This is a genomic window from Pseudomonas sp. IT-P12, assembly GCF_949767465.1.
GTDB lineage: Bacteria > Pseudomonadota > Gammaproteobacteria > Pseudomonadales > Pseudomonadaceae > Aquipseudomonas.
In genome coordinates, this window is sequence record NZ_CATKPY010000021.1 from 841,972 (window position 1) to 955,398 (window position 113,427).

General features: G+C 61.2%; 110 protein-coding genes (1 of these 110 only partly in view). 28 read left to right on the top strand and 82 right to left on the bottom strand.

Going from position 1 to position 113,427, the window contains the following annotated elements:
- Positions 1 to 220 precede the first annotated feature (220 nt).
- Both ACM6IM_RS12860 and ACM6IM_RS12865 read left to right on the top strand, forming a co-directional pair.
- Positions 221 to 1,519, top strand: a complete 1,299-nt coding sequence (locus tag ACM6IM_RS12860) for a serine/threonine protein kinase (RefSeq protein WP_192302080.1) — start codon at positions 221 to 223, stop codon at positions 1,517 to 1,519.
- Positions 1,512 to 2,300, top strand: coding sequence for a VacJ family lipoprotein (locus tag ACM6IM_RS12865; protein WP_192302081.1), 789 nt, complete (start codon positions 1,512 to 1,514; stop codon positions 2,298 to 2,300). Before ACM6IM_RS12860 ends, ACM6IM_RS12865 begins: the two co-directional genes overlap by 8 nt.
- A gap of 63 nt (positions 2,301 to 2,363) precedes the next feature.
- Here ACM6IM_RS12865 and ACM6IM_RS12870 read toward each other — a convergent pair whose 3' ends face one another.
- Positions 2,364 to 3,278, bottom strand: a complete 915-nt coding sequence (locus tag ACM6IM_RS12870; protein WP_414865318.1) for a DUF808 domain-containing protein — start codon at positions 3,276 to 3,278, stop codon at positions 2,364 to 2,366.
- A gap of 135 nt (positions 3,279 to 3,413) precedes the next feature.
- Here ACM6IM_RS12870 and ACM6IM_RS12875 point away from each other — a divergent pair, with 135 nt between their 5' ends.
- Positions 3,414 to 4,019 (top strand): TetR/AcrR family transcriptional regulator, encoded by a 606-nt coding sequence (locus ACM6IM_RS12875; protein ID WP_201189681.1) that lies wholly within the window; start codon positions 3,414 to 3,416, stop codon positions 4,017 to 4,019.
- A 104-nt stretch (positions 4,020 to 4,123) separates the two neighbouring features.
- On the opposite strand, the gene ACM6IM_RS12880 is transcribed toward ACM6IM_RS12875, so the two are convergent.
- Complete coding sequence (locus ACM6IM_RS12880) at positions 4,124 to 4,582, bottom strand: REP-associated tyrosine transposase (RefSeq protein ID WP_414865319.1); 459 nt, start codon at positions 4,580 to 4,582, stop codon at positions 4,124 to 4,126.
- A gap of 214 nt (positions 4,583 to 4,796) precedes the next feature.
- On the bottom strand, positions 4,797 to 5,237 hold the full coding sequence (locus tag ACM6IM_RS12885; protein ID WP_414865320.1) for a GlcG/HbpS family heme-binding protein: 441 nt from the start codon (positions 5,235 to 5,237) through the stop codon (positions 4,797 to 4,799).
- A gap of 277 nt (positions 5,238 to 5,514) precedes the next feature.
- Here ACM6IM_RS12885 and gcl point away from each other — a divergent pair, with 277 nt between their 5' ends.
- From gcl to ACM6IM_RS12925, 8 genes are all read left to right on the top strand, one after another.
- Entirely contained in the window at positions 5,515 to 7,290 is a 1,776-nt protein-coding gene (gcl, locus tag ACM6IM_RS12890) for a glyoxylate carboligase (protein ID WP_192302085.1), read from the top strand.
- A gap of 137 nt (positions 7,291 to 7,427) precedes the next feature.
- Positions 7,428 to 8,210, top strand: a complete 783-nt coding sequence (gene hyi, locus ACM6IM_RS12895) for a hydroxypyruvate isomerase (RefSeq protein WP_192302086.1) — start codon at positions 7,428 to 7,430, stop codon at positions 8,208 to 8,210.
- 155 nt (positions 8,211 to 8,365) lie between these two features.
- Positions 8,366 to 9,256: a 2-hydroxy-3-oxopropionate reductase gene (locus ACM6IM_RS12900; RefSeq protein ID WP_192302087.1), complete on the top strand. Its 891-nt coding sequence runs from the start codon at positions 8,366 to 8,368 to the stop codon at positions 9,254 to 9,256.
- 91 nt (positions 9,257 to 9,347) lie between these two features.
- Entirely contained in the window at positions 9,348 to 10,631 is a 1,284-nt protein-coding gene (locus ACM6IM_RS12905) for a glycerate kinase (protein WP_192302088.1), read from the top strand.
- Complete coding sequence (gene pyk, locus ACM6IM_RS12910) at positions 10,618 to 12,033, top strand: pyruvate kinase (RefSeq protein ID WP_192302089.1); 1,416 nt, start codon at positions 10,618 to 10,620, stop codon at positions 12,031 to 12,033. Before ACM6IM_RS12905 ends, pyk begins: the two co-directional genes overlap by 14 nt.
- Before the next feature lie 108 nt (positions 12,034 to 12,141).
- Positions 12,142 to 13,050 carry an urea transporter gene (locus ACM6IM_RS12915; protein ID WP_414865321.1) on the top strand — a complete coding sequence of 303 codons (909 nt, stop codon included), beginning with the start codon at positions 12,142 to 12,144 and terminating at the stop codon, positions 13,048 to 13,050.
- A 21-nt stretch (positions 13,051 to 13,071) separates the two neighbouring features.
- Positions 13,072 to 13,896, top strand: a complete 825-nt coding sequence (locus tag ACM6IM_RS12920; protein ID WP_192302091.1) for an ion transporter — start codon at positions 13,072 to 13,074, stop codon at positions 13,894 to 13,896.
- Between the two features lie 94 nt (positions 13,897 to 13,990).
- Positions 13,991 to 14,986 (top strand): sulfate ABC transporter substrate-binding protein, encoded by a 996-nt coding sequence (locus ACM6IM_RS12925; protein ID WP_192302092.1) that lies wholly within the window; start codon positions 13,991 to 13,993, stop codon positions 14,984 to 14,986.
- Between the two features lie 90 nt (positions 14,987 to 15,076).
- On the opposite strand, the gene ACM6IM_RS12930 is transcribed toward ACM6IM_RS12925, so the two are convergent.
- On the bottom strand, positions 15,077 to 16,003 hold the full coding sequence (locus ACM6IM_RS12930) for a class I SAM-dependent methyltransferase (RefSeq protein ID WP_414865322.1): 927 nt from the start codon (positions 16,001 to 16,003) through the stop codon (positions 15,077 to 15,079).
- A gap of 169 nt (positions 16,004 to 16,172) precedes the next feature.
- Between ACM6IM_RS12930 and ACM6IM_RS12935 the strand changes: the two genes are divergently transcribed.
- Positions 16,173 to 17,378: an MFS transporter gene (locus tag ACM6IM_RS12935; protein ID WP_414865323.1), complete on the top strand. Its 1,206-nt coding sequence runs from the start codon at positions 16,173 to 16,175 to the stop codon at positions 17,376 to 17,378.
- A 158-nt stretch (positions 17,379 to 17,536) separates the two neighbouring features.
- Here ACM6IM_RS12935 and ACM6IM_RS12940 read toward each other — a convergent pair whose 3' ends face one another.
- From ACM6IM_RS12940 to ccmA, 10 genes are all read right to left on the bottom strand, one after another.
- Positions 17,537 to 17,941, bottom strand: a complete 405-nt coding sequence (locus tag ACM6IM_RS12940) for a hypothetical protein (RefSeq protein ID WP_414865324.1) — start codon at positions 17,939 to 17,941, stop codon at positions 17,537 to 17,539.
- Between the two features lie 13 nt (positions 17,942 to 17,954).
- A complete protein-coding gene (gene ccmI, locus ACM6IM_RS12945; RefSeq protein ID WP_414865325.1) occupies positions 17,955 to 19,157 on the bottom strand; it encodes a c-type cytochrome biogenesis protein CcmI in 1,203 nt (400 codons plus the stop codon).
- Positions 19,154 to 19,627, bottom strand: coding sequence for a cytochrome c-type biogenesis protein (locus ACM6IM_RS12950; protein WP_201189702.1), 474 nt, complete (start codon positions 19,625 to 19,627; stop codon positions 19,154 to 19,156). The genes ccmI and ACM6IM_RS12950 overlap by 4 nt, the downstream gene beginning before the upstream one ends.
- Positions 19,624 to 20,160, bottom strand: coding sequence for a DsbE family thiol:disulfide interchange protein (locus tag ACM6IM_RS12955; RefSeq protein ID WP_201189704.1), 537 nt, complete (start codon positions 20,158 to 20,160; stop codon positions 19,624 to 19,626). Before ACM6IM_RS12955 ends, ACM6IM_RS12950 begins: the two co-directional genes overlap by 4 nt.
- On the bottom strand, positions 20,157 to 22,145 hold the full coding sequence (locus ACM6IM_RS12960; protein WP_414865326.1) for a heme lyase CcmF/NrfE family subunit: 1,989 nt from the start codon (positions 22,143 to 22,145) through the stop codon (positions 20,157 to 20,159). The genes ACM6IM_RS12955 and ACM6IM_RS12960 overlap by 4 nt, the downstream gene beginning before the upstream one ends.
- A gap of 3 nt (positions 22,146 to 22,148) precedes the next feature.
- A complete protein-coding gene (ccmE, locus tag ACM6IM_RS12965) occupies positions 22,149 to 22,604 on the bottom strand; it encodes a cytochrome c maturation protein CcmE (protein WP_192302099.1) in 456 nt (151 codons plus the stop codon).
- A complete protein-coding gene (gene ccmD / locus ACM6IM_RS12970) occupies positions 22,601 to 22,777 on the bottom strand; it encodes a heme exporter protein CcmD (protein WP_064679077.1) in 177 nt (58 codons plus the stop codon). The genes ccmE and ccmD overlap by 4 nt, the downstream gene beginning before the upstream one ends.
- Positions 22,774 to 23,529, bottom strand: coding sequence for a heme ABC transporter permease (locus ACM6IM_RS12975; protein ID WP_192302100.1), 756 nt, complete (start codon positions 23,527 to 23,529; stop codon positions 22,774 to 22,776). The genes ccmD and ACM6IM_RS12975 overlap by 4 nt, the downstream gene beginning before the upstream one ends.
- A gap of 78 nt (positions 23,530 to 23,607) precedes the next feature.
- Positions 23,608 to 24,276, bottom strand: a complete 669-nt coding sequence (gene ccmB, locus ACM6IM_RS12980; protein ID WP_414865327.1) for a heme exporter protein CcmB — start codon at positions 24,274 to 24,276, stop codon at positions 23,608 to 23,610.
- Positions 24,273 to 24,908, bottom strand: a complete 636-nt coding sequence (gene ccmA / locus ACM6IM_RS12985) for a cytochrome c biogenesis heme-transporting ATPase CcmA (protein WP_414865328.1) — start codon at positions 24,906 to 24,908, stop codon at positions 24,273 to 24,275. The genes ccmB and ccmA overlap by 4 nt, the downstream gene beginning before the upstream one ends.
- Before the next feature lie 196 nt (positions 24,909 to 25,104).
- Here ccmA and ACM6IM_RS12990 point away from each other — a divergent pair, with 196 nt between their 5' ends.
- Positions 25,105 to 26,679: a flagellar hook-length control protein FliK gene (locus tag ACM6IM_RS12990; RefSeq protein ID WP_192302103.1), complete on the top strand. Its 1,575-nt coding sequence runs from the start codon at positions 25,105 to 25,107 to the stop codon at positions 26,677 to 26,679.
- Positions 26,676 to 27,005: an EscU/YscU/HrcU family type III secretion system export apparatus switch protein gene (locus tag ACM6IM_RS12995; RefSeq protein WP_414865329.1), complete on the top strand. Its 330-nt coding sequence runs from the start codon at positions 26,676 to 26,678 to the stop codon at positions 27,003 to 27,005. Before ACM6IM_RS12990 ends, ACM6IM_RS12995 begins: the two co-directional genes overlap by 4 nt.
- A 48-nt stretch (positions 27,006 to 27,053) precedes the next feature.
- On the opposite strand, the gene ACM6IM_RS13000 is transcribed toward ACM6IM_RS12995, so the two are convergent.
- The 14 genes from ACM6IM_RS13000 to flhA form a co-directional block, all read right to left on the bottom strand.
- A complete protein-coding gene (locus ACM6IM_RS13000; protein ID WP_192302105.1) occupies positions 27,054 to 27,446 on the bottom strand; it encodes a DUF2802 domain-containing protein in 393 nt (130 codons plus the stop codon).
- Complete coding sequence (locus tag ACM6IM_RS13005) at positions 27,447 to 27,932, bottom strand: chemotaxis protein CheW (protein ID WP_192302106.1); 486 nt, start codon at positions 27,930 to 27,932, stop codon at positions 27,447 to 27,449.
- 74 nt (positions 27,933 to 28,006) lie between these two features.
- Positions 28,007 to 28,885, bottom strand: a complete 879-nt coding sequence (locus tag ACM6IM_RS13010; protein WP_414865330.1) for a chemotaxis protein CheW — start codon at positions 28,883 to 28,885, stop codon at positions 28,007 to 28,009.
- A 1-nt stretch (position 28,886) separates the two neighbouring features.
- The gene (locus ACM6IM_RS13015; RefSeq protein ID WP_192302108.1) at positions 28,887 to 29,675 is read right to left on the bottom strand and encodes a ParA family protein; all 789 of its coding nucleotides are present in this window, start codon (positions 29,673 to 29,675) and stop codon (positions 28,887 to 28,889) included.
- Positions 29,676 to 29,718: 43 nt separating this feature from the next.
- Entirely contained in the window at positions 29,719 to 30,609 is an 891-nt protein-coding gene (motD, locus tag ACM6IM_RS13020) for a flagellar motor protein MotD (protein WP_201189714.1), read from the bottom strand.
- A gap of 15 nt (positions 30,610 to 30,624) precedes the next feature.
- Positions 30,625 to 31,365: a flagellar motor protein gene (locus tag ACM6IM_RS13025; protein ID WP_192302110.1), complete on the bottom strand. Its 741-nt coding sequence runs from the start codon at positions 31,363 to 31,365 to the stop codon at positions 30,625 to 30,627.
- On the bottom strand, positions 31,365 to 32,501 hold the full coding sequence (locus tag ACM6IM_RS13030; protein WP_414865331.1) for a protein-glutamate methylesterase/protein-glutamine glutaminase: 1,137 nt from the start codon (positions 32,499 to 32,501) through the stop codon (positions 31,365 to 31,367). Before ACM6IM_RS13030 ends, ACM6IM_RS13025 begins: the two co-directional genes overlap by 1 nt.
- Before the next feature lie 50 nt (positions 32,502 to 32,551).
- On the bottom strand, positions 32,552 to 34,810 hold the full coding sequence (locus ACM6IM_RS13035; RefSeq protein WP_414865332.1) for a chemotaxis protein CheA: 2,259 nt from the start codon (positions 34,808 to 34,810) through the stop codon (positions 32,552 to 32,554).
- Between the two features lie 53 nt (positions 34,811 to 34,863).
- A complete protein-coding gene (locus tag ACM6IM_RS13040; protein WP_414865333.1) occupies positions 34,864 to 35,652 on the bottom strand; it encodes a protein phosphatase CheZ in 789 nt (262 codons plus the stop codon).
- 22 nt (positions 35,653 to 35,674) lie between these two features.
- On the bottom strand, positions 35,675 to 36,046 hold the full coding sequence (locus ACM6IM_RS13045) for a chemotaxis response regulator CheY (RefSeq protein ID WP_003183998.1): 372 nt from the start codon (positions 36,044 to 36,046) through the stop codon (positions 35,675 to 35,677).
- A gap of 167 nt (positions 36,047 to 36,213) precedes the next feature.
- Positions 36,214 to 36,954, bottom strand: coding sequence for an RNA polymerase sigma factor FliA (gene fliA, locus ACM6IM_RS13050; protein ID WP_007894214.1), 741 nt, complete (start codon positions 36,952 to 36,954; stop codon positions 36,214 to 36,216).
- A complete protein-coding gene (fleN, locus tag ACM6IM_RS13055) occupies positions 36,951 to 37,781 on the bottom strand; it encodes a flagellar synthesis regulator FleN (RefSeq protein WP_008001746.1) in 831 nt (276 codons plus the stop codon). The genes fliA and fleN overlap by 4 nt, the downstream gene beginning before the upstream one ends.
- A gap of 113 nt (positions 37,782 to 37,894) precedes the next feature.
- Positions 37,895 to 39,223 (bottom strand): flagellar biosynthesis protein FlhF, encoded by a 1,329-nt coding sequence (gene flhF / locus ACM6IM_RS13060; protein WP_414865334.1) that lies wholly within the window; start codon positions 39,221 to 39,223, stop codon positions 37,895 to 37,897.
- An 11-nt stretch (positions 39,224 to 39,234) separates the two neighbouring features.
- Positions 39,235 to 41,364 carry a flagellar biosynthesis protein FlhA gene (gene flhA, locus ACM6IM_RS13065; RefSeq protein ID WP_192302115.1) on the bottom strand — a complete coding sequence of 710 codons (2,130 nt, stop codon included), beginning with the start codon at positions 41,362 to 41,364 and terminating at the stop codon, positions 39,235 to 39,237.
- A gap of 225 nt (positions 41,365 to 41,589) precedes the next feature.
- Between flhA and ACM6IM_RS13070 the strand changes: the two genes are divergently transcribed.
- Positions 41,590 to 42,669 (top strand): RHS repeat-associated core domain-containing protein, encoded by a 1,080-nt coding sequence (locus ACM6IM_RS13070; protein ID WP_414865335.1) that lies wholly within the window; start codon positions 41,590 to 41,592, stop codon positions 42,667 to 42,669.
- 131 nt (positions 42,670 to 42,800) lie between these two features.
- On the opposite strand, the gene flhB is transcribed toward ACM6IM_RS13070, so the two are convergent.
- The 45 genes from flhB to ACM6IM_RS13295 form a co-directional block, all read right to left on the bottom strand.
- Entirely contained in the window at positions 42,801 to 43,940 is a 1,140-nt protein-coding gene (gene flhB, locus ACM6IM_RS13075) for a flagellar biosynthesis protein FlhB (RefSeq protein ID WP_414865336.1), read from the bottom strand.
- A gap of 3 nt (positions 43,941 to 43,943) precedes the next feature.
- A complete protein-coding gene (gene fliR / locus ACM6IM_RS13080; protein WP_414865337.1) occupies positions 43,944 to 44,729 on the bottom strand; it encodes a flagellar biosynthetic protein FliR in 786 nt (261 codons plus the stop codon).
- Positions 44,730 to 44,732: 3 nt separating this feature from the next.
- Complete coding sequence (gene fliQ / locus ACM6IM_RS13085) at positions 44,733 to 45,002, bottom strand: flagellar biosynthesis protein FliQ (protein WP_414865338.1); 270 nt, start codon at positions 45,000 to 45,002, stop codon at positions 44,733 to 44,735.
- Positions 44,999 to 45,757 carry a flagellar type III secretion system pore protein FliP gene (gene fliP / locus ACM6IM_RS13090; protein ID WP_053156624.1) on the bottom strand — a complete coding sequence of 253 codons (759 nt, stop codon included), beginning with the start codon at positions 45,755 to 45,757 and terminating at the stop codon, positions 44,999 to 45,001. The genes fliQ and fliP overlap by 4 nt, the downstream gene beginning before the upstream one ends.
- Positions 45,757 to 46,200: a flagellar biosynthetic protein FliO gene (gene fliO, locus ACM6IM_RS13095; RefSeq protein ID WP_192302119.1), complete on the bottom strand. Its 444-nt coding sequence runs from the start codon at positions 46,198 to 46,200 to the stop codon at positions 45,757 to 45,759. Before fliO ends, fliP begins: the two co-directional genes overlap by 1 nt.
- Positions 46,201 to 46,659, bottom strand: coding sequence for a flagellar motor switch protein FliN (gene fliN, locus ACM6IM_RS13100; protein WP_201189725.1), 459 nt, complete (start codon positions 46,657 to 46,659; stop codon positions 46,201 to 46,203).
- A 69-nt stretch (positions 46,660 to 46,728) separates the two neighbouring features.
- Positions 46,729 to 47,697, bottom strand: a complete 969-nt coding sequence (gene fliM / locus ACM6IM_RS13105) for a flagellar motor switch protein FliM (RefSeq protein ID WP_192302121.1) — start codon at positions 47,695 to 47,697, stop codon at positions 46,729 to 46,731.
- Between the two features lie 9 nt (positions 47,698 to 47,706).
- The gene (fliL, locus tag ACM6IM_RS13110) at positions 47,707 to 48,210 is read right to left on the bottom strand and encodes a flagellar basal body-associated protein FliL (RefSeq protein WP_192302122.1); all 504 of its coding nucleotides are present in this window, start codon (positions 48,208 to 48,210) and stop codon (positions 47,707 to 47,709) included.
- 192 nt (positions 48,211 to 48,402) lie between these two features.
- Positions 48,403 to 49,779: a flagellar hook-length control protein FliK gene (locus ACM6IM_RS13115; RefSeq protein WP_414865339.1), complete on the bottom strand. Its 1,377-nt coding sequence runs from the start codon at positions 49,777 to 49,779 to the stop codon at positions 48,403 to 48,405.
- 83 nt (positions 49,780 to 49,862) lie between these two features.
- Positions 49,863 to 50,231, bottom strand: a complete 369-nt coding sequence (locus tag ACM6IM_RS13120) for an Hpt domain-containing protein (protein WP_192302124.1) — start codon at positions 50,229 to 50,231, stop codon at positions 49,863 to 49,865.
- Between the two features lie 30 nt (positions 50,232 to 50,261).
- The gene (locus ACM6IM_RS13125) at positions 50,262 to 51,968 is read right to left on the bottom strand and encodes a SpoIIE family protein phosphatase (RefSeq protein ID WP_318653490.1); all 1,707 of its coding nucleotides are present in this window, start codon (positions 51,966 to 51,968) and stop codon (positions 50,262 to 50,264) included.
- 5 nt (positions 51,969 to 51,973) lie between these two features.
- A complete protein-coding gene (locus ACM6IM_RS13130) occupies positions 51,974 to 52,279 on the bottom strand; it encodes an STAS domain-containing protein (protein WP_192302126.1) in 306 nt (101 codons plus the stop codon).
- Between the two features lie 141 nt (positions 52,280 to 52,420).
- Positions 52,421 to 52,870, bottom strand: a complete 450-nt coding sequence (gene fliJ, locus ACM6IM_RS13135) for a flagellar export protein FliJ (protein WP_192302127.1) — start codon at positions 52,868 to 52,870, stop codon at positions 52,421 to 52,423.
- Positions 52,871 to 52,876: 6 nt separating this feature from the next.
- Positions 52,877 to 54,235 carry a flagellar protein export ATPase FliI gene (gene fliI / locus ACM6IM_RS13140; RefSeq protein WP_192302128.1) on the bottom strand — a complete coding sequence of 453 codons (1,359 nt, stop codon included), beginning with the start codon at positions 54,233 to 54,235 and terminating at the stop codon, positions 52,877 to 52,879.
- Positions 54,225 to 55,025 carry a flagellar assembly protein FliH gene (gene fliH / locus ACM6IM_RS13145; RefSeq protein WP_201189731.1) on the bottom strand — a complete coding sequence of 267 codons (801 nt, stop codon included), beginning with the start codon at positions 55,023 to 55,025 and terminating at the stop codon, positions 54,225 to 54,227. The genes fliI and fliH overlap by 11 nt, the downstream gene beginning before the upstream one ends.
- Before the next feature lie 7 nt (positions 55,026 to 55,032).
- Positions 55,033 to 56,052 carry a flagellar motor switch protein FliG gene (fliG, locus tag ACM6IM_RS13150; RefSeq protein WP_192302130.1) on the bottom strand — a complete coding sequence of 340 codons (1,020 nt, stop codon included), beginning with the start codon at positions 56,050 to 56,052 and terminating at the stop codon, positions 55,033 to 55,035.
- A complete protein-coding gene (gene fliF, locus ACM6IM_RS13155; protein WP_414865340.1) occupies positions 56,045 to 57,832 on the bottom strand; it encodes a flagellar basal-body MS-ring/collar protein FliF in 1,788 nt (595 codons plus the stop codon). The genes fliG and fliF overlap by 8 nt, the downstream gene beginning before the upstream one ends.
- A 15-nt stretch (positions 57,833 to 57,847) precedes the next feature.
- Positions 57,848 to 58,177, bottom strand: coding sequence for a flagellar hook-basal body complex protein FliE (gene fliE / locus ACM6IM_RS13160; RefSeq protein ID WP_192302132.1), 330 nt, complete (start codon positions 58,175 to 58,177; stop codon positions 57,848 to 57,850).
- Positions 58,178 to 58,387: 210 nt separating this feature from the next.
- A complete protein-coding gene (locus ACM6IM_RS13165) occupies positions 58,388 to 59,773 on the bottom strand; it encodes a sigma-54-dependent transcriptional regulator (RefSeq protein ID WP_201189736.1) in 1,386 nt (461 codons plus the stop codon).
- Between the two features lie 6 nt (positions 59,774 to 59,779).
- On the bottom strand, positions 59,780 to 61,003 hold the full coding sequence (locus ACM6IM_RS13170; protein ID WP_414865341.1) for a sensor histidine kinase: 1,224 nt from the start codon (positions 61,001 to 61,003) through the stop codon (positions 59,780 to 59,782).
- A gap of 110 nt (positions 61,004 to 61,113) precedes the next feature.
- The gene (locus ACM6IM_RS13175) at positions 61,114 to 62,589 is read right to left on the bottom strand and encodes a sigma-54 dependent transcriptional regulator (protein WP_192302135.1); all 1,476 of its coding nucleotides are present in this window, start codon (positions 62,587 to 62,589) and stop codon (positions 61,114 to 61,116) included.
- 171 nt (positions 62,590 to 62,760) lie between these two features.
- A complete protein-coding gene (locus ACM6IM_RS13180; protein ID WP_201189738.1) occupies positions 62,761 to 63,057 on the bottom strand; it encodes a flagellar protein FliT in 297 nt (98 codons plus the stop codon).
- An 11-nt stretch (positions 63,058 to 63,068) separates the two neighbouring features.
- Positions 63,069 to 63,464, bottom strand: a complete 396-nt coding sequence (fliS, locus tag ACM6IM_RS13185) for a flagellar export chaperone FliS (protein ID WP_201189740.1) — start codon at positions 63,462 to 63,464, stop codon at positions 63,069 to 63,071.
- 131 nt (positions 63,465 to 63,595) lie between these two features.
- On the bottom strand, positions 63,596 to 65,026 hold the full coding sequence (gene fliD, locus ACM6IM_RS13190) for a flagellar filament capping protein FliD (protein ID WP_414865342.1): 1,431 nt from the start codon (positions 65,024 to 65,026) through the stop codon (positions 63,596 to 63,598).
- Between the two features lie 82 nt (positions 65,027 to 65,108).
- On the bottom strand, positions 65,109 to 65,474 hold the full coding sequence (locus tag ACM6IM_RS13195) for a flagellar protein FlaG (protein ID WP_414865499.1): 366 nt from the start codon (positions 65,472 to 65,474) through the stop codon (positions 65,109 to 65,111).
- A 74-nt stretch (positions 65,475 to 65,548) separates the two neighbouring features.
- Positions 65,549 to 66,397, bottom strand: a complete 849-nt coding sequence (locus ACM6IM_RS13200) for a flagellin domain-containing protein (protein ID WP_371048913.1) — start codon at positions 66,395 to 66,397, stop codon at positions 65,549 to 65,551.
- A 272-nt stretch (positions 66,398 to 66,669) separates the two neighbouring features.
- The gene (locus tag ACM6IM_RS13205) at positions 66,670 to 67,596 is read right to left on the bottom strand and encodes a ketoacyl-ACP synthase III (RefSeq protein WP_414865343.1); all 927 of its coding nucleotides are present in this window, start codon (positions 67,594 to 67,596) and stop codon (positions 66,670 to 66,672) included.
- Positions 67,597 to 67,889: 293 nt separating this feature from the next.
- Complete coding sequence (locus tag ACM6IM_RS13210) at positions 67,890 to 68,669, bottom strand: class I SAM-dependent methyltransferase (RefSeq protein ID WP_414865344.1); 780 nt, start codon at positions 68,667 to 68,669, stop codon at positions 67,890 to 67,892.
- A complete protein-coding gene (locus ACM6IM_RS13215) occupies positions 68,666 to 71,425 on the bottom strand; it encodes a glycosyltransferase family 2 protein (RefSeq protein WP_414865345.1) in 2,760 nt (919 codons plus the stop codon). The genes ACM6IM_RS13210 and ACM6IM_RS13215 overlap by 4 nt, the downstream gene beginning before the upstream one ends.
- A gap of 70 nt (positions 71,426 to 71,495) precedes the next feature.
- Entirely contained in the window at positions 71,496 to 75,074 is a 3,579-nt protein-coding gene (locus ACM6IM_RS13220) for a glycosyltransferase (protein ID WP_414865346.1), read from the bottom strand.
- Positions 75,075 to 75,183: 109 nt separating this feature from the next.
- Positions 75,184 to 76,731 carry a flagellar hook-associated protein 3 gene (locus ACM6IM_RS13225; RefSeq protein ID WP_414865347.1) on the bottom strand — a complete coding sequence of 516 codons (1,548 nt, stop codon included), beginning with the start codon at positions 76,729 to 76,731 and terminating at the stop codon, positions 75,184 to 75,186.
- Between the two features lie 13 nt (positions 76,732 to 76,744).
- Positions 76,745 to 78,823, bottom strand: a complete 2,079-nt coding sequence (flgK, locus tag ACM6IM_RS13230) for a flagellar hook-associated protein FlgK (protein ID WP_371048918.1) — start codon at positions 78,821 to 78,823, stop codon at positions 76,745 to 76,747.
- Between the two features lie 25 nt (positions 78,824 to 78,848).
- Complete coding sequence (flgJ, locus tag ACM6IM_RS13235) at positions 78,849 to 80,144, bottom strand: flagellar assembly peptidoglycan hydrolase FlgJ (RefSeq protein WP_192302162.1); 1,296 nt, start codon at positions 80,142 to 80,144, stop codon at positions 78,849 to 78,851.
- 11 nt (positions 80,145 to 80,155) lie between these two features.
- Entirely contained in the window at positions 80,156 to 81,244 is a 1,089-nt protein-coding gene (locus ACM6IM_RS13240) for a flagellar basal body P-ring protein FlgI (protein ID WP_201189872.1), read from the bottom strand.
- A gap of 27 nt (positions 81,245 to 81,271) precedes the next feature.
- Positions 81,272 to 81,967, bottom strand: a complete 696-nt coding sequence (gene flgH / locus ACM6IM_RS13245) for a flagellar basal body L-ring protein FlgH (RefSeq protein WP_192302163.1) — start codon at positions 81,965 to 81,967, stop codon at positions 81,272 to 81,274.
- A gap of 52 nt (positions 81,968 to 82,019) precedes the next feature.
- Positions 82,020 to 82,805 (bottom strand): flagellar basal-body rod protein FlgG, encoded by a 786-nt coding sequence (gene flgG, locus ACM6IM_RS13250; RefSeq protein ID WP_192302164.1) that lies wholly within the window; start codon positions 82,803 to 82,805, stop codon positions 82,020 to 82,022.
- Positions 82,806 to 82,850: 45 nt separating this feature from the next.
- On the bottom strand, positions 82,851 to 83,591 hold the full coding sequence (locus tag ACM6IM_RS13255; RefSeq protein WP_192302165.1) for a flagellar basal body rod protein FlgF: 741 nt from the start codon (positions 83,589 to 83,591) through the stop codon (positions 82,851 to 82,853).
- A gap of 192 nt (positions 83,592 to 83,783) precedes the next feature.
- Complete coding sequence (rffA, locus tag ACM6IM_RS13260; RefSeq protein ID WP_201189764.1) at positions 83,784 to 84,929, bottom strand: dTDP-4-amino-4,6-dideoxygalactose transaminase; 1,146 nt, start codon at positions 84,927 to 84,929, stop codon at positions 83,784 to 83,786.
- A gap of 51 nt (positions 84,930 to 84,980) precedes the next feature.
- Positions 84,981 to 85,658, bottom strand: a complete 678-nt coding sequence (locus ACM6IM_RS13265; RefSeq protein ID WP_414865348.1) for a metallophosphoesterase family protein — start codon at positions 85,656 to 85,658, stop codon at positions 84,981 to 84,983.
- Positions 85,639 to 86,616: an ATP-grasp domain-containing protein gene (locus ACM6IM_RS13270; protein ID WP_414865349.1), complete on the bottom strand. Its 978-nt coding sequence runs from the start codon at positions 86,614 to 86,616 to the stop codon at positions 85,639 to 85,641. The genes ACM6IM_RS13265 and ACM6IM_RS13270 overlap by 20 nt, the downstream gene beginning before the upstream one ends.
- Positions 86,616 to 87,461 carry an NAD-dependent epimerase/dehydratase family protein gene (locus ACM6IM_RS13275; RefSeq protein ID WP_414865350.1) on the bottom strand — a complete coding sequence of 282 codons (846 nt, stop codon included), beginning with the start codon at positions 87,459 to 87,461 and terminating at the stop codon, positions 86,616 to 86,618. Before ACM6IM_RS13275 ends, ACM6IM_RS13270 begins: the two co-directional genes overlap by 1 nt.
- Positions 87,458 to 88,186 carry a methyltransferase domain-containing protein gene (locus ACM6IM_RS13280; RefSeq protein ID WP_414865351.1) on the bottom strand — a complete coding sequence of 243 codons (729 nt, stop codon included), beginning with the start codon at positions 88,184 to 88,186 and terminating at the stop codon, positions 87,458 to 87,460. The genes ACM6IM_RS13275 and ACM6IM_RS13280 overlap by 4 nt, the downstream gene beginning before the upstream one ends.
- Positions 88,187 to 88,231: 45 nt before the next feature.
- Complete coding sequence (locus ACM6IM_RS13285) at positions 88,232 to 91,777, bottom strand: glycosyltransferase (protein WP_414865352.1); 3,546 nt, start codon at positions 91,775 to 91,777, stop codon at positions 88,232 to 88,234.
- Positions 91,778 to 91,828: 51 nt separating this feature from the next.
- Entirely contained in the window at positions 91,829 to 92,530 is a 702-nt protein-coding gene (locus tag ACM6IM_RS13290) for a WbqC family protein (RefSeq protein WP_414865353.1), read from the bottom strand.
- A gap of 200 nt (positions 92,531 to 92,730) precedes the next feature.
- On the bottom strand, positions 92,731 to 94,290 hold the full coding sequence (locus ACM6IM_RS13295) for a sigma-54-dependent transcriptional regulator (protein ID WP_414865354.1): 1,560 nt from the start codon (positions 94,288 to 94,290) through the stop codon (positions 92,731 to 92,733).
- 330 nt (positions 94,291 to 94,620) lie between these two features.
- On the opposite strand from ACM6IM_RS13295, the gene phhA reads away from it, so the two are divergent.
- The 6 genes from phhA (at position 94,621) to ACM6IM_RS13325 (ending at position 99,023) form a co-directional block, all read left to right on the top strand.
- Positions 94,621 to 95,406, top strand: a complete 786-nt coding sequence (gene phhA, locus ACM6IM_RS13300) for a phenylalanine 4-monooxygenase (RefSeq protein WP_201189781.1) — start codon at positions 94,621 to 94,623, stop codon at positions 95,404 to 95,406.
- 104 nt (positions 95,407 to 95,510) lie between these two features.
- Positions 95,511 to 95,867: a 4a-hydroxytetrahydrobiopterin dehydratase gene (locus tag ACM6IM_RS13305; RefSeq protein ID WP_201189784.1), complete on the top strand. Its 357-nt coding sequence runs from the start codon at positions 95,511 to 95,513 to the stop codon at positions 95,865 to 95,867.
- Complete coding sequence (locus tag ACM6IM_RS13310) at positions 95,867 to 97,060, top strand: amino acid aminotransferase (RefSeq protein WP_414865355.1); 1,194 nt, start codon at positions 95,867 to 95,869, stop codon at positions 97,058 to 97,060. The genes ACM6IM_RS13305 and ACM6IM_RS13310 overlap by 1 nt, the downstream gene beginning before the upstream one ends.
- Positions 97,061 to 97,317: 257 nt before the next feature.
- Entirely contained in the window at positions 97,318 to 97,449 is a 132-nt protein-coding gene (locus ACM6IM_RS13315) for a hypothetical protein (RefSeq protein WP_263864711.1), read from the top strand.
- A gap of 73 nt (positions 97,450 to 97,522) precedes the next feature.
- The gene (locus ACM6IM_RS13320; protein WP_192302170.1) at positions 97,523 to 97,705 is read left to right on the top strand and encodes a hypothetical protein; all 183 of its coding nucleotides are present in this window, start codon (positions 97,523 to 97,525) and stop codon (positions 97,703 to 97,705) included.
- A gap of 103 nt (positions 97,706 to 97,808) precedes the next feature.
- Positions 97,809 to 99,023: an MFS transporter gene (locus ACM6IM_RS13325; protein ID WP_414865356.1), complete on the top strand. Its 1,215-nt coding sequence runs from the start codon at positions 97,809 to 97,811 to the stop codon at positions 99,021 to 99,023.
- Here the strand turns inward: ACM6IM_RS13325 and arfB are convergent.
- The 7 genes from arfB to ACM6IM_RS13360 all read right to left on the bottom strand — a co-directional run bounded on the left by arfB (position 99,020) and on the right by ACM6IM_RS13360 (position 106,241).
- Entirely contained in the window at positions 99,020 to 99,433 is a 414-nt protein-coding gene (arfB, locus tag ACM6IM_RS13330) for an alternative ribosome rescue aminoacyl-tRNA hydrolase ArfB (protein ID WP_192302172.1), read from the bottom strand. The genes ACM6IM_RS13325 and arfB overlap by 4 nt on opposite strands.
- Positions 99,434 to 99,607: 174 nt before the next feature.
- A complete protein-coding gene (locus ACM6IM_RS13335) occupies positions 99,608 to 101,023 on the bottom strand; it encodes an amino acid permease (protein WP_414865357.1) in 1,416 nt (471 codons plus the stop codon).
- Positions 101,024 to 101,379: 356 nt separating this feature from the next.
- Positions 101,380 to 102,591: a 23S rRNA pseudouridine(2605) synthase RluB gene (gene rluB, locus ACM6IM_RS13340; protein ID WP_414865358.1), complete on the bottom strand. Its 1,212-nt coding sequence runs from the start codon at positions 102,589 to 102,591 to the stop codon at positions 101,380 to 101,382.
- A gap of 308 nt (positions 102,592 to 102,899) precedes the next feature.
- Complete coding sequence (gene scpB, locus ACM6IM_RS13345; RefSeq protein ID WP_414865359.1) at positions 102,900 to 103,901, bottom strand: SMC-Scp complex subunit ScpB; 1,002 nt, start codon at positions 103,899 to 103,901, stop codon at positions 102,900 to 102,902.
- Positions 103,902 to 103,912: 11 nt separating this feature from the next.
- Entirely contained in the window at positions 103,913 to 104,734 is an 822-nt protein-coding gene (locus ACM6IM_RS13350) for a segregation and condensation protein A (RefSeq protein WP_192302176.1), read from the bottom strand.
- The gene (locus ACM6IM_RS13355) at positions 104,735 to 105,364 is read right to left on the bottom strand and encodes an L-threonylcarbamoyladenylate synthase (protein ID WP_192302177.1); all 630 of its coding nucleotides are present in this window, start codon (positions 105,362 to 105,364) and stop codon (positions 104,735 to 104,737) included.
- A 13-nt stretch (positions 105,365 to 105,377) separates the two neighbouring features.
- Positions 105,378 to 106,241 carry a PHP domain-containing protein gene (locus ACM6IM_RS13360; RefSeq protein ID WP_192302178.1) on the bottom strand — a complete coding sequence of 288 codons (864 nt, stop codon included), beginning with the start codon at positions 106,239 to 106,241 and terminating at the stop codon, positions 105,378 to 105,380.
- An 87-nt stretch (positions 106,242 to 106,328) separates the two neighbouring features.
- Here ACM6IM_RS13360 and ACM6IM_RS13365 point away from each other — a divergent pair, with 87 nt between their 5' ends.
- The 6 genes from ACM6IM_RS13365 (at position 106,329) to ACM6IM_RS13390 (ending at position 110,583) form a co-directional block, all read left to right on the top strand.
- Positions 106,329 to 106,925, top strand: a complete 597-nt coding sequence (locus ACM6IM_RS13365) for a septation protein A (RefSeq protein WP_414865360.1) — start codon at positions 106,329 to 106,331, stop codon at positions 106,923 to 106,925.
- A gap of 1 nt (position 106,926) precedes the next feature.
- The gene (locus ACM6IM_RS13370; RefSeq protein ID WP_192302180.1) at positions 106,927 to 107,226 is read left to right on the top strand and encodes a YciI family protein; all 300 of its coding nucleotides are present in this window, start codon (positions 106,927 to 106,929) and stop codon (positions 107,224 to 107,226) included.
- 110 nt (positions 107,227 to 107,336) lie between these two features.
- A complete protein-coding gene (locus ACM6IM_RS13375; protein WP_201189794.1) occupies positions 107,337 to 107,750 on the top strand; it encodes a translation initiation factor 2 in 414 nt (137 codons plus the stop codon).
- A 7-nt stretch (positions 107,751 to 107,757) separates the two neighbouring features.
- Positions 107,758 to 108,435, top strand: a complete 678-nt coding sequence (locus ACM6IM_RS13380; protein WP_192302182.1) for a response regulator transcription factor — start codon at positions 107,758 to 107,760, stop codon at positions 108,433 to 108,435.
- Between the two features lie 189 nt (positions 108,436 to 108,624).
- Positions 108,625 to 109,074 carry a Spy/CpxP family protein refolding chaperone gene (locus ACM6IM_RS13385; RefSeq protein ID WP_192302183.1) on the top strand — a complete coding sequence of 150 codons (450 nt, stop codon included), beginning with the start codon at positions 108,625 to 108,627 and terminating at the stop codon, positions 109,072 to 109,074.
- Positions 109,075 to 109,242: 168 nt separating this feature from the next.
- The gene (locus ACM6IM_RS13390; RefSeq protein ID WP_414865361.1) at positions 109,243 to 110,583 is read left to right on the top strand and encodes an ATP-binding protein; all 1,341 of its coding nucleotides are present in this window, start codon (positions 109,243 to 109,245) and stop codon (positions 110,581 to 110,583) included.
- A gap of 108 nt (positions 110,584 to 110,691) precedes the next feature.
- Here ACM6IM_RS13390 and ACM6IM_RS13395 read toward each other — a convergent pair whose 3' ends face one another.
- On the bottom strand, positions 110,692 to 111,258 hold the full coding sequence (locus ACM6IM_RS13395) for an NAD(P)H nitroreductase (RefSeq protein ID WP_414865362.1): 567 nt from the start codon (positions 111,256 to 111,258) through the stop codon (positions 110,692 to 110,694).
- 121 nt (positions 111,259 to 111,379) lie between these two features.
- Here ACM6IM_RS13395 and ACM6IM_RS13400 point away from each other — a divergent pair, with 121 nt between their 5' ends.
- On the top strand, positions 111,380 to 112,834 hold the full coding sequence (locus tag ACM6IM_RS13400; protein ID WP_192302186.1) for a TrkH family potassium uptake protein: 1,455 nt from the start codon (positions 111,380 to 111,382) through the stop codon (positions 112,832 to 112,834).
- Here ACM6IM_RS13400 and ACM6IM_RS13405 read toward each other — a convergent pair.
- On the bottom strand, positions 112,791 to 113,427 hold the 3' portion of the coding sequence (locus tag ACM6IM_RS13405) for an AraC family transcriptional regulator (protein ID WP_414865363.1). It continues 425 nt past the right edge of the window; the window shows 637 of its 1,062 coding nt (coding positions 426-1,062); the start codon falls outside the window, past its right edge; the stop codon is at positions 112,791 to 112,793. The two genes, ACM6IM_RS13400 and ACM6IM_RS13405, sit on opposite strands and share 44 nt — an antisense overlap.

Here is a 113,427-nt window from a genome sequence, read left to right on the forward strand (position 1 = left end):
CACTCCAATCATCGAAAACGGCCGTCAGCTTAATCGCCCAACAGCGTTAAGCAAACGCTAACAACAGTTAACTGGTCATCCAATCGCTGCAAAGTGTATCGTCCAGCTACTATTACTCCGAAATCAGGCCTGTTTGGTGCCGATGCATGGCACTTTGGCGCATTTGCCGTGGTCATAGCCTGCGAACTTCATTCGGCACCTTTCCTTAAGGGATTCAGTCATGCTCCGTTCCTTGCGCTTCGCCGCCTTGTTTAGCGGCCTTATATTGAGTGCGTCCGCACTGGCGGCTGATATCGACGCCGCCAGTTATGGCTACCCTTTGACCAACCCGTTTGAAGCCACGATCGCCACGACACCGCCCGACTTGCGTCCGGAGCTGCCGCTGGATGATGACATCAATCAATCGGACCACACCCTCGCGCTACGCCCGGAGCGCGAGTTCCAGTTGCCTGACAACTTCTGGCCGGTGAAAAAACTCACCTACCGCATCGCCACCCAGGACAAGCCCGCACCGCTGATCTTCCTGATCGCCGGCACCGGCGCACGCTACGACAGCACCCTGAACGAGTACCTGAAAAAGCTTTACTACAAGGCTGGCTACCACGTGGTGCAACTGTCGTCGCCGACCAGTTTCGACTTCATCAGCGCCGCGTCGCGCTTTGCCACCCCCGGCATCAGCAAGGACGACGCCGAGGACATGTACCGCGTGATGCAGGCGGTGCGGGCGCAAAACCCGAAACTGCCGGTCACCGATTACTACCTGTCGGGCTACAGCTTGGGCGCACTGGATGCCGCGTTCGTCGCCCACCTGGACGAAACCCGCCGCAGCTTCAACTTCAAGAAAGTGCTGCTGCTCAACCCGCCGGTCAATCTCTACACCTCGATCACCAACCTCGACAAGCTGGTCCAGACCGAGGTCAAGGGCATCAACAACACCACCACCTTCTATGAGCTGGTGCTGAACAAACTGACCCGCTACTTCCAGCAGAAAGGCTACATCGACCTCAACGACGCGCTGCTCTACGACTTCCAGCAGTCCAAGCAGCACCTGACCAACGAACAGATGGCCATGTTGATCGGCACCTCGTTCCGTTTTTCGGCGGCCGACATTGCCTTCACCTCGGACCTGATCAACCGCCGCGGCCTGATCACGCCGCCCAAGACGCCGATCACCGAAGGCACCAGCCTCACGCCTTACCTCAAACGCGCACTGCAATGTGACTTCGACTGCTATATCACCGAACAGGTGATCCCGATGTGGCGCGCCCGCACCGATGGCGGCAGCCTGCTGCAATTGATCGACCAGGTGAGCATGTATGCGCTGGAGGATTACCTGCGCAAGAGCCCGAAAATCGCCGTCATGCACAATGCCGACGACGTGATCCTCGGCCCCGGCGACCTCGGTTTCCTGCGCCGCACCTTTGGCGATCGCCTGACCGTCTACCCACTGGGCGGCCACTGCGGCAACCTTAACTACCGCGTCAACAGCGACGCCATGCTGGAGTTCTTCCGTGGCTAAATACCTCCTGCTTATCGCCGCGCTGCTCTGTGCAACCACCGCCAATGCCGACAACAGCAAGGCCAACGCCCCCGTGGTCATCGACAGTGATGGCTTCAAGGAACCGTTGAGCAAGCTCAAGTTCAACCCGGGACTGGATCAACGCGAGTTCGAGCGTTCGACGCTGAGTGCGCTGAACGTCTATGACCCGCTGGAAGAATGGAACCGTCGCGTCTACCACTTCAACTACCGCTTCGACCAATGGATCTTCCTGCCGGTGGTCGACGGCTATCGTTACGTCACCCCGAGTTTCCTGCGCACGGGTGTCAGCAACTTCTTCAACAACCTGGGCGACGTGCCCAACCTGCTCAACAGCCTCTTGCAGTTCAAGGGCCAGCGCTCGATGGAAATCACCGGGCGCCTGCTGCTCAACACCACCATTGGCATCGCCGGCCTGTGGGACCCGGCCACCGCCATGGGCCTGCCGCGCCAGAGCGAAGACTTTGGCCAGACCCTGGGCTTCTACGGCGTCCCCGCCGGCGCGTACTTCGTCCTGCCGATTCTCGGACCGTCGAACCTGCGGGATACCGGTGGCCTGGTGGTGGATTTCAGCGCCGAGAATGCGATCAACTTCCTCAATGTGGCCGAAGTCAGCTCCAACCACCCGGAAGTGTGGCTTCTGCGCGCCGTCGACAAGCGCTATCAGACCAGCTTCCGCTACGGTCAGCTGAACTCGCCGTTCGAGTACGAGAAGGTGCGGTACGTGTACACCGAATCGCGCAAGTTGCAGATTGCCGAGTAACGATCACCCCGATGTACGGTGGGAGAGAGCAGGCTCGCTCCCACCTGTCTGCAGGGGTCGGCTTCAGCCTTTCAGCGCTTTCCAGGTTTTACTGACCGCCATCACTCCCGCCAGCACCACCGCCCCCGCCACGATCCCCGCCAGCCCATTGAGCAGCATCGACACGACAAACCCAGCTGCACCCGCTCCGGCACTGACACCCTCGATCCAGTGATGCACCAGCGGCACACCGTGAGTCAGAATGCCGCCGCCCACCAGGAACATCGCCGCCGTGCCAATCACCGACAGGCTTTTCATCATGTACGGTGCCGCACGCAGAATACCCGCACCGATGCGCCTGGCGATCTGCCCCGGTTTTTGCGTCAACCACAAACCCAGGTCATCGAGTTTGACGATACCGGCGACCAGACCGTAAACGCCAATGGTCATGACAATGGCGATGCCGGACAGCACCAGCACCTGCTGGGTCAGCGCGGCGCCGGCCACGGTGCCGAGGGTGATGGCGATGATTTCCGCCGAGAGAATGAAGTCGGTACGGATCGCCCCCTTGATCTTGTCTTTTTCGAAGGCCACCAGGTCCACCGCCGGATCGGCCACGGCCTCGACCAGCTCGGCATGCTCCGCCTGATCTTCGGCCTTGCTGTGGAGGAACTTGTGCGCGAGCTTTTCGAAACCTTCGAAGCACAGGTACGCGCCGCCGACCATCAACAGCGGCGTGACCAGCCACGGAATGAACGCGCTGATGGCCAATGCCGATGGCACCAGGATCAGCTTGTTGACGAACGAGCCCTTGGCCACCGCCCACACCACGGGAATTTCCCGCTCGGCACGCACGCCACTGACCTGCTGGGCATTGAGGGCCAGATCATCGCCCAGCACGCCGGCGGTTTTCTTTGCGGCCATCTTGGTCATCAACGCGACGTCGTCCAGTACGGCGGCAATGTCGTCGATCAGCAACAGCAAGCTGCTTCCTGCCATGAATCGCACTTCCTTCATTCAATGAATGCCTTGCAGCATAGCGCGGCCGCGCGCCGCATGGTGCATTCTTGAGCGCCGCCAAAGGCCGGTGCTACCATGCGCAACCGCCAGAACAGGCAAGGAACCCCCTGGTTTATGAGCACGATCCGCGAGCGCAACAAACAACTGATACTGCGTGCCGCCAGTGAGGAATTTGCCGACAAGGGCTTCGCTGCGACCAAAACCAGCGACATCGCCGCCAAGGCGGGATTGCCCAAACCCAACGTCTACTACTACTTCAAGACCAAGGAAAACCTTTACCGCGAGGTCCTGGAAAGCATCATCGAGCCGATCCTGCAGGCGTCGACGCCCTTCAATCCGGAAGGCAAACCCAGTGACGTGCTGAGCGGCTACATCCGTTCGAAAATCCGCATCTCCCGCGATCTGCCCTTCGCCTCGAAAGTGTTCGCCAGCGAAATCATGCACGGTGCCCCGCACCTGAGCACCGACCTGGTGGAACAGCTCAACAGCCAGGCCAGGCACAACATCGCCTGCATCCAGACCTGGATCGACCGCGGCCAGATCGCCCCCCTCGACCCGCATCACCTGATGTTCAGCATCTGGGCAGCGACCCAGACCTACGCCGACTTCGACTGGCAGATCACGGCGGTTACCGGCAAGGAAAAGCTCGACGAAGCGGACTATGAAGCCGCGGCACAAACGATTATCCGGTTGGTGCTCAAGGGGTGTGAGCCGGACTGAAGGACCGAGTTGCCTTCATTCGCGAGCAAGCCCGCTCCCACATTTTGAAACGCGGCCTCCTGTGGGAGCGGGCTTGCTCGCGAATGGGGCAACTCGGTATCCGATCAAACCCAGATCGCATCCCACAATGGATAGTCGCCAAGCTTTTCCACCAACCCCGCCCTCAATGGGTTAGCCACCACATACCTGGCAAGCTTCACCAGATCTTCTTCCTTGCGGAGTGCATGATCATGAAAGCCCTGCTGCCAAAGACTCCCCGATCTGCCAGTGACTGAGTTGACCGCTCGGGCGCTTAAAGATTTGGCCTGACACATCAGTTGGCCCAGCGAGCCTTTGTTCAACTGAACCAACCAATGGAAATGGTCTGGCATGACCACCCAAGCCAGCGAGTCGGCGAAGCCGTCATCCTGTGCCTGTCTGAATTGATGAACCACCAATCTGCCAAGGCAATAGTCCCTGAAAACGGGCTCTCGTCTCAGGATATTGGCAGTCAGCAGATAAATTCTATTCTGCTCGGCATAGCGACCGATGCGCAGGCGATGTGAAGCTGATAGTTCAGGCATTCCCTTGCCCCTCTCCTATTGAAGTCATCAGAAGGCTAGGTCAGTGCCTGTGCATGATGCGCACGGGCTTTTAGCTGGATGTGTCTGCAAGATTGCTTTCGCGAGCAAACCCGCTCCCATAGTGGATTTGCGGTGCTCAGACATTTTGTGTCTGACACAGAACCTCTGTGGGAGCGGGCTTGCTCGCGAAAGCGGCCGCTCAATCAGCGAAGAATCAAGCCACCACCCCCGCATCCGCCCTCAACCCCACCCTCTCGATCGCGTTGATCGCGCACTGTTCATCCACATCCGACAGATCCCCGCTGATTCCCACCGCTCCCAGCACATTCCCTTCCTGATCCCGAACAAGCACACCACCCGGTGCCGGCACCACGCTGCCCTGCCCCAGGCTGTTCAGGGCGGCGATGAAGGCCGGGCGTTGTTGTGCGTCCAGCGCCAGCAGGCGCGAGCCCTTGCCCAATGCGATGGCGCCCCAGGCCTTGCCGATGGCGACGTGGGGGCGCAGCAGGCTCGCGCCGTCTTCGCGTTGCAGGGTGACCAGGTGCCCGCCTGTATCCAGGACCGCGATGGTCAGGGGGGCGGCGCCGATAGCCCGCCCCGCGTTGATGGCTTCGTTAGCCAGGTTGACTGCCACTTTCAAGGTTAAAGCGCTCATGGTGCCGTCCTCATTTCGTGATTGGGAAAGCGGGGGCTGCGCATTTCTCTGACACTTTCGCCGCAGCCGAATACAACAAATAGAACACAATGAGATATGTTTTTGTATACAATAATTCTCTTAATTCGTTGTGAGCGACGAAAAACCACAGCAAAACGGCCTTCCGACGAATGAAACAGCTGCTTGAGAAAATGGATTGACCTGCACGGCCTGCCGTGAATAAACTCGACGCAAAGCCACTTGTATACAATTACAAAACGTAAAGAGGCACAAAACCATGAGCAAAATGAGAGCAATCGAAGCCGCCGTTCTGGTGATGCGCCGTGAAGGGGTTGAAACCGCTTTTGGCATTCCCGGCGCCGCAATCAACCCGCTGTACTCCGCCCTGCAAAAGGTCGGCGGCATCGATCACGTCCTCGCTCGCCACGTCGAAGGCGCCTCGCACATGGCCGAGGGCTACACCCGCACCAAGGCCGGCAACATCGGCGTGTGCATCGGCACCTCGGGCCCTGCCGGCACCGACATGGTCACCGGGCTCTACAGTGCCTCTGCGGACTCCATCCCGATCCTGTGCATCACCGGGCAAGCACCCCGCGCCCGCCTGCACAAGGAAGACTTCCAGGCTGTCGACATCACCAGCATCGTCAAGCCGGTGACCAAGTGGGCAACCACCGTTCTGGAGCCGGGCCAGGTGCCCTACGCGTTCCAGAAGGCGTTCTACGAAATGCGCTCCGGTCGCCCAGGCCCGGTGCTGATCGACTTGCCGTTCGACGTGCAGATGGCGGAAATCGAATTCGACATCGACGCCTATCAGCCGCTGCCACTGGCCAAGCCCAGTGCCACCCGCGTCCAGGTGGAAAAAGCCCTGGCCTTGCTGGATCAGGCCGAACGCCCATTGCTGGTGGCCGGTGGCGGCATCATTAACGCCGATGCCAGCGATCTGCTGGTAGAGTTCGCCGAATTGACCGGTATCCCGGTCATCCCGACGCTGATGGGCTGGGGCAGCATTCCGGACGATCACCCGTTGATGGTCGGCATGGTCGGCCTGCAAACCTCGCACCGTTACGGCAACGCGACGATGCTCAAGTCGGACGTGGTCCTGGGCATCGGCAACCGTTGGGCCAACCGTCACACCGGTTCGGTGGAGGTGTACACCGAAGGCCGCAAATTCATTCATGTGGACATCGAAGGCACGCAGATCGGCCGTGTGTTCACCCCGGACCTGGGCATCGTCTCCGACGCCGCCGCCGCGCTGACTGTGTTCATCGAGGTCGCTCGCGAGTGGCAAGCCGCCGGTAAGTTGAAAAACCGCAGCGCCTGGCTGCAGGACTGCCAGCAGCGCAAGGCCAGCCTGCACCGCAAGACCCACTTCGACAACGTGCCGGTCAAGCCACAACGCGTCTACGAAGAGATGAACCAGGTCTTCGGCAAGGACACGTGCTACGTCAGCACCATCGGTCTGTCGCAGATTGCCGGCGCGCAGTTTCTGCACGTCTACAAGCCGCGTCACTGGATCAACTGCGGCCAGGCGGGTCCCCTGGGCTGGACCATTCCGGCGGCACTGGGCGTGGTCAAGGCTGATCCGAGCCGCAAGGTCGTGGCGCTGTCCGGCGATTACGACTTCCAGTTCATGATCGAAGAACTGGCCGTAGGCGCACAATTCAAGCTGCCGTACATCCACGTCGTGGTCAACAACTCGTACCTGGGGCTGATCCGTCAGGCCCAGCGCGGTTTCGACATGGACTATTGCGTGCAGCTGTCCTTCGATAACCTGAACGCACCGGAACTCAACGGTTACGGTGTCGACCATATCGCGGTGGCCGAAGGCCTGGGCTGCAAGGCGCTGCGCGTGTTCGAACCGGCTGACATTGCCCCTGCCCTGCGCAAGGCCGAAGCGTTGATCGAAGAGTTCAAGGTGCCGGTGATCGTCGAGATTATCCTGGAGCGCGTGACCAACATTTCCATGGGCACCGAGATCAACGCGGTCAACGAGTTCGAGGACCTGGCACTGGTCGGCAACGACGCACCAACGGCGATTTCGATGCTTGATTGAAGATTGAACTTTTCCCTGTGGGAGCGAGCAGGCTCGCGATAGCGGTGTGTCAGATTACAGGGAGGCTGAACACACCGGTTTCATCGCGAGCAGGCTCGCTCCCGCAGGGGACCTCACAAGATTTACAGGAGACCACCATGCCGCGTTTCGCAGCCAACCTGTCCATGCTGTTCACCGAGCAGGATTTTCTCGCCCGTTTCGAAGCCGCCGCCAAGGCCGGCTTCAGTGGTGTCGAGTACCTGTTCCCCTACGACTTCAGCTCCGCCGAGATCAAGGCCCGGCTCGATGCCAATGGCCTGACCCAAGTGCTGTTCAACCTGCCGGCCGGTGACTGGGCCAAGGGCGAGCGCGGTCTGGCCTGCCTGCCGGATCGCGTTGAAGAATTCCGCGCCGGTGTCGACCTGGCGATTGCCTATGCGCAAGTGCTGGGCAACACCCAGGTCAACTGCCTGGCCGGCATTCGCCCACAGGGCGTCGATGACGCCACCGTGGAAAAGACTTTCGTCGCCAACCTCAAGTACGCGGCCGACAAGCTGCAGGCGGTGGGCATCAAGCTGGTGATGGAAGCGATCAACACCCGCGACATCCCGGGCTTCTACCTAAACAACACGGCCCAGGCCCTGTCGATTCGCGAACAGGTGGGCAGCCCCAACCTGTTCCTGCAATACGACATCTATCACATGCAAATCATGGAGGGCGACCTGGCCCGCACCATGGCCGCGCACCTGGGCGAGATCAACCACATCCAGCTGGCCGACAACCCGGGGCGCAACGAACCGGGCACGGGTGAAATCAACTACCGCTTCCTGTTCGAACACCTGGATCGCATTGGCTACCAGGGTTGGGTGGGTTGCGAATACAAGCCGCTGACCACCACCGAAGCAGGTCTGGGCTGGTTGAAAACCCACAACGCGATCTGACCCGGATCCTATGTGAGAGCGAGCCTGCTCGCGATGAGGGTGGCACTTTCAATACTTGTATTGCCTGCCAAACCGCTATCGCGAGCAGGGCTCGCCCCCACAAAAAGCAGCACCCCCCATTTGCTTGAGCAAGACAAAAACAAGAGGAATTTCTCATGGCTAAAATCGGATTCATCGGCACCGGCATCATGGGCCACCCAATGGCGGCGAACCTGCAGAAAGCCGGTCACAGCCTGTTCCTGTCGGCGCATCACGATGCGGCACCGGCCGATCTGGTCGCCGCTGGCGCCATCGCTCTGGCGAACCCGAAAGAAGTCGCCCAGGAAGCCGAGTTCATCATCGTCATGGTGCCGGATACCCCGCAAGTCGACGACGTGCTGTTCCGCGCCGACGGCGTGGCTGCCGGTGTCGGCAAAGGCAAGGTGGTGATCGATATGAGTTCGATCTCGCCGACGGCCACCAAGGCCTTCGCGGCCAGGATCAACGAGAAAGGCGCGCAGTACCTCGACGCTCCGGTGTCCGGCGGTGAAGTCGGCGCCAAGGCCGCGACCCTGAGCATCATGGTCGGCGGCGAGGCGGATGCCTTCGAACGCGCCCTGCCGCTGTTCCAGGCCATGGGCAAGAACATCACCCTGGTCGGCGGCAATGGCGACGGTCAAACCGCGAAGGTGGCGAACCAGATCATCGTCGCGCTGAACATCCAGGCGGTGGCCGAAGCCTTGCTGTTCGCGTCGAAAAACGGTGCCGATCCGGCCAAGGTGCGTGAAGCGCTGATGGGTGGCTTCGCTTCGTCGAAGATCCTTGAAGTGCATGGCGAGCGCATGATCAAGGGCACCTTCGATCCAGGTTTCCGCATCAGCCTGCACCAGAAGGACCTCAACCTGGCCCTGCAAGGCGCCAAGGAACTGAACATCAACCTGCCGAACACTGCCAACGCCCAGCAAGTGTTCAGCACCTGCGCAGCCATCGGCGGCAGCAACTGGGACCACTCGGCGCTGATCAAGGGCCTGGAACACATGGCGAACTTCTCGATTCGCGATCAGTAAACCCCGTACGCCCCCCTGTGGGAGTGGGCTTGCCCGCTCCCACAGGGTTCCGAGTGACCCCTTCCAATAACAAGAATCCCGGGAGCCCGCCATGTCGGTCGATCCGCAACAACTGCTGCGCGAGCTGTTTGCCACAGCCATCGACGCGGCCCATCCGCAGCACGTCCTCGAAGCGCACTTGCCAGCCGACCGCAGCGGTCGGGTGATTGTCATCGGTGCCGGCAAGGCCGCCGCCGCCATGGCCCAGGTGGTCGAGCGCTGCTGGCAGGGCGAAGTGTCCGGTCTGGTCGTGACGCGTTATGGTCACGGCGCCCCCTGCGAAAAAATCGAAGTGGTCGAGGCCGCACACCCGGTGCCCGATGCGGCCGGCCAGGCGGTGGCCAGGCGCGTCTTCGAACTGGTCAGCGGCCTGACGGAAGACGACCGCGTAATCTTCCTGCTGTCCGGTGGCGGTTCGGCGTTGCTCGCCCTGCCAGCGGCAGGCATCAGCCTGGCCGACAAGCAATCGATCAACAAGGCCCTGCTCACCTCCGGCGCCTCCATCGGCGAGATGAACTGCGTGCGCAAGCACCTCTCGGCGATCAAGGGCGGGCGCCTGGGCAAGGCCTGCTGGCCGGCCACCGTTTACACCTACGCGATTTCCGATGTGCCGGGGGATCTTGCCACGGTCATCGCCTCCGGCCCCACCGTCGCCGACCCCAGCACCTCGGCCGAGGCGCTGGCGATCCTCAAGCGCTACGCCATCGAGGTGCCGGCGTCCGTGCGCAACTGGCTGCAAAACCCGGCATCGGAAACTGTCAAACCCGGCGACCCGAGCCTGGCCCGCAGCCACTTTCAGTTGATCGCCCGCCCGCAACAGTCGCTGGAGGCGGCGGCGGTGAAATGCCGTCAGGCCGGGTTCAGCCCGCTGATCCTCGGCGACCTGGAGGGCGAATCCCGCGAAGTGGCCAAAGTCCATGCCGGCATCGCCCGCCAGGTGGTGTTACATGGCCAGCCGCTGGCGGCACCCTGCGTGATTCTGTCGGGCGGCGAAACCACCGTCACCGTGCGCGGCAATGGCCGTGGCGGGCGCAACGCCGAATTCTTGCTGAGCCTGACCGACAGCCTCAAAGGCCTGCCCGGCGTCTACGCGCTGGCCGGTGATACCGATGGCATCGACGGCTCCGAGGACAACGCCGGCGCGATCATGACCCCGGACAGCTACGCCCGCGCCACGGCGCTGGGCCTGAGCGCCAGTGACGAGTTGGACAACAACAATGGCTACGGCTATTTCGCCGCGCTCGATGCCCTGATCGTCACGGAACCGACCCGCACCAACGTCAACGACTTCCGCGCCATTCTGATTCTCGAGAGCCCTCACCATGAAGCCCGATAAAAAGGTCAAGATCCTCGCCACCCTGGGCCCCGCCATCGGCGGGATCGACGACATCCGCGAACTGGTGCAGGCCGGGGTCAACATCTTTCGCCTGAACTTCAGCCATGGCGATCATGCCGACCATGCCCAGCGCTACCGGTGGATTCGTGAAGTCGAGCGCCAGCTCAATTATCCGCTGGGCATCCTGATGGACCTGCAAGGCCCGAAACTGCGGGTTGGCACGTTCGCCGAGGGCAAGGTGCAACTGCATCGCGGCCAGGCCCTGCGCCTGGACTTGGACCCGACCCCGGGCGATGAGCGCCGGGTCAACCTGCCGCATCCGGAAATCATTGCCGCACTGGAGCCGGGCATGGACCTGCTGTTGGACGACGGCAAGCTGCGCTTGCGGGTGGTCAGCAAGGTCGGCGACGCCATCGACACCACCGTGCTCAATGGCGGCGAGCTGTCCGACCGCAAAGGCGTGAATGTGCCACAAGCGGTGCTGGAGCTGAGCCCGTTGACCGCCAAGGATCGCCGCGACTTGAGTTTCGGCCTGGAACTCGGCGTGGACTGGGTCGCGCTGTCGTTCGTGCAACGCCCGGAAGACATGCGCGAGGCACGTGCACTGATCGGTGACAAGGCGTTCCTGATGGCCAAGATCGAGAAACCCTCGGCAGTCACGCAACTGCGGGAAATTGCCGAATTGAGCGACGCGATCATGGTCGCTCGCGGCGATCTGGGCGTGGAAGTCCCGGCCGAAAGCGTGCCGCAGATTCAGAAGACCATCATCGGCATTTGCCGCCAGCTCGGCAAACCGGTGGTGGTGGCGACGCAGATGCTTGAATCGATGCGGTTCTCCCCGGCGCCGACCCGCGCTGAAGTCACCGATGTCGCCAATGCCGTGGCCGAGGGTGCCGATGCGGTCATGCTGTCGGCGGAAACCGCCTCCGGTGAGTACCCGCTGGAAGCCGTGCAGATGATGAGCAAGATCATCCGCCAGGTGGAGAACGGCCCGGACTATCAGACCCAGCTGGACGTCAGCCGTCCCAGGGCGGAAGCCACGGTGTCCGATGCAATCAGTTGCGCGATCCGCCGGATCAGCAACGTGCTGCCGGTGGCGGTGCTGGTGAACTACAGCGAATCGGGGACGTCGAGCCTGCGGGCCGCGAGGGAACGGCCGACGGTGCCAATCCTCAACCTGACGCCGAACCTGCAGGCGGCGCGTCGCCTGACCGTGGCGTGGGGGGTGCACTCTGTGGTCAACGATCGCCTGCGCCAGGTGGATGAGGTGTGTTCCACCGCGCTGGAAATTGCCCAGGCCCAGGGCATGGCCGAGCGTGGCGACACCCTGCTGATCACGGCGGGTGTGCCCTTCGGGCAGCCGGGGTCGACCAACTCGCTGCGTATCGAGACCCTTATCTAGCGGCTGCGTCGCCCCGTTCGCGGGCGAGCCCGCTCCTACAGTGGATGGTGTGGGAGCGAGCCTGCTCGCGATGAGGGCAACTCGATCCCACTGACTTCTTGAACTGCCATGCCTGCCAATCACTTCAACAGCCACTGCCCCGACTGGGCCGAAGCCCTGCTCAACGGTTTCAGTCAGGTCTTCCTCCAGCGCCACCCGCTCTGCGGCCTGCTGTGCCTGTGCGCCATCCTGTTTACCGCACCGGCGCTGCTGGGCGGCGCACTGCTCGGGGGCGTCGCCGGGCTGCTCACCGCTCAACGACGCCACTATGCAAAGGCCGATCGCCAGGCAGGCCTGTTCAGCTACAACGGCGTGTTGCTCGGCCTGTTGCTGAGCCTGTATTTCCCCTGGTCGCCGATGATGCCGCTGCTGATCCTGGCAGCCGGCGGCCTGAGTGCGATGATCACCCAGCAGTGGCTCAAGCGTGCCCGGGTCAATCACTGCGTGCCCGCCTACACCGCACCGTTCGTGGGCCTGAGCTGGCTGCTGCTGTGTTTCGCCACACCGTCGGTCATGCCCCCGCTGATCGACCTGAACACGGCTAACCTGTTGGCCGCAGCGTTCAGGGGAATCGGCCAGGTGATGTTCCTCGAACATCCGCTGGCCGGGGCGATGATTGCCGTCGGTTTGCTGATCGCCGACCGCCGGGTGTTCGGCTGGGCATTGACGGCCTCGATGCTCGGCCTGGGCTCCAGCCTGCTGCACCATGAGACCGCCACCGCGCTGGCGGGTCTGGGCGGTGCCAACGCGGTGCTGGCCGCCCTGGCCTTCAGCACGCAGCGCCAGCCACCCTGGCTGCCACTGGCGGGCATTGTCCTGGCCTTGCTGCTGACGCCGCTATTCGCCGCCGTTGGCCTGGCGACACTCACCGCGCCATTCATCCTCGCCTGCTGGCTGATCCGCGCCGCCCTCCAAATGTTCGGCAAAACCCCTGTCGATCCTTGCGCTCACGGCGACAATCAACCTAGGCTGCGCTGATCTTCGAGTCAGGCGTTATCCATGGACAGCAACAAAAACTGGCGTGAACAGCTCTACGTCATGATTTTTCAGACCGACACCCGGGCCGGCCGGCGTTTCGACGGCATTTTGCTGCTGATCATCCTCAGCAGCCTGGTGATCGTGATGCTCGACAGCATCGACACCGTCCACAAGAACTACGCCAATGTCCTGGCGTACATCGAGTGGGGCTTTACGGTGATCTTTCTCGGCGAGTACATCCTGCGCCTGTACTGCTCGCCCAAACCGCTGCGTTATGCGTTCAGCTTCTACGGCCTGGTGGATCTGCTGGCCATCGTGCCCGGTATCCTCGCCCTCTACTACGCCGACGCCCAATATCTGCTGATCATCCGGATCATACGGATGCTGCGGATTTTCCGGGTACTCAAGCTCAGCCCGTACCTCAAGCAAGCCAACTACCTGATGTCGGCTTTGCGGGGCAGCAAGCAGAAGATCGTGGTGTTCCTGGTCAGCGTCTGCACCCTGGTCACGGTGTTCGGCACGCTGATGTATGTGATCGAAGGCCCGGAGCATGGCTTTACCAGCATTCCCAAAGGCATTTACTGGGCTATCGTGACCCTGACCACCGTAGGCTTCGGCGATATCGTGCCGAAGACCCCGCTGGGCCAGGTGATATCGTCACTGGTGATGATCACCGGTTACTCGATCATCGCCGTACCGACCGGGATCTTCACCGCCGAATTGGCCAACGCCATGCGCGGTGAACAACTGCAACACGATTGCCCGGTCTGCAGGAAAAACAGCCATGAGCATGGCGCCGCATTCTGTTCGCGCTGTGGCAATGCGCTGTTTAAGAAACTGGAATAAGCAAAGTGCTTTTTAATCTTTAAAGGCCTATGCGGGCCCGGTTATAGTCGCTGGCAAAATGCCTCACCTTTAAATCTCGAACAAGGAATGCGCAGTGAAAAAACTCTTTGGCGCCTCACTTCTGGCCGCAGGCCTGGCCCTGACCAGCGTGGCTCAGGCTGCACCGACCCTGCTCAACGTGTCCTACGACGTGATGCGCGATTTCTACAAGGACTACAACACTGCGTTCCAGAAGCACTGGCAAGCCGAGCACAAGGAAAACATCACCATCCAGATGTCGTTCGGCGGTTCCAGCAAGCAGGCGCGTTCGGTCATCGACGGCCTGCCGGCTGACGTCATCACCATGAACATGGCCACCGACATCAACGCCCTGGCGGACAATGGCAAACTGGTCCCGGACAACTGGGTCACCCGCCTGCCGAACAACAGCGCTCCCTTCACCTCGGCCACGGTGTTCATCGTGCGCAAAGGCAACCCGAAAGCCCTGAAAGACTGGCCTGACCTGCTCAAGGACGGCGTGCAAGTGGTCGTGCCGAACCCGAAAACCTCGGGCAACGGCCGCTATACCTACCTGTCCGCCTGGGGCTATGTACTGAAGAACGGCGGCGACGAGAACAAGGCCAAGGCATTCGTCGGCAAACTGTTCAAACAGGCGCCGGTGCTCGACACCGGTGGCCGCGCCGCCACCACCACGTTCATGACCAACCAGATCGGCGACGTGCTGGTAACCTTCGAAAACGAAGCGGAAATGATTGCCCGCGAGTTCGGTCGCGACCAGTTCGAAGTCATCTACCCGAGCGTGTCCGCCGAAGCCGAGCCACCGGTGTCGGTGGTCGACAAAGTCGTCGAGAAAAAAGGCTCCCGCGCCGCTGCCGAGGAATATTTGAAGTTCCTGTGGTCGCCTGAAGGCCAGGAAATTGCCGCCGCCAACTACCTGCGTCCGCGCGACCCGGCGGTACTGGCCAAGTACACCGATCGTTTCCCGAAAGTGGACTTCCTGTCCGTGGAGAAAACCTTCGGCGACTGGCGCACCGTGCAGAAAACCCACTTCAATGACGGCGGGATTTTCGATCAGATCTACGCCCAGTAAGCATTGAATGGCCATGAAAAAGGCGACCTTCGAAGGTCGCCTTTTTTTGTGCGTTTGATTGCCTGACAGGGGTCAGGCCACCCAGAAGTCTTAATGCACGGGGTTGATATACGGTCCGCCCGTGAACTGGATGAACAATCGACGATACTCTTCATTTTCCGGATCGATGATCAAGGCCTGACGCAAAAACTCGACGCCTTCCTGAATATTGTCCAACTGGCAGTTGAGGGCAAACGCCAGATACAGGAAGTGGGCATTGAAGAAGTCGAACGACAGAGCGACCTTGACCATGTGCAGCGCCTTGCCAAGCTCTTGGGCCGTCAGGTGTGCATTGAACACTTCGTTGAACTGTTTGATGTCCTTGTAAACCAGAGCCGACAACCCGACCTGTTTTCTGAGCACCACTGTGTGGCCGTTTCCGACTTTGGTATCAGTCTCTTCTACGCATTCAATCAGCCAGTGGCCCAAGCCGACCGAGTTCATCAGGTTGATTGCGCGAAGCATGCTTTGCAAAGAGAACACCAGGTAGTGACATCTCCACGTCGCGGGGTCCACGGTGTTCATGTCGACACGCTTTTCATAGGCGTCGATCATTTGCTCCAGGGTCGTCAGCGCTCGAGGTCGATCGGTAGGCTCGGCATTCCTTTTCGGGAAGATGCAGAAGAAAACCCCTCCCTCCTTCACCACACGCGAGGATTCCACATAAGCTGCGAACATGTTGGGCACATGCTCGATCACGTGTGAGTTGATCAGGTAATCGAAGGTGGCGTCAGGAAACGGGATTGCCAGGAAATCGCCCAGCGCATCAACCTTGGCGGACTCGACGTTATAGTTCGCCTGTTCCTTCTTGTAATGGCCGTAGTCCTGAAGATCCTGCGGATACAGGTAGGATTCGCCATCACTGGGGCCCAGGTTGAGGCAATTGGGCAGGTAAAAGGCGTTATGAGCAGCGGCCCCGACCTCCAGACCCGCGCCCTGACAATACTTGCTGGCCAACGCCATGCCCTGCACTTTCATATCGACTCCAAAACCCTGGGAGAGATCTCCAGGCATCATCCGAAAAAAACCGAGAAATCCTAACCACGCACTCAGACTATCGGCAAGCGGGAAAAAACATTGAGCCAAAACCCGTTTCGCCCTACTTTCCCGGGCTGCGCGCATTTCAACTTGCCCAACGAGAAACCTGATGACCTCAACCACCCCATTGCCCCACGGCGCCGCGACAATGACCAAAGGCATGGTGCTGCTGTTTGCCTTCTGCTGCGGCGCCATCGTCGCCAACATCTACTATGCGCAACCGATCATCGACCTGATCGCGCCGGACGTCGGCCTGAGCAGCACCCTGGCCAGCCTGATCGTGTCGTTGACCCAGATCGGCTATGCGCTGGGCCTGTTCTTCCTGGTGCCGCTGGGCGATCTGCTGGAGAACCGCCGGTTGATGATCATCACCACGGTGGTGGCCATCGCCAGCCTGTTGGGCGCTGCGTTCACCGATCAACCGAACGTGTTCCTGTTGATCTCGTTGCTGGTGGGGTTCAGCTCGGTGTCGGTGCAGATCCTGATTCCGCTGGCAGCGCATCTGGCGCCGGAAGAGACACGCGGCCGGGTCGTCGGCGGCATCATGGGCGGTCTGCTGTTGGGGATTCTGCTGGCGCGACCGGTGTCCAGTGTCGTGGCCGATCATTTTGGCTGGCGCGCGATGTTTGTGATCGCGGCGCTGTTGATGGCGGCGATCAGCATCGTGCTCGCCCTGACGATACCCAAGCGCAAGCCCGATCACAGTGCCTCTTATGGCCAGTTGCTGGGTTCGCTGTGGACGCTGCTGCGGCAACAGCCGGTCCTGCGCCAGCGGGCGTTTTATCAGGGTTGCATGTTCGCGACGTTCAGCCTGTTCTGGACCGCCGTACCGCTGGAACTGGCACGCAGTCATGGTCTGTCGCAAACCCAGATCGCGATCTTCGCCCTGGTGGGCGCCATCGGTGCCATCGCCGCGCCGATTGCCGGTCGCCTGGCCGACGCCGGGCACACCCGCATCGCTTCGTTGCTCGCCTTGCTGTTCGCCAGCCTGAGCTTCCTGCCCGCCTTCATCCATCCGGTCTACAGCGTCATCGGCCTGGCGGTCACCGGCGTGGTTCTGGATTTCTGCGTGCAGATGAACATGGTCCTGGGCCAGCGCGCGGTCTACGCCCTCGACGCCCAAAGCCGCAGTCGCCTGAACGCTTTGTACATGACCAGCATTTTCATCGGTGGCGCGTTCGGCTCCTCGGTGGCCAGTGCGGTGTACGAGCACGGTGGCTGGTTGTGGATCGTGATCGTGGGCAGCACCTTTCCACTGCTGGCATTGTTGCGTTTTTTGAGTGTTTCACAGAAGGCTTCGTTGGCGGCGGCATAGCGCAGCAAAAGCTCACGAGCAGGTCTGCTGATATCTCTGTTGACTCTGTCGACCTCTTCGCGGGCAAGCCCGCCAGCGCCATCAGCGGCAAACCGGTCTCGCTCCCACTTTCCGGTATTCAACAGGCACAAAAAAGGCGACCCGGAGGTCGCCTTTTCCTATTGCCCGAATTGCCGTCCCAGGCCACCCGGGACGCCGTGGATATCGGTATCTTCCCACGGCCCGTTGGGGCTGATCGAGCGGCTCCAGCCGTTGTTCCAGCGGTAATAGGTGCGCTGGCGATAGAAAGTGTTGGGCTGATCGTCGAGCACATACACGCCCATTTTCTGATCCCAATGGCTATTGCCCCCCGGCGGTGGCGCGAAGCTGGCGGACGTGCGGGGCAGCGGCTTGGCAGGTTTGGCCGGGACAGCGGGCTTGCCGGGCGCCGGGCTGGTCGAAGGCGTCGGACTGGGTTGCGCGGGCGGGATCGGTGGCAGCGGCGTAGGCTCGGGCCGCTGGACCGCACACGCGCTTAACCCCAACACCAGACTGAGGAGGGTGATACGTGCGAGAACGGTCATGGCGGCTTTCCTGTTATTGGTCCGGGCTGTCGATGGTCAGTTTCTGCGCCGCGGTGGTGCTGCTGGCCATAGGCTGGCTGCGACCGACCCACTCACCGGCAGTCGGTTGACCGGCGCGGGAGATGCGTGCAACCAGTTGGACTTCAGGAAAGTTGGACAGTTTCAACTGCGGCATCATCGCATCGGCATCGCCCAGTTCCACGGTCGCCGGCAAGTCGGCCACCGTCAGGCGCTTGGCCGCCAGCGGTGCCGGCGGGCCGGATACGGCGCGGGCGAAAATGAACACACTGTCGCTCGGCTGAACCTTGGCTTTGAGCTCCGGCGCCAGATCGACGCTGACCTTGAGCAGCGCCGCCTTGGCGGCAATGGGCGCCTTGGCCACTTTGCCGCCGCTGGCCTCGAGTTTTTCCGTCGCCCGGTCGATACCGCCCTGCAGCGCAGCGCGGGAATTGTCTTCCGGTGGCAGTTGCGTCAACAGGCGCGTCCAGTAGTCGATGGCGTCCTGATAACGCGCACTCTCGAACGCGGCGATGCCCAGCAAGCCGAGGCTGGTGACCTCTTTCGGATCGGCCTTCAACGCTTCATCGGTCAGGGCCTGGACCTTGTCCGACCACTGCTTGCCATCGGCAAAATACTGGGCCTGGGCCCATTGCCCCAACAGCTCGGGCTGACGTCCGGCCAAGTTGACCGTGCGCTCGAAGATCTTCGCCGCGTCGGCGGGACGATCCTGCGCCATGTAGGTCCGGCCGAGGAAGTACAGGCCTTCGGCCGAATCCGGTTGCGCGGCGACGGCGCGTTCCAGGCGCCGGGTCATTTCTTCCATCGATTGCGGCGCCTGGGCGAACTCGCGGGTCAGTTCGACCTTGTCGCTGGCACCGAAATGCAGATACAGCCCCAGACCCAGCAGCGGGACCAGGACGGCGGCCAACAGGGGCAACGTTTTGCCCAGGCGTGACATCCGCGGCGTATCGGCACCTTCGGTGTCGGCCAGCAGTTCACGGGCCGCTTCGGCACGGCCGCTGTCCATTTGCGCGTTGTCGAGAACACCCTCTTGCTGCTGGGTCTGCAACTCGGCCACGCGCTCCTGATACAGCGCGACGTTCAGGGCAGTACGATCCTCTTCAAGCTGGGCCCGACGGCCGCGCAGAACGGGGATCAGCAGAAAACTCAGGGCAACCAGTAGCAGCAGACCTGCAGCGAGCCAGAAATCAATCATTCTTGGTTTTTATCCAACAGTTGGTCGAGGCGCTCACGCTCTTCAGAGGAAAGCTCGGTCCGGTTCTCGGCACGTTGTTGCACGCGCCGGCGGCGGACGATCACGGCGATGACCACCACGCCGCCCAGCAACAGGCCGGCCGGGCCAAACCAGAGCAACGCGGTCTTGGCCGTCAGGGCCGGTTTGTAACGGACGAAATCACCGTAGCGATCGACCATGAAGTCGATGATCTGCTGGTTGTCCTTGCCCTCGCCCAACATGCGGAAAATCTCCTTGCGCAGGTCGGCGGCGATCGGTGCGTTGGAATCGGCGATGTCCTGATTCTGGCACTTGGGGCAACGCAGCTCTTTGGTCAGCTCGCGAAAGCGTTCGCGATCGGCTTCCCTGGCGAACTCGTAGGTATCGATGGCGGCGTGGGCCACCCCCGCGATGCTCAATCCCAGGATGGCCGCGGCAATCCAGCGCTTCATGGCTTGGCCTCGTCCACCAGGGCCTGGTACTTGGCCGCCAGTTTCTCGCGCCAGACCTGCTCGTCGATCACCCCGACGAACTTGTCGCGGATGATGCCCCTGGCGTCGATGAAAAAGGTTTCCGGAGCGCCGTACACGCCCAGGTTCAAGCCGAGCGTGCCCTCGTCATCGCGGATGTCCAGCTGATACGGGTTGTGGAACTCCGCCAGCCACTTCAAGGCGTCGGCGTTGACGTCCTTGTAGTTGATGCCGTAGATCACCACCCCCTTCTCGGCCAGTTTGTTCAGCACCGGATGCTCGACCCGGCAGGAAATGCACCAGGTGCCCCACACGTTGACCAATGCCGGTTTACCGACGATGTCGGCCCGGGTCAGGGTCCTGTCGCCCTGCACCGCTGGCAGGGAAAACTCGGGGAACGGCTTGCCGATCATCGCCGAAGGCAACTCGGCCGGGTCCAGGTAGAGCCCGCGATACAGGAAAACAGCAACCACCAGAAAAATCGCCAGTGGCAACAGCATCAACCAACGTTTCATGCAGTGGCTCCACTCATGCCCAGTGCTTCCCGCACGCGGCTTTTTACCTTGACCCTGTAGCGCCGGTCCAACGCGGCCAGCACCCCGCCCAGGCCTGTGAGCAAACCGCCGAACCAGATCCAGCGCACGAACGGCTTGACGTGTACACGCACCGCCCAGGCACCGTCGCCCAGGGGTTCACCGAGGGCAACATACAGGTCACGGGTGAATCCGGCGTCGATCCCGGCTTCGGTCATCACCGAGTTCTGCACGGTATACAGGCGTTTTTCCGGGTGCAGCACGCTGACTTCCTTGCCGTCACGGATCACCCGCACGATGCCCTTGTCGGAGGTGAAATTCGGGCCCTCGAAGTGCTTGGCACCTTCGAAGAGGAACTGATAACCGCCCAGCTCCATCGATTCGCCCGGTGCCAGGCGCAGGTCGCGCTCGGCACTGTTCTGGCTCGACAGGACGACACCCAGCGCGCACACGGCGATCCCCAGGTGCGCCACCTGCATGCCCCAATAGCTGCGGGTCAGGGTCGGCAAGCCCTTGATCAGGCCCTTGTGGCGAGTCTTGTCGAAGATGTCGCGCACACCGGCCAGCAACACCCACGCGGCGAGCATGAACGTCGCGATCACCGCCCAGTTGAAATCGCCGTAAGCGACGCCCGCCACCACGGCCAGTGCAGCGCTGCCGAGCAACACCGGGGTCAGCATGCCGACCAGCCATTTGACCGGGGTGTCTTTCCAGCGCACCAGCACGCCGACCGCCATCACCACCATCAACACGGCCATCAGGGGAATGAACAGCGCGTTGAAGTAAGGCGGGCCAACGGACAGCTTGGCACCGGTCATCGCATCGAGGATCAACGGGTACAGGGTGCCCAGCAGAATCATCGACGCGGCGACCACCAGCACCAGGTTGTTGCCCAGCAACAGGGTTTCCCGGGACCAGAGGTTGAAGCCGACCTGGCTCTTGACCACAGGCGCGCGCAGGGCGAACAACGTCAGCGAGCCACCGACCACGCACAGCAGGAACATCAGGATAAACACGCCGCGCTCAGGGTCGGAGGCAAACGCATGGACCGAGGTCAGCACGCCGGAGCGCACGAGGAACGTACCCAGCAGGCTCAGCGAGAATGCAGCGATGGCCAGCAAAACCGTCCAGCTCTTGAACACGCCGCGCTTTTCGGTGACCGCCAACGAGTGAATCAGCGCGGTGCCCACCAGCCATGGCATGAACGAGGCGTTTTCCACCGGGTCCCAGAACCACCAGCCGCCCCAGCCGAGTTCGTAGTAGGCCCACCACGACCCGAGGGTGATGCCGATACCGAGAAAGGCCCAGGCGACGATGGTCCATGGACGCGACCAGCGCGCCCAGGCGGCATCGAGGCGACCGCCGAGCAAGGCGGCGATGGCAAAGGCGAACGCCACGGAGAATCCGACATAGCCCATGTACAGCATTGGCGGATGCACGATCAGGCCGATGTCCTGCAGCAACGGATTGAGGTCACGGCCGTCGGCGGGGATCTGCGGCAGGATGCGCGAGAACGGGTTGGAGGTGAGGATCAGGAACAGCAGGAAACCGCTGCTGATCATGCCCATCACCGCCAGCACCCGCGCCAGCATCACCTGCGGCAACTGCCGGGAGAAGACCGATACCGCAAAGGTCCAGCCGCCCAGGATAAATGCCCAGAGCAACAGCGAACCTTCATGCGCGCCCCACACGGCGCTGAACTTGTAGTACCACGGCAACGCACTGTTGGAGTTGCTGGCGACATAGGCGACCGAGAAGTCGTCGGTCATGAAGGCGTAGGTCAGGCAGCCGAAGGCAAACGCCAGAAAGGCGAACTGGCCCCAGGCGGCCGGCTGCGCCAGGCTCATCCACAGGCGGTCACCGCGCCAGGCGCCGAGCAACGGCACCACGGCCTGAAACAAGGCAAAACACAGTGCCAGGATCATCGCCAGATGGCCCAGCTCCGGGATAAAAAGACCGGAAGTCATCGATCAACCCTCCTTCGCGGGCGTTGGAGCAGATTGACCGCTTTCTTTCAAAGCCTTGGTCACTTCGGGCGGCATGTATTTTTCATCGTGCTTGGCCAACACTTCGTCGGCCACCACCACACCCTCGGCGTTGAGCTTGCCCAAGGCAACGATGCCCTGCCCTTCGCGGAACAGGTCCGGCAGGATGCCGCGGTAGCTGACGGTCACGGACTTCTGGAAGTCGGTGACGACGAACTTCACGTCCAGCGAGTCGCCGGAACGTTGCAGCGACCCCTTCTCGACCATGCCGCCGGCACGGATGCGCGTGTCCAGCGGCGCTTCGCCATTGGCAATCTGGGTCGGCGTGTAAAACAGGTTGATGTTCTGTTGCAGGGCGCTCAGGGCCAGGCCGACGGCTGCGCCGACACCGACCAGAATCGCGAGAATGATGATAAGACGCTTTTTACGCAGCGGATTCACTTGCCGTTCTCCCGGCGCAAACGACGCGCCTCTTGTTGCAGATACCGCTTGCGGGCCAGGACTGGCGCCGCCACGTTCAGGACCAGCACCGCCAGGCAGATGCCATAGGCTGACCAGACATACAGGCCATGATGGCCCATGGCGAGAAAATCGCCGAATGAAGCAAAACTCATCGAGCGGCCTCCAGGCTGTTCTGCACTTCTGCCTTGACCCAACTGGCGCGGGCCTCGCGTTTGAGCACTTCAAGGCGCATGCGCAACAACAGCACCGCACCGAAGAAGCAGTAGAAGCCCAATACCATCAGCAGCAGTGGCAGCCACATTTCCGCCGGCATCGCCGGTTTTTCCGTGAGGGTGAAGGTCGCGCCCTGGTGCAGGGTGTTCCACCACTCCACCGAGTACTTGATGATCGGGATATTGATCACGCCGACAATCGCCAGCACCGCACAGGCCTTGGCCGCACTGTCACGATTACTGATGGCGTTGCCCAGTGCAATGAGACCGAAGTACAGAAACAGCAGGATCAGCATCGACGTAAGTCGTGCATCCCAGACCCACCACGAGCCCCAGGTCGGCTTGCCCCAGATCGCGCCGGTGACCAGCGCCACGGCGGTCATCCAGGCACCGATGGGCGCCGCGCACTGCAGCGCGACATCGGCCAGCTTCATTTTCCACACCAGCCCGACAATGCCGCACACCGCGAGCATCACGTAGCAGGACTGGGCGAGCAACGCGGTGGGCACGTGGATATAGATGATGCGAAAGCTGTTGCCTTGCTGGTAGTCCGGCGGCGCGAAGGCCAGGCCCCAGACGGCGCCGACGCCGATCAGCAACAGTGCGGCGATGCTCAGCCAGGGCAACAGTCTGCCGCTGATGCCATAGAACCACTTGGGTGAGCCGAGCTTATGAAACCAGGTCCAGTTCATTGCTGTTTCCATCACGGTTGCCACTCGTCATCACGAGCAGCGCTGGGTCTTTGCTGATCAATATTTGATCAGACCTCATTATTCGCCGACGCTGATCTTCAGGCCAGCAGCGATTGCAAAAGGTGTCAGGGTTATCGCCAGGGCGGTCAGGCTGCCAAGCCACAGGAGATAACCGGTTGCCGGCATGCCCATCAAGGCGGCCTGCAAAGCGCCGCTGCCGAGAATCAACACCGGGATGTACAGCGGCAGAATCAGCAGCGCCAGCAACAGGCCGCCGCGCTTCAACCCCACCGTCAGGGCCGCACCCACGGCACCGAGCAGGCTCAGCACCGGTGTACCCAGCAACAGGGAAAGCAGCAACACCGGGAGACAGGCGGTGGGCAAACCGAGCATCAGTGCCAGCAGTGGAGCGAGTAAAACCAGAGCCAGGCCAGAGAAGGCCCAGTGTGCCAGTACCTTGGCCAAAACCAGAAGAGGCAGGGGGTGCGACGAAAGGACCCACTGTTCGAGGGAACCGTCCTCGAAATCACTGCGGAAAAGCCCGTCCAGCGAGAGCAGGACCGATAAAAGGGCCGCGACCCAGACCAGTCCCGGAGACAAGGTTTGCAACAATTGAGACTCGGGACCGACGGCCAGCGGGAACAGGGCGACCACGATCGCAAAGAACACCAGTGGATTGGCCAACTCCGCAGGGCGGCGGAACAACAAACGCGCCTCACGGGCGACCAGCAGACCGAACACACTCATGCGGCCCAATTCCCCAGGTCAATGTCACGATACCCGGCCGGCATGCGGGTCAGCGTGTGGTGAGTGGTCAACACCACCATGCCACCGCGTTCGCAGTGGCCGGCCAGATGAGATTCGAGTTGCGCCACGCCTTGCTTGTCCAGCGCGGTGAACGGCTCGTCGAGGATCCACAACGGCGGACTGTCGAGGTACAACCGCGCCAGCGCCACGCGACGTTGCTGGCCGGCAGACAGGGTGTGACAGGGAACATCCTCGAAGCCGCGCAGTCCGACGGCTGCCAGCGCGCTCCAGATGGCTTCATGGCTGGCCGGATGATGCAGGGCGCAGAGCCAGCTGAGGTTTTCCTCCGGCGTCAGCAGGTCCTTGATGCCGGCGGCATGCCCAATCCATAACAGGTTGCGCGCCAGTTCGTTGCGCTGTTCGTTGAGTGGTTGGCCGTTGAGCAGGATTTGCCCGGCCGTCGGCTGCATAAGACCGGACAGCAGGCGCAACAGGCTGGTCTTGCCACTGCCGTTGGGGCCGCTGATTTGCACCATTTCGCCACTGGCCAGTCTCAAATCGAGATTTTCGAACAGCAGTCGAAGGTCTCGCTCACAGGCGAGTGCGACGGTTTGCAGGACTGGACTGGTCAAGAGATCACGGGCCTTTACGGTTCAAGTCGGCAGCGGAGCGGCCGCTAAAGGGGTGCAGCATAGTCGCAATGGCGGCCTGTTCTAGAGAGCTGCGTCAAACAATTGCAATGTTTTTGCCACTCTCCGAAAGACGGGCGGCATTATACATGCCATGCCCTACTCTAATGAGGGCAATTTCTTCAGGTTGTGACCGCGTATGACAGGCGAAATGAACATCCTCCCGCTCCCGCAGCCCACACCCGCGACCTCACGGCCGCTGGTGGTCAGCGGTGACCTGCTCAAGTTGCTGACGCCGATGGAAGGCCTGATCACGCCCGGCCAGTCGGCCAAGGCTGAAGTGCTGTCGCTGAAGCAGGCGGACCAGACCTTTCAACTGCTGCTCAAGGTCACCCTCGAGAACGGCCGGCAGACCACGGTCCAGGCCACCAGCAGCCAACCGCTGCCCCAGGGTACGAACCTGGCGATCACCCAGCCCTCGGCGAGCAATCTGGCCGTGACGGTGCAACAGGCGATTGCCTCCAGTGTCGCCACCCTCACCCGCATCGACACCGCGCAACTGCCGGTGGGCACATTGTTGCAAGGCAAGGTGCTGACGGCCCAGGTGCTGCCGCAAGTGCCGGGCCAGCCAACGGTATTTCGCTCGCTGGTGAGCCTGCTCAACACCGCATTGAGCGGCCGGACGCTGACCCTCGACAGCCCGACGCCCCTGCGCATCGGCACCTTGCTCAGCGCCCAGGTGCAAGACAGCCAGACCCTGAAATTCGTCCCGCTGAGCAGTCGTCAGGAACAACTGGCGGTTACTCAGCAACTGGCCAGCCAACAGAGTCGCCAGGGCTCGCTGGACGGCCTGCTGAAATTGCTGCAAAACCTGCCGGCCACCGACCAGACGTCCAGCGACCTGAGGGCGGCGGCGAACAGGCTGCTCGCCGGCCTGCCGGACGCTCAGCAACTGAGCACCCCCAAAGGCCTGGCGCTGGCACTGGCCAGTAGCGGCGCCTTCCTCGAATCGAAGCTGTTGGGCGGACAAAACCCGACGCTGGCGCCGGACTTGAAAGGCGACCTGCTCAGGTTGATTGCACAAGTGACCCAGGGACTGCCGACCAACACCAATCTCAACGCGATCATTGCGGCCAACACCCTCGCCCAGGCCATGCCGAGCTTCGTGCGCAATGCCCTGGGCATGCTCGGGCAGGTCAGCGCCAAGCCGTCACCGACCGGATTCCCGCTGCCCGAGCGCCTGTTGCAGAGCGCGGAAGGCGAAGACGATCTCGAACACCTGCTGCGCCTGGCTGCCGCAGCGGTTTCTCGCCTGCAAAGCCACCAGTTGTCGAGCCTGGAGCAGACCGGCGTGACCAGCGACGGTCGCCTGATGAGCACCTGGCAGCTGGAAATCCCGATGCGCAACCTGCAAGACATCGTGCCCCTGCAAGTCAAGTTTCAGCGCGAGGAAGCACCGGAAAAGGAACAGCCCCAGGAGCGCCGCGACGAACGCGAACCCAAACAGCAATTGTGGCGCGTCGATCTGGCGTTCGACATGGAACCGCTGGGCCCGCTGCAGATCCAGGCGCAACTGATTCAGGGCAGCCTGTCGAGCCAGTTGTGGGCCGAACGGCCCTACACGGCGAGCCTGATCGAAAGCAACCTGGCCGCGCTGCGCCAACGCCTGTTGGACTCGGGCCTGAACGTGGGCGACCTCGATTGCCACCAAGGCAAACCGCCCCAAGGTCCACAAACCCGTCTCGAACAACGCTGGGTCGACGAAACCGCATGAACAACACCCACGCCCCACGCCAGGCCATCGCGCTGAAATACGACGGCAGCCACGCACCGACCCTGACCGCCAAGGGCGATGAGGAAATGGCCGAAGAAATCCTGCGGATCGCCCGCGACTATGAAGTGCCGATCTACGAAAACGCCGAGCTGGTGAGACTGCTGGCGCGCATGGAGCTGGGAGACAGTATTCCGGAGGAGCTGTACCGCACGATCGCCGAGATCATTGCGTTTGCCTGGAACCTGAAAGGCAAGTTTCCTGCCGGGCAGGACCCGGATGCGCCGATGGTCGAGAAAGACGTGACCGACCGTGGGGATGATTACTGAGGTGTTGGGGACGCCATCGCCGGCGAGCCGGCGATTGGGTACTGACCATCAACTCTTGTGCAACTTGCTCATCAACTCGGCCTCAGCCTGGGTCAAACCGCAGGACTGGGTCAGTTCATCGACGCTCGCTCCCATCCCGACCAATCGCGCCGCCTGGGCAAACGACAGGCTCGACGGGTCGCGCTGTTCCAGTTGAGCCAGCTTGTCCGGCAACGGAGCAACCACCGCGCGCAGCTCATGCAGGTCTTCCCCCATGCGCACGGTGCCGCTCTGGTAGTTCTCAACCAGTCTGGCCAGTTCCTTGATGCGCTGATCGCGCAGCGCATCGCCCTGGGCCTGTTGCGCGGCGATCTGCCGCTGCCCGCGAATGTACGCCAGGAACATTGCCAGCGTGCCTGCCCAGAACAGGAACAGGACAATGACCGCAACCTCGAGAATCAATCAGATATTCTCCAGTTCCGACCATTCCTCTTCGCTCATCATCTTGTCCAGTTCGACCAGGATCAGCAGCTCGTTGTTCTTGTTGCACACGCCCTGGATGAACTTGGCGGACTCTTCATTGCCCACGTTCGGCGCGGTTTCGATTTCCGACTGACGCAGGTAAACCACTTCGGCCACGCTGTCGACCATGATGCCGACCACTTGCTTGTCGGCCTCGATGATGACGATCCGGGTGTTGTCGCTGATCTCGGCATTCATCAGGCCGAAGCGCTGGCGGGTGTCGATCACGGTGACCACGTTGCCGCGCAGGTTGATGATGCCCAGCACGTAGCTTGGGGCACCCGGAACCGGAGCGATCTCGGTGTAACGCAGGACTTCCTGAACGCGCATCACGTTGATGCCGTAGGTTTCATTGTCCAGCTTGAAGGTTACCCATTGCAGGATCGGATCTTCGGAACCCTTTGCAGACGACGCCTTATCATTCATACCCTGACCCCTCGAAAAACCGCCCTGGCGGTGTGTGTTCGGTGCGATGGCAACTCATTTGCCCCGCGTGTTTTTTATGTTGGCTTGTGGACCGGCTTGCTGCCGCCCAGGTGTTTTGCGCCGCCACTGGCAATCAGCTCGGCCAGCGCGGCCACGTCGAGCAACGCACACATGTGTTCAATGACCGTGCCTGCCAGCCACGGCCGTTGGCCACGATGGGTGCGCCATTTGATTTCGTTCGGGTCCAGGCGCAATGAGCGGCTGACCTGATGCACCGCCAGCCCCCACTCGTAGCCCTGGACCGAAATGACGTACTGCAGGCCCTGGCGGAAGTCGTCCCGGTATCGGTCGGGCATGACCCAACGCGCGGTGTCGAGCACCTTCAGATTGCCGGCCTGGCTCGGCAGGATCCCGAGGAACCATTCCGGCTGACCGAACAGCGGCGTCAGCTCCTGGCCGGCCAGTGAATAAATCGAGCCCAGGCACACCAGCGGCACCGCGAGGGTCAGCCCGGCGACATCGAACAACAGGCATTCGAACGCGTCGGCGGCCCAGGCGGGACGACCGTCGGTTTCCACCGGCGGCGGCGTGTTGCTGGGTGGCAAATGGACTTCGACGATCGGCGGCACCAGCGCCTGCAGCAACGGCGCGATGGTCGACACCGGCGCCATGACCGGGGTCGGTGCATCGATCAGCGCCACTGGCGCTTGCACGACAGGCGCGGCCACCGGTGCCGTAACCGGCGCAGGTTCTTGCGGCGCCTTCTGCGCGTCGCGGGCCTGCTCTTCAAGCACCGCTGCCTGGAACTCGTCGAGTGCCGCCTCGACCTCGATCACCTCGGCAATCGTCTCGATTTCCGCTGGCGCCTCTTCGGTCGCGTCCATCAGCAAGTTGTCCAGATAGGACTGAAGTGCAAGCTGCGGACGGGACGTGACTTTTACCGGGCGATTCATCTCACGCCACCTGCGCAACGGATTGCTGCGCGAGCAAATGCTTGAGCAGGGCACGATAGGCCAGCACCCCACGGCTCTTGCCGTCGAATTGCGAAGGGGTGACACCGGCACGGCTGGCGTCACGCAAGCGCGTGTCGACCGGAATATAGCCCTGCCAGATTTCGTCGGGGTACTTGTCGCGCAATACCCGCAAGGTCCCGAGGGACGCTTGCGTGCGGCGGTCGAACAGCGTCGGCACGATGCTGAAGGCCAGCGGCTGCTTGCGCGAGCGATTGACCATCGCCAGGGTATTGACCATGCGCTCCAGACCCTTGACCGCCAGGTGCTCGGTCTGCACGGGAATGACCAGTTGCTGACTGGCCGCCAGGGCATTGACCATCAGCACGCCGAGCAACGGCGGACTGTCGATCACGGCGTAATCGAAGTCCTGCCACAGTTGCGCGAGGCTCTTGGCGATCACCAGGCCCAGGCCGCTTTGCCCCGGCGACTGGCGTTCCAGCGTCGCCAGTGCGGTGCTCGACGGCAGCAGGGAAATACTGGCATGGCTGGTGGGCAACAGCAGTTGGCCGGGCAGGCCTTGCGGCACGCTGCCCTTGTGCAGGAACAGGTCGTAGCTGCTGTGCTCCAGGGTGTCTGGATCGTAACCGAAGTAGCTGGTCATCGAGCCGTGAGGGTCGAGATCGACCACGACCACGCGCTTGCCCGCCTCAGCCAGCAACCCGGCTAAAGCGATGGAGGAAGTGGTTTTACCAACACCACCCTTTTGATTGGCAACTGCCCAGACTCTCATTCGGATTGTTCCTCCCGGTCGAACCGGTCGACCGAGAAATAGCTCAACGTGTTAATACGGGTGACGGAGAATTGACGGCGCTCTCTCGTACCGGTGGTTTGACCGGTGCAGGTGCAGTTTGTGTGCCAGCACGCTTCAACGCGGCGTCAGGTTGCGCATTGGCAGTTCCGGTGCCGGTCAGGCTGCGCCGCACGTCGAGGTTGCGCGACACCACCAACACCACACGACGGTTGCGCGCCCTGCCCTCTGCCGTGGCGTTGTTGGCCACCGGCTGAAATTCGCCATACCCCACCGAGGCCATCCGGCCCGGGTTCACACCCTGCATCGCGAGCATGCGCACGATGCTCGCCGAACGCGCCGAGGACAGTTCCCAGTTGGTCGGGTACTGCGCCGTGCGGATCGGCTGGTCGTCGGTAAAACCTTCGACGTGAATCGGGTTGTCGAACGGCTTCAGAATCGCTGCCACCTTGTCGATGATGTTGAACGCGACGTCGCTGGGCATGGCATCGCCACTGCCGAACAGCAGGCTGGAATTGAGTTCGATCTCGACCCACAGTTCGTTGCCGCGCACGGTCATCTGATTGGAGCTGATCAAGTCGCCGAACGCCGCGCTGATGTCATCGGCGATGCTTTTCAGCGGATCGCTGGCCCCGGCGATACCGGCGTCGACCTGATCGCTGTCCTTGACCAGCGGCTTGGCCGGGGTCACGGTCTTCGGCCGCTCATCGCCGATGGGGATCGGCTGCACCGAGCGATCCGCATCGGTGAACACGCCGACGAGCGCCTGGGAAATGATCTTGTACTTGCCTTCGTTGATCGAGGAAATCGAGTACATCACCACGAAAAAGGCGAACAGCAGGGTAATGAAGTCGGCGTAGGAAACCAGCCAGCGTTCATGGTTCACATGCTCTTCATGTTGTCGGCGACGCGCCATGGTCCATTACCCCCATCAATCCATGAAGCCCTGAAGCTTCAACTCAATAGAGCGAGGGTTTTCGCCTTCGGCAATCGACAGAATGCCTTCCAGCAACATTTCGCGATAACGCGACTGGCGCAGTGCAACGGACTTGAGCTTGGCCGCGATCGGCAGCAGCACCAGGTTGGCACTGGCCACGCCGTAGATGGTGGCGACGAACGCCACGGCGATGCCACTGCCCAGGTTCGCCGGATCGGCCAGGTTGCCCATGACGTGGATCAGGCCCATGACCGCACCGATGATGCCGATGGTCGGCGCGTAGCCGCCCATGCTTTCGAAGACCTTGGCCGCTTCGATGTCGCGGCTTTCCTGGGTGTAGAAGTCCACTTCCAGAATGCTGCGGATGGCTTCCGGCTCGGCACCGTCGACCAGCAACTGCAGGCCCTTGCGCGAGTAGCTGTCAGGTTCGGCGTCCGCCACCCCTTCCAGACCCAGCAAACCTTCCTTGCGTGCGGTCAGACTCCAGTTCACCACGCGGTCGATGCCGCCAGCCAAATCCACGCGGGGCGGGAACAGAATCCAGCCGAGAATCTGCATGGCGCGCTTGAAGGCGCTCATGGGCGACTGCAGCAGCGCCGCGCCGATGGTCCCGCCGAGCACGATCAGCGCCGCAGGGCCGTTCGCCAGGGCACCGAGGTGACCGCCCTCGAGGAAGTTGCCGCCGATGATGGCGACGAACGCCATGATGATCCCGATAAGGCTGAGTACGTCCATCAGATGCACGCCTCGACCAGGTGCTTGCCTATGTCATCGAGGCCGTACACCGCGTCGGCGAGCTCGGCCTTCACGATAGCCATCGGCATGCCATAGATCACGCAGCTGGCTTCATCCTGGGCCCAGATCGAGCTGCCGCCCTGCTTGAGCAGGCGCGCACCTTCGCGGCCGTCGGCGCCCATGCCGGTCAACACCACCGCCAGAACTTTGTCGCCGTAGGATTTGGCCGCGGAACCGAAGGTGATGTCCACGCATGGCTTGTAGTTCAGACGCTCGTCGCCCGGCAGGATTTTCACCGCGCCGCGGCCATCGATCATCATCTGCTTGCCGCCCGGCGCCAGCAGTGCCAGGCCCGGACGCAGGATGTCGCCATCCTCGGCTTCCTTGACGCTGATTCGGCACAGCTTGTCCAGACGCTCGGCGAACGCCTTGGTGAAGGCCGCCGGCATGTGCTGGATCAACACGATCGGTGCCGGGAAATTGGCCGGCAACTGGGTCAACACCCGCTGCAGGGCCACCGGGCCGCCCGTGGACGTGCCAATGGCCACCAGTTTGTAGGCTTTGCGTTTGGGCGCCGGCGAAGACACTGCATGTGCCGGTGCGTGGGCAGGCGCAGGGGTCCGGGACGGCGTGATGGCCGCACGGACGGGCGCAGCGCTGCCATAACTGCTGGCGCTGGTGGGCGCGGAAGTCGGCGCGGGCGACGGTGCCGGTGCGCTGTAGGCGCTGACACGACGGTTGCTGCGCGAGATGCTGAGAATCTTCTCGCACAGCAGTTGCTTGACCTTCTCGGGGTTACGCGAGATGTCTTCGAAATTTTTCGGCAGGAAATCCACCGCACCGGCGTCCAGCGCGTCCAGGGTGACCCGGGCGCCTTCGTGCGTCAGTGAGGAGAACATCAACACCGGAGTCGGGCAGCGCTGCATGATGTGCCGCACCGCCGTGATGCCATCCATCATCGGCATCTCGTAGTCCATGGTGATCACGTCCGGCTTGAGGGCCAGCGCCTGATCGATCGCCTCTTTGCCATTGGTCGCCGTACCGACGACCTGGATATTGGAGTCCGCTGAAAGAATTTCCGAGACGCGGCGGCGGAAAAAACCCGAATCGTCCACCACCAGGACCTTGACTACCATAAACACTCCGTTAGGCGGGAGCGAGGCTAGGTCGCCCCGCTCCCCCTGAATCAAATACGCCGTGCGGCGTAACGCTTGAGCATGCTCGGAACATCGAGAATCAGCGCGATGCGGCCATCACCGGTGATGGTGGCGCCCGACATGCCCGGGGTTCCCTGCAGCATTTTGCCCAATGGCTTGATGACCACTTCTTCCTGGCCCACCAGTTGATCGACGACGAAGCCGATCCGCTGGGTGCCCACCGAAAGAATCACCACATGGCCCTCGCGCTGCTCTTCGTGAGCGGCGGAGCTGACCAGCCAGCGCTTGAGGTAGAACAATGGCAGTGCCTTGTCCCGCACGATCACCACTTCCTGGCCATCCACCACGTTGGTGGTCGACAGGTCGAGGTGGAAAATCTCGTTGACGTTCACCAGCGGGAACGCAAACGCCTGGTTGCCCAACATGACCATCAGCGTCGGCATGATCGCCAGGGTCAACGGCACCTTGATGACGATCTTCGAGCCCTGGCCCTTGGTCGAGTAGATGTTGATCGAACCGTTGAGCTGGGAAATCTTGGTCTTCACCACGTCCATGCCCACGCCACGACCCGACACGTCGGAGATCTCGGTCTTGGTCGAGAAACCCGGGGCGAAAATCAGGTTGTAGCACTCGGTGTCGCTCAGGCGATCGGCCGCATCCTTGTCCATCACCCCGCGTTTTACCGCGATGGCGCGCAGGACGTTCGGGTCCATGCCCTTGCCGTCATCGGAGATCGACAGCAGGATGTGGTCGCCTTCCTGCTCGGCGGCGAGGATGACCTTGCCACCACGGGCCTTGCCCGAGGCTTCGCGTTCTTCCGGCGACTCGATGCCGTGGTCGACCGCGTTGCGCACCAAGTGGACCAGCGGGTCGGCCAGGGCCTCGACGAGGTTCTTGTCGAGGTCGGTTTCTTCGCCGACCAGCTCCAGGTTGATCTCTTTCTTGAGCTGGCGTGCCAGGTCGCGGACCAGACGCGGGAAACGCCCGAACACCTTCTTGATCGGCTGCATCCGGGTCTTCATGACCGCGGTCTGCAGGTCGGCCGTGACCACATCGAGGTTGGACACCGCCTTGGACATGGCTTCATCGGCGCTGTTGGCACCCAGGCGCACCAGGCGGTTGCGCACCAGCACCAGCTCACCGACCATGTTCATGATTTCGTCGAGACGCGCGGTGTCGACCCGCACAGTGGTCTCGGCCTCGCTGGCCGGTTTTTCCGCAGGGGCTGCGGCGGCGGCCCGGGCAGGTGCCGGTGCAGCGGCAGGCTTCGGCGCGGGCGCAGGCTTGGGCGTTTCGGCCTTGGGCTCGGCAGCCTTGGCAGCCGGTGCCTTGGCAGCGGGGGTGGCGACCGAAGAAGCGGCGGCACCGCTGGCGACATCGGTGAACTTGCCCTTGCCGTGCAAATCGTCGAGCAGCGATTCGAACTCGTGATCGGTGATCAGGTCGCTGCCCGCCGCGGCGGCACTTGGCGCAGCCGAGGCCGGGACCGACGCGATGGCCGACTCCAGTGCGTCGACCGCAAAGTTGCCCTTGCCGTGCAACTGATCGAGCAATGCCTCGAATTCGTCGTCGGTAATGTCGGAGCTGTCGCCCGGCTCTTTCGGCGCGGCGGCGGCCGGAGCGGCTGGCGCTGCGCCCACCGCGTCGGCGGCGAACTGGCCCTTGCCGTGGAGCTGGTCGAGCAGCGACTCGAACTCGGCATCGGTGATTTCATCACTGGCCGCGTCGGACGCTGCGACCGGAGCAGCTGCCGGTGCCTCGGCCTCGGCCTTGACGGCGTTCAGCGAGTCCAGCAGTTGTTCGAATTCGTTATCGGTAATATCGCCCGACTCGGCTTCGGCGGCCGCTGCCTGTGGCGCTTCCACCACGTCGGCCACCGGCGCGGCCTGATCGGCCGATTGCGGCTCGGCCAGACGCGCCAGGGCGGCGAGCAATTCAGGTGTGGCAGCCGTGATCGGGCTGCGATCGCGGACTTCGCCGAACATGCTGTTCACCGAGTCCAGCGCTTCGAGAACCACGTCCATCAATTCCGAGTCGACGCGGCGCTCACCCTTGCGCAGGATGTCGAACACGTTCTCGGCGATGTGACAGCACTCCACCAGCTCATTGAGCTGAAGGAAGCCGGCGCCCCCTTTTACAGTGTGAAAACCGCGAAAAATTGCATTGAGCAAGTCCGCATCATCAGGTCGGCTTTCCAGCTCGACCAGCTGTTCGGACAGTTGCTCTAGAATCTCGCCGGCCTCAACCAGGAAATCCTGAAGGATCTCTTCATCGGCGCCGAAGCTCATTAAGGGTGTGCTCCTACAGGTCTAAAAACCCAAAAACCTAAAATGCCTGAATGTTAAAAGCCCAGGCTGGATAGCAAATCGTCCACGTCGTCCTGACCGGACACAACGTCTTCTCTTTTATCGGCATGAATCTGTGGACCTTCACCCTGAGAGAGATGTTTTTGTGGATCTTTTTCTGCAAGCATTGCTTCACGGTCATGTTCGATGCCCGCAAAGCGGTCCACCTGACTGGCCATGAGCACGAGCTTGAGCAGGTTGGCTTCAACTTCAGTGACCAATTGCGTGACACGCTTGATCACCTGGCCGGTGAGGTCCTGGTAATCCTGCGCGAGCAGGATGTCGTTGAGGTTGCTCGACACCGCCCGATTGTCCGTGCTGCTGCGTGCCAGAAAACCGTCGACACGCCGTGCCAGCTCGCGGAACTCCTCGGCCCCGACCTCGCGACGCATGAAGCGCCCCCAGTCGGTGCTCAGCGCCTGGGCTTCATCGCCCAGGCTGTTGACCAGGGGCGTTGAGCTCTCGACCAGGTCCATGGTGCGATTGGCAGCGGCCTCTGTCAGCTTGACAACATACCCCAGGCGTTCGGTGGCATCCGTGATCTGGGACACTTCCTCGGCTTGCGGCATGTTCGGATCGATCTGGAAATTGACGATCGCGCTATGCAACTCGCGGGTGAGCTTGCCCACTTCCTGATACAGGCCGCGGTCACGGGTCTGATTGAGCTCATGGATCAGTTGCACCGCGTCGCCGAACTTGCCTTTTTCAAGGCTTTCGACCAGTTCGACCGCATGTTTTTTCAGGGTCGACTCAAAGTCGCCCTGTGAAGATTCTTTGTGGTCCATAGCTCCCCCGTGGCGCCGTGACTCAACCGATGCGTTCGAAAATCTTCTCGATTTTTTCTTTCAACGCCTGGGCCGTGAAGGGTTTGACCACATAACCGTTTACACCGGCCTGGGCCGCTTCGATGATCTGCTCGCGCTTGGCTTCAGCCGTCACCATCAGTACCGGCAGGTGCTTGAGCTTTTCGTCGGCGCGCACGTGGCGCAGCAGATCGATACCGGTCATGCCGGGCATGTTCCAGTCGGTGACCAGAAAGTCGATGCTTCCGCTGTTGAGAACCGGAATGGCGGTGGTGCCATCGTCAGCCTCGACCGTGTTGGTGAACCCAAGGTCACGCAACAGGTTCTTGATGATCCGCCGCATCGTTGAGAAGTCATCAACGATGAGGATTTTCATGTTCTTGTCCAATTCGACCTCCAAGCAGTCTTAAACGCGCCCAGCACCTGGACGCGCCATTTCAATCAATTCGGCAGAGCACTCAATGACTGTCTGGAGCACAACAGATCGAGACCGGCGTGGTTCAACACCACACCAGCCACGTTCGCAGTGTCCCCACACTGCCTTCAGCGCGCTCGCCACTCCCCCAAACGCCCCCGCAAACGGGCCGCGCACTGGCTGTGTAACTGGCTGACCCGAGATTCACTGACCCCCAGGACTTCACCGATTTCCTTGAGATTCAACTCTTCGTCGTAGTACAGCGCCAACACCAGTCGCTCGCGCTCCGGCAAATTGGCAATCGCGTCCGCCAACGCCGCCTGGAAGCGTTCATCTTCCAGGTCGCGTGACGGCTCGAGATGAGCACTCGCGCCATCCTCGTGCAGCCCTTCGTGTTCGCCGTCCTGCAACAGATCGTCGAAACTGAATAACCGGCTGCCCAGGGTGTCGTTCAAAATCCCGTAATAATCGTCGAGACTCAATTGGAGTTCGGCCGCAACCTCGTGATCTTTAGCGTCACGGCCGGTTTTAGCTTCAATCGAGCGAATCGCGTCGCTGACCATGCGGGTATTGCGGTGGACCGAACGTGGCGCCCAGTCCCCCTTGCGCACTTCATCAAGCATGGCGCCGCGGATTCGAATGCCCGCGTACGTCTCGAAACTGGCGCCTTTGCTGGCGTCGTATTTGGTCGATACTTCCAGCAGGCCGATCATGCCGGCCTGGATCAGGTCTTCGACCTGGACACTGGCCGGCAGACGCGCCAGCAAGTGGTAGGCAATGCGTTTGACCAGTGGCGCGTAACGCTCGATCAGCTCGTACTGCGCGTCACGCGCCGACTTCTTGTAGAGGTTGTAACCGCTGGCTGTCATAGCACGGGTCCTGCCGTTTGTTGCACGAGGCGCTCGACGAAAAACTCCAGGTGCCCACGCGGATTGGCGGGCAGCGGCCAGGTATCGACCTTTTGTGCGATGGCCTTGAAGGCCAGGGAGCACTTGGAACGCGGGAAGGCTTCGTAGACGGCGCGCTGCTTCTGGACGGCCTTGCGCACGCTTTCGTCGTAGGGCACCGCGCCGACGTATTGTAAGGCGACGTCCAGGAAGCGATCCGTGACCTTCGTCAACTTGGCGAACAGGTTGCGCCCTTCCTGCGGGCTCTGGGCCATGTTGGCCAGGACGCGGAAGCGGTTCATGCCGTAGTCGCGGTTCAACAGTTTGATCAGCGCGTAGGCATCGGTGATGGAGGTCGGCTCGTCACAGACCACCAGCAGCACTTCCTGCGCGGCGCGAACGAAGCTGACTACCGAGTCACCAATACCCGCAGCGGTGTCGATCACCAGCACGTCGAGGTTGTCACCGATATCGCTGAACGCCTGGATCAGGCCGGCATGCTGGGCCGGGCTCAGGTGCACCATGCTCTGGGTGCCGGACGCTGCCGGGACGATGCGGATGCCACCGGGCCCCTGCAACAATACGTCACGCAGCTCACAGCGGCCTTCGATCACGTCGGCCAGCGTGCGTTTGGGTGTCAGGCCCAGCAGAACGTCGACGTTTGCCAGCCCCAGGTCGGCGTCCAGCAGCATGACGCGCCGGCCAAGCTCAGCCAGGGCCAGGGACAAGTTCACTGACACGTTAGTCTTCCCGACGCCACCTTTGCCGCCGGTCACCGCGATCACCTGTACGGGATGCATGCTGCCCATGTTATTTCTTTACCTTGTCTTGCATAGACGGAGGCCACATTACTGGCTGCGCGTTCGTAAACGGAACAATGCCTGGCAGACCATCGATGTAGGTACAAAAAATGTTCATTACCTCAGCCGACCTGCTTGGTCGGGCTGTGGTAGATATCAGCGAACATGTCAGCCATGGCTTCTTCGCTGGGTTCTTCCTGCATTTGCACGCTGACGGCGCGACTGACCAGTTGATGACGACGCGGCAGATGCAGGTCATCCGGAATCCGCGGGCCATCGGTCAGGTAAGCCACCGGCAACTCATGACTGATTGCCAGGCTCAACACCTCGCCCAGACTTGCCGTTTCATCCAGTTTAGTCAGGATGCAGCCAGCGAGCCCGCAGCGCTTGTAACTGTGATAAGCAGCCGTTAGAACCTGTTTCTGGCTGGTGGTTGCCAACACCAGGTAATTTTTTGCCCGGATGCCACGACCGGCCAGGCTTTCAAGCTGCATGCGCAGGGCCGGATCGCTGGCCTGCAGGCCTGCGGTATCGATCAGCACCACGCGCTTGCGCAGCAGGGGATCCAGCGCCTGCACCAGGGACTGGCCCGGATCGACGTGGGTCACCGACACATTGAGAATCCGCCCAAGGGTCTTGAGTTGCTCCTGAGCGCCGATGCGGTAGCTGTCCATGCTGACCAGCGCAATGCTCTGCGCGCCGTACTTGAGCACGTAACGGGCAGCCAGCTTGGCCAGCGTGGTGGTCTTGCCCATGCCGGCCGGACCGACCATGGCAATCACACCCCCTTCTTCCAGCGGCTCGACTTCCGGCGTGCTGATCATCCGAGCCAGGTGTGCCAGCAACATGCGCCAGGCCTGGCGAGGCTCCTCGACGTCGGAAATCAACGCCAGCAGGTCGCGGGACAACGGACCGGACAAACCGATGCGCTGCAGGCGACGCCAGAGGTTGGCCTGTGCCGGGGCATTGCCCTGCATCTGGCTCCAGGCCAGCGAGCCGAGCTGGACTTCCATCAGCTCGCGCAGGCTGTTGAGCTCGAAACGCATCGATTCCAATGCCCGCGGATCCACGCCGGCAGGCGCCGGTGCCGGGGCAGGTGCCGCACGGCGCGGCTCGGTGTAGGTCGGCTCGATCAGTGGCTCGGCAGCGGTGAGCGGCAGGCCGGCGAACAGTTGGCGATTGGTCGACTTGTCGCTCTCGCCCTCGTTGCGCAGGCTCAACTCGGCCTGGGCGTTGACGATCCGCGACTGGGTCTTGCGCAGCTCATCCTCGAGTTCCATGTTCGGAACGCGCGGGGCCAGCGCCGACAGCTTGTAATCCAGGGCTGCCGTGAGCTCGACACCACCGGCGATCCGGCGGTTGCCGATGATGGCGGCATCAGCGCCCAGCTCATCACGAACCAGTTTCATGGCCTGGCGCATATCGGCGGCGAAAAAACGCTTAACTTGCATAAACCACTACCTCAGCCATTGGGCCCTACTGTCGCAACGATGGTCACTTGCTTGTTGTCAGGGATTTCCTGGTAAGCCAACACGTGCAAACCGGGAACTGCCAGGCGGCCGAATCGCGACAGCATCGCGCGGACCGGACCCGCCACCAGCAGGATGACCGGTTGACCTTGCATTTCCTGACGCTGCGCCGCTTCGATCAACGACCGCTGCAGCTTCTCAGCCATGCTTGGCTCCAGCAAAACGCCCTCTTCCGAGCCTTGTCCTGCCTTCTGCAGACTATTGAGCAAAATTTGTTCCAACCTGGGCTCCAGAGTGATAACTGGCAGCTCGGACTCAGTCCCTACAATGCTTTGGACGATTGCGCGGGATACGCCAACGCGCACGGCGGCCACCAGCGCGGCAGTATCTTGACTCTTGGCGGCATTGTTCGCGATGGCTTCGGCAATGCTGCGGATGTCGCGCACCGGCACCTGCTCGGCCAACAGCGCCTGCAGAACCTTGAGCAACTGCGACAGCGACACCACGCCCGGCACCAGCTCCTCGGCCAGTTTCGGCGAGCTCTTGGCCAGCAATTGCATGAGTTGCTGCACTTCTTCGTGGCCGATCAGCTCACTGGAGTGCTTGTACAGAATCTGGTTCAAGTGGGTCGCAACTACGGTACTGGCATCGACCACGGTGTAGCCGAGCGATTGCGCCTGCGCACGCTGGCTGATTTCGATCCAGACCGCCTCCAGGCCGAAAGCCGGATCCTTGGCGTTGATCCCGTTGAGCGTGCCATAGACCTGCCCCGGATTGATCGCCAGTTCGCGATCCGGGTAAATCTCCGCTTCCGCCAGGATGACCCCCATCAGGGTCAGGCGGTAGGCGCTTGGCGCCAGGTCGAGGTTGTCACGGATGTGCACGGTCGGCATCAGGAAGCCCAGGTCCTGGGAGAGCTTCTTGCGCACCCCCTTGATCCGCGCAAGCAACTGGCCACCCTGGTTACGGTCCACCAGCGGAATCAGGCGGTAGCCGACTTCCAGGCCGATCATGTCGATGGGCGTGACGTCGTCCCAGCCAAGCTCCTTGGTTTCCATGGCGCGGGCAGGCGATGGCAGCAGTTCCTGCTGACGCTTGACCTCTTGCAGGGCCTGGACCTTGACGGCGTTCTGCTTTTTCCAGAACAGGTAGGCACCGCCTGCGGCCAGGGCCGCCATGCTCAGGAAGGAGACGTGCGGCATACCAGGCACCAGGCCCATCACCGCCATCAGACCGGCTGCCACAGCCAGGGCTTTCGGCGAGGCGAACATCTGGCGATTGATCTGCTTGCCCATGTCTTCCGAACCGGAAGCACGGGTCACCATGATCGCCGCCGCTGTGGATAACAACAGTGATGGCAATTGCGCCACCAAACCGTCACCGATGGTCAGCAGGGCGTAAACCCGGCCGGCATCGCCGAAGGACATGCCGTGCTGGAAGATACCGACCGCCATGCCGCCGATCAGGTTGATGAACAGAATCAGCAGGCCGGCGATGGCGTCACCGCGCACGAACTTGCTGGCACCGTCCATGGAGCCGTAGAACTCGGCTTCCTGGGCCACTTCCGCGCGACGGGCCTTGGCCTGGGGCTGATCGATCAGGCCGGCGTTCAAGTCGGCGTCGATCGCCATCTGCTTGCCGGGCATCGCATCGAGGGTGAAACGTGCGCTCACTTCGGAAATCCGCCCGGCACCCTTGGTCACCACGACGAAGTTGATGATCATCAAAATCGCGAAGACCACGATACCGACGACGTAGTTGCCGCCAATCACCACTTCGCCGAACGCCTGGATCACCTTGCCCGCCGCGGCATGACCGTCCTGGCCGTGGAGCATGACCACCCGTGTGGAAGCCACGTTCAACGCCAGTCGCAACAGGGTCGCCACCAGCAGAATCGTCGGGAACACCGCAAAATCCAGGGGCCGCAAGGCGTAGACGCACACCAGCAGGACCACGATCGACAACGCGATGTTGAACGTGAAGAACACGTCCAGCAGGAACGGCGGCACTGGCAGCATCATCATGGCCAGCATGACCAGCAGCAACAGCGGCACGCCCAGATTGCCTCGACTGAGGTCTGCCATGTTCGTGCGAGCAGTGTTGAGTAACTGAGTGCGATCCACCGGTTTTCCCCGTTCCTTTAAAGCAAACTTTTGACGCCAGCAGCAGGCGCAGAGCGGCTACTGCAAGAAGCCTTCCAACTTTTGTCGGCAACGGGAATGCGGGTCCCCTGGGGATGGGCTGAATACGAACGAACCGGCCGATGCCGGCCTACCTATCAGATCTGCTAGTACTCAATTCTCATTATTAACCGGATACTGAGCGCCAGCACTTCCGAGGACCCACCTATGCAACCGGCACGTGTAACTACGCTCTGCCAGTATCGCTATGACTCACTCGATCGGTTGATCGCCCATGCGCTGCCGAATGAGCCGGTCCATCAGCGCTTTTACTGCAAAAACCGATTGGCCAGCGAAATACATGGCGCGATTGCCTACTCAATTTTTCAGCACGAAGAAGAATTGCTCACACAACTTCGATGCGAGGGGGATACGCTCGACAGCACCTTGCTGGCTACCGATCAACAACGCTCGGTTCTTCGAACGCTCAATATCGATCAATCAGAGCCACTTGTCTCTTACACCCCTTATGGACATCGCCAGACTGAAAGTGGATGGCTCAGCCTCCTGGGCTTCAATGGAGAGCGGCCAGATCCAGTAACCGGATTGTATTTGTTAGGGAATGGGTATCGAGCATTCAATCCCGCGTTGATGCGTTTCAATAGCCCGGACAGGGACAGTTTCAGTCCATTTGGCAGGGGCGGGCTGAATCCATACTGTTATTGCCTGGGTGATCCGATCAATTTCATGGACAAAAATGGGCATAACCCCACTATGAAAATCATCAGTTCAACACTCATCTTTAGTAAAGGCTCCTCGATCGATGACGTGACCATTGCTTCTGCCGAGAGAATAACCACTAAAATAAAAAGTATATCAAAAAGAACAACGCTAGCTGACGGCTCATTTTCCCAAAAAACGACAGTTTTTAAAAAACGAAACACTGAAGTCACATTCCTCGAAAAATTTGATGACACAATGACGCTGATGCGTCCAGGCTACCCGGCCATTCAATATCCCGCAGAACTTACACTGAAGGACCTCGCCTACAGCGCAATTAAACCCAAAACTCTAACTTCGGCCGATAGAAAATTTGCACGCAACATGGTGCCCCCTGCGATTGACGAAAGAAATCGCCAAAACCTTTTATCAAAATTAGAATTCGAATTACACCATGAAGGAATACCCGCCCGAGATTTCGCGAGGACCTCCAGAGCGTTACATCGACATGAATTTGAAATCGGTAATATAAGAGGAGCCTTCCCGGAAAAATTCGCATCACCTATCAATCCTGTGGCGCCGAACTAACGACTCATCGTTTCCACCAAGCGGGTTCAATTCATCTGGAAGCCAGGCCGGTTCGACCTTTGCCTGTCGATTTGCCACCAGCGGCAACGGCTCAAAAGGATATGTGCCTGTGGGTTATTGACTTCGGGGCGTCAGGAATCGCGCCGCAAATCCGGCGGAATCGGCAAATCATCCTTCAACGGATCCGGCCGCTTGCCCTTGCCCGCCTTGTACTGGCGGATCTGATAGACGTAGGCCAACACCTGGGCGACAGCGAGGTACAGGCCGCCAGGGATTTCCTGCTCAAGCTCCGTGGAGTAATAGATCGAACGCGCCAGCGCCGGCGATTCCAGCAGGAGTACTTCGTTGGCCACGGCGATTTCACGGATCTTCAGGGCCAGGAAGTCACTGCCCTTGGCCAGCAGCACCGGCGCGCTGCCTTTGTCCGGATCGTATTTGAGCGCCACCGCGTAGTGAGTCGGGTTGGTAATGACCACGTCAGCCTCGGGAATCGCCGCCATCATGCGCCGCTGGGACATTTCGCGCTGCAACTGGCGAATCCGCTGTTTGACCTCCGGCCGACCCTCCTGATCCTTGTGCTCGTCACGCACTTCCTGCTTGGTCATCAGCAGTTTCTTGTGGCCTTCCCAGAGCTGCACCGGCACGTCCACCGCCGCGATGGCGAGCAGCCCGCACGACATCCACAACGTACTCCAGCCCACCACCTGCAAGCAGTGGATGATGGCCATCTCCATGGGCTCATGGCCGATACGCATGAGGTCATCGATGTCTGAAGACAACACCGTCAGGGCGACGATCAGTACGATCAGAAATTTCGCGAACGCTTTGAGCAACTCGACCAGCGCCTTGACCGAGAACATCCGCTTGAGACCCGCCAACGGGTTCATCCGGCTGAATTTCGGCGCCAGAGAACTTGCCGCAAACAACCATCCCCCCAGCGATATCGGCCCGAGAAACGCCGCGAGTACCAGGGTAATCATGATCGGCTGAATGGCCAGCAACGCGCTAAGCCCCGAGCTCATCAGGTAAGTGCTCATCGAGCGCTGATCGAGGATGACTTCCCGCGACAGAGAGAAATTCTGCCGCATCAACTCCATCAGGTCTTGCGCCAGCGCCCCGCCAAAAATCAATAGCGCAGAGGAGCCGGCGAGCATGATGGCCAGTGTGTTCAACTCCTTGGAGCGGACGATTTCACCCTTTTCACGGGCGTCCGTTTTCTTTTTCTCCGTGGGGTCTTCTGTCTTGTCCTGACCGCTTTCGCTCTCAGCCATGACTCAGCGCGCCTGTGCCAGTTCGCGTAAAAACTGCAGGGCCTCGGAGGCCAGCGGTTGATACTGATTGAGGATGTCCGCCAGGCCGACCCAGACAATGAACAGACCGAGCACCAGGGTCAGCGGAAAACCGATGGAGAAGATGTTCAACTGCGGCGCAGCCCGGGTCATGATGCCAAACGCGATGTTGACCACCAGCAACGCAGTGATCGCCGGCAGCACCAGCATCAGCGCTGCACCGAGCACCCAGCCGAGCTTGCCGGCCAGCTCCCAGTAATGATTGACCATCAACCCGCCACCGACCGGCAGCGTGGTGAAGCTTTCGGTGAGGACTTCGAACACCACCAGGTGGCCGTTCATGGACAGGAACAACAGCGTCACCAGCATGGTGAAAAACTGTCCGATCACGGCCACTGATACGCCATTGGTCGGGTCGACCATGGAGGCAAACGCCATCCCCATTTGCACGGCGACGATTTGCCCCGCCACAACAAAAGCCTGGAAAAACAGCTGGAGCGAAAACCCCAGCACGGCACCGATGAGTATCTGCTCGGCGATCAGCAGCAGCGCGCTCAAGTCGAGCGCGTTGACGGGAGGCATCGGCGGCAGCCCTGGAACGATCACGACGGTGATGGCCAGCGCCAAATACAGCCGCACGCGCGTGGGCACCATCTTCGTCCCGAAAACCGGCATGACGATCAACAGTGCACCGACGCGAAAGAGGGGCAGCATGAACGTCGCCACCCAGGTACTGATCTGGGTATCGGTCAGCTGCAGCAGCGATGACATGGCTTAACCGATGACCAGCGGAATGTTGTGGTACAGCTGGATGATGTACTCCATGAAGGTCTGCACCATCCAGGGACCGGCAACGATCAGGGTGACCAGCATCACCAGCAGGCGCGGCAGGAAACTCAGGGTTTGTTCGTTGATCTGCGTGGCGGCCTGGAACATCGCCACCAGCAGGCCGACCAGCAGGCTGGGAATCACCAGCACCGACACCATCATGGTGGTCAGCCACAGCGCCTCGCGAAAGATGTCTACCGCGACTTCCGGCGTCATGGCGAGACACCGCCGAAGCTGCTCGCCAATGTGCCGATGATCAAGGCCCAGCCATCCACCAGCACGAACAGCATGATCTTGAACGGCAGGGAAATGATCAGCGGCGAGAGCATCATCATACCCATGGCCATCAGTACACTGGCCACCACCAGGTCGATGATCAGGAAGGGAATGAAGATCATGAAGCCGATCTGGAACGCGGTTTTCAGCTCAGACGTGACGAACGCCGGCACCAGAATGGTCAACGGCGCCTGGTCCGGCGTCGCGATATCCGTGCGCTTGGACAGGCGCATGAACAGTTCCAGATCGCTGCTGCGGGTCTGGGCAAGCATGAAGTCCTTGATCGGCACCTGGGCCTTGGCCACCGCGTCCTGCGCCGTGAGTTTTTCCGCCAGGTACGGCTGCAAGGCATCCTGGTTCACCCGGTCGAACACCGGCGCCATGATGAACAGGGTCAGGAACAGTGCCATGCCGGTGAGGATCTGGTTCGACGGCGTCTGCTGCAGGCCCAGGGCCTGACGCAGGATCGAGAAGACGATGATGATCCGGGTGAAACTGGTCATCAGCATGACGAACGCCGGAATGAAGCTCAGCGCGGTCATGATCAGCAGGATCTGCAGGCTGACCGAATACTCCTGCGCACCCTCGGCATTGGTGCCCAGGGTGATGGCCGGAATCGACAACGGGTCCGCGGCGAAAGCCAGCGGCGCCGCCAGCATCAGGGCCAGGGTCAAGACGATGCGTAGCGCACCCATTACTTCTTATCCTTCTGATCCTTGCCCATCAGCTCCATCAGGCGCTGGGCAAACTCCGGAGTGGCTTTCTCGGTGACCGGCACGTGCACCGGCTCCTTGAGCACATGCAACGCGGTGATGGTGCCCGGACTCAACCCGAGCAGGATCTGCTCGTTGCCGACCTGCACCAGCATCAGGCGGTCACGCGGACCGAGCGCGCGGGAGCCGATCAGTTCGATCACCTGCCCTTTGCCGGCCGGCCCGGCCTGCTGAACCCGGCGCAGCAACCAGGCGAGGAAGAAGATCAACCCCAGCACCAGCAGCAGACCGAGCACCAGTTGCGTCAGTTGCCCCGCGACGCCGCCGTTGACGGCAGGTGCAGCGACAGCGGTCGCCGCCGGCTCGGCCGCCAGGGCCGCGCCCGACAGCGCCATCGACAGCAGGTAACCCAGAACCTTTTTCACTCAGCGCAGCTTCTTGATGCGTTCGCTTGGGCTGATCACGTCGGTCAGGCGGATGCCGAACTTCTCGTTGACCACCACCACTTCGCCGTGGGCGATCAACGTACCGTTGACCAGTACGTCCAGCGGCTCGCCGGCCAGGCGATCAAGCTCGATCACCGAACCCTGGTTGAGTTGCAGCAGGTTGCGAATGTTGATGTCAGTGCTGCCGACTTCCATGGAGATCGACACCGGGATATCGAGGATCACGTCCAGGTTCGGGCCTTCCAGGCTTACCGGTTCGTTGTTCTTCGGTACGCTGCCGAATTCTTCCATCGGCAAACGGTTGGAAGACGAGCTGGCGGCATCGGCGGCCAGCAGCGCATCGATGTCGTCCTGCCCACCTTCACCGGTTTCTTCCAGGGCCGCAGCCCATTCATCGGCCAGTGCCTGGTCGTCCTGGGTATTCATCTCGTCAGCCATCATGTGTCCTCGGCAGGCAACCCCCGATCGGGTTGCCGTCAGTTAATCGCGAATGGTTTGGAGCGCCGTTCAACGACGCTCGATCGGCTCGATCACTTGCAAGGCAAGGTTGCCTTTGTGCGAGCCCATCTTGACCTTGAAGGCCGGCACGCCGTTGGCGCGCATGATCATGTCTTCGGGCATTTCCACCGGGATGACATCCCCCGGCTGCATGTGCAGGATGTCGCGCAGCTTCAACTGGCGACGGGCAACCGTGGCGCCGATCGGCACATCGACATCCAGCACGTCCTGGCGCAAGGCGTTGACCCAGCGTTCGTCCTGGTCGTCGAGGTCCGACTGGAAGCCGGCATCGAGCATTTCCCGCACCGGTTCGATCATCGAGTACGGCATGGTCACGTGCAGGTCGCCGCCACCGCCATCGAGCTCGATGTGGAAGGTCGACACCACGATGGCTTCGCTCGGACCGACGATGTTGGCCATGGCCGGGTTCACTTCCGAGTTGATGTACTCGAAGTTCACTTCCATGATCGCCTGCCAGGCTTCCTTCAGATCGACGAAGGCCTGCTCCAGCACCATGCGCACCACGCGCAGTTCGGTCGGGGTGAATTCACGCCCTTCGATCTTCGCGTGACGGCCGTCGCCGCCGAAGAAGTTGTCCACCAGTTTGAACACCAGTTTGGCGTCGAGAATGAACAATGCCGTGCCGCGCAAGGGTTTGATCTTGACCAGGTTGAGGCTGGTCGGCACGTACAGCGAGTGCACGTATTCGCCGAACTTCATCACCTGCACACCACCGACCGCCACGTCCGCCGAGCGACGCAACATGTTGAACATGCTGATGCGCGTGTAGCGGGCAAAACGCTCGTTGATCATTTCCAGGGTCGGCATGCGTCCACGGACGATGCGATCCTGGCTGGTCAGGTCATAGCTTTTTACGCTGCCGGGATCGGCAGCGATATCGGTCTGTACCAGACCATCGTCGACGCCATGCAACAGCGCGTCGATCTCATCCTGGGACAGCAGGTCCTGCACGGCCATGTCGTGTTCCTACTGCAGTACGAAATTAGTGAAAAGCAACTGTTCGATGACCACTTTGCCGAGTTCCTTCTGCGCCACTTCCTGGACGCTGGCCGTGGCTTTCTGGCGCAGCATTTCCTGACCGACCGGCGACGCCAGGGTCGCGAAATCCTGCCCGGAGAACAGCATGACCAGGTTGTTGCGGATGACCGGCATGTGCACCTTGAGCGCATCGAGGTCGGCCTGGCTGCGGGCCTGCATGGTGATGCTCACCTGCATGTAGCGTTGACGGCCGTTCTGGTTGTAGTTGGCCACGAAGGCTGGCGCCATGGCCTCGAAAACCGCCGGTTGATGGCCGACCGGTGCGGCTTCGACCGGTGCGGCAGGCTTGCTCTGGGCACTGTGCATGAAGTACCAGGTGGCCCCTACCGACAAGCCGATCGCCAGCAGCAGAGCCACCACGCCCGCGATGATCAGCTTGAGTTTGCCTTTGGTTGCGGGGTCTTTTACTGCTGCAGCTTCGCTCTTCGCCATGCCAATAATCCGTCACTATTCGGGGTTTCACAGTCGCACGGAGAGGAAAGAGCAAGTGTTATGCCAGAACGCTCACCACAAACGACTGTGGGAGCGGGCTGGCTCGCGAAAGCGCCAGCCAGACACCGTTTCGATGCCTGGCTGGCTCATTCGCAAGCCCGCCCGCTCCCACAAGGAGAGGAGTGAATCAGTTCAGGCGTAGTAATCCACCGCGCTGGTGCCGATCACGCTGGTTGCCGTGGCGGCGGCTTCGGCAATGCCGGAGGCGAGTTCGTCATCCGAGGCATCGAGGCGACCGCCGCTGGCGTTGGTGCGACCACCCTGACTCTGTTGAGCCTGTTCCTGGCCTTGCTGCGAACCGCGGGACTGGTCGGAGACGTTGACGTCGACCTGTCCCATGCCCTGCTGGGCAAACATATCGCGCAAGCGATGGATCTGCCCGTCCAGCGCCTCACGAACGCTCGGATGAGCACTCATGAACGTTACCTGGGTCTGCTGGTCCGGAACCATGTTGATGCGGATATCGAGCCGCCCCAGCTCAGCCGGCTGCAACTGGATATCGGCCGCCTTGAGATTGGCGCTGGACAGGTACATGACCCGGTTCACCACTTCCTCGGTCCAGCCGTTCTGATGCATGGCGATCGGCTGGTTGACCGGCAAGGCGTTGGCGGTTTTTGGCGTAGCCGCCTGGGTCAACGCCGCCAGACGGTTGGCGAAGTCGTCGACACGGGTATCGCTGCTGGCGGATTTCAGGTCCTTGAGGCCGTCGCTGATCAGCCCGCTGAATGCCTTCTCTCCACCCTGACTGGTGCTGTCCTTGTCAGCCTGTACATCGAGCATGCTGGCCATGCCGGCGGCGAAGTTCTGCGCGGAAGTCGGCTCACCATCAGCCTGCGCCTGCGCCGACGTCGGCGCCGCCTTGGGCTGTGCCTGACTGGCTGCCGAAATATGCCCCCCCTGCTCCATGGCCATACGCACCGCAGGAAGCGCGTCGAGCGGGTCGGCTTCGGGATCGAAATCGCTGTCGGCGGCAACGGCTGGCTGCGTCGTCACCACGGCCGCAGCGACAGGTGCTTCGACCTGTGGCTGCACGGTGGCGACCACCGGTGCCGCCTGCGGTGCGGGCTCCGTGACCACCGGTTGTATCACCGGCAGCAAGGCGGGATCGAGGGCCGGATCGACCGGCGCGGTGTCCGCTACCGGCGCCGCATTCGCATCGCCGTCCGCCGTGTCGTCGCTGGCGGTCTTGTCGTCGGCGGGCGCCGGCTTTTCGGCGGGCAAGGATTTGCCGCTATCGGCAACCGTCGGCTCCGAGGCGGCAGATTTGTTGTCGCTCAGGTCTTTCTTGCCGGCGTTGTCCGGGGTCTTTTCCGGCGCCTTGTCCCGCGCCGGCCTAGCCGGTGCATCGGCCATGGCAAAGGGCTTGGTCTGGGATTGATTGGCGTAGACCTGAGCGAAGCTGGACGCCTTGTCCCCAGGCTCTGCGGTCAGCGCCGATGAATTGGCGGAGGCGGCTTGAGTCTTGGCCTGCGCGGTGGCCTGAAGAAGAATATTGGGGGTAACGGGCATGAAAACGGTCTCCGCTGCACTGGAATCGTAGGTACAGTTACGGAGATTGCTGCAAGGGTTGAGCCAGCTTTTACAAATATGCGTTAAAAGCGCTGGACGGTCGTGCTTTGAGCAAGGGAACGCTGGCGTTCCGCCTCATAGAGCGGACGGACAATCGCGAATTCGCCATCGATTTCACCGACCAGTCGTTCGATGCCCGACAGCGGCTTCTGCTTGCTGCGTTGCTCGAGCTCATGGCACAACTGGGCCAGGCGAGTGGCGCCCATGTTGCTGCAACTGCCCTTGAAACTGTGTGCCGTGGCACCCAGCGTTTCGGCATCGCCCGTCTCGTGCAACTGACTCAGGCGCTCTTCGGAGTCGGCCAGGAAGGTATCCAGCAGCATCGAATACTCATCGCCCATGACCTCTTGCAACGCGCTGAGCACGTCGCGGTTCAGGTGTGTGTCAGCCACTTGTTCACTCCTTGATCAAGAATGCGTGGATTATGCCAGAGCCTCCCAGAAAAACTCCACGCAGGCGGTACGACCATCGTCGCACCAGTTGGCATTTCGACCCAACTGACGAATCAGGCTGACGCCGCGACCCGACAAACGGATGCCGTCCAACGGGCGCGCCATCACTCGTTCGACGTCAAAGCCCTTGCCGCTGTCCTCCACCCGAATCGTCAGGCAACCGCCTTCGTCCCTTGGCGTAACCTGCAAATGGACTCGCACGTAACCTTCCTGGAGCTCGTCCAGGCGCGCATTGCGTTCTTGATAGTAGCGGGTAAAGCCCGAGACATCGCGCTTGAGGCTTGAGTCCAGCCCCAGTACGCCATGCTCCAGGGCGTTGGAATACAACTCCGCCAGCACGCTGTAGAGCGCTCCGCTCTGCGCGCGCAGACCGTGGACTTCCAGCAGCAGTTGCAACAGATAGGGCAGCGGATTGAAGCGTTTGAGGGTGGCGGCGCGAAACTCGAAACTCACCGACCAGTCCAGCGGACAGGATTGGCCGCTATCGGAATAAACCAATGCCGGCGGACTCAACTGCGCCGCTTCCACCAGGCTCACCTCGACCATGCTGACATCGTCGCGGGCCTCGCCGCGGAAATCCCGCAGCGCCTGGTCGATCTCCTCGAACAGTCGGTCCGGGTCGCGATTGGCCGCAAACACCTGCTGCAAACGCTCCACGCCAAACAGGCGCTCGTGAGCGTCGCAGGTGTCGATGACCCCGTCGGACAACAGGAACACCCGATCGCCCAAGGCCATCGGATACACCTCGGTGCGGTCATCAAAAGCCTGCGGACTCAGCACCCCGAGCGGCAAATGCCGGGCTTTCAACGGGGTGCGCTCGCCGCTGGCGATGCTGTGCAGATAGCCATCCGGCATTCCGCCATTCCAGACCTCCACCGAGCGCCGCTGGAAACTCAGGTTCAGCAGCGTCGCGCAGCAGAACATGTCGACCGGCAGGATACGCTTGAGTTTGGCGTTCATCTCCCGCAGGGTTTCCGCCAGGCCGTAACCCTTGGCGGTCATGCCGTAGAAAACCTCGGCCAGTGGCATGGCTCCGACGGCGGCGGGCAGGCCGTGCCCAGTGAAATCGCCCAGCAGCACATGCATGTCGCCGGCCGGGGTGAATGCCGCCAACAGCAAATCGCCGTTGAACAACGCGTAGGGTGATTGCAGATAACGGATATTGGGGGCGTTCAGGCAGCCGGAATGGGCGACCTTGTCGAACACGGCCTTGGCGACGCGCTGTTCGTTGAGCAGGTAATCATGGTGCCTGGCGATCTGGTCCCGTTGCTCCAGCACCGTGGCTTGCAACCGGCGCAAGCGGTCCATCGCCTTGATTTTGGCGGCGAGGATCACCTGGTTGTAGGGTTTTGCCAGAAAGTCGTCACCACCCGCCTCCAGGCAACGGGCCAAAGCTTCGCTTTCGCTGAGCGACGTCAGAAAGATAATCGGCACCAGGGTTTCCCCGGCCAGGTCCTTGATCTGCCGCGCCGCCTCGAATCCGTCCATGACCGGCATCATCGCGTCCATCAACACCAACTGCGGTCGTTGCTGGCGAAACGCTTCGACCGCTTCGGCGCCATTGGCCGCAGTGAGCACGTCGTGGCCCTGGCGGCGCACGATACTCGACAGCAGCATGCGATCAGCCGCACTGTCCTCGGCGATCAGGATCGTCAGCGCTTCGAGCATCGGTTGCACGATGCTCATACCACGTCAAAGATATGTTCGAAGTTGGAAATGGCGAGAATCTTGCGCACATCCGCATTGGCGTGGGTCAACCTGATATCGGCATTCTCGCCACCGGCATGGTCACGCAACAGCAACAGCATGCCGAGCGCCGAACTGTCGAGGTAGGTGGCGTCTTTCAGGTTCACTTCGAAGTAGTCGGGCTTTGGCTGAAGAAATTCGTAGGACTCGCGGAACGCCTGGTGCTTGGCGAAATCGAAGCGTCCCTTGATCGATATTGTCAGCTTTTGTCCATCGGGAGAGACTTCAGTAACGACTGACATTGCATGGCTTCCTTGTCATTAGTGAACAACGTTGTACAAGGTTTAGCACTTGGCGCAGACAGGGGCAAGGCCGAAGAGCGGCGGTGCATTCAAGGGCACCTGCAACTGGCCCGCGAAGACCGATAACGCGGTCCACCTGAGTCAATAAGGATGCTCACGCGGCAACCGCTGGGACAATTCGTCCAGCAATTTCTGTTCGCGCTTGTCTTCCAGTTGCCGGGCTTCATCGGCGTAGCGTTGCACCAGTTTGCGCAACCCCTCGACCCGTGCGTAGGCCTGCTGCCAGGCTTCCCGCCCCTTGTTCAGGTTGTTCTGATGCCAGACCAGGCTTTGGCGCTGTTGATCGATCGCCACGCCCAACTGCGCCAGAAAGCCCTGGTACCCCAGCAACCATTGGCCCGAGACGCCACTGCTGCCGCGAATGATCCACTGCTCCTGATAGTCCAGGCGGAAGGCCTCGAGGTCGGCGAGTTTGCTTTCCGCCAGGCGTACCTGGCCCTGAAAATACCCCAGGCGCTGGACGGCGGTTTTTTCGGCCTTCTCGGCCATCTCCACCACCGGCGCCAGGCGCCCTGCCCGACTCTGCGCCATGACCGGTTAACCGCCAGCTGCCGGCGCGAAGATCGAACCGAGGTAGGCTTCGCTCTCGCCCAGGCTGATGCTGTCGTTAAGCCCTTGGCGCAGGTACTTGACCAGTTGCGGCTGCAGGGAAATCGCCAGGTCGGTTTCCCGGTCACCACCGGCGACATAGGCACCGACGCTGATAAGGTCGCGGCTCTGTTGATAACGCGACCACAACTGCTTGAAATACTGCGCCCGCGCCATGTGCTCCGGCGATACCACCGACGGCATCACCCGACTGATGGACGCTTCGATATCGATGGCTGGGTAATGGCCCTCTTCAGCCAGGCGTCGGGACAGGACGATATGCCCGTCGAGCACGCCCCGCGCCGAGTCGGCGATAGGGTCTTGCTGGTCGTCGCCTTCGGACAGCACGGTATAGAACGCCGTGATCGAGCCGCCACCCTTCTCGGCATTACCGGCGCGCTCCACCAGCTTCGGCAGCTTGGCGAACACCGATGGCGGATAACCCTTGGTCGCCGGCGGCTCGCCGATGGCCAGGGCGATTTCCCGCTGGGCCTGGGCGAAACGGGTCAACGAATCCATGAGCAACAGGACGTTCTTGCCCTTGTCGCGAAAATACTCGGCAATCCGCGTGCAGTACATCGCGGCACGCATCCGCATCAGCGGCGCATCGTCCGCCGGGGACGCCACGACCACGGAACGCTTGAGGCCTTCTTCACCGAGAATGTGCTCGATGAACTCCTTGACCTCACGACCCCGCTCGCCGATCAGCCCGACGACGATAATGTCGGCCTCGGTGAAGCGCGTCATCATGCCCAGCAGCACACTCTTGCCCACGCCGGTACCGGCGAACAGCCCGAGTCGCTGGCCACGACCGACCGTCAGCAAGCCGTTGATCGAGCGAATGCCCACGTCCAGCGGCTCGCTGATCGGGTGGCGCTTGAGCGGGTTGATCGTCGGGCCGTCCATCGGCACCCAGTCTTCAGCCTTCATCCCGCCCTTGCCGTCCAGCGCACGACCGGCGCCGTCGAGCACCCGTCCGAGCATGCTCATGCCCATTGGCAAGCGACCGGTATCCGCCAGTGGCACCACCCGCGCGCCCGGCGCAATGCCGGCCACGCTGCCGACCGGCATCAGGAACACCTTGCTGCCGGAGAAACCCATGACTTCGGCTTCGACCTGTACCGGGTGGTAACTGTCGTCGTTGATGACCATGCACCGGCTGCCCATGGCGGCACGCAAACCCTCAGCCTCGAGGGTCAGGCCGACCATGCGCAGCAAGCGACCTTCGAGGATCGGCGCGCCGGCCAACTCCGTGGCCTCGGCGTAACCGCCCAGGCGCTTGGCAAAGCTGGTGCGTTCAAGGCGCATCGGGTTCTTCCGGCTCAGGCGCGGCAGCAGGCGCCGGAGCGACCGGCAGTTCCAGGCTCAGGTCCGGCGCAGACGGGTGCAAGGCCTGCTCGTGCAACTGATCGAACAGCTTGTCCATGACCCGGGCCACACGCGTTTCGACCGTGGCATCGATCCGGCTGTGCTCGGTTTCGACCCGACAACCGCCAGGCAACAAGGCTTCGTCCTCGACGATGCGCCAGGTTTCTTCATGGCGCTCGCGCAGGGCCTTGACCTGTTCGAAATCCTGCGGGTTGATGTACAGACGAACATTGCCCACGCCCAACGGCAACAACTTCAGAGCGTCGCGCATGACGTGCTCGATTTGCGTCGAGTCAATGGCCAGTTCGCGCTGGATCACCTGGCGGGTGATGTGCTGCACGAGGTCGACCAAGGACTTTTCGATCTGCGTGTCCTGCTCGGCGATGGGTTCGAACAGGTTGACCATCAGCTGTTCGAGCGCCGCGATTTTCGGCGTCAGGGCCGCTTCGGCCTCCTGACGGACCTTGAGTGTGGTGCTGTGGAAACCCTCTTTCTCGCCGGTCGCGAAGCCTTCGTTGTAGGCCTCCTGGCGAATGGCTTCGAGTTCTTCGAGCGTCAGCGGCTGGACTTCCTCCAGCGGCACTTCCTCGATTTCCGGTGGTTCCGGCTCGGGTTCCGGCTCGGGCTCCGGGGCAGGCGGGTCGAAGCTGGGCAACGACCAGACGTCGAACCCACTGACATCCCTGGCACGGATCAGGTCGGTGGGGGACTCATCATGTTTGGACGACATAGTGAAATTAGATCATCTCTTCGCCGCCCTTCCCGCCGAGAACGATTTCTCCGGCTTCGGCCATACGGCGAGCAATGGTGAGGATTTCCTTCTGTGCGGTTTCCACGTCGCTGACGCGCACCGGGCCCTTGGCCTCGAGGTCGTCGCGCAACAGTTCGGCCGCCCGCTTGGACATGTTCTTGAAAATCTTTTCCTTGACGCCTTCGTCCGACCCCTTGAGGGCCAGGACCAGCACGTCGGACGACACTTCGCGCAGCAGCGCCTGAATACCGCGGTCGTCGACATCGGCCAGGTTGTTGAACACGAACATGAGGTCTTCGATCTGACCGGACAGGTCTTCGTCGACTTCGCGGATCGAATCCATCAGTTGACCTTCGATCGAACTGTCGAGGAAGTTCATGATGTCGGCCGCGCGCTTGATGCCACCCAGGGTGGTGCGCGAAGCATTCGAGTTGCCGGAGAACTGCTTCTCGAGAATCTGGTTGAGTTCTTTCAGGGCCGCCGGCTGTACGGTGTTCAGCGAGGATACCCGCAGAATGATGTCCAGACGCACCTTGTGGTCGAAGTTGCCCAGGACCTCACCGGCCTGGTCCGGGTCGAGGTACGCCACCACGATCGCCTGGATCTGCGGGTGCTCGTAACGGATCACGTCGGCGACCGCGCGCGGCTCCATCCACTTCAGGCTGTCCAGGCCGCTGGTGTTGCCACCCAGCAGGATGCGATCGATCAGGCCGTTGGCCTTGTCTTCGCCCAGGGCCTGGGTCAGCATCTTGCGCACGTAGTCGTCGGAACCGACGCCCAGGCTGGTCTGGTCGCCGACGATATCGACGAACTCGCTCATCACCTGCTCGACCTGTTCGCGATGCACGTTCCCCATCTGCGCCATGGCCACACCCACCCGCTGAACCTCTTTGGGGCCCATGTGGCGCAGCACTTGTGCGGCATCGGTAGACCCCAGGGACAGCAGCAGAATCGCGGCTTTGTCGACCCGGGTCAGTTTGGCGGCAACGGCTCGGTTATCACTCATCTGCGTTAATCCACTCTTTCACGACCTGGGCCACGCGACCCGGATCTTCTGCCACCAGACTCTTGATTGCGTTCAACTGTGCGTCATAGCCTTCGCTCGGGCTCGGCAACAGGATGCTGGTCGGCCCACCAAGGCTGACGCGATCGTTGGCCAGTTCGCCGTCCAGGCCGCCCATGCCGCCGAGCTCCACGTCGCTGCCGATGCCGGCCAGTTGTTTGCCCTTGCCACCGCCGGTGATGTTGTTGAGCACCGGACGCAGTACACCGAACACCAGCACCAGGATGAACAGCACGCCCAGTACCTGTTTGACGATGTCCCAGAACCAGGGCTGGGAGTAGAACGGAATGTCGGCAATCACTTCACCGCGGTCGGTGGAGAACGGCATGTTGATCACGCTGACGCTGTCGCCACGGCTGGCGTCGAAGCCGACCGCGTCCTGCACCAGTCGGGTGAAGCGCGCCAATTCGTCGGCGCTCCATGGCGCACGGGTGGTTTCGCCGTTGGCCGCGTTGACCTTGACCTGATCGTCCACCACCACCGACACCGACAGGCGATTCAAGCGACCCTGCTGCTGCTTGGTGTGGCTGATGGAACGGTCGAGCTCGAAGTTCTTGGTGGATTGTTGACGCTTGTCCGCCGGGTACGGCGCCAGCATCGGCTGGCCGGTGGCCGGGTCCATGATCTGCTGACCGTTGGCGTCCAGCAGCGGCTGGCCAGGCTGCACCATGCCAGCCTGCGCGGTCGCCCCGCCGGTGGTCTGTGGTGCGGAGGCCGGCGCTGGCGGCTGGTTGCTCAGGGCACCCGGCACGCCTTGCGGGCCATTGCTGGCGGTGCGCTGTTCGTTGACCGACTGCTCGCTGCGCAATGCCGGCTGGTCCGGATTGAACTGCTCGGAGGTCGATTCGACGGCACTGAAATCCACGTCGGCCGACACTTCGGCCTTGTAGCGATCGTTGCCCAATACCGGTTGCAGGATGTTGTGCACACGCTGGGTCAGCATGCTTTCCATACGACGGCTGTAATCGAACTGCTTGCCAGCCATGGTCAGTTCAGAGTTTTCCGCCTGATCCGAGAGCAGGTTGCCCTTCTGGTCGACGACGGTGATCTGCGACTTGCTGAGTTCGGGAACGCTGGTCGCCACCAGGTTGATGATCGCCATCACCTGGCCCGGCTCCAGCGAGCGACCGGAATACAGTTCGACCAGCACCGAAGCGCTTGGCTTGCGCTCATCGCGCACGAACACCGAGCTTTTCGGGATAGCCAGGTGCACACGGGCACCCTTGACGTTGTTCAGGCTGGAAATGGTCCGCGCCAGCTCACCTTCCAGGCCACGACGATAACGGGTCGCTTCCATGAACTGGCTGGTGCCCAGACCCTGTTCCTTGTCGAGAATCTCGAAGCCGATGTTGCCGTCGCCTGTCGTGACGCCCGCCGCCGCGAGCTTGAGTCGCGCACGGGACAGGTCATCGGCCTTGACCAGCAAGGCACCGGAGTTCGGTTCGACGGTGTAGGGGATATCAGCGGAGGCCAGGGTGTCCATGACCTGCTTGGCGTCCATACCGGCAAGACTGCCGTACAGAGGCCGGTAGTCCGGCTGTTGAGACCACAACACTACGGCGAAGCCAATCGCCACGCTCGCGGCCAGGCCGACCAACAGGCCTACCTGACGCAACATGGTCATCTCGGAGAGGTTTTCCAGGAAGGACAAGCCGAACAGCGGCGGTTTGCCGTCTATCGGGGAGGCCTTGGCCGGAACGTTATCGGCGACTGCTTCTGCCATGACTCAATCTCGTCCTTAAACCGGCATCTGCATGATGTCTTGATAGGCTTGAACCAGCTTGTTGCGCACCTGGGTCAACGCCTGGAAAGACACACTGGCCTTTTGCGAGGCGACCATCACGTCCGTCAGGTCGACGCCACTCTTGCCGATCTCGAAAGCAGTGGCCAACTGGCTCGACGCCTGCTGGGTATCGTTCACTTTATTGACGGCCTGGCCGAGCATGTCGGAAAAACTGCTGCCACTCATTTCAGGCACGGCGGCCGTCGATTTCGGCGCAGACATGGCATCCATTTGCATGGCACGCATATCCAGCATCAATCGATTAAATTCAATACCTTGGCTCATGTTCTACTCTCAATGGCGGCACGCATTTTTTTGACACTCACTCAGCGATACATAGGTGTTAGCAACAAGGGTGCCAGCTCGATCGACATCACGCACAAAAGCCCCCGCTCGCGAAGCTCGCCAACGAAAACGTCGGCCCTCTGAATGCCCGGAGCGTCTTCGCGCTCAATGCGAGCAGGCTCACCCCACAGACAGGGAGACATCAGGTCATCAGCTGGCGAACAGATACGCCTCGACATCCATCCCGGCATCACGCATTTGCGCCAGCTTGTAGCGCAGGGTGCGCGGGCTGATCCCCAAACGCTCAGCCGCCTCCTTGCGGCGTCCACGCTCGGCGCGCAGCGTGTCGATGATCATCTGGAATTCACGGCGACGCAGATCGTCCTCCAGCGCCCCGGCCGGCTCGGCCTCGATCTCCACCGCACGTACCGGCGATGGCGTTGCAGTCGGCAAGGGTGCACAGGCAACCGGCCCGGCGAGACAGAAGTCTTGCGGCTGGATCAAACCACCCTGCTGCAGGATCAATGCACGCTGGATCGCGTTATCCAGCTCGCGCACGTTACCTGGCCACGGATAGCCGATCAGGCAGGCCTGCGCCTCAGGCGTCAGCCTGGCAGCAGCATGCTTCATTTTATTGACGTGCTTGACCAGCAGGCGCTCGGCCAGCGGCAGGATATCGGCAGTACGCTCGCGCAGCGGACGCCAGGCCAGCGGAAACACCGACAAACGATAGTAGAGGTCTTCGCGGAACCGCCCTGCCGCCACTTCACCGGCCAGGTCGCGGTTGGTGGTCGCGACCACGCGAATGTCCAGCGTGATCGGCTTGCGCGCCCCCACACGCTCGACTTCGCGCTCCTGCAACACACGCAGCAACTTGGCCTGCAGCCCCAGGGGCATCTCGGAAATTTCGTCGAGCAGAATGGTCCCGCCGTCGGCCTGTTCGAACTTGCCGGCCTGGGCCGCGATGGCACCGGTGAACGAGCCCTTTTCATGGCCGAACAGCGTCGCCTCCAGCATGTTGTCAGGAATGGCGGCGCAGTTGATGGCGATGAAAGGTTGGCTGGCACGATGCGAATGCTGATGAATGTAGCGCGCCAGGACTTCCTTGCCGGTCCCGGACTCGCCGGAAATCAACACCGTGGAGTCACTGCGGGCCACTCGCCCGGCCAGCTCGAGCAATTGCGCACTGGCCGGCTCAACCGCCACAGGCCCTTCGCTGTCGGCCGCGCCGAGACTGCCCAGCGCGTGGCGAGCCACCAGGTCCAGCAGTGCCCGGGGCTCGAACGGCTTGACCAGATAGTCCACCGCCCCCTGGCGCATGGCGTCGACGGCACGCTCCACGGCGCCGTGAGCCGTCATCAGCAACACCGGCAACTGCGGCTGACGCGCCCGCAACAAACCGAGCAACTGATGCCCGTCCATGCCCGGCATATTGACGTCGCTGAGCACCAGGCTGAACGCTTCGCACCCCACCGCTTCCAGCGCATCCTCCGCCGAACCGACAGCCTTGTAGTCATGCCCCGCGAGCAGCAGCGTATCCGCCAGTGCCTCGCGCAGCGCGCGGTCATCCTCGACCAGTAAAACCTTGATTGCCATGTTCTTTCACTCCGCTGCGAGAGCGTTGAGTCTTTCACCGGAAAAAAGCGGCAGGATCACCTGCGCACACGTGCCGCGACCGGGTCGCGAGCGCAACCGCAACTCTCCCTGATGAGCCCGTGCCACCGCCTTGACCACGGTCAGGCCGAGGCCGGTTCCGGTGGCCTTGGTGGTAAAAAAAGGTTCGCCAAGACGTGCCAGCACCTGGGTGTCGATACCGCTGCCGCTGTCGCTGACCGACACCCGCAGGTGCTTGTCACGGGTGTAGAGATGGACTTTCAGGCGAACGTCACCCGCACTGGCCTGGATGGCGTTCTCGATCAGGTTCAGGATCGCCCCGACCAGGGTGTCGCGATTGCACAGCAACTCCCCCGCATGGCTGTCGCACTGCCAACGAATCGGCAACCCCTGGACGTGGGTCGAGGCCGCCGACTGCAGGGACTGCATCAGCCCCTTCGGCGTGACACGATCGATCAGCGGCAATTCGCCGCGCGCGAACACGAGCATGTCGCGCACTTGATGTTCGAGCTCATGCAAACGCTCTTTCAAGCGTCCGGCAAAACGCTGTTGCGTGTCGACCGGCAACGCCTGCTCGGTCAAATGACTGGCATAGAGCAACGCAGCGGACAACGGCGTGCGGATCTGATGGGCGAGCGAGGCAACCATGCGGCCGAGTGACGACAGGCGTTCGTGACGGGCCAGTTGATCTTGCAGATGGCGGGTTTCGGTCAAGTCGTTGAGCAACACCAGTTGACCAGGTTCGGCATCCAGCGAGCGGGTGGCAATCGACAGGCGTCGACCGTCCTTGAGGGACACTTCATGGCCGTCGTCTTCACGCGGCGCGAAGCAGCGGGCAATCACATGACGCCACAGCTCACCTTCGAGGGGCAGGCCAAGCAACTCACACGCTGCGGGATTGGCTTCGCGCACGATGCCGTGGGCGTCGATGACGATCACGCCACCGGGCAAGAGGTCGAGGAGGTTTTGCAGGCGGTTGGCCAGACGCTCCTTTTCCGCCAGTTCCTGCATGCGCTGGGCACTGACCACCGCCAACTCGCCCTTGAGTTCGGTGACCCGGGCCTCCAGCAAGCTGTAGGAATCCGTCAACTGGCTGGACATCTGGCTGAACAGCGCGAATGCCTGCTCAAGGCCTTGCCGACTGGCCTGCTCTACGGACGACGGGTGCCCCGAAACGTCAGGGACAGGAGACATCTGGGCGGCTTGGGGCATCGTGCTCTCTCGCTTGGCTGACCGTCAGTGAAACGGAACGTTGCGAGGGACTTAGCAATACCCGTGCCTAAAAAAAACCGCCTACAAATGAAGGACTTGAAAAACAGGCGTCAATCATCCGCCTGTTCATCACCGTCACGACGGCTCATGCCGTACTTGCGCATCTTCTCCACCAGGGTGGTGCGACGGATCCGCAGACGTTCGGCGGCACGCGCCACGATGCCATTGGCGTCGTCCAGCGCCTGCTGGATCAGCCCTTGTTCGAGACCGCCCAGGTAGTCCTTCAGGTCCAGGCCTTCCGGCGGCAGCATGGCACTGGTGGTGAAGTCCGGCGTGTGACCGTTGATGGCCACGCGCTCTTCCAGATCGCTGCGCAGGCTGTCGACCAGTTGCTCGTCTTCATCGTCGACGTAGCGGAATTTCTTCGGCAACTCGACCACGCCGATCACCCCGTACGGATGCATGATCGCCATGCGCTCCACCAGGTTGGCGAGCTCGCGGACGTTGCCCGGCCAGCCGTGACGGCACAGCGACATGATCGCCGCCGAGTTGAAACGGATCGAGCCGCGCTTTTCGTGCTCCATGCGCGAGATCAGCTCGTTCATCAGCAAAGGAATGTCTTCGACACGCTCACGCAGCGGCGCCATTTCGATCGGGAATACGTTCAGGCGGTAGTACAGGTCTTCGCGGAAGGTGCCGATCTCGATCATGCTTTCGAGATTCTTGTGGGTCGCCGCGATGATGCGCACATCGACGCTCTGGGTCTTGTTGCTGCCCACGCGCTCGAAGGTGCGCTCCTGCAACACGCGCAGCAACTTGACCTGCATCGGCAGCGGCATGTCGCCGATTTCATCGAGGAACAGCGTGCCGCCATTGGCCAGCTCAAAACGCCCGGCGCGGCTGGTGATTGCCCCGGTGAAGGCGCCCTTCTCATGACCGAAAAGCTCGCTTTCCAGCAACTCGGCCGGGATCGCCCCGCAGTTGACCGGAACGAAGGGGGCGTCACGGCGCTTGGAGTGGTAGTGCAGGTTGCGCGCCACCACTTCCTTGCCGGTCCCGGACTCGCCCAGAATCAGCACGCTGGCGTCGGTATCGGCAACCTGCTGCATCATCTGACGGACGTGTTGAATCGCCCGGCTGGTGCCGACAAGGCTACGGAAAAGATTGGGTTCACGGTGACGACCGCGCTCGCGCGCCTGGTCATACATCTCGCGATAGACCTGGGCACGGTGCAGGGAATCAAGCAATTTGCTGTAGCTGGGCGGCATTTCGAGGGTCGAAAGCACGCGGCGGCGCTGGTCTTCCGGCAGGTCGATGGAAGAATTATCGCCCATCAGCAAAATCGGAAGGAACTCATCCCAGGTCGAGAGTGTCTTTAACAAGCCCGGAAGTGCACCAGGCGCATTGACCGTTCCGATGAGGACACAGATCACTTCACGACTTGATGACAAAGAGCCGACAGCCTGCTGCCAGTCATGGCTACCGCAGGGTAAATTTTCTTCGCCGAGAAAATTCAAAATCACCGCCAGGTCGCGGCGGCGGACGCTATCGTCATCGATCAGCAGAATTTTGGTTTCACGCCACATGCAATAGCAACTTCCCTAGTCAACTCAATGCCCAAGAATTCGGGGCAAGCTAGACGCTTGCAGACATCTTATGCCTGTAGACGCCTGAAATCTGCAACCAGCCACTAGTTAAGTCAAAAAACCGTGCACAGTCAAATTTATGGCGCACTCGCTTGGATTAACTGAGCTCAATTAACCAAACAGATGGTATACCTTTGCCGCGCTCTGCGCTTGGTGGATCTGCGACATCTCTTCGACGATCGCCTGCCTCTCCCCGGTAGCCGCCTCGAGAAGCTGCTTGTAGACCCCCAGCAACTCCTCGAGGTTATCGCGCAACGCCGCTTCGTCCACCGAAGCCTCACTCAAGACGTCTTCCATGCAGGAACGGCAAGCCAGGTCCAACTCACCGATGGCTTCCCAGTTTCGCTGGGCCAGTGCATCCACCAGGCCTTCGCGGGTTTGTTCGATTCGCTGCAGTACAAGACTCATGGGTGATCTCCTTAAAACTGCGGAGCCGGCGTACCGATGGCATCCCAACCGTCCTTGACCGTGCGCAGCAGGTCAGCGACTTCGTCGAGAATCTTCGGGTCGGCCTTGGCGTTGGCCTCGGTCAGGCGCTTCATCATGTATTCGTACAGATTGGCCAGTTCGCCAACCGATTCCGATTGATTTTCCAGGTCCAGACCTTCGAGCAAACCACCGATGATGCCGATGGCCTTGCCGATCAGGACACCTCTGGCCGGAATATCCTTGCGCTCCATCGCACCTTTGGCCTGCGCGATACGATCCAGGCCGCCTTCCATCAGCATCTGCACCAGACGATGAGGGCTGGCCTCGGAAGTTTGCGCCTGGGCGCCAATCTTCTGGTATTGGCGAAGGGCTAACATTGGATTCATGTTCTACCTCATCAAAAAGCTTTTGGTTCGTATAACCAGTGTATCGACGATGCGTCAAAAAACTTTAGCCACCAAACACGAAAGCCCGGAGCGCTTTAAAACGCTGCCGGGCTTTTGGCGCTATGGGGCTGTCAGCTGTTCTTCTGCTGTGCGTTCATCGCTTCGAACATCGAAGTGATGTTGCTCGCAGTCGCCTTCAGCTTGCCGACCAGAGTGTCCATGTCGTTGTACTTCTTGGTCAGCACAGCGGTCAGGGACTCGATCCGACGGTCCAGCGCCAACTGGTCGTTGGCCAGTTTGGTCTTGGTCTTGTTCAAGGCAGTGGTGCGAGTGTCGAGAATTCCGCCGGTCTCGGTGTAAGGCGAAATTGCCTTGTCCATCCGAGCCAGCAGACCGTTCTCACCCGAGAAAAGCGTCTGCACTTCCCCGCCGAGCTTCTTATCGGTCATTGCCGCATTGAACTTGGTGGTATCGAAGTTCAGCGCACCCGTTTTCTGGTCGGTGGTGATCCCCAACTGCGAAAGCACGGTCAGCTTGTCGCCGTTACCGGTTTCCGCCAACGGTCCGCGCATGGCTGCGAGGATTGAACGAGGCATGGCGTCGCCGGTCAATGCCGCCGGGATGGTGGGGTTACCATCGTCATCCAGGGATGGCTTGGTCAACGAGCTGATTGCGTTCGCCACCGCATTGTAGGCATCGACGAATTTCTGGATCGACGCTTTCAGGCCATCGGTGTTGGCCCCGATCGAAATCTGGGAGTCGCCCGTCCCCTGCAGGGTTATGGAAAGACCCGACAAGGTCTTGTCCAGCTTGTTGGTCGGGCTGGTGATTGCCATGCCGTCCAGCGTGAACTCGGCGTCCTGCGCAAGTGCTCCGATAGCACCCGAGGTGGTCGCTGACGCAGGCGTCGTCATCACTTGCTTGCCATTGGCTTCGAGGCCTGGAACACCACTGAGCGTGATGTCACTGCCTTTACCGGTGTTGACCGAGCCCACGACCAAACGGGAACCGAAGTTGTCGGTGACCACGCTGGCGCTGAGGCCACTGAATTGATACTTGTCGTTCAGGGCCTTGGCGACAGACTCGAGCGTAGAGCCCGCTGGCACGTCAAGGTTGTAGGTTTTATCAGCCCCACCAGGCGTTCCCTGGGTAATGGTCAGGACGCCAGCGGCACCGTTGTTGACCGAGGCCTTGGACCCGTCGGCATACGCGGCGGTAGCGACCTTGGAACCGGTTGCGAGCTTATCGACGTGAATCTTGTAGATGCCACTGACAGCCGAATTGTTGGCCGTGGCGGTCAGCACCTTGGCGTCGGACGACGTAGCAACGAAACCCGTGAATTGGGGTTCGGTGGTATTGCCAAGGCTCTTCATTGCCGTCTGAAAGGTGGCGAGCAATGATTTCAGGGTACCCACACCGGAGATCGAAGCCGTGTTGGTCGTGGTACCACGATCGATCTGGCCCTGTTTGGCCGCTTTGTCAGCGTTGACCAGCGCCTTGACGATGGCGCCGGTGTCGAGGCCAGAGCCTAAGCCCGTGCCCGGTAGAATTGGACTTGCCATGTAGATCTCCCTTCAGTGTCTCGCCGGTCTTTTGACCACTACAACGCCCAAAAGAACATAGCAACAAATTTCATGCCAGCTGTCAGACTTTCGCGCTGAACAGCAGACTGCTGGCGTCATTCAAACTATTGGCCAACTTCAGGACTTCTTCGTTGGGGATCTGACGGATCACCTCACCGGAGTCGCTGGCAATGACTTTGACAACCACTTTGCCTGAAGGCTCATCGATCGAGAACTCCAGGTTACGCTTGAGCGATTGAACAAACTTTTCAATCTCCTGGACAGCCGTCTTCAACTTGTCCTGGTCACTTTTTGCATCTTTGGGCTCATCCTTGACCAATGCCACAGGCGCAGCATCGGCTCGAGGCTTTTCCGCAGTCGCTTCAGCGACAGGCGTCGCCTGCTTGGCTGCAGGATAAGACAAGTTCAGCTTCACGCTCATATCCATGTCCATCACCTCTCTTTAATCGAAAAAGCGAGAGAGCGCGACAAGCGCACTCCCCCGCCAAAACTCACCGGCTATTACTGAAGCAGTTTCAGTACAGCGGATGGCAGCTGGTTGGCTTGAGCCAGAACCGAGGTGGAAGCTTGTTGCAGAGTTTGCTGCTTGGTCAGCTGTGCAGTTTCAGCAGCGAAGTCGGTATCTTGTACGCGACCCAGTGCAGCACTGGCGTTTTCGTTGATGTTCTGCAGGTTGGAGATGGTGCTGGTCAGACGGTTTTGTGCAGCACCGAGGTCAGCACGGCTGGCGTTGATGGTCTTCAGAGCGGTATCGATCGCGCCAACTGCAGCCGAGAAGTTGGTCTCAGCGATAGTGGTGGACGAACCGGCGATGGTGATGCCGGAAGTGATGCCCAGGCTCACGGCGTCGAACTTGCCGTTCAGGTCCAGAGTGATCTGGTTGGTAGCGCCAGTGTTGGAGCCAACCTGGAAGGTCATGGTGCTGGCGGAACCGTCGAGCAGGTTTTTGCCGTTCAGGTTGGTCGAACCGGCGATACGGGTCAGCTCGGCAGCCATTTGGCTGAACTCTTTGTTCAGAGCGTCACGGTCATCGGAGCTGTTGCTGTCGTTTCGGGATTGAACAGCCAGTTCACGCATACGTTGCAGGATGTTGGTTTGTTCCTGCATCGCGCCTTCAGCGGTCTGAGCGATGGAGATACCGTCGTTGGCGTTTTTGATCGCCATGGTCTGACCGCGGATCTGCGAGGTCATACGGGTAGCGATTTGCAGGCCGGCGGCGTCGTCTTTGGCGCTGTTGATTTTCAGACCGGAAGACAGACGGGTCATCGAAGTCGACAGAGCATCGGAAGCTTTGTTCAGGTTTTTCTGAACGTTCAACGATGTAACGTTAGTGTTTACGGTTAAAGCCATGACGAATTCCTCGTTGGTTGGGTACTGCGGCTTCCGGCCCTGGCAACCGCCGGGTGTGGCCTAGAGAACCTTCGTAATAGTTATCGTCGTCATGGCAGGTTGCTTGAGGGCTTTTTTAAAAAAAATTACTAGCAGACTGCCACCCCCTGTAAATCAAGGGCTTGGCGTTGACGGGGTTTGAAAAATGACGTCAAAAAAAACCACATGAAAGATTGAGGCCAAAAAAAAGCGCTGACGGCAGGCCGGCAGCGCTATGAAAAAGCAGCTGAAGATCAGTCGCGATAGAGAATCGCCGACCCCCAGGACAACCCCACCCCGAAACCACTGATGGCCACGCGGTTCCAGTCAGACGTCAGAACGTGCTTTTCCAGCAACAAGGGAATGCTGGACGACACGGTGTTACCGGTCTCGACCATGTCCTTGATGAATTTCTCCGGCTCACCTTCGAAACGCCGGGCGACGGCATCGACAATCGCCGCGCTGCCCTGGTGAATGCAGAACGCATCGATGTCGCCGGCTTGCAAGTCCGACTCGTTGAGCAGCTCGTGCAAGTGAGCGGGCACTTTCAACAAGGCAAAATTGAAGACCTGACGTCCGTTCATGAAGAACACGCCATCACTGACCTTCAAATGCGGCGCGCCGGAACCGTCAGTGCCGAACTTGGACTTGCCCAGCAACCACGGTGCGTCTTCGGCCATCCAGGTGACGGTGGCAGCATCACCAAAGAGCATGGTGGTGTTGCGGTCTTCCGTATCGACAATTTTCGAGTACGGGTCAGCGGTGATCAGCAAGCCATTTTTCAAACCCGTGGCTTCCATGAAGCCCTTCATGGCGTAGATACCGTAGACGTAACCCGAACACCCCAGGGAAATATCGAATGCGGCCACATGCGTTGGCAGGCCAAGCTTGTCCTGCACAATGGCGGCGGTATGGGGCAGACCTTCCTCATCGCCGTTCTGGGTCACGACGATCAGCGCATCGATGGAATCGCGCTTCAATTCAGGATGGTTGGCGAACAGTGCATTGACAGCTTCAACACATAGATCCGAGGTTTCCTGCTCTGCGCCTTTGCGCGGCAGGAACGCCGAACCGATCTTGCCCAGAATGAACTCTTCATCCTTGGCGAATTTGGCACCCTGAGCGTAGTTATCCACACCGGCAGCCGGCACGTAACTCGCTATGCTTTTTATGCCAATCATCATGGCTTCCCGATCAAAACAGCGACTAGGTTCACCCCGAAAAAGCTCAGGGGCGCATCAAAATGGTTGATTTCCGGGGGCGGACTCATCGCCCGCTCCCAGGAACACAATACAGTGAAGATGCACTTTATGACCTATGCGTCACGCCGTTAAGCGCATGAATGTAATATTTCACCCGCGAAGCGAAAAAATGCTGCAGGAAAGTGCTGACTTTCCGTGCTCTTGGCCCGCTGGCTCAAAGGTCGCCATGCCAGAAAGAACAAAGCCCCGAACGGGGCTTTGTAAGGGGTGAATCAGGTAAAGCTCAGGTTGACCCGGCGCTGTCCGTAGACAACTCGCGCCGCCGGCATCAGCTGGTGAGGGATCTCGACGAACGGAATATCCGAGTTGGTCAGGGCGATATCGACGAGTTGCACCATGATCGAGTTTTTTCTGACCAGGATCACGTCGGACCAGTCGGTACTGCTGACCGCCAGAGGGATGAAGTCCGAGCGTTTGATAAAACTGCTCATCGCTTCAAGTACACCCAGGTTCTGCTTGGTGCCCTGCACGCTGTGGCAGCAATCGTTCAACAGGATGAAACCATCGTCAGCCACCAGTTCCTGGTAGTACATCAAGTCACGCAGGATGTACTCGTACTGATGGTTGGCGTCGATGTAGACCAGATCGAATTTTTCAATACCGCTTCTCGGCAGGATGTCGTCAATCGCGGCAATGGTTTCGGAGCGGATCACCGTCACGTTGTCCTTGTCGCTGAACCGGGTCAGACACTCGTCATACAGCCTGTCGAAGGTGGCCATTTCATCCAGCGGGCCGCCGTAGTAGTAAGCATATTTTTCAACCGGTTCAAGCCAGTGTGGCAATGGGTCAAAAGGGCTGTAGGCATTACTGGCAGCAGGGCTCCAGCTGTCGATCAGGACCATGTGTTTCGGGTCCAGCGCATGGTAAAGATTCAGCGCGTTCTCACCGCGAAGGACACCCAGCTCGGCGATCAGTGGCTGTTTGTCATACGCGGTAAACACCGCACGAAGCAGGTGGTAAAAGGCTTCTCGGTGGGTAATGCAGACTTTCATACCTGCTCCTTTTCTTTCATGACTTCAGCCCAGGCAACGCTGGTCACTGGCCCAAGGGTGAAACCGGAACCTTCGACGGACAGATTCCTGTTGTAGAAACGGTCATGGCCCAGCGCTTCGGCCCACTTCTCGCCGAACGCCTGACGAGCCGCTTCGGACTGCGCCAGCGCACCCGACTGGATGACCTGCACATGGGGCGTCCACACCGTCAGATAACCGGCCTGACCGACACGCAGGCACAGGTCGATATCACCGAACGCATCGGCAAACTGCTCGACATCGATGCCATCAGCCGCTTCGAACAGTTGCTTGGAGATCATCAGGCAGGCGAAGGAAACGGCCGAGCAGTTCTGCTCCACAGCCAGGCGATTCATGTAGCCATGGGCAGTCTTCGGTTCGCCCACGAACGGTGAACCGACCAGGCCGTTGAAACCGAGGATCAGACCCGCCTGCGTGACCTGGCCCTGCTCATCGATCAGTTTGGCGCCGGCGACGCCGACTTCCGGACGCAGCACCTGATTGAGCAAGGACTCGATCCAGTTGACATTGACCACCTCTGCGTCTGCTGCCAGGGTCACCAGGTATTCACCCTGGGCGTGCTGGCTGGCGGTGTTGATCAGGTTGGCGGTTGAAAGGCCAGCTTCTGCGCTGAACAGACGAACCCGGTTGGCATGCGGGCCCTGGCTGTCGAGCCAGTTACCCAATGCCGCCGCATAAGCCGGATTGTCCGCCAGCAGCACTTCGTAACGATGGTAACGAGTGCGCTGCAGGATACTGCGGATGCAACGTTGCAACGCTTCGAGATCGGTGGCGCCATGCAGGATGACCGAGACCATCGGGCGCTCGGTGAAACGGTAGTCGATCTTGTGAGTGCCCGGCACCACCGAGCCGACTTCGGCCTGGTAGCCACGGGTGGCCAGGTGACGCAACAGCGTCCTGCGCTCATCCGCGTTGGTTTCCTGTTGCGGCGCCGTGCAAATCAACAGAGGCTCAGCCAGATGCGCGAAACCGTCCAGCCCGCCTTGCTCGATCAGACGCAGCAACAGGTCAAATTCCAACGCCTTCTTGAATTCGCGGGCATATCCACCGGCCTGAACCATCACTTGCCGACGTACCAGCCAGTGACGCGCCATCACACCCGGGTAGCTTTGCAGCAGGTCGAGGTTGAAGCCCGGACGGAACACACCGGCCAGCGTCCCGTTCTCCTGGCGCTGGAATTCGTCCATGGCCACGGCACGAATCTGATCGTCGCCCAGCAGTTCCAGGCTCGCCTGGTACAGCCCGCTCGGCGTCAATTCATCGCCCGCCTCGGCCAACACCATCCAGTCGCAGTCGCTCTGCTCGACAACCTGGTTGATCTTGTCCACATAGTTGCTTTCGTTGACTTTGACGAAATGCAGGGTGTTTTGCAGAGTGGTTTCGGCCGGCAGATCGCCCGTGGTGAAGACGACGATTTTGAACGCCCGGCAGTGGCTGTTCATGATGCTGTCGAAGGTCGCCTGCAGCTTGAAAATGTCGGCTTCCAGATCGAGCAAGAGAATGCCGAATGTCGGACCACCGGCGTGACGCGCCAGGTGCCGGGAAATGTCCTTGACTTGAGCCGCGCTCGGATCCCGCGCCTCGAGCCACTGCAGCAGTTGACCGGACTGCGTGGCATCGAACAGCCGGCCATTGTCTTCGAGCGTCGCCGCCGCCAGTCGCTGGCCCCATGCCAGAACTTTCTGCGCCTGTTCCTTGTCGCCATCGGCCTGCAGCGAGCGAGCCAGTTGCTGCACCACATCCTGATTGAATGCGTACAGTTCGAAGGCCTTGAGCAAGCGCTCATTGAGCGGCTCGGCACTGGTGTTGCGGTGAACGCGTGACCATTCTTTCTGCTTGAGCATCGCGGCCTCAAGCTCTTCCAGTTGCACCTGGCTCGTCGGCACTGCGTGCAGCAGAAACTCCAGTGCACTCAGCACATCAAAAAATGCCTGGTTATAGAACGGCAACTCGATGTATTGGGTTGGCTCGAAACGACGAACAGGCTCACCCAGCTGGGCGTTCCAGCTCGACTCGAAGAGTTTCTCGGTCACTTCGCCAAACGTAGCGCTACGGCGCTCGTGCAGCGCGTAAGGAATAGGCAACACGCGCACTTTGGCACCTGCCGTCAATCCATCGGAATAGCCATTGCCCTGCACGTTCGGATTGAAGTTCTGACCCATCGAGGCAAACCAGCGCCGCAGGACATCGGTGCGTGTGACGGCGTTGGCGAAGGACGGACCATCGTTCTCCAGCACCGCCAGGCGACCTTCAGCCGAATCGTCGCTGTAGTCCTCGCACCCCTTGCGGTCACGGCGGTAATAGTCGACACGATCAGCATGGGCTTCGAATGCCAGACTGTAACCCTGGCAGGTGCCGTAATCAGAATGGGCCTCGAGGAACGCCAGCGATTGGCCGAGCGCTTCAGGCAACAGGAAACTTTCGACTTCGGCGACCGCCATGTAAGCCGTAGAAATACGCTCGATCACCTTGCGGACGGTCACGGTGAAATGCTCGAACCGCGGCGCAGGCGCGTGCAGGTACTGCACGCCGGAGAAGGTCGAGGCAATATCGGCATCCGGCTCTGCAGAAGAGTCGACCACCAGTACGGCACATGGCAAGGCGCTGTAATAGCGCAGAGCACGGCGCACGGCACGCGGTTGTTCGTGGGCCAACAGCACCAGAGTCAACTGCTCGTTCAACGCAGCAGTTGTTCCATTCGAGAAGTTGCTTTGCATATAAATTCCTATAACGAGCGGGTTGCCGAATCAGCGGCATGACGTTCTTTTGGCTGTTCCACGTTGAGACTCAAGACTCCGACAGCCAGCCATCGGCCCAGTACTGCAGGTTATCGCCGCGCAACATGAAGTCGCGCAAGACCACTTCACGCAATTCGTCGCCCATCCGATAGCTGGCCGCCGGGTCTGACAGGTGCATTCGAATAGCCTGCAGCCATTCATCGGTGCTGTTGGTGCGGATGCGGGTGCACGGCAAATGACCGCGATACGCTTCGGTATCGGAGCAAATCACCGGGTACCCGCAGGCGCCGTATTCGAGCAGTCGCAGGTTGCTCTTGCAGTCGTTGAAAATATGGAATTCCAGCGGAGCCAGCGCGAGATCGAGGTTCAGGCTCGCGAGTTTGGCCGGGTACTCCGACAGCGCAACGCCTGGGTGAAACTCGTGAACATAGGGCTTGAGCATGTCCGGGCACATGCCGAACAACACCCACTCGACCTCATCAGCCAGTTCGCGAACCACGTCGGCGATCAGCTCCAGATCGCCACGGTGACTGGTGCCACCCCCCCAGCCGACACGCGGCTTGTTCGAGGTCCGGCGCCGACTGGTGAGGTGGCTCCACAGGTAAGGTGCCAGCATGTTTGGCACCACGCGAATGTTGTGGTGCATGTCCGCGAGTACACCGGCCAGCGCATGGGTCGACACCACCACCCGGTCGCACATGGCGATGCCTTTGCGCATCAACGCCTCGATGTTCTCGGGCATGTTGCGCGTGTGTTCGTTCTTCTCGGGAATCCGGACGACGTAATCGTCCAGTTCGTAAATGCGCATGGCCTGGGAATAGTTTTTCAGCTGGACGATGTCATTGATTTTGTTCGGGTTGTAGCGCCCCTGGAAAATAACGACATCGGGCGACTGACGCTCGACTTCGATGATCGACGGCATGTCATAGGCCACCCGCCCGACGATTCGTCCCGCATTCTGCAACTCGAACAACGGCTGGCTGACGCGGTAGTGACCGATCGCCGAACTGTTGAGCGCCAGACCGAGAACAGTCGGCACATTGCGCGTACACAGCGGGTTCCACCCCGTGCGCGCGCCGGGATACAGGCCGAAGCTGTCGCCGCTCAAATTCAGGTTGCGGTTGTAGGCCGGATCATTGGCGATCTGTGGCAACCAGCGTCGGTAGAACGTCTCTTGTTCGAGTTCCAGTTGCTCCTTGCTGCGCTCTTCGGTCCGGGTCTGTACAGGCGGAACCAGCACCACATTCGAATAGGGTGTGGTAACGATCAGGTAACCTTCCCGGCCCACGCGCAGACAGAGTTCCAGGGCGTTGATGCCTTGTGTGCTGATGGTCTCTTCGTAACCGCCGACACTGTCGAACACCTGCCTGCGCACCAACAGGCAATGCCCGCTGACGGCACTCCAGTTCTGCACCACGTGCAGTCGCTGCATGTAGCCACCGGAGGCTACCGGCTCATTGACGAATGCCCGGCCCGCCAGACCATTGAGGCCCAGGACCAGACCGGCATCGATCACATTGCCTTGCAGGTTGAGTGTGCGTGGCCCGACGATCCCCACCTCCGGTCGCTGCCCATGATTGAGCAGCTCATCCAGCCAACGCTCTTCATGGGCCACACAATAGGGGCTGAGCAACAACAGATAATCGCCCCGCGCCTGTTGCGCCGCGAAGTTCCTGACGTGTGCATCGCTGCCCCTTTCGGAACAGCAATAGATGCGCAAGGTGTCGCTGCCCAGTTCTGCCATGGCCTCGAGCCAATGGCGCATCTCAGTGCTTTCACTGGCATTGTCGACAACGATGATTTCGTAACGGGTGTAGGCCGTCGTGCTGATCAGGCTGTTGATGCAACGTTCGAGCGCAGACAATTCGTCACGCACGTTGATGATGATCGACACCAGCGGACGCTCGCCATACTGATATTCGATCCGCGGGACCAGCTTCAGCACCGGCCCCGGATGCAACACATGACTGACCCCGATGCGCTGCAAGTGCGCCGTGATCAGACGCATGTTCTGTTCGATCACTTGGGGCAGGGATAACCATTGCGCGAAGGCGAACATCGATTCGACCTGCACTTCCGAGATATGCCCGATGGCATGCGTCCCGTCCGTTTCCACCAGGCGCCAGATCAGGTCATGTGGCGCCAGCTCACCCGCCTGCGAATCGAATCCGCCCAATGCGAGGAATCGTTGCCGCTCGAACGCCAGAGTGCGGCCAACATAGGGGTAACTGCGCATGAGGTCGAGGTTGAAATCGGGCTTGAAAACCGGCTGCTCGGATTCGTCGTCCACCAGCGCACCTTCGTCGCTGTAGATGCAGGACGCGCCCGGCGCACCCACGATCCGATCGGCCAGAACCAGCAGCGCGGACTCGGTCAGCCGGTCGCCGGCACGCAACAGATAGAACCAGTCGGCCGTATCCAATTGCGGCATCAATTGGTTGAGTTGCTGCGGCCAGTCCGATTGCAGTGGCAGACGCACAATCCGGTCATCCAGCTCGCCAGTGCCATTGGACAACAGCACAATCGATTCACAGGCGTAGGTCTGGGCCTCGAGACTCTCGAGGGTCACACGCAGCGCGTAGGCGTCTTCATCCGCATCGATGATCACCGGAACAATCGCAGGACGGTGCGCCCAACGCGCGATCTGCCGAGACAGCACTTGCTTGCGCGATGGCGTGAGGCGGCGGCAGTCAATCCATTGCGCATACAGGTCGGCATAGCTTTCAGTGTCGGTACCGACCTGAACCAGCATGATGCCCTGGCGCGTGGACATTATCGTGTAAAGATTGAGCTCGTCCCACTCTCGCGACTCCGGCGCCGTGAGTTCCTCCATCATCACGTAGCGAACCCAGTCAGTGGCCGGTGGGGCCTCGCCACCGCGTTGAGCGATCATCTGAGTCAGCCATTCCCATTCGACGGCCGCAGCAGAGACCATCTCCGGGCGCTTGCTCAAACGCTCCGGGTACAGGCGTTCGATGCTGCCAACGTTGCTGAGCTGTACCAGATTGCCACGCCGCAACAGACAGACGTACAACGCGAAATCGAGCACGGCATTGAACCCGGCGTCGGCCAGGGCAGGCAGCAAGGTGGCGATGTCTTCGCGACGCATCAGTGCACAGGTGAAGCCGCCCAGAATATTGCGCGGTGCCCTCTCGAAGGCGGCCAGCAGATCATCGCCCTTGAACAACGCATCGAACGGCGTCAGCCCGACGTTTTCCATGCGGATCGGCAAGACGTAGTTGTCGGCGTCGACCACGTGATGCTTGCTCACGACCAGGATCACTTCGGCATGCTCGCGCAAAATGGCCGCCTGGTTGGTGACGTCGCTCACCATCAGTTGATCGTCATCACACAGGAACTTGATGAACTCGCCCCGGCTCTCTTCGAAGCAGCGCAGCAAGTTCTGCTGGAACCCCAGCCGAACCGAGTTGCGCTGATAACGCACCTGCACGTGCGCAGGGGCGTTCAGTGACTCGACGATCTGTTCGATCTCATCCGTACGGCAATCATCGCAGATGACGATTTCAAGGTTTTCGTAAGTCTGGTCGAGTGCACTTTGCAGTGCCTCACGGAAAAAACGCGGGTTGAAGGCAGGGATGGCGATACTGACAAGAGGAGTAGGTTTCACACGCGTGATTCTCGACCGGTGGGCGTCATCGGCTGCGAAAGCGCGACGTACTGAACCGTAAAAAATGGAGGGTCAGGGCCGCATGCCGCATGCGACCCCATGCCCCGGATCAGACTTTGTTGAACAAGCCCAACTGCGCGATCTTGCTGAACGCCAACTGCGAAGCTTGCAACATGGTTTGCTGCAGGGTCAGGCGGGTCATCACCTCGGCCGGATCCGAGTCACGGATCACCGATTGGGTCTGGGCGTTCGCCAGCACCAGCGCCTGGTTGGAGTCGCTCTGGATGTCCAGCGCCGAGCCACGACCACCGATCGAGCTCAGGCCGGCGGACACCTGGTCAATGCCGCTGGCGAGGTTGGCCATGCCTGCGGTCATGGCCGCCTGTTGTTTCTGCAGGGCGACAGCGTTACCCGTGGTCGGCGTGTTCAGCGCAGTCTTGAGCTGGCTCACGGTGTCCAGGATGTTCTGGGTCTCGTGGGTATTGACCGCCACGTTGAACTGGTCGCCGTTCTGCAAGGGATTGGCTGCGGTGTTGTCCAGCGTGAACTCCACGCCGGATGCAGTCGCGGTGTTGCCGACCATCGTGCCACTGGAAACAGGACGGCTGTCGGCCGTGATGGGTGCCGCGTACAGGTCGAAGGTGGTGTCGCTGGTGAACTTGAGCACCGCCGATCCACTCGGGAAGCTGGCGTGGTAGGCAACCGGATCGGTAATGCGGGTACCGGTCGTCTGCACCGAGCTTGGGTTGCCAGGGCCACGAGCGACGTTGAAGGTATCCGGCTTGGCTTCCAGGGTGAACGTACGACCGGCCAATGGAGCCGCCGGGTCGTTGAAGTTCAGGGACAGGTCGATACCGCGAAAGCTGATGCTCTGGTTCTTGCCCGTGGTGATCACGCCGCCCTGAGTGGCTTCGTTGGTCACGTCGTTACCCAGGTTGTCCCTGATCAGCAACTGCGTGCCGCTGACGAACGAAATCTGATAGGGCTCGCCACCGCGGAACTTGCTGTTGTAGGTCACATTCGAGGTCACTTGCCCGTTGGACAGGGTCACCAGACCGTCATTCATCGAACCGGTAACCTGGGTGCGGGCGGTATTGATCGCCTGCTGGAACAGCTCCCAACCGGTGCTGTTGGTGGCCATCGACATGTTGTCGCCGACGGGCAGGTTCAGCGTCGACTGGTCGCCGTTGTAGGAGTAGGTGCCGTCAGAGTTGCGGCTGAACGGAGCGACATCACCCTTGGAGCCGGCAAAGATGTACTTGCCGTTTTCATCCTTGGTGTTCATCAGGCTCAACAGCTGCTCTTCGATCTGGCCCAGTTCCGAGGCGTTGGCCTGACGGTCGGCGTCGGTGTAGCCGGCGTTGTTGGCACCAATGGCCAGTTCCTTGGCGCGTTGCAGCACGTTGTTGATGCTGTCCAGCACCGACTCGGCCTGACCCAGGGTCGCCTTGATGGTGTTGGTATTGGCCGCATACTGATCGAGCATGGAAGCCTGCTGACCCAATTGCAGCAGGCGCGAAGCACCGACCGGATCATCGGCGGCGGTGTTCACGCGCACGAGGCTGCTGGCCTCTTCGCTGCTCTTGACCACGTTGGAAAAGTTCTTCTGATAGTTGGCAGCCGTGGTCTCGTAAAACTGGGCGGTAGAAATGCGCATGGACTACGACTCCTTAAAGGCTGTTGATCAGTGTGCTGAAGATTTCCTGCGCAGCCTTGATGATCTGCGAGGACGCGGTGTAGTACTGCTGATACTTGACCAGGTTGCCGGTCTCTTCATCGAGGTCGACACCCGACAGCGAGTCGCGTGCGCCCTTGGCGTTGGCCAGGATGGCTTCGGTGGCGGCGCTGTCGAGCTTGCCCTGGGCGGCCTTGGAACCTACACCCTCGACCAGCTTGCCGTAGGCGTCGGTCAGGGAAATGCCCTTGCTGGCAGAACCGGTGTCCACGGTCTGCGCGGTTTGCAGGCCAGCCAGCGCCGTGCCATTGCGGTTGTCCAGGCTCCCCGGCTGACTGAGCGAAACGTTGATCGAAGCGCCCGACGTCGGCGAACCGGCGACGGTCATTTCGAAGGTCGCGGTGTACTGGGTCGCAGGCGGCGGCGGGATCGGCGCGCCCGTGGCATCCTTGAGCGGGATGGTCAGGTTGAGCGTGTTGTTCTCGTTCGGCTTGATGGTGCCGCTGCTGATGACACCGCCATTGGCATCCAGGAACTGGTAGGTCTGGCTGGTGCCGTCGGCAGACACGTCGCCAAACACCACTTTGGTCGGCGTGGAGTACTTCAGGCCGTTCTGCATCGCTGTTGCGGTGGCCGTGTCGTAGATGTCGAACTTGGTGGTCAGGGTCGGCTGGCCGCTGGCCGGAATCGTCAGGGTGCCACTGTTGCCGGCGCCAATGGCCGCACCCAGCGGCGCCGCGATGGCCAGGCGCTTGGAGTCGGTCATCTCGGTCTTGATGTTCGTCGCCGCGTTGCGGGTCGGGGTGATCTTGAAGGTGTCGCCGGCGGTCGCGGTGTTACCTGGAGCCGGCGTGCCACCCTTCAGGTTCAAGGAGAAACCGTCGATGACCGGAGGTGGCGTCGTCGTGGTGCTGAAGCTACCCATCGGCGTGTTGTCCGGCAGACGCTGGACGGTGTAGTCGGTGGCGCTGGTGAAGGTCACCTTGTAATCGTTGATGGTCAGCTTGCCGGTGTCTTCGATCGTGACGTCGAAATTGCCACTGCCGGCATTGTTGCCGAGGGCCGCGACGCTGCGCTGAGACATTTGCGCAGCGCTGTTGATGCTGTTGAACAGGTTCGAACCGAAGTCACCGTTCTTGTCGATGCCCTGGGCTTGCAGGCTGTTCATCTGATCGGCGACGACCAGGGCCACGCGACCCAGTTCGTTCATGGCCGGGTCCAGCACGGTGCTGCGATAGCGCAGCAGACCGCCGATCTCGCCACCGGTCATGATCGAGGTGATGTCGATGGTGCTCGAACCCCGATTGAGCTGAATCCCCAGACGACCCGGATCGTCCTTGCTCGGGACCATTTCCAGTTTGCTGGCGGTGTTGCCCATGACCAGCGGCTGGCCGCTGCCCAGGTAAATATCGAGGCTGCCTTCGCGCTCCACCACTTGCGCACCGGTAAAGGTCGACAGCTGGCGGACGGTTTCGTTACGGGCGTCGAGCAGCTCGTTCGGCATGCCGCCGGCACTGGAAATTTCCGAGATGCGCTGGTTCAACTGGGCCACGGTCGCGGCCAGCTTGTTGACCTGGTCGGCCATGTTCGTCAGGTTGCCGTTGATCGTGGCATTCTGCTGATTCAACTGCGTGGACATCGAGTTGAAGCGGTTGCTCAAGGCCTGGGCATCGCTGAGCAGCAACTGCCGGGACGCATCGTCGCCGGGCTTGGCATTGACGTTCTGCACCGAGGCAAAGAACTTGGTCAGGGCGCCGTTCAGGCCGGTGCCGCTGTCCGACAGCAGCTTGTCCAGCGGCGTCACCTGGCCCAGGTAGGCAGCCGAGTCACTGTTGAGCGAAGTGGTGGTCTGCAACTGTGCATCGAGGTAGCTGTTGTAGACCCGACGTACATCGGCCAGCGTGGTGCCGGTGCCGATCCATACGTTGCCGAACTGCTGCGAGGCCTTGGTGCCTTGCACTGTTTGCTGGCGCGAGTACCCGGCGGTGTCGACGTTGGCAATGTTATTGCCGGTTGTCATCAATGAGGATTGGCCAGCGGCCAGTCCCGACATCCCGATATTGAGCAAACTCATGGTTCAGACCTTAATCCTTGTGCCCTTATAAAGGCGTGGTGGAAACGCCCGCCGCAGCGTAGTTCTGGTAACTCGTCATCTGCTTGGCTATCTGCGAAATCTTGCTTGCGTAGTCGGGGTCGGTTGCGTAACCGGCCTTTTGCAACTCGCGTACAAACTGTTCTGGGTTATCGGCTGACTTCACGACTTCTTGATAGCGATTGTTGGTTTGCAGCAAAGTCACAAGGTCATGGAAACTGTCCTTGTAGGAGTCGTAGGAACGGAACTCGGCCGTCTCCTTGACCATCGCGCCGTTCCTGAATTCGCTGGTGATCGCCCGCGCCGAATTGCCCGTCCAGTTACTGCTGGCCTTGATGCCGAACAGGTTGTGGCTGCTGCTGCCATCCTGGGCGCGCATTACCGATTTGCCCCAGCCGGTTTCCAGCGCGGCCTGGGCCACGAGGTAACGCGGGTCGACTCCGATGCGAGCGGCTGCTTCCTTGGCCATCGGCAGCATGGTGTTGACGAATTCGTCGGCGGAACCGAAGGCTTTCTTTGCCGGTGCCAGCGGAATCTGCGCCATGGCACGACCGTGGATCTGCAGGCCACCGTTGGCGGCGGCTTGCGCATTCGCCAGCCAGTCGCCATTGAACAGCGGACCTGAACCGGTGAGCGTGGCGCGATCCGGCAGTTGCGTGTTTCCGGTCGCCGCCACCGATGCCGCGGCCGCTGTCGTCGCCGAAGGGACCAGGCCCGCCAGCAAACGATCGGCCAGCTTCGGTGGCAACGCCAGACGCCGCTGATTGATCAGCGCCATGTCATTGCGATGAGCGCCCTCGCCCGCCTGCGGCGCGCGGACCGAACGCGAGGCCCACAATGGGCGCTCGCCGTTGACCCGCGACAACGGCCCGTTGATCGCCAGCGTACCGGCGGCCACCGGTGTTTCCACCGCTGCTTTCGCCGCGGCCTGCTTGGCGGCCGATGCCGCTTCCGCTTCGCCCGGCGCCAATGGCTTGTTCTTCTGCATCTGGCGCATCAGCACGTCCGCCAGGCCGATACCGCCGCCTTCGCGTGACATGGAAACAGCCAGTTGCTGGTCGTACATTTCCTGGTACTGCTTGGCCGCCGGCGTGTTGAGCGGGTTGCCCTCGCCCAGGGTGTCGGTCGCCTTGCGCATCGACTTGAGCATTTCACCCAGGAACAGCGACTCGAATTCCTGCGCGACCTTGCGCAGGTTGGCGTCACTGTTCTTGTCGCCGACCTTGAGCTGGTTCAGGCGATTGAGGTCCGAGTAGGAACCCGAATCGCTGCTGCTGACCAGACCACTCTTGTACATGTCCATGGTCGCTGTCCTCAGATCACGATCAGGTCGGCTTGCAATGCGCCAGCCTGCTTCAGTGCTTCGAGGATGGCCATCAAGTCACCTGGCGCTGCGCCGACCTGGTTCACTGCACGCACGATCTCGTCGAGCGTGGTGCCCGGGCCGAACTTGAACATCGGCTTGGCTTCCTGCTGGGCGTTGACCCGCGAGCGTGGCACGACTGCGGTCTGGCCATTGGACAGCGGACCAGGCTGGCTGACGATCGGGTCTTCGGTGATGGTCACGGTCAGGCTGCCATGGGTCACGGCGGCCGGTGAAACCTTGACGTTCTGGCCGATCACGATGGTGCCGGTGCGCGAGTTGATGATGACTTTCGCCACCGCCTGGCCCGGATCGATTTCGAGGTTTTCCAGAATCGACAGGTAGTCGACACGCTGGCTCGGATCCAGCGGCGCACTGACACGAATCGAACCGCCGTCGATGGCCTGGGCAACGCCCGGGCCGAGCATGTCGTTGATCTTGTCGACAATGCGCTTGGCCGTGGTGAAGTCCGAACGATTGAGGTTCAGGGTCAGGCTGTTGCCCTGGTTGAAACCGCTCGGCACCGCACGCTCCACTGACGCACCGCCAGGGATGCGACCGGCCGACGGAACGTTGACGGTGATCTTCGAGCCGTCGCGACCTTCGGCATCAAAACCGCCGACCACCAGGTTGCCCTGGGCGACCGCGTAGACGTTGCCGTCGATGCCCTTGAGCGGGGTCAGCAACAAGGTGCCGCCACGCAGGCTCTTGGAGTTGCCGATCGAGGAAACCGTGATATCTACCTGCTGGCCGGGCTTGGCGAAGGCCGGCAGATCGGCGCTGACCGACACCGCCGCGACGTTCTTCAATTGCACGTTGCCCGAACCTGCCGGCACCTTGATGCCGAACTGCGAGAGCATGTTGTTGAAGGTCTGCAGGGTGAACGGCGTCTGGGTCGTCTGGTCACCGGTGCCGTTGAGCCCGACCACCAGGCCGTAGCCGATCAACTGGTTGGAACGCACGCCGGAGATGCTGGCGATATCCTTCAGGCGCTCGGCTTGAGCGCTGAAAGCGGAAGACAGCAACAGGGCGGCCACCATCAGGTGTTTAAGATTCAACGTAGCCACCTAGAAAGGGAACAGCGGGCTGAGGAAGAAACGGTCGAACCAGCCTGGCTGACTCGCATCGGCAAAGGCACCGGTCCCCGAATAGGTGATGCGCGCATCGGCCACGCGGGTCGACGACACCGTGTTGTCGGTGGCGATGTCATCGGCGCGAACCAGGCCGGCGATCCGCACCAGCTCATCGCCGGTATTGAGCGTCAGCCACTTCTCGCCACGCACGGCGATGATGCCATTGGGCAACACGTCCGCGACGGTGACGGTAATCGAGCCGGTCAGGCTGTTGCTCTGCCCGGACTTGCTGTCACCCTTGGTGGCGCGGTCGGCGCTGTAGCCGGCATTCAAACTCAGGTCGTTGCTGCCGATCGGGTTATTGGTGGTCAGGCTGGAGCCGAACAACGAGGTCAACCCCACGCTGGTATCACTGTTTTTGCCGATCTGCGAGTTGGCGTTCTTGCTGGCCTGGGTGCGCTCGTTCAGGGTGATGGTGATGATGTCACCGACCCGGAACGCCTTGCGGTCGCTGTACAGGTTCTGCTCGAAACCGGCCTGGTAGATCGAGCCATTATTTGCGGCGGCCGGCAACGGCGTACGCGGCAACACCGGGGCGTAGTAAGGATCATTGGGCTTGGGCGTCGGAGCGACGCACCCCGCCAACGCGGTGACCCCACTCAGTGCCAGGACAGATACAAAGCGATTCATGACCCTACCTCACGGTGTTGCAGGCGACCTCATGGTCGCCTCATAGACTTGATTACAGATTCTGCGTTACGAACGAGAGCATCTGGTCGGCAGTGGAAATCACCTTGGAGTTCATCTCGTAGGCACGCTGAGTGGTGATCATGTTGACCATCTCTTCAACGGTGCTGACGTTGGAGGTTTCCAGGGTGTTCTGCAGCGTGGTGCCGAAACCGGCCAGGCCTGGCGTGCCGACTTGCGGCGCGCCGCTGGCGGCGGTTTCCAGGAACAGGTTGTTCCCCACGGCTTGCAGGCCGGCCGGGTTGATGAAGTCGGCGGTTTGCAGGTTGCCGATCACCTGGGCGGCAGGGTTGCCGGCGACGGTGATGGACACGGTGCCGTCGCGACCGACGGTGAAGGTCTGGGCGTCGTTCGGGATCACGATGGCCGGCTCCAGGGCGAAGCCGCTGGCGTTGACGATCTGGCCGTTGGAATCGAGGTGGAACGTGCCGTCACGGGTGTAGGACGTGGTGCCGTCCGGCTGCAGGATCTGGAAGAAACCGCGACCGTCGATGGCCATGTCCAGCGGCTGCTCGGTGGTTTGCAGGCTGCCGGCGTTGAAGTTTTTCTGAGTGCCGACGATCCGCACACCGGTACCCAGTTGCAGACCCGACGGCAGCTCGCTGTCCTGGGTCGACTGGGCGCCTGGCTGGCGCTTGATCTGATACAGCAAGTCCTGGAACTCGGCGCGGTCACGTTTGAAACCCGTGGTCGAGACGTTCGCCAGGTTGTTGGAAATGGTGGTCAGGTTGGTGTCCTGGGCGGACAGACCTGTTTTGGCAACCCATAGAGCCGGAAGCATTCGATTCTCCTCGTGCGCCTGTTTTACGGCGCGACGTTCTGATAATTAGCTGATCTGCAAGACCCGAGCCATGGCCTGGTCGTCTTCTTTGGCGGTGTTCATCATCTTGACGTGCAGCTCGAACTGCTTGGCCAGCGCCAGCACCGAGGTCATTTCTTCCACGGCGTTGACGTTGCTCGATTCAAGGAACCCGGACACCAGCTTGACGTTGGCATCGGCTTGCGCCGGCTGCCCGTCCTTGGTGTGAATCGAGCCGTCCAGGCCTTTGGTCATGTTCTTGAAGTCCGGGTTGACCAGCTTGATGCGGTCGACCTCGGCCATCACCCGGGGGCCTTCACCCATCGCCCGAATGCTGACGGTGCCGTCCTCGCCGATCTCAACCTGCTGCTCGGGCGGCACGGAGATCGGCCCGCCGTTGCCCAGCACCGGCATGCCATTGCCGGCACGCAACACGCCCAGGGCATCGATGTTCAGGCTGCCGGTGCGCACGTAACTTTCACCGCCATCGGGGGTCTGCACGGCGAGCCAGCCATTGCCCTGCACCGCGACGTCGAGGTCGCGACCGGTCTGCACCAGCGAGCCCGGGGAGAAGTCGGTAGCCGGACGCTCGGACATGGCAAACGCACGCGCCGGAAAGCTGTCACCGAACACCGGCATCGAACGCGCCTGCTCCAGGTCTCTCTGGAAACCGTTGGTGGAAATGTTCGCCAGGTTGTTCGCATGAGCCTTCTGCGCCAGTGCATTCTGGCTGGCGCCGGTCATTGCCACATAAAGGTACTTGTCCACACTCTTTCCTCTGCATGCCGGACGTTTGCCGCCCACCGCTGTACTGCTGAGCCACAAGCAATTAGCAGACCAACTTTGCTGCAGCGCCGCCCGACCCACAAAACAAAGGGGTTGAGGGGATCAGAGGGGCGGCAGGAGAATGCATCGAAGACGAAAAACCGGCGGTGGAATGCCGTTAAGTGGCAAGGACGGTCAGGCCCTTGCCAACGCACTGCGAAGAACACTCACTACCAGGTCCTGCTGGTCTCTGGACAAGCCAAGCCACAAAGGCAGGCGCAACAGACGCTCGGAATAGCCATCGGTAATGTCCATGGAACCCTGCACACGACCATAACGTTTTCCAGCGGGCGATGAATGCAGCGGTACGTAATGAAACACGGCATACACAGCATGCTTCTTGAGTTCATCAAGCACCCGTTGACGATCGATGCCAGGCGCCAGGAGCACGTAGTACATGTGTGCGTTGTGCTGGCAGTTTTCAGGCACTATCGGGCGACGCAGCAACCCTTCCCGTTCAAACTCCAGCAAGGCTTCATGGTAATAGCCCCAGACTGCCAGGCGGCTGTCGGTGATCGATTGCGCCTCTTCCAGTTGAGCCCAGAGGAAGGCTGCAATCAGTTCTCCGGGCAAAAACGAGGAACCCACCTCCTGCCAGGTATATTTGTCCACCTCGCCCCGGAAGAACCGACTGCGATCGGTGCCTTTTTCCCGGATGATCTCGGCACGTAATGCCAGCTCAGGATCATTGACCAGCAAAGCCCCGCCCTCTCCCGAGATGACGTTCTTGGTTTCATGAAAACTGAATGCGCCAAGGTCGCCGATACTGCCCAGGGCACGGCCGTTGTAAGTCGACATCACCCCTTGCGCGGCGTCTTCGACCACCGCCAACCCGTACTGACGGGCAATGGCGAGAATGGTGTCCATTTCACAGGCCACACCCGCGTAATGGACCGGTACGATGGCCCTGGTTCGGGGGGTGATTGCCGCCTCGATCAGCCGTTCGTCCAGGTTCAGCGTATCGGGACGTATATCGACGAAGACAGGCACTGCACCGCGCAACACAAAGGCATTGGCCGTGGAGACAAAGGTGAAGGAAGGCAGGATGACTTCGTCACCCGGCTGGATGTCCAGCAACAGTGCCGCCATTTCCAGGGCCGCCGTGCAGGAGTGGGTGAGCAAGGCCTTGTTGCAACCCGTCTGCTTCTCCAGCCAGCGATGACAATGCTTGGTGAATGGACCATCACCGGCCAGCATGTTGCCGAACTTGGCCTGGGCAATGTAATCCAGCTCCCTGCCCGTCATGTGCGGCCGATTGAAGAATATTGTTTCTTTGCTCATTGCGAATTTCCCTGGGTGGGCGTGGTAATGAGTGGCACACAGCACAACCGCTTAAAGCGTGCTGATCCGCCCACCGATCTGAGTACCTTGGTCAAGATTTTCATAGAAGTACGGGGTAAAGCCGGCCTTCTTCATCGCCTGCTGGGTTTCACCGATATCGTATTCAACCCGGTGCAGGTCGAACGATTCACCGTTCCAGGTCGCGAAACCCGCCCGAGCATCACCATCACGTGGCTGGCCGACGGAACCGGGGTTGCAATAGGCCTTGTCCCCGTCTTTCCACAAGCACTGGACATGGGTATGACCCGAGGCGAAAAACCGCCCCGGCAAGGGCGTGAAATACTCTGACGATGGCCGCAGGTATTCCTCCAGCGGATCGTTCCACCCGCCATGCACGATGCTCACACCCGCCTGGATCGAGCGCTCGGCGAGCGACCCCAGCCACGCCAGATTCTGCGCAGTGATGACGCCATGTTGATAGTCCAGGCAGGCGTTGGCGCTATTGGAACGAGGACACCGCTCATTCCTGGCCAGATACCAGTCATGGTTACCCATCACGGAAAAGACATTCCGTTCGCGCAAGGCTTCGCAACATTCGTTGACCTGGCTGTAATAGCCGGCCGTATCGCCCAGACAGATGATCCGCGACACACCCAGCCCATCGAGCCTGGCAAGCACTGTCCGCAGGGCACTGTAGTTGCCGTGTACGTCAGAAATGATCCCGATCATAGACAATGAAGTCCTCTATAAAACGAACGGCGAAACCCCTGCGAATGGCTGGCTGGACCAGCGTCTTGCGGTCGAGGTAATGATCCAGGCACATGGCAGCCTCGTTGTAACCGAAGGCGCTACGGATCGAGCTGGTCGAGGAGATGCGCGGGTTGATTTCCAGCAGGCTCCAGGTACCGTCACCGCCACGCCGGAACTGCAAGTTGGTTGGCCCTACCGGCTGGAAGGCACGGCACAGCCTGGCGACCGTCTGATCCAGTGAATCATGCTGCTCCACCCAGGCCTTGGCAGTGGAACCGTCGGACGCCAGACTGCGTCGGAAGGTGATGGTCGGGCCGGCATCGCCCTGGCCATCGCCAAACGCTGCCACAGTGAACTCATCGGCGGCGCTGCCAATGATCGGTTGCGCCATCAGATAATCGCCCAGCAATGCTGCATGAGGGGTAAAGTCACGCTCCTCGCGAACCCACACCAGCCCCTTGGAGGCGTAGCTTTTGCGCGGCTTGAGCAAAAACGGCAGGCCCAGGGCTGCCTTGAGCGAGTGGAAATCCCCCGACAGCAGGCTGGGAATTCGACTCGGATCCCCCAGTGCCACCAGCGCCTGATCCATCGCCCACTTGTCCCGGGAAAGCTCGATCAGCTTCTGGTTGTTGAGCACGACCTGGCAGTCAAACGTCGCCAGCAACGCCCGGTTATCCGACAGCCAGTGAATATCCTGTTCAATCCCCGGAATCAGCAGGTCGACCTTGTGCCGGGCCAGCGTATCGCCCAGCCAATGCCCGTACTCTGCGGCGCAGGTCAAGGGCGCCTGCTCGAAGACATCGCTCCAGGCCCGACCGACGGCGTCGTCGTAGATATCTGCGCCGATCAGGCGAACGGAAGGCTCGGCCGCACGCAACGATTTGAGCAGGCCGTAACCCATGATGGCGCCTACGCCAGTCACCATGACGGTCTTCATCACTGATTCTCCCGATGTACTCTCATCAGCTCAAAGCCCTGGCGAATGCCTATCTGCGGAACGAACCCGATACGCTTGAACAATTCGTCGGCAACGTCGAAGGGCGGCAGGTCGGGAATGTCTTTTTTCTCCGTCAGGAAGCGGACGTCCGGTGATTTGCCAAACGCTTCGAATGCCGCCTGGGCGATTTCGGAAAGACGGGGAGTTTCGACATGCCCGCAATTGAAAAAGCCGTCAATCCCCCGCTCTGCCAGCCGCGCGCAGATCTCGGCAAGGTCACTCAGATGAAGGTAGTTGCGGCTGGCATCGTTGCTGCCATACAGCTCGACGGTCTGCCCCGCCTGCACCCTGTCGGCAATGGCGTACAACAAAGGCTGGTGAGCTCTGCACTGCCCCTCGCTGTCGTAGACCTGACTGAGGCGCAGGACGGTCAACGCCATGCCCCGCTGCTGGCAATAAAGGCTCGCCACCTCTTCGGCATGGCGCTTGGAGAGCGAGTAGATGCCGAAGTAAGGATCCTTTGCCTGATAGCACGCTGAATGCGATGACAGCAGAATAAAATGACGCGCCCCGCATTGTTCGGCCAAACGGCAGGCGGCCAATGTTCCGACACTGTTCACCAGTTCGGCGCGGACCAGATCGTCCGGCTGCCCACCACCAAAATCGGCAGCGGCCATCACGACCACATCGAAGCGCTCGTCGACAGGGCCGTACGCCTGGCTGCTCAAATCGAATGCCAGATCGGCATCCCGTCGCCCGGCCAGCTTGACCTGACCATGGCGCGACAACTCACGAGCCACAGCCTTGCCAATGACCGAGGTGCTCCCGATGACCAGGCTTTTCATGACGCAGCGACGATCGCTTCGAGCATCATCGCGCAACTGAGCTCCGGATAATCGATGCCCACGGTGCACATCGCTGAAACGATGTCCGCACTCAGATTCAATGTTTTCAACTGCCCGGTGGTGAACGGCTTCAGAAACACGCCCTCCTTGCGCTCCACCTGGTAGCCCGCCGCTTCCAGCTCAGCGGTCAGGGATTGCAGCGAATAGCTGCGCACGTGGCCCAGCTCCAGATCACCTTGCCCCAGCGCCATCGGGTCCTCGAGCAGCCCGGCAGCATGCCCGAAACGCCGATGCAGAGACTCGCCATTCGGCACCAGGACGAAGCAACGACCGCCCGGCGCAAGATAGCGCTTGAACTTTTGCAGTACGGCCTGTGGATCATCGACATGCTCAAGGACAAAACCCATCACGATGAGATCGAATCGCTTGTCAGTGTCGAACGTCTCGAAATAACTCTCGACGATGTCGGCTGTATTGTCCGGGTACTGAGCCTTGAACTGATCGATCACCGATGCGGACCCATCGATGACCATGTGCTCAGTGAAGAACTGCGAGAACCGGTGGGTACTGAAACCATGGCCGATACCGAGTTCCAGCAGGCTTTGCTGTTCTGTGCAGAGCGCCATGATGCGCCGGGGATACCAGTTCAGAATGATGTTGTTGTCATACGCATAGCCAAAACTGTCGCTGTAGGCTGCGATGAAGGTATCAAGGTCGTTGCTCATGTCACAGGCACTCCACTGAGCGGCCAAGGTAATTATCAATAACCATCAATCGGCCAACCAGGCCCGACGCCAGGCGTCCAGGCGCTCGCCTTCGAGCAACCACTGCGCACGCACGGTCGATTGCAGCGCGTCCCCCAGCGTCGCGGACGCGTTACGGTCCTCCAGATGGAGGCGGATCGCCCGTATCCAGTCTTGTGCCTGGTTACTCACCCGCGAGAGCGGCAATACCTCGCCCCCGACGAAACCCTGCACCCGACTGCAAATGACCGGATGGCCGCAAGCCGCGTGCTGCAGCACACGCAGGTCACCGGAGCAGGCGTTGTTGAGGGTCTCCTCCATGGGCACCAGTGCCAGGTCAAGATTCAAGGCAGCCAAGGCCACGGCCAGTTGGCGCTGTTCGACCCCCGGATGCAGCTCTGCCAAAAAGGGTCGCATGGATTCAGGGCAGTCGCCGAGCACGACCCATTCCACTTCGCCCGCCAACGCTGGCAGCACATCGGCCAGCAGCTGCGAATCTTTGCCGCCCAACCAGCCCAGGCGCGGCTTGGTTCCCTTGCCTCGCAGGCTTTGCACACGCCCCCAGGCAGCCGGCAGCAGGCTTTCCACTACACGAATGTCGTCGTGTTCACCCTGCAGCAGCTCGGCCAGCGCTGTCGTGCCAACCAGAACCCGGTCGGCCTGATTCATTCCCAAGCGCATGCGCTCCAGCAACTCATCGGCAGAGTAATGACCCTTCAATTCCATATGGGGCAGGTAGCCGTCCAGATCGTAGACGATGAACGCCTTGGAAAACGCCCGCAGGCGTCGCAAAGCCGTGAGCCCGGCGTCATCCAGAGGGCGCTGCAACACCACGCTCGTCGGGGCCAGCCGCTCGATTTCAACGGCAGACAGCAAACTGGAAACAGCCGCGCCTTCGACCTCCCCCGCTTCAAGCAACGCCTTGAGGGGTTGAGCCAGGCGCGAGTGCCCCGCAGCCTGCTGGTCGGTGACACAGGCCAACACCCTTGGCACGCTGCCTGACGGCGTTTGCCAGATCAGGTCAATGTTCTCCAGCGCGAAGCCCTCGCCGGCACGCAACGAGAAGTTGGCATTGTAGGCAGGGTCACGGGCCAACTGCGGCAACCAGCGGGCGAACAACGCATCTTCCTGCTCGCTGCTTGCCGACGCGCGTGGTGCAGGGTCCAGCAACAGACGCGCATGGGGCGTCCAGGTGTTGAGGTAACCGGCCTGTTGCAACCGCAGGCACAGGTCCACATCGGCCCAGGGTGCCAGCAACGGATCGGTATCGAAGCCCTCCGCTTCGAGGAAAAGCGCACGCCGCAGCATCAGGCATTCGGCGCCGACTGCGGAGCAGTTCTGCTCAAGCCCCAGCCGCCCCATGTAACCTGCCGCCTGAGATGGCACCCCCTCGAAAGCTCGACCGACTGTGCCTCCCAGCCCCAGCACAAGGCCTGCCTGGCGGATGCGATCGTGGCTATCCTGCAACTTGCCGCCCACCGCCCCCACTTCCGAGCGCTGGGCGTGGTTGAGCAACGCCTGCAACCAATCGGGATTGAGCACGGCGCCGTGCGCGTCGAGCCAGACCAGATACTCGCCGCGTGCCTCCTGCGCTGCGGCATTGCACATCGCCGCACGAGCCTGCCCCGGCATGAAACGCAACACCTGGATGTGGTTTGCCCCCATCTGCTCGATCAGGCCCAGCCACTCCAGCAAGGCGGGATCGTCGCAGCCTGGCTCGATCAGCAGAATTTCGTGATCCACGGAGTGCGTTTGCGTCAGCAGACTCTCCAGGCAACGCTGGAAATTGGCCAGTTGGCCTTCCAGGTAAACAAGGATACTGACCGAGGCCTGCCGATCATGACCGTAATCGATGCGGTAGCGGCCGGGCTCGTTCTCCAGCGCAATCGCTCGCGCCCGAGCATAGCCACGCCCGTGGAGGTGCGCCTCGATGACCGCGCGTTCATCAGCGCACGGCGACTGGCGCACTTCGTTGGCGACCAACAGCGGTTCGCTGACATGGCCGATGCTCGCCAGGCCTTTTTCGTCGATAAGGCGAAGCTGGTAGGCGAGTTCGAAAGCGCCTCCCCTGAAGTTGTCAAAACCGCGCAGACTCACCAGCGCATCACGACGGTATATCCAGTGACGGGAAAGACTTGCCGGGAACGCCAGGAGCAAGTCCAGATTCAAATCCGGCCTCAATGAGATGTCGACTGCGCCTCCCCCCGCACGCAGCGCCTCGTCGGCGAACACGGCAAGGCAGCTGTCCGCCGCCTCGAGCATATTCAGAGCCGTCACCAAAAGGCCTGGGGCGATGAACGTCTCTCCCGCCTCGATCAGCATCAACCAGTCGCCCTGGCTGCCCTCGAGAAAGCCGTTGATCACGGCCGCCGGCTGCTCCGGATCACAGGCCAACCACTGAATGCGGGCACGTCCCGGATCAGTGCTGCCCAACACGCACACATGGACGTGCGGGTACAACTGCTCATCCAGGCTGTCCAACGTGCGCGCCAGCGCCGACGTATCGCCGCCATCGCGAACCAGAACGGTAAAGCTCGGCGCTGCCGGGCTCTCCAGCCGCTCGTTGATCAGGCGCAATTGCGGAGCCAGCGGGTAACGTTGGCGCAACCAGTCGAGCATTCCCAGACGGTTACCGACCGCCTCACGCGCGGCAGCCGCCTGAGTCTTGGCGATAAACATGTCCAACTGTTCCCAGAAAGACGCTGTGCGCTCGACATAACGATGCAGGCCGTCACCCAGTGTTGCCCGGGCAATCTCCAGAGGCTGCGGCTGATCGAACATGGCAAAGCCGGTGCTGCCGAAGAAACTGGTGTCGAGCACTTGCTGGTCGATGCCATGTCCGGGCATGAATATCACCGGGCACCCGCATAGCACTGCCATCACGCACGTCATCGACCACTCGTAGCTGTACATCACTTGCGCATGGCGCAGCAGCTCGGCCAGCTCAGGCAGGGTCAGGGGATTGGCCATGCTCAGCAATTGAATATCTGCCGGCAGTTGCGAATAGTCGATCTTCGTCAATGGGTGACGGTTCTGGTACAGGTACGAGCCCTTACGTACGGACCCAGGGGCTGGCGGAGAAAACATTTCGACATCGATGGCCGGTACGCACAACAGATCACCGTCAGGGTCACCTCGGTGCTCGGCAAGTCGGGCGGCGTAATAGAAAATCAAGTCGGTGGCGGCGGCATCCATGCCTTTTCCGGAGAGGAATGCTTCAAAGTTCAGGAGAAAACGGGACACAACCGCACAATTGAGCGGATTGCCCGGGATGACCTCAGGGTAAACGGCAATGGGCACCTTGCCCGCTGCCACATGGCGCTGAGAAATGGTCGAGGTGAGCAATGGCGTCTTGAGGTCCGGATTGACCCCCTCGGTGCCGCAGATGTACGCCTCGCGCCCGCTGAGATTGAGCATATGGCAGAGATAATGGAGCGTGACGACACCCGACGACGTCTCACGATACGCAGGCGCGAGGAAGTAATAAGGATGCTCGGGCTTGGCGTACATCAGTCGCAGGCGCGCCAATGCCTGTTCGAGCGAATGAACGTCTTGCTGCGCCAGGTTGGACATCGGGTGCAATCTCCAGAATCAAATCAAACAAGGGTCACTGACCAAGCCTTCTCAGGCAGCCCCTTTCTTCAGAAAATCCGATGCGTGCGCGCCGGTATTGAACAGCAGGTCGATCACGCTGAGCGCATGCTGGAAGTCGCCATACACCTGTGGGTACTCGGGGTAACCGTCATAGCTCATGTACGAGACCGTGATCCCGTTGACGGCGAACTGCGCTTCGTCGAGGTAGTGACTGGCCGCAGGCCCAGAGAGGTAGTGGTCGGCACCGAGCGCGTGACACAGGTGGATCAGACGCTCATTCCTGCCCTCCACGCCCCCCAGTTCCTCCGAACGGTAGAGCGGCGTATGAATGCCCAGCAGTGGGCACAGGCCTGCGATGAGCAGATGGTTGATGGCGCTCAGGTGGGTCAGGTCGGCAGCCTGCTCGTAGAGCGCGCGAATCGGCGCCTCCATCTGGGTGAAGCACGGTGCGCGCCGGTAACTCTGTTCGATGGTCTTCCAGTGCGCTGAAGCCCACCCCGGATCGCTGACCTGCACCTCGTTGATCAACTGACCCAGGAGCCCCTTCTTTTTAACCGGGATACTCAGCCAGTGCTCACCCTGCGCCGTCTTGATCTTGTTGCGGTTGCGCCAGTCACTGCGGGTGTACTGAACATCGTCATACAGGACGAATGCATCGACGCTGCGAATCAGATCGAAATAGCCCTTCCAGGGGATATAGTTCGACTGCACCACAGCAATTTTCTTTTGCATCCTGAACCTCATGTCGGCAGCGGAAACCGGGGCTCTGCCCTGTCAAAATATCGCCACCGAACACGGATTAGCGGGGACTAGACCCGATATAGCAAATCCCATACCAGCCTTGCTGGTTGCACAAGCAGCCCAAGGCACGGCACTCCCTGTGAGAGCGAGCCTGCTCGCGATGAGGCCCGCACACCTGCCGCAGAGCTCCGCTAGAGCTCGGCCTTCCCCACCCCATACTCGCGCAACTTGTTGGCAATGGTGGTATGCGAAACCCCCAGCCGCTTGCCCAACTGCCGACTGCTCGGGTGTTCGGCATACAAGCGCTCCAGCACCGCTTTTTCGAACCGCCCGACGATGGCCTCCAATCCGCCCTCGAGGGAGAAGTCGCCAAGGGGCTGACGCGCCCCGTAGTCCGGCAGGCGGATGTGCTCGGCCTTGACCGTCCCGCCCTCGCACAACGAAACCGCCTGGAACAGCACGTTTTCCAGTTGCCGGACATTGCCCGGCCAGTGGTAATGACTGAGCCGTTCCATGGCCGTCGGCGCCAGTTTCGGCAGCGGACAACCGATCTGCCGACTGGCCTGGTCGAGGAAATGCTCGACCAGTGGCGGCAACCCGTCGAGGCATTCGCGCAGGGGCGGGATGTGCAACGACAGCACGTTCAAGCGGTGATACAGGTCCTGGCGAAATTCGCCACGGGCACACAGTTCCGACAGGTCGACCTGTGTCGCGCAGATCACCCGCACATCCAGATAAACCTCTTCATCACTGCCGACACGACGGAAGCAGCCATCCTGCAGGAACCGCAGCAGTTTCACCTGCAGGCGCGGGCTCATTTCCGCGACCCCATCGAGAAACAACGTACCGCCCGCCGTCAATTCCAGCAGACCGAGCTTGCCTTCCACCCGCGCCCCTTCAAACGCGCCCGGTCCGTAGCCGAACAACTCGGTTTCGGCCATCGATTCCGGCAACCCCGCGCAATTGAGCGCCATCAACGGCGATTGTCCACGCGGACTGGCCAGGTGGCAGGCGCGCGCCAGCAACTCCTTACCGGTGCCGGTTTCGCCCTCGATCAATAGTGGCGCATCCAGCGGCGCCATGCGCCGGGCTTCACGCACCACCGCCGCCATCACCTTCGAACTCTGGAAGATGCTGTCGAACCCGCGCAACTCCTGCTTGCGCACGTTATAGATGCGCTCGCCCACCCGATCAGCGCGGTGCAGCGTCAACACGGCACCGGCCATGGCTTCGCTGTCGTCATGCTCCGATTGCAGGGGCGCGATATCCGCCAGGAACACATCGCCCCTGACCTTGACCCGCAGCCCGTTGATCCGCGATTTGTTGGCGCGCACCAGCTCCGGCAAGTCGAAATCCTCGGCATAGCGCGACAACGGAATTCCCGGCACCTCGTCCACGCGCACCCCGAGCAACTGCGCCGCTGCGCGGTTGGCCGCGACGATCGAGCCGCCCATGTCGATCGACAGCACCGGGAACTCCAGCGCCCCCAGCAAGGCATTGAGTTCCATGTGCCGACGCTCGCTGGGCATCAGCCCGACACGCTTGACGCCGAAGACCCCGGCAATCGATTCGAACTTCGCACGCAGCGCCTGAAACTGAAGATTCACCAGGTTCGGGCAGTGCAGGTAGATCGCGTTGCCATGCTCGCCACCGACTTCACCGCGAGCGACGTTGATGCCGTACTCCACCAGCAGATTGAGGATGTCGCGCAGGATGCCGATGCGGTTCTGGCAGTGGACTTTGATACGCATATGGATGGCCTGCGGAAGGTGGATGAAATGCCCAATCGGTGCGAGCGGGCTTGCTCGCCCCCACAAGGGGACGCGTACGACTCGGACGCGCACAACTTTCTGTCGATGCCTGCAGATAACCGTAAAGATTATGTGACACCTGAACGACTTTTCAAACCGGCAGATCCGCGCCTGACCATCACGCACGCCTAAACGTAACGAAAACTTTACGAAAACCGCAAAGTTTTTCTGCCGACGAGGACGCTCACCTGCTGCAATGGCGCAACGCTTGCGCTATTCCTGAGTCAATAGCCGCATAGAACAAGAACGAATCCCCAGCAGGAGAGCAGCATGAAGCAGACGCAATACGTGGCTCGCGAGCCCGATGCGCAAGGTTTTATCGACTACCCCGCCGAAGAACACGCGGTGTGGAATACGCTGATCACCCGCCAACTGAAAGTGATCGAGGGCCGTGCGTGCCAGGAATACCTGGATGGCATCGAAAAACTCGGTTTGCCCCACGACCGCATTCCGCAACTGGGTGAAATCAACAAGGTCCTTGGTGAGACCACCGGCTGGCAAGTGGCCCGCGTCCCTGCGCTGATTCCCTTCCAGACCTTTTTCGAATTGCTGGCCAGCAAGCAGTTCCCGGTGGCCACCTTCATTCGTACCCGTGAAGAACTGGATTACCTGCAAGAGCCGGACATCTTCCATGAGATCTTTGGCCACTGCCCGTTGCTGACCAACCCGTGGTTTGCCGAATTCACCCACACCTACGGCAAACTTGGCCTGCAGGCGACCAAGGAAGAACGCGTGTACCTGGCGCGCCTGTACTGGATGACCATCGAGTTCGGCCTGATGGACACACCCCAGGGCCTGCGCATCTACGGCGGCGGCATTCTCTCCTCGCCCAGGGAAACCGTTTACTGCCTGTCGGACGAGCCCGAACACCAGGCCTTCGATCCGCTGGAATGCATGCGCACGCCCTATCGCATCGACATCCTGCAACCCCTGTACTTTGTCCTGCCCAACCTCAAGCGCCTGTTCGACCTCGCCCACGAAGACATCATGGGCATGGTCAGGCAGGGCATGCAGTTGGGCCTGCACGCGCCGAAATTTCCGCCGAAAGCTGCGTGATACGCCACTTTCAGTCACACGTGAACCTGTCCGGAACTGTCGCCATGGTTTAGCGTGGCGACATTGACGGCAGATTTTCAATCATTCGAATTCAGGAACACATCATGTCCACTTTGAACCAAGCCCACTGCGAAGCCTGCCGCGCCGACGCTCCACAGGTCAGCGACGAAGAACTGCCGGCACTGATCAAGCAGATCCCCGACTGGAACATCGAAGTTCGCGACGGCATCATGCAGCTGGAAAAGGTCTACCTGTTCAAGAACTTCAAACACGCCCTGGCGTTCACCAACGCCGTCGGAGAAATTTCCGAGGCCGAAGGTCATCACCCGGGCCTGCTGACCGAATGGGGCAAGGTCACCGTGACCTGGTGGAGCCACTCCATCAAGGGCCTGCACCGCAACGATTTCATCATGGCGGCGCGCACCGACGACGTGGCCAAGGATGCCGAGGGCCGTAAATAATGCATTTCGACGCCATTGGTCGAGTACCCGGCGACCCGATCCTGGGGCTGATGGAGGCCTACGCGCAGGACCCGAACCCGCGCAAGTTCGACCTTGGCGTCGGCGTCTACAAAGACGCCCATGGGCTGACGCCGATCCTGGCGTCGGTGAAACTCGCCGAGCAGCGCCTGGTGGATCGCCAGAACACCAAGACCTACATCGGCGGCCATGGCGAACCGGCATTCGGCAGGGCGATCAATGAACTGGTGCTGGGCGCCGACTCGTCGCTGATCGCCGAACAACGGGTTGGCGCCACCCAGACACCGGGCGGCACCGGCGCGTTGCGCCTGAGTGCGGACTTCATCGCCCAGTGCCTGCCCGGTCGCGGCGTGTGGCTGAGCAACCCGACCTGGCCGATTCACGAAACCATCTTCGCCACGGCCGGGGTCACGGTGAATCACTACCCCTATGTCGGCAGCGATAACCGACTCGACGTGGAGGCGATGCTGGCGGTATTGAAGACAGCGCCCATCGGCGATGTGGTGTTGCTGCATGCCTGCTGCCATAACCCGACCGGCTTCGACCTCACCCACGAGGACTGGCGCCGTGTGCTGGAGGTGGTGCGCAGCCGCCAACTGGTGCCGCTGATCGACTTCGCCTACCAGGGCTTTGGCGATGGCCTGGAGCAGGACGCCTGGTCGACCCGGCTGTTTGCCGCGCAGTTGCCGGAAGTGCTGATCACCAGTTCCTGCTCGAAGAACTTCGGACTGTACCGCGACCGCACCGGTGCGTTGATCGTCTGCGCCGGCTCGGCTGAAAAGCTGCTGGATATCCGCAGCCAGCTGGCCAACATCGCCCGCAACCTGTGGTCGACGCCGCCGGACCATGGCGCAGCCGTGGTGGCGACGATCCTCGGCGACCCGGAACTCAAAAGCCTCTGGAGCGACGAAGTGGAGGCCATGCGCTTGCGCATCGCGCAACTGCGCGGCGGGCTGCTCGAAGCCCTTGAGCCGCACGGATTGCGAGACCGTTTTGCCCACATCGGCGTGCAACGCGGGATGTTTTCCTACACTGGATTGACGCCGGAGCAGGTCCGACAGCTGCGCGACCGTCACAGCGTGTACATGGTCGGCACTGGCCGGGCGAACGTGGCGGGGATCGACGCGACGCGCCTGGACTTGCTGGCCGAGGCGATTGCCGAAGTCTGCAAATAACCTTTCGTGGGAGCGAGCCTGCTCGCGATGACGGAGTGTCAGTCGCAATGATTGCAACTGATACGCCGCTTTCGCGAGCAGGCTCGCTCCCACATAAACAAACTTTTCACAGACACAAACCTGTCTAGACAAGCCCATCCGTCGAAACAAACGGATATAAAAGTCTATTTGTCATTTCTCCTGCTGTATCCTGCCCAGGCTTTTTCAAAAGCGCGGATCTACCAGATCTATCAACAGACTTAGCGAGGAGCGCGACTATGCACGAGATTCCCAATCTCCCCTTCCCAAGCCTGCACGAACCTGAGCAGACGACCCCGCAACAAGCCGGCGCCCAACAGCCCGAGCCGAAAGAAGCCACTGACAGCCGAACAGCTGACAGCGAAGACTGAAACACCCGCCGTACAGACCGTGTGGAAAGCGCTAACATGCGCTTTCCACACTGCCTGAACCCTGAGCCCTCCCATGACCGATGAATTCGACGAACAGCAAGCGAGCGTTCTGATCGGCACCGCCGAAAAAATGATCGAGATCTGGAACCGCCTCTCCCCGGAAAAACAGGCCGCGTTGCTCGCCCGTTTCGGCAGCGAAGAAAATGCCCTGGCCGCACTGGTCACCACGCAACTGGTGGCACCCGCCAAGTCCTGACGCGTCCGTCCGGCAAATAGTTTTACTTTTCCACGCCTGATCGCCGCTCGCGCCGCTATCATAAGCAGCCTATCTATCCTGCTTTCCCGTGGACCTTTATCCCATGCCTGAAAACCAGCGCCCCCTGGCGGTCACGCTGCAAGTCGTCTCCATCGTCCTCTTCACCTTTATCGGCTACCTCAATATCGGCATCCCCCTGGCCGTGCTGCCGGGTTATGTCCACAGCGAACTGGGTTTCAGCGCGGTGATCGCGGGGCTGGTGATCAGTGTGCAATACCTCGCCACCCTGCTCAGCCGCCCTTATGCCGGGAAAATCATCGACAGTCAGGGCAGCAAGCTCGCGGTGATGTATGGCCTGGCCGGTTGCGGTCTGAGCGGTGTGTTCATGCTGATATCGGCCTGGACCCAGAGCCTGCCGATGCTCAGCCTCATCAGCCTGTTGATCGGCCGCCTGGTGCTCGGCAGCGCAGAAAGCCTGGTGGGCTCCGGTTCGATCGGCTGGGGCATCGGCCGGGTGGGCGCGGCCAACACGGCCAAGGTCATCTCCTGGAACGGCATCGCCAGTTACGGTGCCCTGGCCGTCGGTGCGCCGCTGGGGGTGTTTCTGGTCAGCCGGATGGGGTTGTGGAGCATGGGCGTGAGCATTGTGCTGCTGGCCATCCTCGGGCTGGCCCTGGCCTGGCCGAAAACCGCTGCGCCCATCGTGGCCGGTGAACGCTTGCCGTTCATGCATGTGCTGGGACGCGTGCTGCCCCACGGTTGCGGCCTGGCGCTGGGCTCGATCGGTTTCGGCACCATCGCCACCTTCATCACCCTGTATTACGCCACGCAACATTGGGACAACGCGGTGCTGTGCCTGAGCCTGTTCGGTGCCAGTTTCATCGGAGCGCGCCTGCTGTTCGGCAACCTGATCAACCGTCTTGGCGGTTTTCGCGTGGCGATTGCCTGCCTGTCGGTGGAAACCCTGGGTCTGTTGCTGTTGTGGCTGGCGCCGGATGCCCATTGGGCCCTGGCGGGGGCAGCATTGAGCGGCTTCGGTTTTTCGCTGGTGTTCCCGGCGCTGGGCGTGGAGGCCGTCAACCTGGTGCCCGCTTCAAGTCGTGGTGCTGCGGTGGGTGCCTATTCGCTGTTCATCGATCTGTCGCTGGGCATCACTGGCCCGCTGGCCGGTGCGATTGCCGCCGGGTTCGGCTTCGCCTCGATCTTCCTGTTCGCCGCGCTCGCCGCGTTGAGCGGACTGATCCTCAGCGTCTACCTGTACCGGCAGGTTCCGAGGCAACTGGATGAAAAGTACCGCGAAGAACGATCGGCCCGCTAGAAGTCGACTTTGCCACGACCGGCCTTGATGCTGCCGCGCTTGCTCTTGGTTTCGAGCCGGCGCTTTTTCGAGCCGAGGGTCGGCTTGGTCGGGCGGCGTTTCTTTTCGACCTTGGTGGCACTGAGGATCAATTCGGCCAGCCGCTCCAGCGCATCGGCGCGGTTGGCTTCCTGCGTGCGGTATTGCTGGGCCTTGATGATCAACACGCCGTCACTGGTGATGCGACTGTCGCGCAAGGCCAGCAATCGCTCCTTGTAGAACTCGGGCAGGGACGAGGCCGGAATGTCGAAGCGCAGGTGCACGGCGCTGGAAACCTTGTTGACGTTCTGCCCACCCGCCCCCTGGGCGCGAATGGCCGTCAACTCGATCTCGCTATCCGGCAGGTGCACGTTGTTGGAAATCACCAGCATGGCAAAGCGTCCGTGTCGGAACCAGCAGGATACCGCGAAAAAATGGGATGAATGCGGTCCCTGTGGGAGCGGGCTTGCTCGCGAAGGCGGTGTGTCAGTCTGTAAATTCTGCTCTGACACACCGCCTTCGCGAGCAAGCCCGCTCCCACAGGGTAGCTGTTTACATCCGAATGATTACTTCAACCCAGCCCCAGCCAACTCACGCTGCACACTGCGCTTGTTCTTGACCCAGTAGCACAGCCACATGAAGACCACCCACACCGGGATCGCATACACGGAGATCCGGATGCCCGGGATCAGCAGCATCACGCCCAGGATGAACAGCACGAAGGCCAGGCAGATGTAGTTGCCGTACGGATACCACAACGCCTTGAACAGCGGCGTCTGTCCGGTCTTGTCCATGTGCTGGCGGAACTTGAAGTGCGAGAAGCTGATCATCGCCCAGTTGATCACCAGGGTCGCCACCACCAGCGACATCAGCAACTCCAGGGCGTTTTGCGGGATCAGGTAGTTCAGCAACACCGCGATCAGCGTCACCGCGGCCGACGCCAGAATCGAACGCACCGGCACACCGCGCTTGTCGATCTTCGCCAGGGCCTTGGGCGCATCACCCTGCTCGGCCATGCCCAGGAGCATGCGGCTGTTGCAGTACGTGCCGCTGTTGTACACCGACAACGCCGCGGTGAGGACCACGAAGTTGAGGATGTGCGCGGCGGTGTTGCTGCCGAGCATCGAGAACACCTGCACGAACGGGCTGCCGCTGTAGGAGTCGCCGGAAGCGTTGAGCGTGGTCAGCAAGGTGTCCCAGGGCGTCAGCGACAGCAGGATGACCAAGGCGCCGATGTAGAAAATCAGGATCCGGTAGATCACCTGGTTGATGGCCTTGGGGATCACGGTTCTTGGCTTGTCCGCTTCGGCTGCGGTGAAACCGAGCATTTCCAGGCCACCGAAGGAGAACATGATGATCGCCATGGCCATCACCAGGCCGCCAACGCCGTTGGGGAAGAATCCGCCGTGGGCCCACAGGTTGCTCACCGACGCTTGCGGACCGCCGTTACCGCTGACCAGCAGATAGCTGCCCAGGGCAATCATGCCGATGATCGCCACGACCTTGATGATGGCGAACCAGAACTCGGCTTCGCCGAAGATTTTGACGTTGGCCAGGTTGATCAGGTTGATCAGCACGAAAAATCCGGCCGCCGTGACCCAGGTCGGGATGTCCGGCGCCCAGTAATGAATGTATTTGCCGACAGCGGTCAGCTCCGACATGCCCACCAGGATGTACAGGATCCAGCAGTTCCAGCCCGACAGAAACCCGGCGAACCCACCCCAGTACTGGTGGGCAAAGTGGCTGAAGGAGCCGGCCACCGGTTCTTCGACGATCATTTCGCCGAGCTGGCGCATGATCATGAACGCAATGAAACCACAGATGGCATAGCCGAGAATCATCGACGGGCCAGCGGATTTCAGTACGCCGGCCGAGCCGAGAAACAGCCCGGTACCGATCGCGCCACCGAGGGCGATCAGTTGAATATGACGATTTTTCAGGCCGCGTTTCAGCTCGCCTGAATGCGAGTTTTGTCCGCTCATGAAAAGGGTCCCACGTTCAGCGTATTTACAACGGTCATGCGTCACCTGTTTGTTTTTATCTGCGACGAAATCGAACCCGACACGCTTGTGACGTGGCGGAGTGAACAAAGCGGGTAGCCTTGAGGGTTGCGCAGCTGCGCAGGAGGTCACAGGTAAAACGGGGCGCATTGTACACGCCTGCCCCTTTGCCGCCAGACACCGTCTGATCAACGCAGTGTTGCGGGGATTGTCCGGGCCTGATTCTGAGTCAGCGATTTTTGGGGTCGCTATGCCCGCGCAAGGGGGCCCCGAGAACAAAAAACCCGCAAAAAAAAACGCCAACCCGAAGGTTGGCGTTTTTCATGTGGCGCCGGCGATCACTCCGGCTTGCGACGGCCAAAGCCCGGACGCTGGCCCGAACCGGCCGGTCCGCCACGACGCTTGCCCGACGGCGCATCGCCGTCGACCAGCTTGATCCCCGGACGCTTAGGCGCCGGCTTGGCCGGGCGCCTGGTCTCGACCGGACGGTCGGCGACCGGCGTACCGCGACCTTCGCCACGCTCGGTCCGGCCATTGGCCGGACGTGGCGTACGAGGGCCACGTTCGCCTTCCTGACGCGCGACCGGCTTGCGCCCCGCACGTTCGCCTTCCAGCTGTGGCTCGCGACCGGCGCGCGGGGCGGCAGGCCCGTCCGCCGCCGGACGCAGGGTGCGCACGCGCTCGGTCCTGGCCATCGGCCGCGACGATTTACGCTGCATCCGCTCCAGCTTGTCCTTGCTCTTGGCGTTCAGTTGCGGCATCGCCACCGGCGTCAGGCCCACTTCGGCACTGAGGATGTCGACTTCGTACTGGCTCATTTCGCGCCAACGGCCCATCGGCAGGTCGGAATTGAGGAACACCGGGCCGAAACGCACGCGCTTCAGGCGGCTGACCACCAGGCCCTGGGATTCCCACAGGCGACGCACTTCGCGGTTGCGACCTTCCATCACCACGCAGTGGTACCAGTGGTTGAACCCTTCGCCACCGGGTGCCTGCTGAATGTCGGTGAAACGCGCCGGACCGTCTTCGAGGACGACACCCGCTTTCAGGCGCTCGATCATTTCGTCGTCGACTTCACCGCGCACACGCACCGCGTACTCACGGTCCATCTCGAAAGACGGGTGCATCAGGCGGTTGGCCAGTTCACCGTCGGTGGTGAACATCAGCAGGCCGGTGGTGTTGATGTCCAGGCGGCCGATGTTGATCCAGCGCCCTTCTTTCGGACGCGGCAGCTTGTCGAACACGGTCGGACGACCTTCCGGATCGACGCGGGTGCAGATCTCGCCATCGGGCTTGTTGTACATGATCACGCGGCGGACCGATTCGGCGGCCTCTTCGCGCTTGATCACCTTGCCATCGATGGTGATGGCGTCGTGCATATCGACACGTTGACCCAAGGTGGCATCTTTGCCATTGACCTTGATCCGGCCGTGGCTGATCCACGCCTCCACGTCACGGCGCGAGCCGACGCCGATACGGGCGAGGACTTTCTGCAGTTTTTCGCCTGCTGGGCCGATTGGCTGGTCGTCGTTCTGTTCGTTGATACTCATCTGGGCACCTCCCGGTGTGGTCTGTTCAGGCTGGGCCTGAAGTGTTGTAAACCTGTGGCCTGGGCGAAGGGATCGCCGAAGGGTCGCGAATCATACGCTCATGCAAGCGTTTGCGCATCAGAGAGTAGTTGATCCAGGCACGATCAATGGCTTTTCCGCTGGCCGGCAGCACTGAATCTGGATGATCCACTGCGGGAGCGAGCCTGCTCGCGATGGCGGATGCTCATTCAACATCCCGGTGACTGACCCACCGCTATCGCGAGCAGGCTCGCTCCCACACCGACTGTCGGTGGTCCCGGAGCTTGTCGTCAGTCCTCGAACTCGCGGCGTTCGGCTTCGATGGCTTCGGCCAGCGCCAGTGCTTCGGCTTCCTCATCGCTGAGTTCAGGCTTGGGCTGCTCCAGGGCCGCGACGGCCGCCAGGAGTTTTTCCCGGGCCTCGGCAACGCCGAGAATATCGTCGTCCTGCTCCGGCTCGGGTTCGGATTCGAGTTCGGATTCGGATTCGGATTCGGGCTCGACTTCAACCTCAGGCTCAATCTGCACGCCGTCGGCTTGCGGCTGAACATCAGGCGAATCAGGTCCAGGCACCTCGCCATCGCGCAACACGTCGTCAAAATCGGTCTTGAGCCCCTCTTCCATGCTGTCCAGTTCCAGCAACAGCGTGTGGAAACTGGTTTCCTCCCGTGGCTCCTCCGGTTCGGCGCTGGCATCCGCCAGCGCCTGCAAGCCGGCGGGCACCGGCGCGTCATCGAAGTCGAGCACCGGGTCGGGTTCCAGCTCACGCAGGTCCGCGAGCGGCGGCAAGTCGTCGAGGTTTTTCAGGTTGAAGTGGTCGAGAAACGCCTTGGTCGTGGCAAACATCGCCGGTTTACCCGGCACGTCGCGGTAGCCGACGATGCGAATCCACTCACGCTCCAGCAGCGTCTTGACGATGTGGCTGTTGACCGCCACGCCCCGCACGTCTTCGATCTCGCCACGGGTAATGGGTTGGCGATAGGCGATCAAGGCCATGGTTTCGAGCATGGCGCGGGAGTAGCGCTGCGGCCGCTCTTCCCACAAGCGGCCCACCCAGGGCGAGAATTTTTCGCGAATCTGCAGGCGATAACCGGACGCCACTTCCTTCAATTCAAAGGCACGGCCGTCACAGGACTTGGCGAGCAGGGCCAGTGCCTTCTTGAACACGGGGGGTTCGGGCCGCTCGCCTTCTTCGAACAGTTCGAACAGGCGTTCAAGCGATTGCGGTTTTCCCGAGGCCAACAGAAAGGCTTCAAGCAGTGGCGCCAGCTCGCGGGGTTCAGTCAGGTTCATGATTCAACTCGTTATTCGGCTCGGGCTCGCACGTGGATCGCCGCGAACGGCTCATTCTGCACCAGCTCGACCAAAGATTCCTTGACCAGTTCAAGGATGGCCATAAAGGTCACCACCACACCCAAACGCCCTTCTTCGGCGGTAAAAAGCTCGATAAAAGGCACGAAACCACCGCCCTTGAGGCGCTCCAGCACATCGCTCATGCGTTCGCGGGTGGACAGTGCCTCGCGGCTGACCTGATGGCTTTCGAACATGTCGCCACGGCGCAGGACCTCGGCCATGGACATCAGCAATTCCTCCAGGCTGACGTCGGGCAGCAACTTGCGCGCCCGGGCCTCCGGAGCGTCGAGCTTGGGCACGACCACATCGCGGCCGACGCGACTCAGGCCGTCGATGCCTTCGGCGGCGTTCTTGAAGCGTTCGTATTCCTGCAGGCGGCGGATCAATTCGGCGCGCGGGTCGTCTTCTTCCTCTTCGACGGTTTCGGCCCGGGGCAACAGCATCCGCGATTTGATTTCGGCCAGCATCGCGGCCATGACCAGGTACTCGGCGGCCAGCTCCAGGCGCACCGACTGCATCAGCTCGACATACCCCATGTACTGGCGGGTGATTTCCGCCACCGGGATGTCGAGGATGTTGATGTTCTGCTTGCGGATCAGGTACAGCAGCAGGTCGAGCGGGCCTTCGAAGGCTTCGAGAAACACCTCGAGCGCATCCGGCGGGATGTACAGGTCCAGCGGCATTTCCAGGACCGCCTGGCCATAGACCATGGCGAAGGGCAGCTCCTGCTGAGCGCCGGCCTGACTGTCGACAACGGGTTCCACGGCGGACATCTAGGCCTCGGCCATGAACGGCGAGGGGTCGCCGCAACCGACGCGAATCACTTCCGGCTCGCCGTCAGCGAGGTTGATCACGGTGGAGGCCTTGATCCCGCCGAAACCACCGTCGATGATCAGGTCCACCTGGTGCTCCAGCAGCTGGCGCATTTCGTAAGGGTCGCTCAGCGGATCGGTGTCGCCGGGCATGATCAGCGTAACGCTCATCAGCGGCTCGCCGAGCTCTTCCAGTAGCGCCAGGGCGATCGGATGGCTGGGTACCCGCAGGCCGATGGTGCGCTTTTTCGGGTGCAGCAACAGGCGCGGGACTTCGCGGGTGGCGTTGAGAATAAAGGTGTAGGGCCCTGGCAAATGCGCCTTGAGCAGGCGGAAGGTACCGGTATCGATCTTGGCGAACAGCCCGAGTTGCGAAAGATCGCTGCAGATCAGCGCAAAATTGTGCTTGTCGTCGAGGCCTCTCAACCGACGCACACGCTCCACGGCAACCTTGTCGCCGATCTGGCAACCAATGGCGTAGGACGAGTCAGTGGGATAAATCACCACCCCGCCCTTGCGGATGATCTCGACAGCCTGTTTGATCAGACGCGCCTGCGGGTTTTCCGGATGAATCTGGAAAAATTGACTCACATTCTCTACCTGTTCAGACGGCGGCAATAATTGGGTCATGTTTGAACCGACACCACAGTGGCGGCAGATCCTCCGGGAGCGGACGGTATTCACCGATCTCGGACCAGCCTCCAGGACCATGAAAATCACTGCCGGCACTGACCAGCAGGCCAAATTCGCGGGCCAGAATGGCCAGGCTGCCCACTTGCTCGGCGGGCTGATAGCCATTGACCACTTCGATCGCCTGGCCTCCCGCTTGAATATAGTCAGAAATCAGCCGGCGACGCTTGCTGCGCGTGAAATCGTAATGCCAGGGATGCGCCAGGCTGACCCAGGCATCCGATGCCCGCAGGGTCTCGACGGTCTCTTCCAGGCTCGGCCAGTGTTGCTTGACGTCTCCCAGCTTGCCGGCCCCGAGCCATTTGCGGAACGCCTCGGCGCGGTCCCTGACGAACCCTTCACGCACCATCCAGTCCGCGAAGTGCGGCCGGGCCGGCGCGTTGCCGCTGTCGCCCAGTGCCTGTTGAATGGCGCGTGCGCCTTCCAGAGCACCCGGCATGCCCTTGAGCGCCAGCTTGCGGCTTATTTCTTCAGACCGCAGCCAGCGACCATCGTGCAATCGGGCGATGGCCTCGACCAGCGGTGGCGCCGTCACATCAAATCCGTAGCCCAGCACATGAATGGTCGCGCCGCCCCAGGTGCAGGACAATTCGACGCCGTTGACCAGTTGCATCCCCAGCGCCGTTGCTGCGCTGCGGGCCTCTTCAAGGCCTTCGACGGTGTCGTGATCGGTCAGCGCCAGCACTTGCACGCCTTTCTCATGCGCGCGCGCCACCAAGGCAGCGGGCGCGAGCGCACCATCGGAGGCGGTGCTATGGCAGTGCAAATCGACGTTCACGGGGATACTTGACCTCAAATCAGCTGGCGCTATCGCGCGCCCATATGTTTGTTATTATGCCGCCACATCCTGCTTCTGGCTGCCACTGTGAAACAATTCATCGATTTCATCCCGCTCCTGCTGTTTTTCATCGTATTCAAGATAGACCCCCGGGTCGTCGACATCGCCGGCCATCAGGTGACGGTAGGCGGTATCTACAGTGCCACCGCGATGCTGATCATCAGCTCCCTGGTGGTCTACGGCACGCTCTTCATCAAGCAGCGCAAGCTGGAGAAGAGCCAGTGGCTGACCCTCATCGCCTGCCTGGTCTTCGGCAGCCTGACCCTGGCGTTCCACAGCGAGACCTTCCTGAAATGGAAAGCCCCGGTGGTCAACTGGCTGTTTGCCCTGGCGTTCATCGGCAGCCACTTCATCGGCGACCAGTTGCTGATCAAGCGCATCATGGGCCACGCACTGACTCTGCCCGACCTGGTCTGGACGCGCCTGAACATCGCCTGGATCGCGTTTTTCCTGTTCTGCGGCGCGGCCAACCTGTTCGTCGCGTTCACGTTCCAGGACTACTGGGTCGACTTCAAGGTCTTCGGCAGCCTGGGCATGACGGTGCTGTTCCTGGTCGCCCAGGGCATTTATCTGTCGCGCCATCTGCACGACGCCGAGACCACCACGCCAAAAACCGAGGACTGACATGCTTTACGCAATCATTGCCACAGACGTCGCCAACTCCCTGGAAGCCCGCCTGGCCGCACGGCCTGCACACCTCGAGCGCCTGCAGGCGCTCAAGGGCGAAGGCCGCATCGTGTTGGCCGGTCCGCATCCGGCCGTCGACAGCAACGATCCAGGCGCGGCGGGTTTCACCGGCAGCCTGATCGTCGCGCAATTCGATTCCCTGAGCGCCGCGCAGGCCTGGGCCGACGCCGACCCGTACGTCGCCGCGGGCGTCTACGCCAACGTGACCGTCAAGCCGTTCAAGCAAGTCCTGCCTTAACATCTCCCGCCGCGATGAACCTTCTCGGTTCATCGCGCTCTCAATCGCTCATTATTCTCGTTTGCCTGCCGACAACCTGCCCAATACTCGATTGGAATTCAGGAGTTGCCATGCGCAAAGGTCCGTTGTGTCTGATGTTGGTCACGTTGTCGATGGTGGCACCCGCCCATGGTGAAGAAAGCACCGAGGGCAGCCACTCGACGCCTCTGTCCTTGAGCGCCGGCGCCCAGATCACCGAGTTGCAGCAACGCTTGAAGGCAAGCGAACAGCAACGGGAAGAGTTGAGCAAACAACTGCAGAATGCCGATGCCGAACGTGAAAGCGCCCAGCTGGGCCGCTTGCGCCAAGAAAACCAGCGATTGAAGCTGCAACTCAAGGAAGCCCAGGCCGGCAGTCCGCTTCAGCATTTTCTCACCGACCAGCAGCAATGGTTCGTGATCGGTGCGGGAGTTGCGCTATTGGCCCTGCTCTGCGGTATCTTCGCCAGTGGTGCAAGTCGCAAACGTCGACAATGGCTAAATTGAGTGAGTCATGAGCGAGCTGTTATTAATTGATGACGATCAGGAGCTGTGTGAGCTGCTGGTCAGTTGGCTGAGCCAGGAAGGCTTCCTGGTGCGTGCCTGCCACGATGGCCAGAGCGCCCGCCGGGCACTGGCCGAAACGTCCCCCGCCGCCGTGGTGCTGGACGTGATGCTGCCCGACGGCAGCGGCCTTGAACTGCTCAAGCAATTGCGCAGCGACCACCCGGACTTGCCGGTGCTGATGCTTTCTGCCCGCGGCGAACCGCTGGACCGCATCCTCGGCCTGGAACTGGGCGCCGACGATTACCTGGCCAAACCCTGCGATCCACGGGAACTGACTGCCCGCCTGCGCGCGGTGTTGCGCCGCAGCCATCCGGCGGCGGTGTCCAGTCAGCTCGAACTGGGGGACTTGTGTTTCAGCCCGGTGCGCGGCGTGGTCAGTATCGATGAACAGGAATTCACCCTCACCGTGTCCGAAAGCCGTTTGCTCGAAGCCTTGCTCAAGCAGCCCGGCGAGCCACTGGACAAGCAGGAACTGGCGCAGATCGCCCTCGGCCGCAAGTTGACCCTGTACGACCGCAGCCTGGACATGCACGTCAGCAACCTGCGCAAGAAAATCGGCCCCCACCCCGACGGCCGCCCCCGCATCGTCGCCCTGCGCAGCCGGGGTTACTACTACAGCCTCTGAGGGGGCATCGGTGAAACGCTTGCAGGCGCGAGCGTGCTCGCGATGCACGTCAACGAGGGGCCGGCGTTTGTAAGAACCGCTCAAAACAGTCTTTACCCAAGCTTTACGCTCCGCTGACCGCCGCTGACCTTGAACTCCGTAATCTGAACTCATCCGGAACGTACCGGGAACGAGACAAGGAGATTCACCATGCGCAAGACTCTTATCGCCCTGATGTTCGCTGCGGCCCTGCCCACCGTTGCCATGGCCATGCCTGAAGGCACCGGCCCGATGGGTGGCCCGCTGGACGGCCCACGCCACGGTGGCCAGATGCACGAGATGCGCGGCAAAGGCCCGTACAGCCAACTGGACCTGAGCCGCGAGCAACGCGAGCAGATCCGCAAGATCATGGGCGAACAGATGCACGAGCGTAAGCAGGTCGTCGACAAGTACCTGGAGAAACTCTCGCCAGCAGACCAGAAGGCCATGAAGGACGAGATGGCGGCCAACCACAAGAAAGCCGAAGCGGATGTACGGGCTCTGCTGAAACCGGATCAACAGAAGAAATTCGACGAGATCCAGAAGAAACAGGCGGAACGCCGTGCCGAATGGGCTGAATTCAAGGCCTGGAAAGCGCAACAACCGCAAAAAGCGCAATAATGCGCTAACCCGAACCCGGCGGCTGAACCCGCCGGGTTCGTTGACATTAAAAATGTGGGAGCGAGCCTGCTCGCGATGACGGAGTGTCAGTCGACAACGTTTTACTGACCCACCGCCATCGCGAGCAGGCTCGCTCCCACATGGACTGTGCAAGTTCGAGGGCTTTCTGTGCGTTCATTGTTCTGGCGAATCCTGGCCAGCTTCTGGCTGGCCATCACCCTGGTTGCAGGGCTGTCCATCCTGCTCGGGCACATGCTCAATCAGGATGCCTGGATTCTCAGCCGGCATCCGGGCCTCAACACCCTGGCCGAGGAGTGGACGCAAACCTACGAAGCCCAGGGCGAGGAAGCAGCCCAGGACATCCTCGAACAGCGCAAACGCCAGTACCACATTGACGTCCAGGTGCTCAACGAAAGCGGCGACCCGGTCGTTCGCGGCACCTTTCCGCGCCGCGCCGCAGCCTTTGAAGCGCGCCAGAACAACGATGACCGGCGCCTGCCCTGGCGCCGTCTGACCGATGAATACACCAGCGCCAAGACCGGCGACACCTACCTGCTGATCTACCGCATCCCCCACCCGGAACTGGACGCGTGGCACCGCGAAAGCCTGCTCTGGCCACTCAGCGCACTGGGCATCGCCCTGGTGGTGCTGACCCTGTTCAGCCTGTTGGTGACCTTGTCCATCACCCGTCCACTGAGCCGCCTGCGGGGGGCAGTGCATGACCTGGGGCAAACCACCTACCAACAGAACAGCCTGGTGAAACTGGCCAACCGTCGCGATGAATTCGGCGTGCTGGCCAACGACTTCAACCGCATGGGCGCGCGCCTGCAAAGCCTGATCGGCAGTCAGCGACAACTGTTGCGTGACGTTTCCCACGAATTGCGCTCGCCCCTTGCCCGGCTGCGCATTGCGCTGGCGCTGGCAGAGCGGGCCAGCCCCGAGGAACGGGAAAGGCTCTGGCCACGCCTGATCCGCGAGTGTGACCGGCTCGAGGCATTGATCAGCGAAATCCTGGTGCTGGCCCGGGTGGACGCCGACAATGCCAGCGCTGAAGAGGTCGATCTGAATGCGCTGCTCAATACCCTGCAAAAGGACGCACAACTGGGCTCGCCGGAACAGACCGTCGAGCTGGACGCCGAAGCGAACCTCAACCTCAGAGGCTGGCCGACGATGATCGAGCGCGCCGTGGACAACCTGCTGCGCAACGCCCAGCGGTTCAACCCGGCCGGGCAATCGATTGAATTGCAGGCACTGCGTCAAGGCGAGCGGATTGTGGTTCGGGTGCGCGACCATGGCCCCGGCGTGGACGCCGAACACCTGAACCAGTTGGGCGAGCCGTTTTACCGGGCTCCCGGGCAAACCGCGCCAGGGCATGGCCTGGGGTTGGCCATCGCCCGCCGCGCGGCGGAGCGGCATGGGGGTAGCCTGGTGCTGGCCAATCATCCCGACGGCGGGTTCATTGCCAGCCTGGAGTTGCCGCTGGTGCCGGGGGCCGTCGTCCAGTCCTGACCACTTGTGGGAGCGGGCTTGCTCGCGAAAGCGGGGTGTCAGTCACCATCGATATTGACTGACCCACCGTATTCGCGAGCAAGCCCGCTCCCACATTTGATCGTTGTATCAGCTCTTGCCCGGCCAGGCGCTGACAAATTTCCCCAGATTTTCTTTCTCCGCCACACGCGGTTCCTTTTGCGGTGTCCCCAGGTACAGGAAGGCAATCACCTCCTCGCCTTCCGCCAGGCCCAGGCCGTTGGCCACATGGGGCGAATAGGCCAGCTCACCGGTGCGCCAGACTGCGCCGATTCCCTGGGCGTACGCCGCCAGCAAAATCCCGTGCGCCGCACACCCCGCCGCCAGCAGTTGCTCGGACTTCGGATACTTGACGTGATCCTGCACCCGCGCGATGACCACCACCACCAGCGGTGCCCGCAGCGGCCCGTTACGCGCCTTGTCCAGCGCCGCTTCCGAAACCTCGCCGTCCTGCAATTTCGCCGCTTCGGCCAGCAACTCGCCCATCTGTTCCCGTGCTGCGCCCTCGACGGTGAGGAAGCGCCACGGCTGCAAGTGGCCGTGGTCCGGCGCACGCATTGCCGCGTTGAACAGCACTTCACGCTGTTCGGCGGTCGGGGCCGGATCAAGCAATCGTGGGACGGAAACACGGTTGAGCAACGCGTCGAGAGCCTGCATCGGCCACCTCCTGAAAAAATTGTCCGGCTATTCTAGCGGTAAGCGTCCGGCGGTGCCGGTTTACATGCCCTGCCCCATGGGTAGAATGGCGCCCTCCCCACTTTCAGCCCGAGCGGACTTCATGGCGTTGCCGACTTTACGAACCATTGGTTTCATCATCGGCCTCTTCCTGATCACGCTGGCGATCGCCATGGTCGTGCCCATGGCCACCCTGGTGATTTTCGAACGCACCAGTGACATGCCATCGTTCCTCTGGTCCAGCATGATCACGTTCCTGGCGGGTCTCGCCCTGGTCATCCCCGGTCGTCCCGAGCATGTGCATCTGCGCCCGCGGGACATGTACCTGCTGACGGTCAGCAGCTGGCTGGTGGTGTGCATCTTTGCGGCGCTGCCATTCCTGCTGACCCAGCACATCAGCTACACCGACTCCTTCTTCGAGAGCATGTCGGGGATCACGGCCACCGGCTCAACGGTGCTCAACCATCTGGACGACATGTCGCCCGGCATCCTGATGTGGCGCTCGCTGCTGCACTGGATCGGCGGCATCGGCTTCATCGGCATGGCGGTCGCGATCCTGCCGTTGCTGCGCATCGGTGGCATGCGCCTGTTCCAGACCGAGTCCTCGGACCGTTCGGAAAAAGTCATGCCTCGCTCGCACATGGTGGCGCGGTTGATCGTGGCGGCCTACGTCGGCATCACCATTCTCGGCAGCCTGGCGTTCTGGTGGGCAGGCATGAGCCCGTTCGATGCGATCAACCATGCGATGTCGGCCATTTCCACCGGGGGGTTCTCCACCTCCGACCTGTCACTGGCCAAGTGGACGCAACCGGCGGTGCACTGGGTGGCCATCGTCATCATGATTCTCGGCAGCCTGCCGTTCACCCTGTACGTGGCGACCCTGCGCGGCAATCGCAAGGCCCTGATCAAGGATCAGCAGGTCCAGGGGCTGCTCGGCATGCTGCTGGTCACGTGGCTGGTGCTCGGCACCTGGTACTGGTGGACAACCCAGCTGCACTGGCTGGAGGCGTTGCGGCACGTGGCGCTGAACGTGACCTCGGTGGTCACCACCACCGGTTTTGCGCTGGGGGACTACAGCCTCTGGGGCAACTTCTCGTTGATGCTGTTCTTTTACCTGGGTTTTGTCGGCGGCTGTTCGGGCTCGACTGCGGGGGGGATCAAGATTTTCCGCTTCCAGGTGGCCTACATCCTGCTCAAAGCCAACCTTAACCAGCTGATTCACCCGCGCGCGGTGATCAAGCAGAAGTACAACGGCCACCGTCTCGACGAAGAGATCGTGCGCTCGATCCTGACCTTCTCGTTCTTCTTCGCCATCACCATCTGCGTGATTGCGCTGCTGCTGTCACTGCTCGGCGTCGACTGGATGACGGCCCTGACCGGCGCGGCCAGCACCGTGTCCGGCGTCGGCCCGGGGCTGGGCGAAACCATCGGCCCGGCGGGCAACTTCGCCAGCCTGCCGGATGCGGCCAAGTGGATTCTCTCGTTCGGCATGCTGCTCGGCCGACTGGAGATCATTACGGTGTTCGTTCTGTGTATTCCGGCGTTCTGGCGTCACTGACCCGGTTCGGCGCCTCCATCAGCCGCACCCGGTACTCGCCGGGTGTGGCATCGAACCAGCGGCGAAAGGCGCGGAAGAAATTGCTCGGGTCGGCAAAACCCAGCAGGTAGGCGATTTCCAGCAAGGTCATGGTCGGCTGCGCGAGGTACTGCTCGGCCAGTTCGCGCCGGGTGTCGTCGAGCAATGTCTGAAAACTGGTGCCCTCTTCCTGCAGGCGTCGCTGCAATGTCCGTTGTGACAGGTGCAGCGTTTGCGCCACGGCGTCGCGCTTGGGCTCGCCCTGGGGCAGCAGTCGGCACAGCACCTGGCGGGCCTTGTGGGTCACGCGACTCTCGGAAAACCGCGCCAGGTACTCCCCGGCAAAGCGATCATGCAACAGCGCCATGGCCTCGTTGGCAGTGGGCAGCGGCGCTTCCATGTCGGCGCGTTCGAAGATCAGCGCGTCATACGGCGCGTTGAACATCAACGGTGCGTGGAACGCCTGTTTGTAGGGAGCGAGATCGGCGGGTTCTTCGCCCTGCACCAGCACCTTGCGCGGTTGCAGGGTCCGCCCGGTCAACCAGCCGCACAAGGCCAGCGCGCACGCCAGCGAC

Bases quoted from the DNA above. Each gene is read 5' to 3' on its own strand.
- ACM6IM_RS12860 (WP_192302080.1), top strand. From the start codon at position 221: ATGCTCCGTTCCTTGCGCTTCGCCGCCTTGTTTAGCGGCCTTATATTG.
- ACM6IM_RS12870 (WP_414865318.1), bottom strand. From the start codon at position 3,278: ATGGCAGGAAGCAGCTTGCTGTTGCTGATCGACGACATTGCCGCCGTA.
- ACM6IM_RS12875 (WP_201189681.1), top strand. From the start codon at position 3,414: ATGAGCACGATCCGCGAGCGCAACAAACAACTGATACTGCGTGCCGCC.
- ACM6IM_RS12880 (WP_414865319.1), bottom strand. From the start codon at position 4,582: ATGCCTGAACTATCAGCTTCACATCGCCTGCGCATCGGTCGCTATGCC.
- ACM6IM_RS12885 (WP_414865320.1), bottom strand. From the start codon at position 5,237: ATGAGCGCTTTAACCTTGAAAGTGGCAGTCAACCTGGCTAACGAAGCC.
- gcl (WP_192302085.1), top strand. From the start codon at position 5,515: ATGAGCAAAATGAGAGCAATCGAAGCCGCCGTTCTGGTGATGCGCCGT.
- hyi (WP_192302086.1), top strand. From the start codon at position 7,428: ATGCCGCGTTTCGCAGCCAACCTGTCCATGCTGTTCACCGAGCAGGAT.
- ACM6IM_RS12900 (WP_192302087.1), top strand. From the start codon at position 8,366: ATGGCTAAAATCGGATTCATCGGCACCGGCATCATGGGCCACCCAATG.
- ACM6IM_RS12905 (WP_192302088.1), top strand. From the start codon at position 9,348: ATGTCGGTCGATCCGCAACAACTGCTGCGCGAGCTGTTTGCCACAGCC.
- pyk (WP_192302089.1), top strand. From the start codon at position 10,618: ATGAAGCCCGATAAAAAGGTCAAGATCCTCGCCACCCTGGGCCCCGCC.
- ACM6IM_RS12915 (WP_414865321.1), top strand. From the start codon at position 12,142: ATGCCTGCCAATCACTTCAACAGCCACTGCCCCGACTGGGCCGAAGCC.
- ACM6IM_RS12920 (WP_192302091.1), top strand. From the start codon at position 13,072: ATGGACAGCAACAAAAACTGGCGTGAACAGCTCTACGTCATGATTTTT.
- ACM6IM_RS12930 (WP_414865322.1), bottom strand. From the start codon at position 16,003: ATGAAAGTGCAGGGCATGGCGTTGGCCAGCAAGTATTGTCAGGGCGCG.
- ACM6IM_RS12935 (WP_414865323.1), top strand. From the start codon at position 16,173: ATGACCTCAACCACCCCATTGCCCCACGGCGCCGCGACAATGACCAAA.
- ACM6IM_RS12940 (WP_414865324.1), bottom strand. From the start codon at position 17,941: ATGACCGTTCTCGCACGTATCACCCTCCTCAGTCTGGTGTTGGGGTTA.
- ccmI (WP_414865325.1), bottom strand. From the start codon at position 19,157: ATGATTGATTTCTGGCTCGCTGCAGGTCTGCTGCTACTGGTTGCCCTG.
- ACM6IM_RS12950 (WP_201189702.1), bottom strand. From the start codon at position 19,627: ATGAAGCGCTGGATTGCCGCGGCCATCCTGGGATTGAGCATCGCGGGG.
- ACM6IM_RS12955 (WP_201189704.1), bottom strand. From the start codon at position 20,160: ATGAAACGTTGGTTGATGCTGTTGCCACTGGCGATTTTTCTGGTGGTT.
- ACM6IM_RS12960 (WP_414865326.1), bottom strand. From the start codon at position 22,145: ATGACTTCCGGTCTTTTTATCCCGGAGCTGGGCCATCTGGCGATGATC.
- ccmD (WP_064679077.1), bottom strand. From the start codon at position 22,777: ATGAGTTTTGCTTCATTCGGCGATTTTCTCGCCATGGGCCATCATGGC.
- ACM6IM_RS12975 (WP_192302100.1), bottom strand. From the start codon at position 23,529: ATGAACTGGACCTGGTTTCATAAGCTCGGCTCACCCAAGTGGTTCTAT.
- ccmB (WP_414865327.1), bottom strand. From the start codon at position 24,276: ATGAGTGTGTTCGGTCTGCTGGTCGCCCGTGAGGCGCGTTTGTTGTTC.
- ACM6IM_RS12990 (WP_192302103.1), top strand. From the start codon at position 25,105: ATGACAGGCGAAATGAACATCCTCCCGCTCCCGCAGCCCACACCCGCG.
- ACM6IM_RS12995 (WP_414865329.1), top strand. From the start codon at position 26,676: ATGAACAACACCCACGCCCCACGCCAGGCCATCGCGCTGAAATACGAC.
- ACM6IM_RS13005 (WP_192302106.1), bottom strand. From the start codon at position 27,932: ATGAATGATAAGGCGTCGTCTGCAAAGGGTTCCGAAGATCCGATCCTG.
- ACM6IM_RS13010 (WP_414865330.1), bottom strand. From the start codon at position 28,885: ATGAATCGCCCGGTAAAAGTCACGTCCCGTCCGCAGCTTGCACTTCAG.
- ACM6IM_RS13015 (WP_192302108.1), bottom strand. From the start codon at position 29,675: ATGAGAGTCTGGGCAGTTGCCAATCAAAAGGGTGGTGTTGGTAAAACC.
- motD (WP_201189714.1), bottom strand. From the start codon at position 30,609: ATGGCGCGTCGCCGACAACATGAAGAGCATGTGAACCATGAACGCTGG.
- ACM6IM_RS13025 (WP_192302110.1), bottom strand. From the start codon at position 31,365: ATGGACGTACTCAGCCTTATCGGGATCATCATGGCGTTCGTCGCCATC.
- ACM6IM_RS13030 (WP_414865331.1), bottom strand. From the start codon at position 32,501: ATGGTAGTCAAGGTCCTGGTGGTGGACGATTCGGGTTTTTTCCGCCGC.
- ACM6IM_RS13035 (WP_414865332.1), bottom strand. From the start codon at position 34,810: ATGAGCTTCGGCGCCGATGAAGAGATCCTTCAGGATTTCCTGGTTGAG.
- ACM6IM_RS13040 (WP_414865333.1), bottom strand. From the start codon at position 35,652: ATGGACCACAAAGAATCTTCACAGGGCGACTTTGAGTCGACCCTGAAA.
- ACM6IM_RS13045 (WP_003183998.1), bottom strand. From the start codon at position 36,046: ATGAAAATCCTCATCGTTGATGACTTCTCAACGATGCGGCGGATCATC.
- fliA (WP_007894214.1), bottom strand. From the start codon at position 36,954: ATGACAGCCAGCGGTTACAACCTCTACAAGAAGTCGGCGCGTGACGCG.
- fleN (WP_008001746.1), bottom strand. From the start codon at position 37,781: ATGGGCAGCATGCATCCCGTACAGGTGATCGCGGTGACCGGCGGCAAA.
- flhF (WP_414865334.1), bottom strand. From the start codon at position 39,223: ATGCAAGTTAAGCGTTTTTTCGCCGCCGATATGCGCCAGGCCATGAAA.
- ACM6IM_RS13070 (WP_414865335.1), top strand. From the start codon at position 41,590: ATGCAACCGGCACGTGTAACTACGCTCTGCCAGTATCGCTATGACTCA.
- flhB (WP_414865336.1), bottom strand. From the start codon at position 43,940: ATGGCTGAGAGCGAAAGCGGTCAGGACAAGACAGAAGACCCCACGGAG.
- fliR (WP_414865337.1), bottom strand. From the start codon at position 44,729: ATGTCATCGCTGCTGCAGCTGACCGATACCCAGATCAGTACCTGGGTG.
- fliQ (WP_414865338.1), bottom strand. From the start codon at position 45,002: ATGACGCCGGAAGTCGCGGTAGACATCTTTCGCGAGGCGCTGTGGCTG.
- fliP (WP_053156624.1), bottom strand. From the start codon at position 45,757: ATGGGTGCGCTACGCATCGTCTTGACCCTGGCCCTGATGCTGGCGGCG.
- fliN (WP_201189725.1), bottom strand. From the start codon at position 46,659: ATGGCTGACGAGATGAATACCCAGGACGACCAGGCACTGGCCGATGAA.
- fliM (WP_192302121.1), bottom strand. From the start codon at position 47,697: ATGGCCGTGCAGGACCTGCTGTCCCAGGATGAGATCGACGCGCTGTTG.
- fliL (WP_192302122.1), bottom strand. From the start codon at position 48,210: ATGGCGAAGAGCGAAGCTGCAGCAGTAAAAGACCCCGCAACCAAAGGC.
- ACM6IM_RS13115 (WP_414865339.1), bottom strand. From the start codon at position 49,779: ATGCCCGTTACCCCCAATATTCTTCTTCAGGCCACCGCGCAGGCCAAG.
- ACM6IM_RS13130 (WP_192302126.1), bottom strand. From the start codon at position 52,279: ATGTCAGTCGTTACTGAAGTCTCTCCCGATGGACAAAAGCTGACAATA.
- fliJ (WP_192302127.1), bottom strand. From the start codon at position 52,870: ATGGCGCAGAGTCGGGCAGGGCGCCTGGCGCCGGTGGTGGAGATGGCC.
- fliI (WP_192302128.1), bottom strand. From the start codon at position 54,235: ATGCGCCTTGAACGCACCAGCTTTGCCAAGCGCCTGGGCGGTTACGCC.
- fliH (WP_201189731.1), bottom strand. From the start codon at position 55,025: ATGTCGTCCAAACATGATGAGTCCCCCACCGACCTGATCCGTGCCAGG.
- fliG (WP_192302130.1), bottom strand. From the start codon at position 56,052: ATGAGTGATAACCGAGCCGTTGCCGCCAAACTGACCCGGGTCGACAAA.
- fliF (WP_414865340.1), bottom strand. From the start codon at position 57,832: ATGGCAGAAGCAGTCGCCGATAACGTTCCGGCCAAGGCCTCCCCGATA.
- fliE (WP_192302132.1), bottom strand. From the start codon at position 58,177: ATGAGCCAAGGTATTGAATTTAATCGATTGATGCTGGATATGCGTGCC.
- ACM6IM_RS13165 (WP_201189736.1), bottom strand. From the start codon at position 59,773: ATGGCAATCAAGGTTTTACTGGTCGAGGATGACCGCGCGCTGCGCGAG.
- ACM6IM_RS13170 (WP_414865341.1), bottom strand. From the start codon at position 61,003: ATGCCCCAAGCCGCCCAGATGTCTCCTGTCCCTGACGTTTCGGGGCAC.
- ACM6IM_RS13175 (WP_192302135.1), bottom strand. From the start codon at position 62,589: ATGTGGCGTGAAACCAAAATTCTGCTGATCGATGACGATAGCGTCCGC.
- ACM6IM_RS13180 (WP_201189738.1), bottom strand. From the start codon at position 63,057: ATGAGTCTTGTACTGCAGCGAATCGAACAAACCCGCGAAGGCCTGGTG.
- fliS (WP_201189740.1), bottom strand. From the start codon at position 63,464: ATGAATCCAATGTTAGCCCTTCGCCAATACCAGAAGATTGGCGCCCAG.
- fliD (WP_414865342.1), bottom strand. From the start codon at position 65,026: ATGGCAAGTCCAATTCTACCGGGCACGGGCTTAGGCTCTGGCCTCGAC.
- ACM6IM_RS13195 (WP_414865499.1), bottom strand. From the start codon at position 65,474: ATGGATATGAGCGTGAAGCTGAACTTGTCTTATCCTGCAGCCAAGCAG.
- ACM6IM_RS13200 (WP_371048913.1), bottom strand. From the start codon at position 66,397: ATGGCTTTAACCGTAAACACTAACGTTACATCGTTGAACGTTCAGAAA.
- ACM6IM_RS13205 (WP_414865343.1), bottom strand. From the start codon at position 67,596: ATGATTGGCATAAAAAGCATAGCGAGTTACGTGCCGGCTGCCGGTGTG.
- ACM6IM_RS13210 (WP_414865344.1), bottom strand. From the start codon at position 68,669: ATGAAAGTCTGCATTACCCACCGAGAAGCCTTTTACCACCTGCTTCGT.
- ACM6IM_RS13215 (WP_414865345.1), bottom strand. From the start codon at position 71,425: ATGCAAAGCAACTTCTCGAATGGAACAACTGCTGCGTTGAACGAGCAG.
- ACM6IM_RS13225 (WP_414865347.1), bottom strand. From the start codon at position 76,731: ATGCGCATTTCTACCGCCCAGTTTTACGAGACCACGGCTGCCAACTAT.
- flgK (WP_371048918.1), bottom strand. From the start codon at position 78,823: ATGAGTTTGCTCAATATCGGGATGTCGGGACTGGCCGCTGGCCAATCC.
- flgJ (WP_192302162.1), bottom strand. From the start codon at position 80,144: ATGGACATGTACAAGAGTGGTCTGGTCAGCAGCAGCGATTCGGGTTCC.
- ACM6IM_RS13240 (WP_201189872.1), bottom strand. From the start codon at position 81,244: ATGGTGGCCGCCCTGTTGCTGTCTTCCGCTTTCAGCGCTCAAGCCGAG.
- flgH (WP_192302163.1), bottom strand. From the start codon at position 81,967: ATGAATCGCTTTGTATCTGTCCTGGCACTGAGTGGGGTCACCGCGTTG.
- flgG (WP_192302164.1), bottom strand. From the start codon at position 82,805: ATGCTTCCGGCTCTATGGGTTGCCAAAACAGGTCTGTCCGCCCAGGAC.
- rffA (WP_201189764.1), bottom strand. From the start codon at position 84,929: ATGAGCAAAGAAACAATATTCTTCAATCGGCCGCACATGACGGGCAGG.
- ACM6IM_RS13265 (WP_414865348.1), bottom strand. From the start codon at position 85,658: ATGATCGGGATCATTTCTGACGTACACGGCAACTACAGTGCCCTGCGG.
- ACM6IM_RS13270 (WP_414865349.1), bottom strand. From the start codon at position 86,616: ATGAAGACCGTCATGGTGACTGGCGTAGGCGCCATCATGGGTTACGGC.
- ACM6IM_RS13275 (WP_414865350.1), bottom strand. From the start codon at position 87,461: ATGAAAAGCCTGGTCATCGGGAGCACCTCGGTCATTGGCAAGGCTGTG.
- ACM6IM_RS13280 (WP_414865351.1), bottom strand. From the start codon at position 88,186: ATGAGCAACGACCTTGATACCTTCATCGCAGCCTACAGCGACAGTTTT.
- ACM6IM_RS13285 (WP_414865352.1), bottom strand. From the start codon at position 91,777: ATGTCCAACCTGGCGCAGCAAGACGTTCATTCGCTCGAACAGGCATTG.
- ACM6IM_RS13290 (WP_414865353.1), bottom strand. From the start codon at position 92,530: ATGCAAAAGAAAATTGCTGTGGTGCAGTCGAACTATATCCCCTGGAAG.
- ACM6IM_RS13295 (WP_414865354.1), bottom strand. From the start codon at position 94,290: ATGCGTATCAAAGTCCACTGCCAGAACCGCATCGGCATCCTGCGCGAC.
- phhA (WP_201189781.1), top strand. From the start codon at position 94,621: ATGAAGCAGACGCAATACGTGGCTCGCGAGCCCGATGCGCAAGGTTTT.
- ACM6IM_RS13305 (WP_201189784.1), top strand. From the start codon at position 95,511: ATGTCCACTTTGAACCAAGCCCACTGCGAAGCCTGCCGCGCCGACGCT.
- ACM6IM_RS13310 (WP_414865355.1), top strand. From the start codon at position 95,867: ATGCATTTCGACGCCATTGGTCGAGTACCCGGCGACCCGATCCTGGGG.
- ACM6IM_RS13315 (WP_263864711.1), top strand. From the start codon at position 97,318: ATGCACGAGATTCCCAATCTCCCCTTCCCAAGCCTGCACGAACCTGAG.
- ACM6IM_RS13320 (WP_192302170.1), top strand. From the start codon at position 97,523: ATGACCGATGAATTCGACGAACAGCAAGCGAGCGTTCTGATCGGCACC.
- ACM6IM_RS13325 (WP_414865356.1), top strand. From the start codon at position 97,809: ATGCCTGAAAACCAGCGCCCCCTGGCGGTCACGCTGCAAGTCGTCTCC.
- arfB (WP_192302172.1), bottom strand. From the start codon at position 99,433: ATGCTGGTGATTTCCAACAACGTGCACCTGCCGGATAGCGAGATCGAG.
- ACM6IM_RS13335 (WP_414865357.1), bottom strand. From the start codon at position 101,023: ATGAGCGGACAAAACTCGCATTCAGGCGAGCTGAAACGCGGCCTGAAA.
- rluB (WP_414865358.1), bottom strand. From the start codon at position 102,591: ATGAGTATCAACGAACAGAACGACGACCAGCCAATCGGCCCAGCAGGC.
- scpB (WP_414865359.1), bottom strand. From the start codon at position 103,901: ATGAACCTGACTGAACCCCGCGAGCTGGCGCCACTGCTTGAAGCCTTT.
- ACM6IM_RS13350 (WP_192302176.1), bottom strand. From the start codon at position 104,734: ATGTCCGCCGTGGAACCCGTTGTCGACAGTCAGGCCGGCGCTCAGCAG.
- ACM6IM_RS13370 (WP_192302180.1), top strand. From the start codon at position 106,927: ATGCTTTACGCAATCATTGCCACAGACGTCGCCAACTCCCTGGAAGCC.
- ACM6IM_RS13375 (WP_201189794.1), top strand. From the start codon at position 107,337: ATGCGCAAAGGTCCGTTGTGTCTGATGTTGGTCACGTTGTCGATGGTG.
- ACM6IM_RS13380 (WP_192302182.1), top strand. From the start codon at position 107,758: ATGAGCGAGCTGTTATTAATTGATGACGATCAGGAGCTGTGTGAGCTG.
- ACM6IM_RS13385 (WP_192302183.1), top strand. From the start codon at position 108,625: ATGCGCAAGACTCTTATCGCCCTGATGTTCGCTGCGGCCCTGCCCACC.
- ACM6IM_RS13395 (WP_414865362.1), bottom strand. From the start codon at position 111,258: ATGCAGGCTCTCGACGCGTTGCTCAACCGTGTTTCCGTCCCACGATTG.
- ACM6IM_RS13400 (WP_192302186.1), top strand. From the start codon at position 111,380: ATGGCGTTGCCGACTTTACGAACCATTGGTTTCATCATCGGCCTCTTC.